Source organism: Actinokineospora inagensis DSM 44258 (genome assembly GCF_000482865.1).
Classification (GTDB): domain Bacteria; phylum Actinomycetota; class Actinomycetes; order Mycobacteriales; family Pseudonocardiaceae; genus Actinokineospora; species Actinokineospora inagensis.
The window spans coordinates 1-115,343 of the sequence record NZ_AXWW01000014.1 but is presented as its reverse complement, the minus strand read 5'-3'; the positions used below and the strand labels follow the sequence as shown (position 1 = coordinate 115,343).

The 115,343-nt window shown below is 68.7% G+C and carries 84 protein-coding genes and 2 pseudogenes (1 of these 86 running past the window's edge); 34 read left to right on the top strand and 52 right to left on the bottom strand.

All coding sequences use genetic code 11. The features are described 5' to 3' along the window. The 10 genes from H504_RS0105240 to H504_RS0105195 form a co-directional block, all read left to right on the top strand. A protein-coding gene (locus tag H504_RS0105240) for an aminotransferase class I/II-fold pyridoxal phosphate-dependent enzyme (protein ID WP_245614078.1) crosses the window boundary here: on the top strand, positions 1-1,189 show its 3' portion. 14 nt of this gene lie to the left of the window's left edge; 1,189 of the gene's 1,203 nt are visible here — the last part of the coding sequence; its start codon lies off the left edge, out of view; the stop codon is at positions 1,187-1,189. Beyond that, positions 1,186-1,725 (top strand): DUF6190 family protein, encoded by a 540-nt coding sequence (locus H504_RS0105235; RefSeq protein ID WP_245614077.1) that lies wholly within the window; start codon positions 1,186-1,188, stop codon positions 1,723-1,725. The genes H504_RS0105240 and H504_RS0105235 overlap by 4 nt, the downstream gene beginning before the upstream one ends. Before the next feature lie 4 nt (positions 1,726-1,729). Further along, positions 1,730-2,518, top strand: coding sequence for a dihydrodipicolinate synthase family protein (locus H504_RS0105230; protein ID WP_026421914.1), 789 nt, complete (start codon positions 1,730-1,732; stop codon positions 2,516-2,518). A 17-nt stretch (positions 2,519-2,535) separates the two neighbouring features. After that, positions 2,536-3,345, top strand: coding sequence for an iron-containing redox enzyme family protein (locus H504_RS33385; RefSeq protein WP_211239261.1), 810 nt, complete (start codon positions 2,536-2,538; stop codon positions 3,343-3,345). Continuing rightward, positions 3,342-3,683, top strand: a complete 342-nt coding sequence (locus H504_RS0105220) for a Rieske (2Fe-2S) protein (protein WP_051385507.1) — start codon at positions 3,342-3,344, stop codon at positions 3,681-3,683. The genes H504_RS33385 and H504_RS0105220 overlap by 4 nt, the downstream gene beginning before the upstream one ends. Further along, a complete protein-coding gene (locus H504_RS33380; RefSeq protein ID WP_051385506.1) occupies positions 3,680-4,699 on the top strand; it encodes a methyltransferase domain-containing protein in 1,020 nt (339 codons plus the stop codon). The genes H504_RS0105220 and H504_RS33380 overlap by 4 nt, the downstream gene beginning before the upstream one ends. Then, positions 4,696-8,424, top strand: coding sequence for a multicopper oxidase domain-containing protein (locus H504_RS0105210; RefSeq protein ID WP_026421912.1), 3,729 nt, complete (start codon positions 4,696-4,698; stop codon positions 8,422-8,424). Before H504_RS33380 ends, H504_RS0105210 begins: the two co-directional genes overlap by 4 nt. 401 nt (positions 8,425-8,825) lie before the next feature. Beyond that, a complete protein-coding gene (locus tag H504_RS38395; RefSeq protein WP_245614076.1) occupies positions 8,826-12,560 on the top strand; it encodes a response regulator in 3,735 nt (1,244 codons plus the stop codon). A gap of 87 nt (positions 12,561-12,647) precedes the next feature. Continuing rightward, on the top strand, positions 12,648-12,971 hold the full coding sequence (locus H504_RS0105200; protein WP_026421911.1) for a YciI family protein: 324 nt from the start codon (positions 12,648-12,650) through the stop codon (positions 12,969-12,971). A gap of 3 nt (positions 12,972-12,974) precedes the next feature. Next, positions 12,975-14,831 (top strand): DUF6596 domain-containing protein, encoded by a 1,857-nt coding sequence (locus H504_RS0105195; protein WP_026421910.1) that lies wholly within the window; start codon positions 12,975-12,977, stop codon positions 14,829-14,831. A 6-nt stretch (positions 14,832-14,837) separates the two neighbouring features. On the opposite strand, the gene H504_RS0105190 is transcribed toward H504_RS0105195, so the two are convergent. Next, positions 14,838-15,308: a pyridoxamine 5'-phosphate oxidase family protein gene (locus H504_RS0105190; RefSeq protein ID WP_084467387.1), complete on the bottom strand. Its 471-nt coding sequence runs from the start codon at positions 15,306-15,308 to the stop codon at positions 14,838-14,840. Between the two features lie 72 nt (positions 15,309-15,380). On the opposite strand from H504_RS0105190, the gene H504_RS33370 reads away from it, so the two are divergent. The 3 genes from H504_RS33370 (at position 15,381) to H504_RS33355 (ending at position 19,752) form a co-directional block, all read left to right on the top strand. Then, the gene (locus H504_RS33370; protein WP_051385504.1) at positions 15,381-16,607 is read left to right on the top strand and encodes an MFS transporter; all 1,227 of its coding nucleotides are present in this window, start codon (positions 15,381-15,383) and stop codon (positions 16,605-16,607) included. A gap of 335 nt (positions 16,608-16,942) precedes the next feature. After that, on the top strand, positions 16,943-18,196 hold the full coding sequence (locus H504_RS38390; protein WP_051385503.1) for a GUN4 domain-containing protein: 1,254 nt from the start codon (positions 16,943-16,945) through the stop codon (positions 18,194-18,196). Between the two features lie 5 nt (positions 18,197-18,201). Continuing rightward, on the top strand, positions 18,202-19,752 hold the full coding sequence (locus H504_RS33355) for an SPFH domain-containing protein (protein WP_157440224.1): 1,551 nt from the start codon (positions 18,202-18,204) through the stop codon (positions 19,750-19,752). On the opposite strand, the gene H504_RS0105165 is transcribed toward H504_RS33355, so the two are convergent. After that, positions 19,729-21,834 carry an ATP-binding protein gene (locus H504_RS0105165; protein WP_026421908.1) on the bottom strand — a complete coding sequence of 702 codons (2,106 nt, stop codon included), beginning with the start codon at positions 21,832-21,834 and terminating at the stop codon, positions 19,729-19,731. The two genes, H504_RS33355 and H504_RS0105165, sit on opposite strands and share 24 nt — an antisense overlap. Before the next feature lie 207 nt (positions 21,835-22,041). Between H504_RS0105165 and H504_RS0105160 the strand changes: the two genes are divergently transcribed. Beyond that, positions 22,042-22,908 (top strand): WD40 repeat domain-containing protein, encoded by an 867-nt coding sequence (locus tag H504_RS0105160; RefSeq protein ID WP_026421907.1) that lies wholly within the window; start codon positions 22,042-22,044, stop codon positions 22,906-22,908. A gap of 251 nt (positions 22,909-23,159) precedes the next feature. Here the strand turns inward: H504_RS0105160 and H504_RS0105155 are convergent, their stop codons facing one another. The 3 genes from H504_RS0105155 to H504_RS0105140 form a co-directional block, all read right to left on the bottom strand. Next, a complete protein-coding gene (locus H504_RS0105155) occupies positions 23,160-23,954 on the bottom strand; it encodes a DUF1684 domain-containing protein (protein ID WP_026421906.1) in 795 nt (264 codons plus the stop codon). A gap of 60 nt (positions 23,955-24,014) precedes the next feature. Continuing rightward, the gene (locus H504_RS0105150) at positions 24,015-25,283 is read right to left on the bottom strand and encodes an MFS transporter (protein WP_026421905.1); all 1,269 of its coding nucleotides are present in this window, start codon (positions 25,281-25,283) and stop codon (positions 24,015-24,017) included. A gap of 1,080 nt (positions 25,284-26,363) precedes the next feature. After that, on the bottom strand, positions 26,364-27,290 hold the full coding sequence (locus H504_RS0105140; RefSeq protein WP_026421904.1) for an NHL repeat-containing protein: 927 nt from the start codon (positions 27,288-27,290) through the stop codon (positions 26,364-26,366). A gap of 592 nt (positions 27,291-27,882) precedes the next feature. On the opposite strand from H504_RS0105140, the gene H504_RS0105135 reads away from it, so the two are divergent. Further along, complete coding sequence (locus tag H504_RS0105135) at positions 27,883-29,928, top strand: tetratricopeptide repeat protein (protein WP_026421903.1); 2,046 nt, start codon at positions 27,883-27,885, stop codon at positions 29,926-29,928. Here H504_RS0105135 and H504_RS33350 read toward each other — a convergent pair. The 19 genes from H504_RS33350 to H504_RS33320 form a co-directional block, all read right to left on the bottom strand. Beyond that, entirely contained in the window at positions 29,894-31,549 is a 1,656-nt protein-coding gene (locus tag H504_RS33350) for a hypothetical protein (RefSeq protein ID WP_157440222.1), read from the bottom strand. The two genes, H504_RS0105135 and H504_RS33350, sit on opposite strands and share 35 nt — an antisense overlap. Positions 31,550-31,681: 132 nt before the next feature. After that, positions 31,682-32,305: a response regulator gene (locus tag H504_RS0105125; protein ID WP_026421902.1), complete on the bottom strand. Its 624-nt coding sequence runs from the start codon at positions 32,303-32,305 to the stop codon at positions 31,682-31,684. Further along, positions 32,302-33,567, bottom strand: coding sequence for a sensor histidine kinase (locus H504_RS0105120; protein ID WP_035303319.1), 1,266 nt, complete (start codon positions 33,565-33,567; stop codon positions 32,302-32,304). The genes H504_RS0105125 and H504_RS0105120 overlap by 4 nt, the downstream gene beginning before the upstream one ends. Before the next feature lie 5 nt (positions 33,568-33,572). After that, complete coding sequence (locus H504_RS0105115; protein ID WP_026421956.1) at positions 33,573-34,313, bottom strand: ABC transporter permease; 741 nt, start codon at positions 34,311-34,313, stop codon at positions 33,573-33,575. Between the two features lie 13 nt (positions 34,314-34,326). Beyond that, positions 34,327-35,235 carry an ABC transporter ATP-binding protein gene (locus tag H504_RS0105110; RefSeq protein ID WP_026421900.1) on the bottom strand — a complete coding sequence of 303 codons (909 nt, stop codon included), beginning with the start codon at positions 35,233-35,235 and terminating at the stop codon, positions 34,327-34,329. Between the two features lie 1,776 nt (positions 35,236-37,011). Beyond that, a complete protein-coding gene (locus tag H504_RS0105100; RefSeq protein WP_026421899.1) occupies positions 37,012-38,277 on the bottom strand; it encodes a condensation domain-containing protein in 1,266 nt (421 codons plus the stop codon). Beyond that, a complete protein-coding gene (locus tag H504_RS39450) occupies positions 38,274-39,284 on the bottom strand; it encodes a hotdog fold thioesterase (RefSeq protein ID WP_245614075.1) in 1,011 nt (336 codons plus the stop codon). The genes H504_RS0105100 and H504_RS39450 overlap by 4 nt, the downstream gene beginning before the upstream one ends. Beyond that, a complete protein-coding gene (locus H504_RS0105085; protein WP_026421898.1) occupies positions 39,281-40,444 on the bottom strand; it encodes a beta-ketoacyl synthase N-terminal-like domain-containing protein in 1,164 nt (387 codons plus the stop codon). The genes H504_RS39450 and H504_RS0105085 overlap by 4 nt, the downstream gene beginning before the upstream one ends. Beyond that, positions 40,445-41,152 (bottom strand): SDR family oxidoreductase, encoded by a 708-nt coding sequence (locus H504_RS0105080; RefSeq protein ID WP_026421897.1) that lies wholly within the window; start codon positions 41,150-41,152, stop codon positions 40,445-40,447. Further along, positions 41,149-41,946 (bottom strand): inositol monophosphatase family protein, encoded by a 798-nt coding sequence (locus H504_RS38385; RefSeq protein ID WP_051385500.1) that lies wholly within the window; start codon positions 41,944-41,946, stop codon positions 41,149-41,151. The genes H504_RS0105080 and H504_RS38385 overlap by 4 nt, the downstream gene beginning before the upstream one ends. After that, a complete protein-coding gene (locus tag H504_RS0105070; RefSeq protein WP_026421896.1) occupies positions 41,939-42,400 on the bottom strand; it encodes an NUDIX hydrolase in 462 nt (153 codons plus the stop codon). The genes H504_RS38385 and H504_RS0105070 overlap by 8 nt, the downstream gene beginning before the upstream one ends. Beyond that, complete coding sequence (locus H504_RS0105065) at positions 42,397-43,563, bottom strand: DegT/DnrJ/EryC1/StrS family aminotransferase (protein WP_026421895.1); 1,167 nt, start codon at positions 43,561-43,563, stop codon at positions 42,397-42,399. Before H504_RS0105065 ends, H504_RS0105070 begins: the two co-directional genes overlap by 4 nt. After that, a complete protein-coding gene (locus H504_RS33335; protein WP_035303318.1) occupies positions 43,560-44,552 on the bottom strand; it encodes an NAD-dependent epimerase/dehydratase family protein in 993 nt (330 codons plus the stop codon). The genes H504_RS0105065 and H504_RS33335 overlap by 4 nt, the downstream gene beginning before the upstream one ends. 14 nt (positions 44,553-44,566) lie before the next feature. Further along, positions 44,567-45,229, bottom strand: a complete 663-nt coding sequence (locus H504_RS0105055; RefSeq protein WP_026421894.1) for a class I SAM-dependent methyltransferase — start codon at positions 45,227-45,229, stop codon at positions 44,567-44,569. Then, positions 45,226-47,271 carry an aminodeoxychorismate synthase component I gene (gene pabB, locus H504_RS0105050; RefSeq protein WP_026421893.1) on the bottom strand — a complete coding sequence of 682 codons (2,046 nt, stop codon included), beginning with the start codon at positions 47,269-47,271 and terminating at the stop codon, positions 45,226-45,228. The genes H504_RS0105055 and pabB overlap by 4 nt, the downstream gene beginning before the upstream one ends. Continuing rightward, complete coding sequence (locus H504_RS40850) at positions 47,243-48,589, bottom strand: class I adenylate-forming enzyme family protein (RefSeq protein ID WP_169735327.1); 1,347 nt, start codon at positions 48,587-48,589, stop codon at positions 47,243-47,245. The genes pabB and H504_RS40850 overlap by 29 nt, the downstream gene beginning before the upstream one ends. Continuing rightward, on the bottom strand, positions 48,586-49,800 hold the full coding sequence (locus H504_RS33325) for an MFS transporter (RefSeq protein ID WP_035303317.1): 1,215 nt from the start codon (positions 49,798-49,800) through the stop codon (positions 48,586-48,588). Before H504_RS33325 ends, H504_RS40850 begins: the two co-directional genes overlap by 4 nt. Positions 49,801-49,815: 15 nt before the next feature. Beyond that, positions 49,816-51,240: an NAD(P)/FAD-dependent oxidoreductase gene (locus H504_RS0105035; protein WP_026421892.1), complete on the bottom strand. Its 1,425-nt coding sequence runs from the start codon at positions 51,238-51,240 to the stop codon at positions 49,816-49,818. Next, on the bottom strand, positions 51,237-51,503 hold the full coding sequence (locus H504_RS33320; protein WP_157440219.1) for a hypothetical protein: 267 nt from the start codon (positions 51,501-51,503) through the stop codon (positions 51,237-51,239). Before H504_RS33320 ends, H504_RS0105035 begins: the two co-directional genes overlap by 4 nt. A gap of 678 nt (positions 51,504-52,181) precedes the next feature. On the opposite strand from H504_RS33320, the gene H504_RS0105025 reads away from it, so the two are divergent. Continuing rightward, complete coding sequence (locus H504_RS0105025; RefSeq protein ID WP_245614074.1) at positions 52,182-52,823, top strand: hypothetical protein; 642 nt, start codon at positions 52,182-52,184, stop codon at positions 52,821-52,823. 1,250 nt (positions 52,824-54,073) lie between these two features. Here H504_RS0105025 and H504_RS0105015 read toward each other — a convergent pair. From H504_RS0105015 to H504_RS0104995, 5 genes are all read right to left on the bottom strand, one after another. Continuing rightward, complete coding sequence (locus tag H504_RS0105015; RefSeq protein ID WP_026421889.1) at positions 54,074-55,306, bottom strand: serine hydrolase domain-containing protein; 1,233 nt, start codon at positions 55,304-55,306, stop codon at positions 54,074-54,076. A 106-nt stretch (positions 55,307-55,412) separates the two neighbouring features. Further along, positions 55,413-57,470, bottom strand: a complete 2,058-nt coding sequence (locus tag H504_RS0105010; protein ID WP_026421888.1) for an Hsp70 family protein — start codon at positions 57,468-57,470, stop codon at positions 55,413-55,415. Continuing rightward, a complete protein-coding gene (locus tag H504_RS0105005) occupies positions 57,467-59,359 on the bottom strand; it encodes a dynamin family protein (protein ID WP_026421887.1) in 1,893 nt (630 codons plus the stop codon). Before H504_RS0105005 ends, H504_RS0105010 begins: the two co-directional genes overlap by 4 nt. A 3-nt stretch (positions 59,360-59,362) precedes the next feature. After that, the gene (locus H504_RS0105000) at positions 59,363-59,680 is read right to left on the bottom strand and encodes a hypothetical protein (RefSeq protein WP_026421886.1); all 318 of its coding nucleotides are present in this window, start codon (positions 59,678-59,680) and stop codon (positions 59,363-59,365) included. A 176-nt stretch (positions 59,681-59,856) separates the two neighbouring features. Continuing rightward, entirely contained in the window at positions 59,857-61,509 is a 1,653-nt protein-coding gene (locus tag H504_RS0104995) for a dynamin family protein (protein ID WP_026421885.1), read from the bottom strand. A gap of 157 nt (positions 61,510-61,666) precedes the next feature. Here H504_RS0104995 and H504_RS40845 point away from each other — a divergent pair, with 157 nt between their 5' ends. After that, positions 61,667-62,641, top strand: coding sequence for a nucleotidyl cyclase domain-containing protein (locus tag H504_RS40845; protein ID WP_157440218.1), 975 nt, complete (start codon positions 61,667-61,669; stop codon positions 62,639-62,641). A 78-nt stretch (positions 62,642-62,719) separates the two neighbouring features. Here H504_RS40845 and H504_RS0104985 read toward each other — a convergent pair whose 3' ends face one another. Then, positions 62,720-63,274: a TetR/AcrR family transcriptional regulator gene (locus H504_RS0104985; protein ID WP_051385496.1), complete on the bottom strand. Its 555-nt coding sequence runs from the start codon at positions 63,272-63,274 to the stop codon at positions 62,720-62,722. Positions 63,275-63,324: 50 nt separating this feature from the next. Here H504_RS0104985 and H504_RS0104980 point away from each other — a divergent pair, with 50 nt between their 5' ends. Further along, the gene (locus H504_RS0104980; RefSeq protein WP_026421882.1) at positions 63,325-64,029 is read left to right on the top strand and encodes an SDR family NAD(P)-dependent oxidoreductase; all 705 of its coding nucleotides are present in this window, start codon (positions 63,325-63,327) and stop codon (positions 64,027-64,029) included. 43 nt (positions 64,030-64,072) lie between these two features. Here H504_RS0104980 and H504_RS0104975 read toward each other — a convergent pair whose 3' ends face one another. The 4 genes from H504_RS0104975 to H504_RS0104960 all read right to left on the bottom strand — a co-directional run bounded on the left by H504_RS0104975 (position 64,073) and on the right by H504_RS0104960 (position 68,621). After that, positions 64,073-64,639, bottom strand: coding sequence for an RICIN domain-containing protein (locus H504_RS0104975; protein WP_026421881.1), 567 nt, complete (start codon positions 64,637-64,639; stop codon positions 64,073-64,075). 144 nt (positions 64,640-64,783) lie between these two features. Then, the gene (locus H504_RS0104970; RefSeq protein ID WP_281173595.1) at positions 64,784-67,348 is read right to left on the bottom strand and encodes a helix-turn-helix transcriptional regulator; all 2,565 of its coding nucleotides are present in this window, start codon (positions 67,346-67,348) and stop codon (positions 64,784-64,786) included. Positions 67,349-67,476: 128 nt separating this feature from the next. Next, entirely contained in the window at positions 67,477-68,322 is an 846-nt protein-coding gene (locus H504_RS0104965; RefSeq protein ID WP_157440216.1) for a hypothetical protein, read from the bottom strand. After that, positions 68,319-68,621 (bottom strand): PadR family transcriptional regulator, encoded by a 303-nt coding sequence (locus tag H504_RS0104960; RefSeq protein WP_026421878.1) that lies wholly within the window; start codon positions 68,619-68,621, stop codon positions 68,319-68,321. The genes H504_RS0104965 and H504_RS0104960 overlap by 4 nt, the downstream gene beginning before the upstream one ends. 305 nt (positions 68,622-68,926) lie before the next feature. Between H504_RS0104960 and H504_RS33315 the strand changes: the two genes are divergently transcribed. Continuing rightward, positions 68,927-70,963 carry a tetratricopeptide repeat protein gene (locus H504_RS33315; protein ID WP_169735325.1) on the top strand — a complete coding sequence of 679 codons (2,037 nt, stop codon included), beginning with the start codon at positions 68,927-68,929 and terminating at the stop codon, positions 70,961-70,963. 676 nt (positions 70,964-71,639) lie between these two features. On the opposite strand, the gene H504_RS0104950 is transcribed toward H504_RS33315, so the two are convergent. After that, positions 71,640-72,932 carry a helix-turn-helix domain-containing protein gene (locus tag H504_RS0104950; RefSeq protein WP_051385492.1) on the bottom strand — a complete coding sequence of 431 codons (1,293 nt, stop codon included), beginning with the start codon at positions 72,930-72,932 and terminating at the stop codon, positions 71,640-71,642. A 363-nt stretch (positions 72,933-73,295) separates the two neighbouring features. Here H504_RS0104950 and H504_RS33310 point away from each other — a divergent pair, with 363 nt between their 5' ends. Genes H504_RS33310 through H504_RS40840 form a run of 8 tightly spaced genes read left to right on the top strand, consistent with a single transcriptional unit; the run spans position 73,296 to position 81,409 of the window. Beyond that, on the top strand, positions 73,296-73,922 hold the full coding sequence (locus tag H504_RS33310) for a toll/interleukin-1 receptor domain-containing protein (protein WP_051385491.1): 627 nt from the start codon (positions 73,296-73,298) through the stop codon (positions 73,920-73,922). Next, positions 73,919-76,063 (top strand): hypothetical protein, encoded by a 2,145-nt coding sequence (locus H504_RS0104940; protein WP_026421876.1) that lies wholly within the window; start codon positions 73,919-73,921, stop codon positions 76,061-76,063. Before H504_RS33310 ends, H504_RS0104940 begins: the two co-directional genes overlap by 4 nt. After that, entirely contained in the window at positions 76,060-77,085 is a 1,026-nt protein-coding gene (locus H504_RS0104935) for a hypothetical protein (protein WP_026421875.1), read from the top strand. The genes H504_RS0104940 and H504_RS0104935 overlap by 4 nt, the downstream gene beginning before the upstream one ends. Positions 77,086-77,087: 2 nt before the next feature. Further along, complete coding sequence (locus H504_RS33305) at positions 77,088-78,104, top strand: protein phosphatase 2C domain-containing protein (RefSeq protein WP_051385490.1); 1,017 nt, start codon at positions 77,088-77,090, stop codon at positions 78,102-78,104. Next, complete coding sequence (locus tag H504_RS33300; protein ID WP_084467384.1) at positions 78,101-79,144, top strand: protein kinase domain-containing protein; 1,044 nt, start codon at positions 78,101-78,103, stop codon at positions 79,142-79,144. The genes H504_RS33305 and H504_RS33300 overlap by 4 nt, the downstream gene beginning before the upstream one ends. A gap of 14 nt (positions 79,145-79,158) precedes the next feature. Continuing rightward, positions 79,159-79,872 carry a vWA domain-containing protein gene (locus tag H504_RS0104920; RefSeq protein WP_026421874.1) on the top strand — a complete coding sequence of 238 codons (714 nt, stop codon included), beginning with the start codon at positions 79,159-79,161 and terminating at the stop codon, positions 79,870-79,872. Positions 79,873-79,883: 11 nt separating this feature from the next. Beyond that, positions 79,884-80,522: a hypothetical protein gene (locus H504_RS0104915; protein WP_157440215.1), complete on the top strand. Its 639-nt coding sequence runs from the start codon at positions 79,884-79,886 to the stop codon at positions 80,520-80,522. Beyond that, positions 80,519-81,409: a hypothetical protein gene (locus H504_RS40840; protein WP_157440214.1), complete on the top strand. Its 891-nt coding sequence runs from the start codon at positions 80,519-80,521 to the stop codon at positions 81,407-81,409. The genes H504_RS0104915 and H504_RS40840 overlap by 4 nt, the downstream gene beginning before the upstream one ends. Positions 81,410-81,477: 68 nt before the next feature. On the opposite strand, the gene H504_RS0104905 is transcribed toward H504_RS40840, so the two are convergent. After that, complete coding sequence (locus H504_RS0104905; protein WP_157440213.1) at positions 81,478-82,161, bottom strand: hypothetical protein; 684 nt, start codon at positions 82,159-82,161, stop codon at positions 81,478-81,480. A 27-nt stretch (positions 82,162-82,188) separates the two neighbouring features. Between H504_RS0104905 and H504_RS40835 the strand changes: the two genes are divergently transcribed. Both H504_RS40835 and H504_RS40830 read left to right on the top strand, forming a co-directional pair. Continuing rightward, on the top strand, positions 82,189-82,656 hold the full coding sequence (locus tag H504_RS40835; RefSeq protein ID WP_157440212.1) for a hypothetical protein: 468 nt from the start codon (positions 82,189-82,191) through the stop codon (positions 82,654-82,656). A 118-nt stretch (positions 82,657-82,774) separates the two neighbouring features. Then, on the top strand, positions 82,775-82,918 hold the full coding sequence (locus H504_RS40830; protein WP_157440211.1) for a hypothetical protein: 144 nt from the start codon (positions 82,775-82,777) through the stop codon (positions 82,916-82,918). A 92-nt stretch (positions 82,919-83,010) separates the two neighbouring features. On the opposite strand, the gene H504_RS0104895 is transcribed toward H504_RS40830, so the two are convergent. From H504_RS0104895 to H504_RS33290, 4 genes are all read right to left on the bottom strand, one after another. Then, positions 83,011-83,856, bottom strand: a complete 846-nt coding sequence (locus H504_RS0104895; RefSeq protein WP_026421870.1) for a hypothetical protein — start codon at positions 83,854-83,856, stop codon at positions 83,011-83,013. Continuing rightward, positions 83,856-87,911, bottom strand: a complete 4,056-nt coding sequence (locus H504_RS0104890) for an AAA domain-containing protein (RefSeq protein WP_026421869.1) — start codon at positions 87,909-87,911, stop codon at positions 83,856-83,858. The genes H504_RS0104895 and H504_RS0104890 overlap by 1 nt, the downstream gene beginning before the upstream one ends. A gap of 153 nt (positions 87,912-88,064) precedes the next feature. Next, positions 88,065-89,234, bottom strand: coding sequence for a serine/threonine-protein kinase (locus tag H504_RS33295; protein WP_211239260.1), 1,170 nt, complete (start codon positions 89,232-89,234; stop codon positions 88,065-88,067). Positions 89,235-89,330: 96 nt separating this feature from the next. Next, on the bottom strand, positions 89,331-90,434 hold the full coding sequence (locus H504_RS33290; RefSeq protein WP_157440210.1) for an AfsR/SARP family transcriptional regulator: 1,104 nt from the start codon (positions 90,432-90,434) through the stop codon (positions 89,331-89,333). Between the two features lie 151 nt (positions 90,435-90,585). Here H504_RS33290 and H504_RS0104875 point away from each other — a divergent pair, with 151 nt between their 5' ends. From H504_RS0104875 to H504_RS0104865, 3 genes are all read left to right on the top strand, one after another. Beyond that, entirely contained in the window at positions 90,586-91,719 is a 1,134-nt protein-coding gene (locus tag H504_RS0104875; RefSeq protein ID WP_026421867.1) for a hypothetical protein, read from the top strand. A gap of 1,232 nt (positions 91,720-92,951) precedes the next feature. Then, positions 92,952-93,572 (top strand): hypothetical protein, encoded by a 621-nt coding sequence (locus tag H504_RS40825; protein WP_157440209.1) that lies wholly within the window; start codon positions 92,952-92,954, stop codon positions 93,570-93,572. Positions 93,573-93,679: 107 nt separating this feature from the next. Then, entirely contained in the window at positions 93,680-94,309 is a 630-nt protein-coding gene (locus H504_RS0104865; protein ID WP_157440208.1) for a hypothetical protein, read from the top strand. Between the two features lie 330 nt (positions 94,310-94,639). Here H504_RS0104865 and H504_RS0104860 read toward each other — a convergent pair whose 3' ends face one another. The 8 genes and pseudogenes from H504_RS0104860 to H504_RS33275 form a co-directional block, all read right to left on the bottom strand. After that, positions 94,640-95,632, bottom strand: a complete 993-nt coding sequence (locus H504_RS0104860) for an IS30 family transposase (RefSeq protein ID WP_245614080.1) — start codon at positions 95,630-95,632, stop codon at positions 94,640-94,642. 286 nt (positions 95,633-95,918) lie between these two features. Then, positions 95,919-96,506: pseudogene (locus tag H504_RS40815) on the bottom strand (transposase); the annotation flags it as partial. Positions 96,507-96,737: 231 nt separating this feature from the next. Further along, positions 96,738-97,394 (bottom strand): annotated as a pseudogene (locus tag H504_RS39430) (transposase domain-containing protein); the annotation flags it as partial. A 359-nt stretch (positions 97,395-97,753) separates the two neighbouring features. Continuing rightward, complete coding sequence (locus H504_RS33285) at positions 97,754-98,593, bottom strand: transposase family protein (protein ID WP_211239259.1); 840 nt, start codon at positions 98,591-98,593, stop codon at positions 97,754-97,756. Between the two features lie 1,076 nt (positions 98,594-99,669). Further along, entirely contained in the window at positions 99,670-102,357 is a 2,688-nt protein-coding gene (locus H504_RS0104850; protein WP_026421863.1) for a pPIWI_RE module domain-containing protein, read from the bottom strand. Further along, the gene (locus H504_RS33280; protein WP_051385486.1) at positions 102,345-105,737 is read right to left on the bottom strand and encodes a pPIWI_RE_Z domain-containing protein; all 3,393 of its coding nucleotides are present in this window, start codon (positions 105,735-105,737) and stop codon (positions 102,345-102,347) included. The genes H504_RS0104850 and H504_RS33280 overlap by 13 nt, the downstream gene beginning before the upstream one ends. Continuing rightward, on the bottom strand, positions 105,737-106,783 hold the full coding sequence (locus tag H504_RS0104840) for a pPIWI_RE_Y domain-containing protein (protein WP_026421862.1): 1,047 nt from the start codon (positions 106,781-106,783) through the stop codon (positions 105,737-105,739). The genes H504_RS33280 and H504_RS0104840 overlap by 1 nt, the downstream gene beginning before the upstream one ends. Further along, on the bottom strand, positions 106,764-108,176 hold the full coding sequence (locus H504_RS33275; protein ID WP_051385485.1) for a PD-(D/E)XK nuclease family protein: 1,413 nt from the start codon (positions 108,174-108,176) through the stop codon (positions 106,764-106,766). The genes H504_RS0104840 and H504_RS33275 overlap by 20 nt, the downstream gene beginning before the upstream one ends. 262 nt (positions 108,177-108,438) lie before the next feature. Between H504_RS33275 and H504_RS0104830 the strand changes: the two genes are divergently transcribed. After that, a complete protein-coding gene (locus tag H504_RS0104830; protein WP_026421861.1) occupies positions 108,439-109,335 on the top strand; it encodes a serine/threonine-protein kinase in 897 nt (298 codons plus the stop codon). Here the strand turns inward: H504_RS0104830 and H504_RS33270 are convergent. The 4 genes from H504_RS33270 to H504_RS40810 form a co-directional block, all read right to left on the bottom strand. After that, positions 109,317-111,998 carry an AfsR/SARP family transcriptional regulator gene (locus tag H504_RS33270; protein ID WP_157440206.1) on the bottom strand — a complete coding sequence of 894 codons (2,682 nt, stop codon included), beginning with the start codon at positions 111,996-111,998 and terminating at the stop codon, positions 109,317-109,319. The genes H504_RS0104830 and H504_RS33270 overlap by 19 nt on opposite strands. Positions 111,999-112,694: 696 nt before the next feature. Further along, positions 112,695-113,630, bottom strand: a complete 936-nt coding sequence (locus H504_RS0104820; RefSeq protein WP_026421860.1) for a thiopeptide-type bacteriocin biosynthesis protein — start codon at positions 113,628-113,630, stop codon at positions 112,695-112,697. Further along, on the bottom strand, positions 113,612-114,730 hold the full coding sequence (locus tag H504_RS39425) for a lanthionine synthetase C family protein (RefSeq protein WP_211239258.1): 1,119 nt from the start codon (positions 114,728-114,730) through the stop codon (positions 113,612-113,614). The genes H504_RS0104820 and H504_RS39425 overlap by 19 nt, the downstream gene beginning before the upstream one ends. A 2-nt stretch (positions 114,731-114,732) precedes the next feature. Beyond that, on the bottom strand, positions 114,733-115,035 hold the full coding sequence (locus H504_RS40810; protein WP_157440205.1) for a hypothetical protein: 303 nt from the start codon (positions 115,033-115,035) through the stop codon (positions 114,733-114,735). 55 nt (positions 115,036-115,090) lie between these two features. On the opposite strand from H504_RS40810, the gene H504_RS42305 reads away from it, so the two are divergent. Further along, positions 115,091-115,343 (top strand): transposase (locus H504_RS42305; protein ID WP_026421858.1); only part of this gene is annotated, 253 nt, incomplete at its 3' end.

Sequence of the window (115,343 nt, the reverse complement as noted above, 5' to 3'; positions counted from 1 at the left end):
GACCGCGCCGGGAGTGTTCGGCACCGAGTTGGTCGACCTGACCCAGCACGAGATCCAGGCGCTCAAGACCGAGTTCAATCTCGCCGACGCGCACACCCACCAGCGCCAGTCGCCGAGCCAGCGGGCGATCGTGGCCCGGCTGCCGCAGTTGTGGTACGAGGCGGAGGACGGCAAGCAGGCCGACTACGAGAACCGCTTCATCGAGGCGTTCTTCCGGCTGCACGGCCAGCCCACCGCCCCACCGCTGCGGCGGACGCTGCTCTCCTACGCCGCGTCGATCTCCACCCTGGTCGCCGCCATGTACCTCAAGCGCCGCCGGATGTCGGTGTCGCTGGTGGAACCCTGCTTCGACAACCTGCACGACGTGCTCAGCAACGTCGGCGTGCCGCTCTACCCGTTCGCCGAGTCCCTGCTGGACGACCCGGCCACGCTGTACGACAACCTCGCCGCCACCGTCCGCACCGACGCGTTGTTCCTGGTGGACCCGAACAACCCCACCGGCGCCACGCTGCTGCGGCACGGGCGGCGCGGCTTCGAGGAGGTGGTCCGGTTCTGCCGCGACCACGACAAACTGCTGCTGGTCGACTTCTGCTTCGCCGCGTTCACCCTCTTCGACGACAGCCTGGACCGGTTCGACGTCTACGCGCTGCTGGAGGAGTCCGGGGTGTCCTACGTCGCCCTGGAGGACACCGGCAAGACCTGGCCGGTGCAGGACGCCAAGGCCGCGCTGCTGACCTGCAGCCGGGACATCTGGCCGGAGCTGTACAACATCCACACCAGCGTGCTGCTGAACGTGTCGCCGTTCGTGCTGAACATGCTCACCGAGTACATCGAGGACTCGGCCGCCGACCGGATGACGTCGGTGCGGTCCGTGCTGGACACGAACCGGTCCGCCGCGGTCCGCGCGCTGGCCGGGTCGCCGCTGGTCTACCAGGAACCCGTGGCGAAGGTGAGCGTGGCGTGGTTCCGGGTGTGCCCGCCGCTGTTCTCGGCCACCCGGTTGCAGGGACTGCTCGCGGCGGACGAGCTGTACCTGTTGCCCGGCCGTTACTTCCACTGGAGCGAGCCGAGCCGCGGTGAGGAGTACGTGCGGTTGGCGCTGGCCCGCGACCCGCGGATGTTCGCCGAGGCGATGACCCGGCTGCGCGCACTGCTCGACACCCAGGTCACCGGCTGGGCCGCGCCGTGACGACCGGGACCGCTGGGACCGCCAGGGCCGCTGGGATACCCGAGCAGGGCATCCGGGTCACCGAGTTCGTCGACGCGACCCTGTTCATGGGCATGCACAGCACCGACGAGCGCGTCCGCCGGTCCTGCAAGGCGTTCTTCGTGTGCAGGCTGGCCACCGGTGTGACGATGAGCCTGGAACAGGTGGGGCTCTGCGACGACATCGTGTGGTCGCACCCGCGGGAAGTCCAGGACGGCTACTACCCGTTCATGGACAACCTGCACACCGACATGGCCGTGAACCGGGTGGGTTACACGGTCGACGACGTCTCCCGGGCCCTGCTGCTCACGGACCTGCCGCTGACCGAGCGGCTGACCGTCAGCCAGGCCATCGGTCGCGGCGGCACCCTGTTCTCCGTCGACCAGCGGTACCCGACCGGGGCCGGGCTGCCGGTGCGCGGACCGGACCCGGTCGGCGCCGAACCGGAGTTCCCGGCGGGACTGGAGGCGCTCTACCAGGCGTCGCTGGTGCTGCGGGTCGACGTCGGGGGGTGGTGAGCCGATGCGGTCGGGCGTGCTCGTCCCGCTGGTCACGCCGGTCACCGCGGCCGGTCACGTGTCCGAGGCGGACGTGGCGAGGCTGGTCGGCGCGGTCGGCGGGTACGTCGTCGCGCTGGTTCCCGGGCTGAGCACCGGCGAGGGCTGGGCCCTCGACGACGAGCGGTGGGCCGCGATGGTCCGCCACTCGGTCACCCACGCGGGTGGGCTCCCGGTCCTCGCCGGTGTCCAGTGCCGGACCAGCGCGGAGATCGCCACCCGAGCGCGCGCGGCGGTCGACCTCGGGGTCTCCGGGGTCGTCTCGCCGACACCGACCGGGCCGGACGTGTCGCAGGAGGAGATGTTCCGGCACTACGCGGACCTGGTCGCCGCGGTGCCCGTGCCCGTCGTCGTCTACCACGAGTCGGCGGTGTCGCGGAACCTGCTCGACCGGGAGACCTTGCTGCGGGTGTGCGAGCTGGACGGGGTCGTCGCCGTGAAGGACTCCGGCGGCGACCCGGCGGCCACCAACGCCCTCCTCGAAGCGCGACCGGATGTGGTGGTGTGGCAGGGGTATGAGGACCTGGTCGTCCACACGCCGGGCGTGGACGGCTACGTCTTCGCACTGGCCAATGTGGAGCCGGAACTGTGCTCCCGGTACTACGCCGGGGACGCCGGACCAGCCGAACTGGACGAAGCGTGCACCCGCTACCGGCTCGCCGAGCCCGACTGGTACCGCCACGTGAAAACCGACCTGTGCCGCCGTGGCGTCATCTCGACCCCGGCGACCGTGAACCCCTGCGGGGAACGATGACCACCACTCTCTTGTCCTTGCGAAACTTGTTCCTGGACAACAGAAGCGTCCCCGACGCCGAGCGCTACGCCCGGATCGAGGCCGCCGAGGCCGGGTGGATCGTCCCGCTGGTCGCGGAACTCGAAGCGGCGGCCCCGGTCCTGGCCACCCGCGCCGACTGGCTTGCCGAGCTGAAGTCGTTGCTGGACAGTGAGAAGGGCGGGGCGCCGAGCAGCCGGTTCATCGCCGAGGAGGCCACGCTGGCCGAGTTCACCACCGTGGTCCTGGAGTTCGCGCCGGACGGGTTGACCGAGGCGCAGAACTTCTTCCCCGCCGTCGCCCGGCTGCCGATCCGCGCGCAGATGGCCGTGATGCGGGTGATGATCGACGAGTTCGGCTGCGGCAACATCGCCCAGGCGCACTCCCAGCTCTACCGCGACCTGCTGGCCGAGTTGGGCCTGCCGACCGAGTTGCCCGACGTCCTGGCCGACACGAACGACGAGACCTTCGCGTTCCTGAACTCCTTCTACTGGATGGCTTCCCGCGCGGTGGACGTCGAGTACTTCCTGGGCGCGTTGGCCTACCTCGAAGCCGCCATCCCGGATGCGTTCGCCTTCCAGGCCCGCGCCTGCGAACGCCTCGGCCTGGCGCACGGCCGGTACTACACCGAACACATCCACATCGACGACTTCCACATGAAGGAGATGCAGACCGCCATCAAGGAGTACGAGGCGGTGCACGGCATCAACCCGACGAAGTTGGTGGTGGGTGCCAGGTTGCTGTCGTCGTTGCTGGGTTCGGCGGTCGACGCGGCCGTGGCGAAGGCGGTCGCCCGGAGCGGGCGATGACCAGCGCGGACGCGTGGCACAAGGCCGTCACCGCAGCGGCGGAGTTGGTGACCGACGAGCCGGTCGAGCCGGTCATCCGGCAGGTGTCGGACGACGAGGTCGCGATCACGGTGGGGGACCGCGAGTTCCGCATCCCGGCCGAGTGTCCACACCGGAAGGGCCGACTGGTGCACGCGCACCTCAACGCGCGCACGCTGCGGGTCACCTGCCCGCTGCACCGGTCGGCGTTCGACCTGGCCACGGGGTGCCGGGTCGCGGGTCCGGTGACCGGGGATCTCCCGGTCACCGAGTCTCGATCAGAACAGGTTCGACCAGAAGGGGGAGACACCCGACGATGAGCCAGACATACTCCGCCGAGGAGGTGTGGCTGCCCGCGTCCGAGCTGATCACGGCCTGGGACGACGGGTTCCACGAGCTGCTGCTCGGCGACCGGATCCGGATGGCCGCCTACGCCGAGGCGATTCGCGAGGTGGTCCGGCCCGGCAGCACCGTGCTGGACCTGGGCACCGGCACCGGAATCCTGGCCAGGTGGGCGCTGGAGGCGGGCGCCGACCGGGTCTACGGGCTCGACTTCGCCGAACCGGTCCTGGCGCGGGCCGCGCGCGAGCTGGCCGGGTTCGGCGACCGGTTCATCCCCGTCGCGGGCCTGTCGTTCGACGTCACGCTGCCGGAACGGGTCGACGTGATCGTGTCGGAGACGCTGGGCAACCTGGTCGACAACGAGGGCTGCGTCGCCATCCTGACCGACGCCCGCCGCCGCTTCCTCGCCGACGGCGGCACCATGCTCCCGGTCGACGCCCAGTGCTACCTGACCCCGGTCTCGGCCGCCGTCGCGCACAGCAATGTCCTCAATGGACGTGTACACGGTGCCGAGTCCATAGCCGACGATGACGGCGGTCTGCTGGTTCGCGACCCGTTCTCGCTCTACTACGACGCCATCATCCCGATCGCCGCCCACCTGGCGTCCCCGCGCGTCGCCACCACACACGTCTTCGGTGCCGACCCCAGCCCCGCGACCTCGGTGTCCCTTCCGCACACCATCCGCCGCGACGGGGTTTTCACCGGCTTCAAGGGGTACTTCGTGTCCACGCTCGCACCCTCGGTCGCTCTCGACCTCTCCGGCGACGACATCGCGGCTGGTTCCACATCGGACAGTTGGAAGCACGCCTACCTGCCGATCCGCGAGCCCATCCCGGTCCGGCAGGGCGACCGCGTCACCCTCGACTTCAGTTGGTCGCCCCGGGGTAGCCTCGGCAACGACTACCGTTGGCGCGGCCGGGTTCTCCGCTCCGGCTCGGTGATCGCCACCTACGACCACGGCACGGTCGCCGACCTCGTGGGCGGTGCCGCATGACCCAGGTCCGCGAATACGAGGTCGTCGCCCTGCAGGTTCCCATCGCCTACAACGGTTTCGGTGACCACGACAAGCGCGGCGCGTTGTTCGTGCTCGCCGAGGACGCGCCGGTTCTGCGTGAGGTCGCCGCGACGTGGCCGGACCCGTTTCCCAGCTACCTGACCGACCCCGATGCCGTGCCCAAGCCGCACCCCCTCGCGGTCCCGCTGGTCCTCCGCGTCCGGCGGGGCGAGCGGCTGAAGGTCCGGCTGCGCAACGAACTCCCACGCCCGGTGGGCATGACCATGCAGGGCGTTCGCTACGACGCCCGAGTCCAAGATGGACTGGCGGCGGGTGCGAACCCGGACACCTCGGTCGCCCCGGGAACCAGCAGGCTCTACGAGTGGGTGTGCGAACACGAAGGCGTCTTCCACTTCGGTGACATGGCCGACGTCCGCGGTGAGGGCGCGCAGAGTCACGGTCTCAACGGCGCCCTGGTGGTCGAACCCGAGGACGCGACCTGGACCGACCCGCGCACCGGCCGCCCACTCCCCGCCGGGATCTCCGCCGACGTGCACACCCCGGGGCGCAGCTTCCGGGAACACGTGATCGTCATGATGGAATACCCCAGCAACGACAACCCGGTCACACCGCCGTCCGGCCACGAACACGGCCACGAGCACGGTGACATGCCGATGCTGGTGGCCGCCGCCACCGGCGGGCAACCCAAGCTGTACGGGCAAACCACGTACGCCAGGCCCACGGGTGAGCGACCGGACGACATCCGCGACCTGGAACCGGTCAGCAACGCGATGCTGCCGGTCAACCTCCGCATCGAACCGCTGAGCTGGCGGCAGTACCTGTACGCGCAGATGCTGCGGCAGAAGAAGCTCGACCCGGTTCGCGACGCCCAGACCGGCGAGGAACTGCACCACAGCTCCTGGATGTTCGGCGACCCGTGCACCCCGGTGTTCTTCGGCTACCGCGGTGACGACGTGGTGATCCGGTTGGTGCACGGCGGAATGCGCGACACGCACGTCTTCCACACCCACCTGCACCAGTGGCACGCCGACCCGGCCGACCCCCGGTCGCCGATCATCGACTCGGTGAGCCTCGGGCCGCAGCAGGGCCTCACCCTCGACCTGATCGGCGGCGCCGGGTCCAGCCAGCACGCGGTCGGCGACGCGGTGTGGCACTGCCACCTGTACCCGCACTTCCACATGGGTATGTGGGGCCTGCTGCGCGCGTTCGACGTCCTGCAGGACGGTTCCGGCCGGTACCCGGACGGCAGCACGATCGAGCCGCTGATCCCGTTGCCCGGCAAGCAACCCCCGCTGCCCAGCGCCGAACGCCCCGGCTGGCCCGCGTTCATGCGCGAGGCCGCGGCGTACCCGCAGAAGTCGCCCCGGCCGCCGCGCACGTCCGGTATGCCCGCGGGGATGGGCCGCGAGCCGACCCCGTTGGAGCGGGCCGCTTTCGTGCCGAACGCCCGGCCCGGTGAGGCGTTCACCAAGATCGGCCCGGACGACGCGCCGGTCCGCCGGTACGACCTGGTCGTCACCACCGGCACGCTGGTCCAGACCGGCGACCCGCACGACCACGACAAGCCGATGTGGCACGACCACAACGGACACTTCTACGCGTCGCAAGAGGACGTTCGCGCGGCCGGTGGGCTCGCCGAGTTCCGCCGCCAGGTCAACGCGGGCGAGCGGCGGGTCGAACCGCTGGTGATCCGGGGTCGCCAGGGTGAGGTCCTGGAGCTGGCGCTGACCAACGGCCTGCCGACCGGGGAGCAGAAGGGCAACGAGTTCGACCCGGTGCTGCCCTTCCAGCCCGAGTGCGGCCTGCACTCCCACCTGGTCAAGTACGACCCCCTGGTGTCCGACGGCGCCTGCATCGGCTGGAACTACCTGTCCGCCACCACCACCGACGACCTGCACGACGAGCACGCCGCCGAATACCACACCTGGATCTACCGCTGGTATGTCGACCAGGACTTCGGCACCGTCCTGTTCCACGACCACGTGCTGCCCAACTACCGGCAACGACACGGCCTCTACGGCGTGCTGGTCGCCGAACCCGAGGGTGCCACCTGGGTCGACCCGGCCGATCACGGTGTCGAACTGCGGTCGGGCAGCCAGGCCGTCGTCCGACTGCCCGACGGGACCGCCTTCCGCGAACTCGTCCTGGCCGTCGCCGACTTCGTCCCGGCGTTCGAACACAGCCCGGAACACGAGGAACACGAGGAACACGGCAGCGGCGCGATCAACCCGCCCGCCGTCCCGGGCAGCATGGACGAACACGGCGTCATGACGGTCAACTACCGCAACGAACCCCTGGTCCTGCGCGGCGGCGACCCGGCCGACTGGTTCTCCTCCGCCGTCCACGGCGACCCGGGAACCCCTGTCCTGCGCGGTTACCCGGGCGAACCCATCCGCCTCCGCCTGGTCGACGGGGCGTTCGACAAGCAACACAGCTTCGTCGCGCACGGCCTGCGTTGGCGCGAATGGCGCGACCGCACCGACACCCCGTGGCGCTCGCAGCAAACCATCGGCATCTCCAACGCCGCCGATTTGCACGTCGAACCCGCCGCGGGCGCGGGCGACCACCTCTGGACCTTCGCCGCGGGCGACGACGTGTGGCTCGGCTGCTGGGGCCTGATTCGCTTGCACGACTCGGAACAGCCCGACCTGCCCGCGTTGCCGCGTACGGAAGTTTCGTTGCCCGTGCACGCCCGAACCCGTCGGTACACCGTTCGAGTCCGGTCGCGAGTCCTGGAATACAGCCCGGAGCGATTCGACCCGTACGGCCTTGTGTATGAAGTGGACGGTATGTCCTTCGACGGCCCCTTGGTTTTGCGCGCCAAGGCTGGTGAATGGGTCTCGGTGACGTTGGTCAACGAACTCGACGGCCCGCCACCCGCCAGCGAGTTCGACCCCGTCCTGCTCGCCGTCGACGACCCCGCCTCACGCATCGTGTCCGGCCGGGTGTCGCTCCACCCCATCGGCCTGCGCTACGACGTCCTGACCTCGGACGGGTCCCGCATCGGCAACAACCCCGACAGCACGGTAAAACCCGGCGGCTCCCACACATACCTCTGGCACGCCGACACCCCCGGCGTCATCCCCCTCCGCGACTACGCCGACCCCATCACGCATATGCGCCGGGGCCTGGCCGGAGCCCTGGTGGTCGAGGACACCGACGCCATCCCGTTCGACCCGCACGACCGCCACGAATCCTGGACCGGTGCCTCCGCGTTGATCCGCCGCCCGCACAAACCGAAAACGGTCGAACAGGTCCTGATAATCCAAGACGGTCTCCGCCTCTACCACGACGGCGACCTGACCCAGCCGGTGCGGGATTTGGTGTCCGAAGCCAAGGACGACCTCGGCCAGAAGGCGTACAACTACCGGTCAGCCCATCTGCACCCGGTCAACCCTTCCCTGGCCGATCCCGAACCGCCGACCCCGGTGATCCGGGCAGAGGTGGGGGACGAGGTGGTGCTCCACCTGGTGATCGCGGGCTCCCGAATCCGCAACCAGGGCTTCACCGTCCACGGCCAGGTGTGGGACGCCTCCGAACGCGGCCGAGGCCCCTTCGTCTCCACGTTGGCCGCCCTCGCCAGCGGCACGGCCCGCACCGTCCGCTTCACGGTCCGCCACCCCGGCGACTACGTGTACCGGACCCCGAACCTGCACTGGGGCGTCAGCGAGGGCTGGTGGGGCCTGATCCGCGTCAAGGACTGACCACCTTTCGTCGAGTTGTCCACACCCATCCCACCGCTCCCCAACCGGCACTTTCACCCTGCCTCCGCCTCAATCCTCCGCACTAGGCTGGAATCGGGGGCTGCTGCGAACGGCCCGGTGATCGACATGTCGTCACCGTGGCCGTTGATCGTGGCAGGGGCGCGAGCCCGGGAGACCGGACCGACGGTCGGGGGAGCGGTCACCTGGTCGGGTGGAGTCCCGGTCATCTCGCGTTCGGGGGCGGTGGGGCGTGGTGGAGTGGGGGTGGCGGCTGTGGCGGTGACACGGTCACCTGGGTGACACGCGCTTCCGGCACCGTGGAGTGAATGGTTTCACTCGGTCAGGTAGTGCCCCCGCTGGTCGAGGATCGGTGGGGCGGGCCGGGGGCGCACTCTCGGGTGGTGACTGCCTCCTCACCGATCAAGCGGGTGCGCGGGGTGCAGTGGGCCTGGGTCCTGCTGCATGCGCTCGCGGCCGTGCTGTGCCTGTTGCCGTCGGTTGGGCAGGTGCCGCTCGTGGTGGGGGTGGCGGCGGTGGACGCGGCCGTGCTGCTGGTTCGGCGGCTGCCGGTGTCGTGGTTGTTGTTGGTGGCCGCGCAGGTGGCGGGGGTGCTGGGCTGGGCGGTGGACGTCCGGCTGCTGGTGATGGGGGGTGTGCTGGCGCTCGCGGCCGTGGTGACCTTGACGGCGCGGCGGTTGAAGATCGTGCCGGTGCTCGACGCGTGTGTCGTGGCGGTGGCGGTCGGGGTGTTGATGTGGGCGTTGCCCGGCCACGGGACCGTGGTGTCGCTCTGGGTGTGGGTGCCCGCGTTCGCCGGGATGGCGGCCGGGTTCGTGCACACCGGGTGGCGCGGGGCGGCGTGGTTGTTGGCGTGGGCGGCGGCCTGGTTGGGGTACGCGGCCGCCCTGCGCACGTCGGGGGACACGCCGGTGTTCGCGGTGATGGCCGGTGGGCTGCTGGTCGCCGGGCGGCTGTCCGCGCAGCGGCGGGCATTGCTGAGGCGACCGAAGTGGGCGGCGCAGGTCGTCCTCACCGTGTGCGTGTTGATGTTGCCGGTGCTCCTGCTGCTCCGCGCCGCGCACGCCACCGGGCGGGACATCGTGGTGATCGCGGCGGGGTCGCTCGTCGTCACCGCGCTGCTGCTGCTCCGGCTCGTGGTGACGCACCGGGAGACCAGGGTCGACCCGCGGCAGTTGGCGGAGCTGCGCAGGCGGATGGCCCGGTTGTGCGCGTTGTTCGTGCTGCTCGCGCTGCTCCCGGTCGTGCTGCTCGCGTACCTGTCGATCAGCGTCGCGTCCCGGATGGCGTCCGACGAGGTGGACCGGCGGCTCACGCACAGCGCCGACGCCGTCGCCACCGAACTGGCCGACCGGCTCAACGGCATCGGGTCCCTGGTCAACGCCTACGCCCAGCGGCCGTCGTTGCGGACGTCCGCGCTGACCGCGTCCGACCCGGCCGTGCTCGACGTGGTGCGTTCGCTGCAAGAACAGCGGCAACCGTTCCTCGCCGCCTGGATCCTCGACGTGCGCGGCCACCTGGTCACCATCGCCCCGGCGGGCACCGTGGTGCACGGCCGCGACTTCGCCGACCGCGACTACTTCCAGGGCGCCCTGCGCAAGGGCGGCCCGTACGTGTCGAACGCTTTCGAGGCCGCGCTGCCCGGCAACCCGGAGGTCGTGTCGGTCGCCGCCCCGGTGACCACCCCGGACGGCACGCTGCTCGGCGTGCTCGCGGTCAGCGCCCCGGTCGGGCCGCTCACCGACATGGTCGACCGGGTGGCGGGCGCCCAGGACGTCGCCCTCGTCGTGGCCGACGCGCAGGGCACGATCGTGTCCCGCAACACCGCGATGCCGCGGCTGGAGTCCGGGCTGGACATCACCGGTGTCGGGCTCGCGCTCAACGGCGACTCCGGCACCGTCAGCACCAACGAGAGCGGCACCGACTACCAGACCACCTACCGGGCCGTGCCCGCCCTCGGCTGGGCCGTGGTCGCCCGGGTCGACAAGGTGCAGGCGTACGCGGGCGCGGCGGTGCTCACCGGTCGGATCGTCGCGATCACCACGCTCATCGTCCAGGTGCTGCTGGCCGCCATGGTGCTCGCCGCCCGGATCGAACGCGGCAGGCGGCTGGCCGAGGCCAGGCTGGCCGCCCGGGGCGAGCAGGTGCGGGAGATCCTGCACGCCGCGGGCGACGCGTTCATCTCGATGCGACCCGACGGCCGGGTGTCCTCCTGGAACGCCCGCGCCGAGGCGATCTTCGGCTGGACCGCGATCGAGGCGCTGCACGTGCCGCTCGCCGAGCTGGTCATCCCGGCGGAGCTCCGCACACCGCACGTCGACGGCATCCGGCGGGTCGTCTCGGGCGGTGAACCGCACCTGCTCGGCCGCACCAGCGAGGTCCTCGCGCTGCGCAAGGACGGGTCCACCTTCCCCGCCGAGATGACTATGTGGCGGTCCGGCAGCGGCGCGGAGCTGGTGTTCAGCGCGTTCGTCCGGGACATCACCGACCGCAAGGAGTGGGAGCTGGAACTGGCCGCCGCCCGCGACCAGGCGCTGACCGCGTCGAAGATGAAGTCCGCGTTCGTGGCGAACATGAGCCACGAGATCCGCACCCCGATGAACGGCGTCCTCGGCCTGGCCACCCTGCTGCTCGACACGGACCTCGACCCCCGCCAGCGCGACTACGTGGCCACCCTGCGCCGCTCGGCCGACGCGCTGCTCGAGGTCATCAGCGACATCCTGGACTTCTCCAAGATGGAGGCGGGCAAGCTGGAGATCGACCCGGTCGACTTCGACCCGCGCGCCCTGGTCGAGGACGTGGTCAGCCTGCTCGCCCCGACCGCGCGCAAACCCGGCCTGGAGATCGCCGCCGTCGTCCACCCGGCCGTGCCGCCCGCCTTCCACGGCGACGCGCACCGGATCCGGCAGGTGCTGATCAACCTGGTGTCCAACGCGATCAAGTTCACCCCGTCCGGCGAGGTCGTGCTCTGGGTCAGCGCCGACGGCGACCAGGTGACCTTCACCGTGACCGACACCGGCATCGGCGTCCCGGCCGACCGGCAGGCCCACCTGTTCGACGCGTTCACCCAGGTCGACGCGTCCACCACCCGCCAGTACGGCGGCACCGGCCTCGGCCTGGCGATCTGCAGGCAACTGGTGGAGCTGATGCACGGCAGCATCGGCCTGCGCAGCAACCCGGACGAGGGCAGCGCCTTCTACTTCACCCTGCCGCTGCCCGCCGCCAAGTCGCCGCTGCCGCCGAGCCGCCCGTCCGGCGCGATCGAGGGCGCGTCGGTGCTGGTGGTCGACGACAACGCCACCAACCTGCAGGTCGTGTCGCAGTTCCTGGAGACCTGGGGCGCCCGCTGCGCCACCGCCGCGTCCGGCACCGAGGCCATCGCCGTGCTGCGCGCCGCCGCCGAGGCGGGCGAGCCGTTCGACGTCGCCCTGCTCGACATGCGCATGCCCGACCTGGACGGGGCCCAACTGGTCGCCCGCATCCAGGCCGACCCGTCCACCGGCGCCCCCAACCTGGGCATCCTGTCGTCCACCAACGACGCCGAGGAGGCCCGCCGCGTCCGCCGCCTCGGCATCGAGGTCTACCTGTCCAAACCCATCCGCGCCGCCGCCCTCCGCGACGGCCTCGCCCGGCTGCTGGTCGAGGACGAGACCGCGGCCGTCCCCGTGCAGGAACGCACCGCCCCCACCCCGGAACCCGACGACCGCCCCACCGCTGGCCGCGTCCTGGTCGCCGAGGACAACGACATCAACCAGCAGGTCGTCGTGCACATGCTCAGCACCCTCGGCTACAGCGCGGACATCGCCGAAAACGGCGAACAGGCCGTGTCGATGCTCCGCTCCCGCGACTACGACGTGGTGCTGATGGACTGCCAGATGCCGGTCCTGGACGGCTACCAGGCCACCACCCGCATCCGCCAGCTCCCCGCGCCGCGCAACCAGATCCCGGTCATCGCCCTGACGGCATCGGCGCTGGCCTCCGACGAGAAGCGGTGTCGAGACGTCGGCATGGACGACTTCCTGACCAAACCGCTGCGGCGCGACCAGTTGGAGGCCGTCCTGCGCCGCAACGCGATGCCGAGCGCACCCCGACCCCGCCGGGAAAGCGACCAGCTCTAGCCTGCGAAGCCTGCCAGCGTTCCCTGTCACATCGACGACGGCGACGTGGGGGTGTAGGCAGAGAGCCTGGACCTGGAGGAGATGGACATGCGTTACCTGCTGATGTCGAAAGCGATCGAGACGACCCCCGCGCCGGACGAGAAGCTGTTCCAGGAGATGGGGCGGTTCGTCGAGGAGTTGACGGCGGCGGGGGTGTTGTTGGCGGCCGGGGGCCTGGCGCCGGAGGGGATCCGGGTGACCTCGGTGGGGGACGAGATCACCGTCACCGACGGCCCGTTCGCGGAGGCCAAGGAGGCGGTGGCCGGGTTCGCCCTGGTCGAGGTGCACTCGGCGGAGGAGGCGGTGGAGCTGACCCGGCGGTTCCGGCGGATCGTCGGCGACGGGATCAGCGTCATCCAGCAGGTGTTCTGACCCGTGTCCGACGTCCACCGCACGCTCGACGCCGTCTGGAAGCTGGAGGCGGCGCGGGTGGTGGGCGCGCTGACCAAGCTGGTCGGCGACGTGGGGGCGGCCGAGGAGTTGGCCCAGGACGCCATGGTGGCGGCGCTGAAGCAGTGGCCACGCGACGGCGTCCCGGACAACCCGGCCGCGTGGCTGACGACGGTGGCCAAGCGGCGCGCGGTGGACCACATCCGGCGGTCCACACGCGAACGTGAGTACCGGCAGGTGCGGGAAGACCAGCCCGCGGACGACGTCCTGGAGCTGGTCTTCCTCGCCTGCCACCCCGTGTTGCCGACCCCGCACCGGGTGGCGTTGACGCTCAAGCTGGTCTGCGGGCTGACGACCGACGAGATCGCCCGCGCCTTCCTGGTCGACACCAGGACCATCGCGAACCGGGTCACCGAGGCCAAGCGGGCGTTGGCCGAGCGCCCACCGCGGGCCCGCGGCGACCTGGCGTCGGTGCTGGAGGTCATCTACCTGGTCTTCAACGAGGGCTACTCGGCGACCTCCGGTGACGACCTGCTCCGCCCCGGGTTGTGCCTGGAGGCCCTGCGGTTGGGGCGGATGCTGGCCGAGTTGACCCCGGACAACCCGGAGGTGCACGGGCTGGTCGCGCTCATGGAGTTGCAGGCGTCCCGCTCGGCGGCGCGGACCGGCCCCAACGGCGAACCGATTCGGCTGCACGAGCAGAACCGGGGCCGGTGGGACCTGCTGCTCATCCGGCGCGGCTTCGCGTCTCTGCTGAGGGCGAGGGGTGGGCCGCCGGGGCCGTACGTGCTGCAGGCGGCCATCGCCGCCTGTCACGCCCAGGCGCGGTCGGCCGAGGACACCGACTGGCGGCAGATCGCGTCGCTGTACGCGGCCCTGGAACACCTGCTGCCAACTCCCGTCGTCCGGCTGAACCGCGCCGTCGCCGTGGGCATGGCGGACGGACCCGAGGCCGGGCTCGCCATGGTGGACGCGCTGGTGGACGACCTGCGTGACTACCACCTGCTCCCCAGCATCCGGGGTGACCTGCTGGTCCGCCTCGGGCGCGGCGCGGAGGCCAGGGTCGAGTTCGAGCGCGCGGCCGCGCTCACCGAGAACGCCGCCGAACGGGCGTTCCTGCACCGTCGCGCGGACGAGGTCACGACGGTCCACGGTCGTCCGCTGGCCGAGGCCGCCACCGAATTCCTCGACCGGTTCGACCGCGCCACGGCGCATTCCTATACCCAGACCCTGAACCGGCTCCGGAAGACCTTCGGTGATCGGACGCCGGTGGAATCCCTTACGCCGCAAGGGGTATCGGCGATGTTCACGAGCACATGGGACACTGCGTCGGCTCGAACGTGGAACCGGCACCGGGCGGCGGTGCGGTCGTTCGCCGCCTGGGCCGAGGTCGACGATCTTGCCGCTGGTATCGACCGCCGTGCGGAAAGCGTCCAGGCTCGTGTCGCTGTCGACCTGACAATGCTGTGGCAGAAGCAGGTCCCGGCGCGAGAACGTCTACTGTGGACTTTGTTGCGCGAGTCACGGGCGGCGGTGCGAGCGGTGCTCGACCTCGACGTGGAGCAGTTGGACCTCACGCGGCGGCGCGCGGACGGGATTCGCTGGCAGGGGGAGACCGCACGGCTGCTGTCGCAGGTACTCGACGGCCGCACGCGCGGTCCACTGTTCCTGGCCGACCGGCGCCCAGGACCGGGACGGCCCCCGCGAGAGGGGGACCTGTGCCCGGTCACCGGCCGGGGACGGCTCTCCTACGAGCGGGCCGAGTACCTGTTCAAGCGCGCCACCAAGGACGTCGACCCCGAAGGGGTGGGGTACACCCTGGGGGTGCTGCGCCGCCGGTGACCGGGTTCAGTCGGCCTGCGGCGCGTTCGCGATGAACCGGGCCGGTCGGACGAAAACGGCCGCGCGGCGAGTGGCGACCATCTCGCGGTCGTACGCGTCGAAGTCGTCGTGCTTGCCACCGGCCGCGGTGAAGATGGTGCGCAGCAGACCGGGCAGTTGGTCGCCCGCGATGTCGGGATGCGGGTCGTCCGGCCCGAAGATCTCGGTCGGGCCGGAGACCGCGATCCAGTCCCAGCCCGCCCGGAACACCAGGTTCGCCCTCGGCGCGCGGCGCAGGTTGCGCAGCTTCGCCGTCCCACCCCGGGACACCAACGCGAGAACACGTTCGCCGGTGCTCGGGTGATCGATGATGCCCACGTTGACCACGGCCGGAGCCGGGTCCCCATCGGCGCGGATGGTTGTCAAAACGGCCAGCCAGTGCTCCGTCGCCGCCAGCTCGGCGACCTTGGCCAGTCCGCTCACCGTGTCATACCCCATGCGATCACCCTATCGCCGTCGGTGAAAAACCAGGCGCCCCAGAGCACTCGGTGGCGCTAACGTCCTGGGCCGGTGACCACCTTGCGCGCCATGGCCGAGCGGGAGTTCCGGCTGCTCATCACCGCCCGACTGGTCTCCCAACTCGGCAACCAGGCGGCGACCACCGTCACCGGACTCGCCGTCCTCACCTTCGGCGACGCGACCGACGTCGGCCTGGTCCTCGCCGCCGAGTCCCTGGCCTTGGCCGCCTTCCTGGTCGTCGGCGGCGTACTCGGCGACCGCCACCCGCGTCGCCGTCTGATGATGGCCGCTGACCTGGTCCGGTTCGCGTCCCAGGGGCTGACGGCGGCCTTGGTGGTGTTCGGGTGCGCGCGGTTGTGGCAGGTCGTCGCCCTGCAGGTCGTGTCCGGCGCCGCTGCCGGTGTCTACCTACCCGCTGTCACCGCGATCGGAGCCGAGGCGAGCTCCGCCGAGTACCGCGGTGCGGCCAACGCCCTGCGCAGCCTGGTGAACGCCGTGACCGCGATCTTGGGCCCCGCCCTGGGCGGCCTGTTGGCGGTCGCCGTCGGCCCCGGTCAGGCCTTGGTCGTCGACGCGGGAACGTTCGCGGTCAGCGCGGCCGTGGTGTCCGCCCTGCGGGTCGGCAGGCGACCAGGAGGAGACCGGCAACACGTCGTCGCCCAAGTCCGCGCGGGCTGGCGCGAGTTCCGCTCCCGCCGCTGGCTGTGGACGGTGACCACCCTCGCCGCTCTGTGCGGCATGCTCGTCTTCGCCCCGCTGATGGTCCTCGGCCCCGTCATCGCCCTGTCCACCCCGGGCGGCGCAGGCGCCTGGGCCTCAGTGCTGTCCGCCCTCGGCGTCGGCGCGGTGGCAGGCGGGATCCTGATCACCCGCCGCACCCCCCGCCGCCCGCTCGTGTGGGTGGTCAGCGGTGCCCTGCTGCTGTTGCCCTTGCCGCTACTACTCGCCGTCGGCGCCCCACTCCCCGCACTGTGGTGCGGCGCTCTCGCGATGGGCGTCGAACAGTCGGCCTATTGGACCCTGTGGCAAACCACCCTCCAGCAACGCATCCCCACCGACCTCCTCAGCCGAGTGTCCTCTTTCGACTGGCTCGGCTACTACGCCGTCGGACCACTCGGCTACCTGCTGACCCCACTCGGCGTGTCGGCGTTCGGAGTCACGGCCACGCTGCTGGGGGGTGTGGTTGTCGTGTCCACAGTGGTCTGTGCGTTGCTGCTGCTACCAGAGGTCCGAGCAGATCAGCCCCGGCCGGGGCGCCTGCGGCGGGGTGTCCGATGAGATGAGGTCGACTCCCGGAAAGTCTCGGCAGGCTGTAGCGGGCGGTCAGGGTGTCTCGCAGGTGATTACCCACCTTGACGACTATCAGGACACCCGCGAGGGAGCGGCACGCCATTTGCGACCTGTCGGTCCACATTTCGTGCTGTTGCCAAGGCTGAATCCGGATTGACGCGCCGGAAGGCGTGTAGATGGCGGTCCAGGTGGTCTACTCGGGACAGGGCGTGCGCGGTGGTGACGGCGGGCTCGATCGCCGGGCCTCCCGGGTGGGTTGACAGTTCCTGGACATTACCGAGTGCGGCCCGCACTTCGCCGGAGTCCGTCGGGACACTGGGGGCATGACCCGTATCACGTCGTTCGGGGTCGCCGGGAGCCCGGGGCAGCCGCCGATCCTCGTCGAACGGTTGGTGCTCGGGGTCGACGTCGAGGGGTTCAGCAGGCTGATCACCCGTCGCCAGCAGGTTGTGCAGCAGCGGCTCGACCTCATGTTGGACGCGGCCGCGCAGGCGTCCGGGTTGAGCCGGACCGAGTGGGACCGGCGGGCCGAGGGGGATGGCGAGACGGCTGTCCTGCCCGGTGACGTCGACCTGCTCGTCGTCCTGCGCACCCTGGTGGAGCGGCTGGACGACCTGCTCGTCAGCGACCGCTCCGACAGCTCGCCCGACCTGACCATCCGGTTGCGCGTGGCGATGGTGCTCGACGTGCTGACCCCGGGCATGCTCGGTTACGCCGGTCCGGCGCTGATCACCCTCAACCGGTTGCTCAACGCGGACCCGGTGCGCGGCGCGTTGCGCGACCACCCGACCGCGAACCTGGCACTGGTCATCTCCGACCGGCTCTACGACCGGGCCGTGCGCAACGAGTTGGGTGGCCTCCGGCCGGACCAGTTCGCCGAACTGCGGATCGACCTGCCGCGCAAGAACTTCCACGAGACCGCGTACCTGCGCATCCCGGGCAACCACGCGCGGGCGCGGGCGCGGGTCACCCCGGACCCGATCGACCTGCGGCACCTGCACGGGGTCAACGGGCACCAACCGCGACGGCCCCCGGAGATACCGGCGGCACCGCCGACCCCGGAGCCGGTGCCCGAGCCGCCGAGCCGCGCGGTCCTCGACCTGGTCGCCGATATGCAGCACGCGCTCGCGGCGGGCGAGGTCGCCGCCGCCGACGAGTTGACCACCCGGGCGTTGCTCGAACACACCGGTCGCACCCGGGCGGGCTGGTTGCGCATTGACGACGGCGCCCTGCTGCCCCTCGACCTGCTCGCCTCCATCGACGCGGCGTGGTCGGCCGCGTCCAGTGGGGCGTGGGGACTGCGCGCCCAACGCGCCCGGTGCGCGGACCTGGCCGTCACCAGCCCGCGCCAGTTCCGGGCTCTGTGCGTCCTGCTCGGTTGGCGGGCCAACCCGGACGACCCGGTGCCCCCGTACCCCGCCTTCACCGGCGGCGCCCCGGACGGGCCGTTCTACCCGACCCTGCGCAACCCGGACCGCGAACACCACGAGCGCTGGCACGACGACTGGGCCAAGACCGTGATCGCCGTCCACAAGAGACTGATCGACTGTGCGCTACGCGCCCCATCGAGGTGGTGAAGGTGATGCCGGTGTTGTTGGTGATCGGCCTGGTGGCGGTGGTGCTGGTGATCGCCCTGCTGCCGCTGCGGCCGCGCCGGATTCCGCTGGGGCACGTCGGACTGGTCCACCGGTCGCGGGGCAAGCGCGGCGTCGGCGACACCGGGTGGGTCAGCGTGACCGGCGGCCCGGGGTGGCAGGCGGGAACGGTGCCCACGTTCACCGTGTACTGGCCGCGCCCGTTCGAGCGGCTGGTCGTGGCCCCGCAGGTGCACGTACCCAACGGGACGTTCGGGTTGGTCGTCGCCCGGGTCGGCGCGATCCGGCCCGCGGGCAACCAGTTGGCCAAGCACGTGGAGTGCAACCACTTCCAGGACGCGCACCGGTTCCTGTGGTCCGGCGGTGAGCAGGGCCGTCAGCAGCAGGTCCTGATGAGCGGCTACTACAACATCAACCCCCAGGTGTTCGACGTGATCACCGTGAACACCCCGGACAAGGCCGCCGTGGAGGACCTGACCGTCGACGACCTGCGTGGCACCAACATCCCCATCGGTGAGACCGGCGTCGTCATCGCGCACGCGGGCCTGGCGCCGTCGACCGCCCCCACAGACGCGGGCAGGGTGGTACCGGGACACGACCGGTTCCGGTTGTCGTGGGTGTTCCTGGCGAACGGCGGCGAGATCGGCGTCCAGTCCGAGACGCTGCCCGAGGGCGGCTGGTACGTGCTCAACCCGTGGTTCGCCTCCGTCGTCCCGATCCCGACCCGCCACCTGATCCTGGAGTGGACCAGCGACCCGAAGTCGGCGGACAACCTCGACGCCTCGCTCGACGAGGTGGTGCTCGACGTGCAGGGGCACACGGTGCGGCTGAACATGACGCAGACGGTGCGGATCCCGGCGGAGATCGCGCCGCTGCTGGTGCGGCGGTTCGGGCACAACAAGCAGTCGGGTCGCGCGCTCGTCCGCCAGTTCGTGGAGAAGGAACTCGCCGCGACGGTGGCCGGGTACTTCCGCCGCATCGGTGGGCACTACCGCATCCAGGAGTTCATCACCCGCTACGACGAGGTGTGCGTCGAACTCGCCGGGGAAGTCCGCCAGGCCCTCGCGACCACCGGCATCATCGCCATGACCACCACCCTCGAACAGTTCCACTGCGACGAACCCGCCATCAACGAGATGCGCCGCCGCATCGCCGTCAAGCAGGAAGAGGTCCGGCTCGAAGAGGCGAGCCTGGCCGAACTCCGCGCCCGCAACACCAACGAGGCCGTGGTCTCCGAGATCGAACACCAGCGCATCCGCGTCCAGGAACACCGCGAACGCCTCAAGCACGTCGAGATCCAGGTCCTCGTCGAACTCCTCGGGCCAGACCACGTCGGCCTCACCCGCGCCGTCGCCGAGCTGGTCAAGGCCAACGTGCCCACCATGATCAGCGGCGCCGACGGCGGCATGGCCGAGGCGCTGGCCCAGATCATGCCGCTCGCCCAGGCCAAGGACATGCTGATGGCCATGATCAAGGACACCGCCAAGCCACTGCCACCCGCCGCCGACGCGGGGTCAGCCGCGATCCAGTCGGACTGAGACGGTCAGCGGCGCCGGGCCGGCGCGGCGGGGCGCGGACAAGGCGGCCGGGAGGGTGAAGGTGAAGCAGGAGCCGCCCGTGGGGTTGTCGGTGGCGGTGATGGTGCCGCCATGGCGCTCGACGATACGTTTGCAGATGGCTAGGCCCAGGCCGGTGCCCGCGTAGTCGGCGGTGTGATGGGCGCGGTGGAAGTTGTCGAAGATCGCGTCGTGGTGGCCCGCCGGGATGCCGATGCCGTTGTCGGCGATGGTCACCCGGACCAGGTCAGCGCGGCGAGCGGTGGTGATGTGCAGGCGCGGGGTGACGCCCGGGGCGGTGTACTTCATCGCATTGCCGATGAGGTTGTCGAGGAGTTGGCGGACCAGGACGACGTCGGCCTGGACCGGATCGAGGTGGGTGAAGGTGAACGTGGGGACCGGGGTGTCGGCGACGGTCGCGGTGTCGCTTCGGGCGGTGGCGATGTCGGTGACGAGGGCGGTCAGGTCGACCGGAACCGGGGCGACGACGGCGTCGCGCGCGGTCGTATAGGCCAAGAGGTCGTTGATGAGACCGCGCATCCGGCCCGCGGCGCGGGTGACGCGGGCGAGACCGGCCTGGGCGCGGTCCACCGCCGCGTGCGCGTGGATGCCGTCGAGTGATTCGCTGGCGGCGTCGGTCCAGCCTTCGACGGCGGTCAGCGGGTTGAGCAGGTCGTGCGCGACGGCGCCCGCGAAGGTGGCCAGTTCGTCGCGGTGGCGGCGTTCCGCGGTGACGTCGTGAAAGAGCAGGACAACGCTGTTGCGGCCTGTCCCGTCAGGTAGGGCTGTCGCGTTCACGCTCAAGATACGGCCACCGGGGATGCCGACGTTGCGGACCAAGATGTCCATCTCGTGTACGTCGTGGCCGGACTGGACGCGCGCGTGGGGCATCTCGTCTGAGGCGATGGGGGTGCCGTCGAGGTGGAACAGTCCGTAGTGCCCACTGTCCCGGATGGTTCCGTCGGTGCTGACCTGACCGCCGAGCAGGTACACCGCCGCCGGGTTCCGCAACGTGATGCGGCCATCGGCGTCGACGACGGAAAGACCGTCGCCCATGGAGTCGATGATCGCCCCCATGAGTTCGGCGCGGCGGTTGGCGTCTTCCCGGCGCGCGGCCAACTCCCGCACCAGAGTCACCCGCTCGTCACGGCCGAGGGCCAACGCGAGCCCGACCACGGCGACCATCGCGATGAACAATTGCACGATCAACGCCTTGGCGGCGTGCTGGGAAAGCACCGCGAACGGGCCGTCGCCGTGCAGGGTGAAAACCACGGCGATGGTGCCAACGGCGAAGTCGTGCAACACCACAAACGTGGTCGACAACCGTGTCGCCGCCCACACGGTGAACGCGATAAGGGTAAACGCCAGCGGTAGGCCGTGGTTGTAGGCGAAGCAGACGAGGTAAGCGGCGATAGAGGACACGGACAGCGCGAGGTACTCACCAACCCGCCACGCCGACGTAGCCCTGAGGTCCTCTACGGCCGACCGCCACGCACAGCCCTGTCGTGCCCGGTAGGTCACCACAGCACGCGCGACGAACAGGCCCACCGCGCCAACCAGCAGGATGCCCGCGGTGTTCCGCGCCAGCCACACCGCCGACGCGAGCCACGCGTAGTGGCCGGTCATCAGCCAGATCGCGGTCGGGCCAACCGCGACACCGCTCGCCGTCGCCAACGCGGCCGCCGCAAGCGAACCCCACAGGTCGCGCGGGCCCTTAGGACCACCCGACGGGCCGAGGTCGAGCAGCGTGGGCCGCCAGCGCGCGATGAACAGCCCGAACAGCTCGGCCTGCGCCAGGTTGGCCACCACGAACACGCAAGCGAACTGCCACGTCGCCCCGGTCGCCATGTTGACCACGACGGTGACCACCGACAGCGCCAGCACGTCGGCCAAGCGCGCGCGGGAACCCCGCCGCACGCAGAACCACACGGCCGCCACGCCCGCCGCGGGCCACACCATGCTCAGGTTCGTGCTGTCCATGACCGTCAACCGCCCGGCGACCGTGGCCACGACGTAGAGCGCCGTGAACAGCGCCGTACGGGCCAACGAGCTGCCGAGCTTCATGCGCGGGACATCGGCAGCGGACCTCGGCGGTTGAGCTCTTTCACCAGCACGGGTGATGGCCGGATACCGCCGGAATGTCCACATCCCACATTCCGCGCAGTCGGTTGACACCCTCGGTAAAGTCAGGCAAACGCCATTGTGCCGGTTACCGGAAAAGGACGAAGGGCGCTATCGGAAACAGGTTCCCCAGGTGAGACGGACGGAAGAATGAACAACAGCACGCTCCACCGACCCCGCCGGACTACCGGCACCGCACCCCGCCGCGAATGCGCCATCACCAGCCACGACGGCGCTGTGCTCACCCTCGACCACGCCGGGGTGATCCGCCGAAAAGGTGACGTCCGGGCAACCCTGGCCGGTGAGTGCGCGTTCCTGTGTTCGTCGGGCCCGATCGTGCTGACCGGGGGAGCGGGCGGCGTGCTGCTCAACGCCCTCACCGCGGAACCGCTGCACCGCCTCCCGGTAGCGCTGACCAGCGCGGCGGCATTTCCCGGTCACGCCGTCGTCGGTACCGAGGCGGGCGAGGCTGTCATATTCGCAGTGGATGTCGACCAGGTAAGAGCCGTGGATACCGTCCGCGCGCACGACACCGCCATCGCCGATCTGACTGTGGCGGGCGGCGTCCTCATCGCGCTCGCCACCGACGGCGCGATCGCCCGGTACGACCTCACGACCCTGGAACTGTTCGACCGGATAACCGACACAGGTGCCCACGCCTGCATAGCGCTACCGGACAACCGATTCGCAACCGTCGGGGCGGACCTGCGCCTGTGGTCGGAGTCCGAAGTGGTCGCGATCCCCGCACCACACCCACTGACCTGCGCCGCCGTCACCACCGACGGCATGGTCATCGCGGCGGGCTCGGCCACGGCCCAGGTCGCCCTCTACGACCTGCCCACCCGACGCTGGTCCACCGTCGAGACCACCGCCCCCGTCACCGCCCTGCACTACGCCGACGGCAGCTTCCTGGCCGCCGACGGCACGGTCCGCCACATCCCCGCCGTCCCCGCCGACCCGGTGGAAGCGCGGCCCGGTCAGGCCGCGCTCCCCGAACCCCGGTCCGATGTGGACTAGCGGCTCGACCTGGCCACGCCCCCGAACGCGCCCAGCGCACGTTCTGGCGTCCTTGCCTGCAACGCCGTGAACAGGCAGATGCACAGCTAGCGCTTTAGTGGGTTGACCCGGGAATTCGTGTAGTCGCGTCTCGACCTGCCCACGATGTCCCTGGCTGCGCCACTGGCACGTCCAAGGACGAGGCCGTTCCGGCGCCTTGTCAGGAACGCCGTGGACAGGCCGATACGCGGCCGACGTTCCGGGTCGGGCCGCTAGTGCGCGAGAGCTTCCTGCTCGAACGGGATCAGCTCGCCCGCCTCGACGGCGAACGGGAGGTTGTTCCCCGCGGGCGGCAATGGGCAGGTTGCGAACGCGGTGAACGCGCATGGCAGGTTCACCGCGCGGTTGAAGTCCAGCACCACGGTGCCGTTCTCGTCCGGCTCGGCCACGGCCAGTGACCGGTTCGCCGCGTAGGTCGTCACTCCGCTGGTGGCGTCGGTGAACAGGATGCTGAACCCGCCCTGCTTGCCGTTGAACGCGGTCAGCGTGTGTTCGGCCCCGTTGTAGGTGAACCGCACGATGCCGGGTGAGGTGTAGACGTGGGTCAACCCGGCCACCACGGCGCCCACCGTCGTCGGTCGGGCCTCGTCGAACGGCTCGTAGACCCCGCTGAGCACCCACTCCGACTTCGGGTCGTACGCGGGCACCCCGCGGAACCCGCCGACCGCGTCCGCCTTCGGGTCGTGCACCCGGATCAGGTAGTCCCGCCGCCGGGCGATCTCCACCTCGACGTCGCCCGCCCGCACCCGGGTCCCGGCGCCGCTGTTGACCAGCTCGATCCGCTTCACCCCGGTGATGGCCTCGCCGTCGTGGCTGAGCTCACCGCCGTTCGGGTCGACGTAGGCCGCCTCGGCGTCCTGCCACCACAGGCCCGGCAGCCCCTGGTACGCCGTCGGCTGGTCGGTCAGCCAGTCGAGCGACACCAGCGCCAGCCAGCCGTACGGGTCGGCCAGGTCCCGCTCCCGCTGCGCCTTCCACTCCTGCCACTGCTCCGCGAAGTCCGCCATCGCTGTCCCTCTCCCGCCGCCGGTTCGCCTGTCCCCAGCACAAACCGGCGGGCAGGCCGACTATTCCGCGTGTTCCACATCGCGGGAGCCCTGGCCAGAACCGGCCGCCACCTGCTTTTCCCGCCCGACGGCGGGTTGTCGCGGTAACAGGAACGGGGTCCCGAGCAGCAGCAGACCAGCCAGGGCGATGGCCGTGCGCGGGCCGGTGACCTGCGCCAACACACCCCACAGCACGGTGAGGGCGGCGATGCTGAGCGTGGTCGAGGTCGACCAGGCGGCGAGCACCCGGGCCTGCCGGTCGGCGGTGGTGTTGTTCAGCCGGTAGGTGGAGAGCACCGGGTTGAAGATGCTCGCGCAGACGATCAACCCGAACTCGGTGACCATCACGACCACCAACCCCACCGTCCCCGGTTGGACGAACGCCAACCCCAGCGGCCAGCAGGCGCGCAGCACCCCGAAGACCCGCAACACCCGCCACTCACCGAGCCGCGACACGACCCGCCGGGCCAGCCGGGACCCGATCAACCCGCCGACACACGGGACCGCGAACGCCAACCCGTACTCCCAGACCGGGAACCCCAGGTGGGCGAGCATCAACACGGACAGCACCGGCTCCGCCGCCATGATCAACCCGTTGACCAGCAGCACGTTCACGAAGAACGGCCGCAACGTCGAGTGGCTCAGGATGTACCGCCACCCCTCGACCAGGTCACCCCACCGCCGAACAGCGCTCGGCCTCGCGGGCGGCGCCTGCTCCCGCTCCCGGATCGCGGCGATCCCCAATGCCGACAGCAGGTAGCTCACCGCGTCGATCGCGACCGTCGCCACCGGCCCGAACACCCCGATCGCCGCCCCACCCAACGGCGGCCCGACAACCGTCGCCGACCACGTCGTCGACTCGAACCGGCTGGACGCAGGCAAAAGGCCGTCCCCCGGCACGATGGTCTTCAGATACGCCCCACTGGCCGCCGTGAACGCGATCTTCGCCCCCGCCGCCACAATCGACACGACCAGCAACTGCGCGAACGACAACACCCCCAACCAGTACGCCACCGGCACCGACCCCATCGCCACGAACCGCAGCACATCCATGACGATCATGACTGGCCGCTTCGCCCGGAACTCCATCCACGGCCCCAACGGCACCGACAGCACCGCCCCCAACGCCAACCCCGCCGACGACAGCACCGCCACCTCGACGGCCCCCGCCCCCAACCCCACAATCGCGACGATCGAGAACGCCCCGAACCCCAGCCCCGTCCCATAAGCGCTCACCGCGTACGCGGCCCACAACCACCGGAACGACCGCCCCAGCCCGACCTTCCGCACTGCTTCGCACCCCCAGTCCCGCGCCACCCGAGCGTGCCACGACGCACCGACAACCACGGGACCGACCCATCCCGTTCGGTCAACCGCGGCGATGGTGATGGCCGCGTAGCCAGTGTTCGAGGCGGGATGGTATGTGGCGTTGACGTGCGCTGACACGTGACCCTGAGGCCACTGCGGCTCGGGTCGAGCGGGTGGTCGCAGCGGGGCGATGACGACCGCGCGGGTAGTGGTCGGGAGCGAGCGGTCGTCGGTGTGTCATGGCGTGGTGCCCTGCGGCCGGTCTGACTCGGCAAGGCTGGTTGGGAAGCGACATCGCGACGGCCGCATGGCTGCCGGCGCACGTGGGCGGACAGTGCGGCAAGTGCCGGCCTGCCGCCGCGTACTGGCGACCGCAGGCCGGGCCGAGGTCCCGGTCGACTTGGTGCCCGGAAGCGGCGGCGGTCGAGTCGGGGTGGGCGGGCCGCCTGCAGGTCCGCCGCTGATCGGCTGAGCCGCTGACTCGCGCACCGGCCGGGCTCACCTCGGTCTCTGAGCATGCCTGCGGAGGGGTGGTTGGTGGTGGAGTGGCGGTGGTGAGGTGGCCGGTGGTGAGGGGTAGGCGGTGACGTGGTTGGCGGTGAGGTGGCCGGTGGTGACGTGGTTGGCGGTGAAGTGTTTGTGGTGAGGTGGCCGTTGGGGCTGTGGGTGGAGTTGCGGGCGTAGCGGCCGGTCATGATCGTCGTGGATGTGCTGCGGTTCGTGGCGATGGGGTCGTGCCGGTGGCGTATTGGTTGGGAGTGTTGTTGTTCGCGCAGTTGCTGGTCGTGGCGAGGTGACCGGTGGTGACGTGGTTGGTGGTGAGGTGGCCGTTGGGGCTGTGGGTGGAGTTGCGGGCGTAGCGGCCGGTCATGATCGTCGTGGATGTGCCTTGGTTGTTCGTGAAGTGGTTGGTGGCAGAGCAGCCGTGGGTGGTGGTTGTGGGATCGGGTTGTGGGATCGGGTTGTGGTTCGGGCTGAGGAGGCGGGTGGGTGCTGCGGGTGGTGGTGTGTCGCGGTGTGGTGGTGACCGCGGGGCCGGGCCGCGGATCGAGTGGGCGGGGGTTAGAAGCGGGGGATGGCGGTGGCCGTGTAGGTGGTGGTGGGGGTGGGCGGGGTGCTGAAGCGGGCGTTGACGGCGTAGAGGCGGTCGGTGAAGGCGGCGATGGCGGTGGTCGTGTCGAAGTGGCGGTCGGTGAGGCGGCGCTCCAGGGTGGCGGCGGTGCCGTCGGGGCGGAGGGTGAGCTTGGCGATTCGGTTGAACCCGTTCTCGACGACGTAGAGGTCGGTGCCGAGGCGGAGTTCGCCGTCGTTGCCGAGGAGGCTGTCGGTGCCGAGGTCGACGGCCTTCGCGGCGCCGGTGGCGGGGTCGACCCGGAACAGCTTGCCGGTGCCGGTGTTGCCGACGATCAGCGCGCGGCCGTCCGGGGTGGTGACGATGCCGTTGCCGTTGAAGGACTTCGGGTCGTTCGGCCAGTCGCCGGTGAGCGGCACGGTCACGGCGGCGGGTGGGAGTGAACCGTCGCGGCCGAGGGGGAGTTTGTAGAGCTGGGGAAGGGTCGAGTCGGTCACCCACACGGCGTCCCGGGCGATCACCAGGTCGTTGAGGAAGGCGCCGGTGGCGCCGACCGGGAACCGGGCGATCAGCTTGCCGTCGCGCGTGTCGACCACCCGGACCTCGCCCGAGGTGCCGCCCGCGACGAACAACCGGTGGTGCTCGGAGTCGACCTTGAGCCCGACCGAGGGCGCCCCGACCCCCGGGCTCAACTGGGTGCTCGCACCGGTGCGCAGGTCGATCTGCTGGATGCGCCCATCGGCCAGTGAACCGAAGTACGCCACCGGCCAGGACCCGATCGCGATGCCCTCCGGGCGAAACCCGTCGGGCAGCCGGAGCTCACTCGGGAAACCGGGCGCCGCCGCGGTGGCGGGTGCCCCGACCAGGCCGAGCAGCACGGCCAGCAACCCGACCAGCAACACTGTTTTCCTTGTCATTCCCCGGAGTCTGGCCGGGCCGCGCGGCCACGACCTAGACCAATCCGGGTGACGACGTCCCCACTCGTGCGTTCGGCGAGGTGATCGCCGAACCTGGCGGTGCGGAGTGACAGGGCGGGTGTGGCGTGGTCGGTCGGGCAGGCTGCGGTCGGCGGGTGGTCGAGGCGGAGGCGGGTGTGGCCTTGCGGCAGGCGCGGGGCCGCTGGGTGTCCGGCTCGGCGGTGCGTGCGAGGGGACGCCCGCGTTCACGCGGAGACCGGGGCGGACGAGGCCCCGGTCCGAGTGTGCACGGACCGGGCGCGAGGGTGTTGTCAGAGCCGTGATCATGGTGTTTCCCCTGTGGTTCGAAGGTGCTGGTGTCGAGTATCCGCAGGTTCGGCGGCGAAGGGGAGCGTTCCGGCGTTCGATCACCCGTTCGATAAGCGGGGTTCACGAGAACCGGAATGCCTTGCCGGGCAACGAGTACGCTCCGTACCCGAAAGTGGCGCACACCCGCGTCCTGAGTGGACCTTGTGGCGATCCGGGTGATCGGGGCTACGGCTGGCCGCGAGATCGGTACGCTGGGCCCCGGGTCGAGTCGCGGAGGGGATTGATGGTCGACGGCGTCCGGAACGTGTTGTCGGGGTACGCCACCAACGCGGTGCAGGCCAACCAGATCAATGGCGACCTGCACTTCCACGGAGTTCGGTCGGTGCGGGTGCCGCGGATGGTTCCCCCGGAGTCGCCCTACTTCACGAACCAGTCGCGGGTGTTGGCGGAGGCTGATCAGGCTTGGCAGCGGGCTGATCCGAGGCGGCCGCTGGTCATGGTGTTCTCCGGTCTGCCCGGCGTGGGGAAGACCGAGGTCGCGCGGAAGTGGCTGGGGGAACACGCCGACGAGTTCCCGGACGGGCACTTCGCGGCCGACCTGGCCGCGGTGGAGCGGGACGGGTTGGAAGGCACCGTGCTGGGGGAGTTCCTGCTGGAAGCGGGATATGAGCCGGGCACGATCCCGGCCACCGCGAGCGGGCGGGCCAGCGCGTTCCGGTCCTGGTCGGCGGACAAGCGGATCGCGGTGATCGTCGACAAGGCGTTGTCGCCGCCGCAGGTGCGCATGTTCACGCCCGGCGGCGGTCGGTCGGTGGTGGTGGTGACCGCGACGGGTGGGCTCAGCGGGCTGGGGATCAGCGAGCAGGCCGTGGTGGTCAACCTGGCTCCCTTGGAGGACGCGGCATCCTGGATGCTTTTGACCGAGATCATCGGTCAGGAAAGGACTTCTGCCGAGCCGGAGGCGGTTGCGGCGCTGGCCGGTTTCTGCGCCGGACTGCCGATCGCGCTCTGCGTGGCCGGGTCGACGATCAAGCACTTCCCACATCGGCGCATCGGCCGGTACGTGCGGGAACTCGAAGACCAGAAGCGCAGACTGGCCGTGCTGTCAAAGGAAGCGGGCCTGTCGGTGTCGGCCGTGTTCGACGCGGCCTATGAACGACTCGGTGAGTCCGCGCGCATCTGTTACCACCTGCTGGGCGTGCATCCCGGGAGCGGTGACGTGCACCCGGACACCATCGCGGCTGTCGTGGGCGCCAACGCGGCCGGGGACGGCGTCGATGAGCTCATCAGCGCCAAGTTGGTGCAAGAGTCCGCGAAAGGCAGGTTGAGTATGCACACGCTCGTTCGCCTGCACGCGTCACAGCGCACGGATGATCCTGATTTGCTCGCCCGCGTTCTCGCGCACTACCACCACGTCGGTGTGGCAGCGGGCCACGCGATGATGCCGCAACGCCCGTGGCGGGACATGTTCGTCCCGGAACTGGCGCGATTTGATGCTCTGGCGCCGGCCAAGCCGAGGAACTGGTTGGTGGCTGAGCGGTCGAACCTGTTGAGCGTGGTGGAGCGCGCGGTCGAAGCAGGCCACCCCGACTACGCCTGGGAACTCGCGCTGTTGCTGTGGCCGCTGCACGAGTGGGGCAAGTACCACGCTGACCTCGCCGCAGCGGGTCGTATCGGCGCCGAGGCCGCGCGGGCCGCCGGACGCGACGACCTCGTGGCGATCTTGCTGACTCAGCAGGCGTTCGCCGAGATGCACGGTGGCCGACCGGAAGCAGCCGTACCGCTGGGCCGGGAATCGCTGGACGTCGCGCGCGGCACGGGCAATCGCGACCTCATCGCCACCGCCGTGGAGACCTTGGGCCTGGCCTTCCTCGGATCAGATGATCGCGAACGCGCCGGCGTGCTGCTGCGCGAGAACCTGGAGTTCGCGGAGGGTATCGGCATCGGTCGCCGGGTGGCTGTGGCGAAGATGCACTTGGCCAAGTGCTGCGCGCCGGACGAGGCGATCGAGTTGCTCAGTGCGGCACGCGCGGAGTTCGGTGCGGAGACGATGAACGTCGCCAAGTGCGACCTGCTCCTGGGCACCGCGCTGTTCCAGGCCGGGCGGTACGAGGACGCCGTGTCCCGGTGCTCAGACGCGTTGACCGCCATGCGGATGCTGGGCAGGCCGTTCGACGAGGCCCAGATCCTGACCCTGCTCGGACGCGTCGCCGCGGCGCAGGGGAACGACGATACCGCTGCCGACGGCTACCGGCAGGCGCTGCAGATTGCTGAGACCTTTGGGTATGAGCCGCTTATCCGCGAGCTGCGGAACTTGTTGGCGTCTTGAACTCGGCCGTCACGAGGCGGTTTCCGTGTCTTACCGACAACCGGCACGGTAGGTCGACGAGGCTACCGTGCGCGGTTAGCCAGGCGTGGACGACGGAAGCGCTTGCGTCGTCGAGGCCGGTTACGTAGACCTCGTTGCCATCGCGGGTGACGACCAGCCACTCGTGTTCGGACACCGGTCCTGCGGCCAGCGCGCAGCCGGGGAGTCCGCGGAGCACTTCAGTGGCGTCTGCGGCGTCGGGTACGAGGATGATTTCGGCCAGTTCGAGGTAGCGGCGCAGTGGTTCGCGGGTGCTGACTACGAGATGGGTGTTCGGCGGCAGGCCCTTGTGCGCATCCAGCAACGCAGGAAATCGGGTTACCGCAACGGTTAGGCCGGTCAGTTCCGTCTGGACCAGTTGTGCCTCGACGTCACGGGTGAGTCTGTCCGGGCACGACACGGCGCGGACTTCTGCGGGGTAAGGAGGCTCGGATAGGTCCATCAGGTTGTAGAAGCACGACCGCAGTAGAGCGGCGGACTCGTCGGGTGCTGAGGTCGCCAGCGCGGTGAGGTCGGCCAGATCGGTGGGGTCGTAGGTGGTGATTACGTCGTCCAACTGCTTGGCGAGGTCCTTGGCGTCGTCGAGTAGAGGAGCGCGTCGTAGGAAACGGCCGATGGGGGACGCGGGCGTCACGGTGTGAAGGGGTGCTACGGCAAGCAGGACTGGACGGTCCAGTGCGGCGCTGTAGAACGTGACCGAACCTTGGTCGCCGACTACGACATCCGCGGCGACCACAGCGGCTTGCCAGTCGTCTGGCTGCGGTAGCAAGGTGATCCCGGCGCGGGAGCACTCACGCAGCCAGTTCCGCAACTGCCACTCGCCGTGCCAGGCCGCGATGTTGGGGTGCAGGGCGGTCACGACCCGGTACTCGTCCAGCGGCAGCCGCGCGAACCGGCGGACCAGGTCGATCCCGGTGCCGAGCAGTGAGGCAGATCCCCAGGTCGACGACAGCACAACCAACCGTTGCCCGTCCTCCACGCCCAGCGCGCGCCGGTACACCGGACGCAGCGGGACGCTCGCGCGCAGCCGGTCCAGGACCGGGTCGCCGCCCACCACGCTGACCCCGACCGCCTCCGGGCACGCCGCCGCCAGCCGGGTCCGCTGCTCCACGTGGGACAGCACCAGGGCGTGCGGGATCAGCTCGCCGCCCGCCACCAGCCAGCGCGGCTCGAACCCGAACTCCGCCCCTGTTTCCCTGTTTCCCTGTTTCCCTGTTTCCCTGTTTCCCTGTTTCCCTGTTTCCCTGTTTCCCTGTTTCCCTGTTTCCCTGGGAAGGTACTTATTATATCCCATTCCATGGGGCAAAATCAGCCGATTGGCGGAAATGGTGCCCAGATCACCGCCGAGGCTCGCGATGATCGCCAGGTGGTAACCGTCCGACCGTGCCGACGTCCACGGGCGGACCCGGATTCCGCGGGTGGCGAGAAACGCCTCGGTCCCCTCGGTGAACGCCGACGACCCCGGCACGGTGAACTCGACCAGCACCCGGGCATCCCCCGCGACCAGGCCGATCACGTCCAACAACCGGGTCGCGGCGGTGATGTTGTGCACGACCCCCAGCACGCGCCGCTCCGCCCGCACCGTGGCCCAACCACCCACTTCCCATCCCCTTCCCGGTGCGGGGATTCCCGCTGATCAGGGGCCAATCGTGCCTTATCCCCGGGCGGGTGGCGAAACCGGCGGCGCATTCCTGTGGCCAGGGCCACGCCCATTTCAGGGGGTCAGGTAGCCGCGCGAGAAGGCGGTGGCGACGGCGGAGGCGCGGTCGGTGACGCCGAGTTTCGCGTACACGTGCAGCAGGTGCGTTTTGACCGTGGCTTCGCTGATGAACAACTGCCGGGCGGCCTCGCGGTTGGTGGAGCCCTTGGCGATCAGCGCCAAGACCTCCAGCTCGCGCTGGGACAGCGGTTCGGACGCCGGTTGCCGGATCTGGTGCATCAACCGGCTCGCCACGGCGGGGGAGAGGACCGCCTGCCCCTGGGCCGCCGCCTCCACCGCGCGGAACAGCTCCTCCCGGGGCGCGTCCTTGAGCAGGTACCCCGTCGCGCCGGCCTCGATGGCGGGCAGGACGTCGCTGTCGGTGTCGTAGGTGGTCAGCACCAGCACCCGGGACCGCACGCCGCGCCTGGTCAGCTCCTTGATCGCGGTGACCCCGTCGGTGCGCGGCATCCGCAAGTCCATCAGGATCACGTCCGGGCGCAGTCGTTCGCCCGCCGCGATGGCCTCCGCGCCGTCGCCCGCCTCGCCGAGCACCTCGAACCTCGGGTCGGCGGTGAACATGCCGCGCAGGCCGTCGCGCACCACCGGGTGGTCGTCGACGATGAGCAGCGAGATCACTGGGCGCCTCCGGCGGGGATGGCGGGGACGGCGGCCGAGATCGCGGTGCCACCGCCCGGTTCGGACTCGATCTCCAGCCTGCCCGCCAGCCGCTGCACCCGCTGCCGCATGCCGGTCAGGCCGAAGCCGCCCTGGGTGGACCCGTTGGCGCGCTTGGCGTTCGGGTCGAACCCCACCCCGTCGTCGCGGACGTCCAGGGTCACCAGGTCCTCCATGTAGGACAGGGTCAGGCCGACCCGGCCCGCTCGGGCGTGCTTGGCGACGTTGGCCAGCGCCTCCTGGGCGGTCCGCAGCAGGGCGACCTCCACGTCGGCGTGCATCGGGCGGGCGTCGCCGGTCGTGGTCAGGATGGCGGTGACCTGGTTGACCTCCGACCACCGCCGCGCCACGTCGCCGATCGCCTCCGGCAGTCTGGCCTCGGCGAGCGCGGCCGGTTCCACCGCGTGCACGGTGCGCCGGGCCTCGGTGAGGCTTTCCCTGGCCAGGTTCATCGCGTTCGCCACGTGCCTGCTGGACGTGGCCGGGTCGTCGAGGTGCTGTTCGGCGGCCTGCAACTGGGTGAGGATGCCCGCCAGGCCCTGGGCGAGGGTGTCGTGGATCTCCCGGGCCATCCGCTGCCGCTCGTCGAGCACCCCCGCCTCGCGGGCCTGCACCAGCAGTTGGGCGTGCAGGCCCGCGTTCTCCTCCAGCGCCGCCTCCAGCTTGGCGTTCGCCTCGTGCAGCTCGTCGAGCGACTGCCGCTGCCGGTCGTTGCGCACGTCGGCCATGTCGGCGAAGTACGAGATCGACCCGGCCAGCACCGCGGTGATCGCGCCGAGCGCCAACCACGCCCACCAGTTGTCCGCGTTGATCTTCCCGCCCAGGTATGACTCCGCCGCGACCAGCGCCGTGGCCGTGACCCCCACGTACCGCCAGCGGCCGCGCAGGCACTGGAACGCCTTGCCGTAGCCGACGATGGTGAAGAAGCCGTACCAAGGCGCGACCGCGACGAGGGCCGCGGCCAGCACAATCAGGCCCGCGTAGTACACGGCCATGAGCGGTGCGTTGTCGAGCCACCGCGGCGGCGCCCTGTGGTAAGAGAACACCCAGGCCACGGTGACCGCGGTGAGCCCGAGCACAGCCGGGAGGTTGGCCGACACGTCCCACAGCGGCTGTAGCAGCGTTACCGCGAGGCTGACCGCGAGCAGGAAGTAGGGCAGGACCTTGAAGGCCAGCGTCTCCCGCCGCTCCAACCGGTCGAACTCCGCGTGTGGTCCCACCATCGTGCTTACTCCCAGCGGAAGTACCGCGCGGCAAGTCCACCTGCCACGACTACCCACCCCAGCATGACGGCCACGTGCAGCAACTGCGGCCAGTGCCCACCTGCGGCGTCTTGCAATGATTGCACGCCCGCGCCCAACGGCGTGAAGTCGCTGATCCGACGCAGGACGTCGGGCATAGAGGCGCGAGGCACCCACAGGCCCGCGAAGAACATGGTGGGGAAGAACAGCACGGTGCCGATGGCGCCCGCGGCCTTGCCACTAGAAGCGACCGAGGCCACCAGTAGCCCGATCGCGAACATGGCCAGCGCGGCCAGCACGTACGCGATGACGTAACCGGCTAGTTGCGACGGTAGATGTACCTGGAACGCGAGCCTGCCGATGGCAAGGATCACGACCATGGTGGAGACGGAAAGTGCCGTGGCCATCAACAACTGCGCGGCGAGCACCAAGCCCGGTTTAACCGGAGTTGTCCGCATGCGACGGAGGATTCCCTTTTCGCGGTAAGTGCCCAGTAACTGCGGCAGCCCGTTGACCGCGAACATCGCGATGGCCATCACGACCACGATCGGCGCGTACAGGTCGATCACCCGCAGCCCACCCAACGCCGGGTCGGCGTGGCGCATCGACGGGACCGAACCCAGGATGACGAGCAGGATCGGCGGGAACGCGAGCGCGAAGAACACGCCCATCGGCTCGCGGAAGAACAGCTTGGTCTCGGTGACGGTGAGCCGGAACAGTGCGGACATTCGTGGTTCTCCTTCAGGATTCGATGCGACGGCCGGTCAGGGCGACGAACGCGTCGTCGAGGGTGGTCTGCTCGACCCGCAGGTCGGCCGCGGTGACCCGCTCCCTGGCCAACACGGTGGTCACGGCGAGCAACAGGTCACCGGTGCCGGTCACCACCAACTGGCTACCCGCCCGCTCCACCGAGTCGACCTCGGGCAACGCGGTCAACACGGCGTGGTCAAGCGGCCCGGACGGCCGGAACCGGATCCGCTGCCGGTCGTCGACCCGCGACACCAACCCCGCCGGGGTGTCGATCGCCACCACCTTCCCGGCGTCGATGACGGCCAACCGGTCACACAGCCGTTCTGCTTCCGCCATGAAGTGGGTGACCAGCAAAATGGTCACGCCCCGGTCACGGATCTGCTCGATCAACTCCCACACATCCCGCCGGGCCTGCGGGTCCAACCCGGTGGTCAACTCATCGAGCACCGCAACCCGCGGCGACCCGATCAACGCCAACGCGATCGACAGGCGCTGCTTCTGCCCACCGGAGAGCGCCTTGAACCTGGTGCGCACCTTGTCACCCAGGCTCAACACCTCGACCAGCTCGCGCCAGTCAGCGGGCTGCCGGTAGAAGGAGCTGTACAACTCCAACGCCTCGCCAACCCGCAACTTGTCCGGCAACTCGCTCTCCTGCAGTTGGGCGCCGAGCACCTGCCGCAGCTCGCCATCCCCGCTCTGCGGGTCAATCCCACACACCCGAATGCGACCACTGTTCGGCGAGCGCAACCCCTCAACACACTCGACGGTCGTGGTCTTCCCGGCCCCATTGGGCCCCAAAATCCCGAAGATCTCCCCCGGCTCAACAGCGAACCCCACCCCGTCAACCGCGGTGTGCCCGCCGTACTTTTTGACGAGGTTCTCCACCTCGATGATTGCCATGCCCCAAGCCTGCCGCCCCACCCCCCCCCCCCGGATCGACCGCCCAGCCCCCTCGCCCCCCGACCTCGACCGACCCCCCAATCAACCGATCGGTTGATCCCCACTCCACCCTCGCCAACCCCGGCGGTGGTGATGACGCGGTTGGCAAGGGTGGAGCGGGAGCTCGGTCCCCTGCACAGATCAACGCACGCACCCTGTGCCCGTTGGTCCTTGGTCGCTGAGTTGTCCACAATGTTGGGTGCTGTCCACAGGGGTAGTCGCCTTCCTCTTGACAGGTCGGCTTTCGCGGTATGTTCAGGAATGGGCCCCCGGCCCCCGGGTGGGCGGGCCCCTGCGTAGCCGCCGGGTGGGGAACAGTCAAGAGCGAAGAACCAAGCCGACACCTTGATGCGATGCTCGCACCTGTACGAACCGTGGGGTGCCGCGAAGACTGCTCTGCCAACCCCGACTACTGCGTCCATCAGTCGGAGGCTCAGGAACTTGCCCTGCCAACCTGAGTGCAACAACACCGTGTGCCAGTGCGCCACGCTCCAGGTTGCACCGCGCCCCTCGAACCCCGCCCGTCATCGACAAGGCGCACACACATGCACCGCGTCCTTGAAACCCGCTAGAGGTCGCCCCCTCACCCCGGGCGCTCAAAACCTGCTGAGAGGCGGCCTCCCCACGCCGCGCGCCTCGACTCCCCTCTCATGTGCAGAGTCGCCACCCGCCCAGCACCCCTTGAAACCTGCCCCTCATCAGTAAGGATGGCCACCTCGCACCACGCCTCGGACGTCCCTCGCATCAGTGGAGGCGCCAACCCACCCGGCGGTTCCTTTGAACCACCCCTCATCAGTAAGGTGGCCACCTCGCGCCGCGTGCCTCAAACTTCCCCTCACATCAGTAGAGATCGCCAACCCGCCCCGCGCCCCTTGAACCACCCTTCATCAGTAAACATGGCCTCCCACACCGCGCCTCGGACTTCCCCTTCACATCGGCAGGGCCTGCCGACTCTCCCGGCGCCTCTTGACCCTGCCCCTCATCAGTAAGGACGGCCACCTTGCACCGTGCGCCTCGAACTCCCCACATCGACAATGCGCCACCCCCGCACCTCGCGCCTGGGAAGCCACCCCGCATCGACGAAGCGCCACCTTCGGCACCGCGCCCCTCAGAGCCCGCCTCCCATCGACGAAGCGCCACCCCCGCCCCGCGCGCCTCGAAACCCGCCGATCCCAACCGCCCGCTGGGGTGAAGTTGTTTTGTTTGGGGGAGGCGGTGGCCTAAGCCGGCCGGCGGGTAAGGCCACGTCTTTCCAGTGGCCCCGCCTTTTAGCCTTACCCAGGCCACCGCACAGGGGCCCCGAACAAAACAACTTCACCCCAGCGGGCACAGCCCGAAAAATCCGGCGCCCGAGGCCGGCGTCGCCGAAGGCGACCAGGCCGAACCCCGAGCGCAGCGAGGCCCAGAGACCCCTCACATCAAGATCAACCGAGAACGAAGCCCCCGAATACACACCCTAGCCCGCACCCCCGACAAGATCACCCAACAAGATCACCCCAACAAGATCACTACCAGGCGTTCAAGCGGTTCGACGTCGACCAGGACAGCGTGCTCCAGCAGAACGACATCGCCGCCATGACCAGGCAGGATTACCCCAGTAAGGTCGCCACCAATGAGGTCATCCGCTCGATCGGGGCGATCTTCTCCGAGCGGTACAACGGCACAAAAGGCAGACCCAACGTCCGGGCGAAGTGCGCCCCAGACACGGCGGTCGGCTTGGGCAAAAACGCTCAAGCCTCACCCCGAAGCGGTGACCAGCACCCGCTCCCAAGCTCCAAGTAAAGCAACCACAGCCGCCTCCGGCAGATACGCCGTATCGGCCCACAACGACACCTCAAACACACTATCCATCCGATACACCGTCGCATACGCGCTGACGAACATGAACTCGCTCGGTTCCACCGCAACTGTCGTCGTCCCCGTGCCAGGCGCGATTGGCGTGACCGGCTGGCCAAAGATGCTCGGCGAGCTCACATCATTGTAGACAACATCCCGAGCAAATAGCGCACCCCGTTCAGTGTCGACCTTCTCGCGAACCAGTTGCTGTTCGTCGGGGTCCACTGTGCTGTGGGTATACGCAGACGTCGCTGATTCCCAGATTTGGGTGGCGAGGTCGTCGAATGGGCGTGCGGTGTCGACGACGATGAGGGCGTCTTGGGAGAGGGTGCCCATCATTCGCAGTGTCTGGGCGCTGGATCGGTTGGCGGACAGGGAACTTACCGCGATTCGGTCTTGACCGGAGTGCTCACCAAGAATAGCGCACAAGCCTGCGAGGGCGAGCATGGAAGGGCTTACCCGGGTGCGCCGGGAGAGTGCCTGCAGTGCGGCGGCGGCGGCGAAAGACGTCATTCGGCCGTCGATATAGCGGGGGTCGCTGGGGGAGCCGACCGGGGAGGGGAGGGCGGCGGCGGGGGCGGATCGGTATTTCGCTTCCCACCAGGAGAGTGTGCGGGCGTTGCGGGCCAGGCCCTCGGGGCTTCGCTGGGCCTGGGCGAGTTGACGCGGTTGCCATGCCTGCCAGGGGGCTACCTCCCCGGCGAGGGCGTCCGCGACGCGAGAGGTGAAGAACTCCAACGCGATACCGTCCACGGACATGTGCGTCAAAACAGCCACGATCAGGTCGGGTTCGCCGTCACGCAGGGTCAAGGCCAGGCGTACGGGCAGGTCGGTGGGGCGAAAACGAGACGTCATCATGGTGGCGTGCACGGATTCCGCGGTCCCGCCTTCTATCAGTTCCAGCAGATAGCCCGGCGAACCGAGTACCCGTTGTACGTCGGCGCTCGGGTAGATCGTGCGCAGGGACTCGGATTCGGTCAGGACCAACGAGAGTGCGGAGACCACACCGTCTACAGTGGAGTCGCGAGCGGGGATGGTCACCGGGAGGAATGCCAGGTAGAGGTCGTCGGGGTAGGCGACCAGTTCACGTTGGATCTTGCGTTGGCCCCAGGTGAGCGGGGCCTCGACGTCCTCGCCCGTGGACACCGGGATGGGCACACTGGTCACTTCGTGCTCCTTCGGTCGGTGCGGCGCAGGCGGCACGTCAGGCGGGCGGTGGCGATCCGGCGGCCGGGGCGGTCCAGGACGGCGATCTCGAAGGTGGCGACGTCGATCCCGGTGAACAGCGGCACGCACACACCGGTCACCCGGCCGCCGGTGGCGACCCGGTGATGGGTGACGGACAGTTCCTGGCCGAGGATCTGGTCGGCGAGCAGGCAGGCGGCGACGGACCCCAGGGTCTCGGCGAACGCGGCGGTGGCGCCACCCGCGAGGAATCCGGCGTCCTGGCGGTTCCCGGCGACCGGCATGGTGCCGACGACCCGGTCCGGGCGTCGCTCGACGATCCTGATGCCCAGGCGGTCGGTGAGCAGGCCGTCGTGCTCTTCGTCGACGGCATCAACGGCGGCGGCCAGACCTTCGAGCCAGCCCAACGGACCGGTGACGGTGTCGAAAGGAGCCACGTCGACCACACTGGATCCACGCTGTAGCAACAAACCCGCTGCGACATCACCGTGGGGGACGCCCGGAAGCCCCAGCGTCGAGGCGATCGCGGTAGCCCGTGCGTTGGGCGCCAGGTCGGCGCCGATCAGCAACACCGTGTCGGCGGCGTCGGTGTCCAGCAGCAGTTGGGCCGACCGCAGCGCTTCGACCGCCAGATCCGCGATGCCGGACACGCAGACCATCGGCCCGGTGATCCCGTACCGGCGGCTGATGTGGCCGAGGATGGAACTGTTGGCGGACTGGAAGAAGAACACCGGGTTGGGAGTTCCACCGTTGGCCAACCCCCTGGTTGCCTCGTCGGCGGTGACCGTGTCACCGAACAGGGTCGCCAGCACGATCCCCGTCCGAGGACCGTCCACAGTGGCACTCAGGCAGCGCCGGGCGATGTCGAACACCAGCGGGCCGAAGCGGGACCGGGCATACCCGCGCACCGGTTCGAGCTCGACCGGGGCCATACCGGGCAGGCCCGCGGCCGCGTCGCCCCAGGGGGTCAGCGCTGCTCCGACGGTCATGATGCGCGCTCCAGTACCAGTGCGGCATTGGCTCCGCCGAAGGCGGCGTTCAGTGATACCGCCACCTCGATGTCCGCCTGCCGGGCCGCGTTCGGGACGCAGTCCACTTCGCACTTCGGGTCTGGGGCCAGGTAGCCCATCGTCGGCGGTAGTGCTCCGTCGGTCAGTGCCAGCAAGGTGATCACGGCCTCGACCGCTCCTGTCGCCTCAAGCAGGTGTCCGGTCGTGCTCTTGGTTGAACTCACCGGGACTCCGGGGCCGAACACCTCCCGTAACCCTCGGGTCTCTGCCGCGTCGTTGAGGGGGGTGCCGGTTCCGTGTGCGTTCACGTAGCCGACTGAGTTGGGGTCGCGCCCGGCCATCAGCAGTGCGGCCCGTGCCGCCGTGGCGAGTCCGGCGCCGTCCGGGTGTGGTTGGACCACGTGGTGTGCGTCGGCTGCCATTCCCCAGCCGGTCAAGCGTCCCAACACCGTCGCGCCTCGGTCGGCGGCGGACGCGGCTGATTCGAGGAGCAGGGCGGCGGCGCCGTCTCCGTGGAGGAGGCCGGTGCGGCCCAGTGAGAACGGGCGGACGGTGCCATCGGTGCTCATTGCCTGGCCGGAGTCGAACTTGGCGAAGATGTCCTCGCTGACCAGGTGTACCCCGGCGCACACCGCTGCCCGGGTGTGACCGCCGCGTATCAGTTGTGCGGCGGTGATGATCGCCGTGGTTGATGCGACGCAGGCGTTGACGAATGCCAGTCGCGGGGTGTCCAGCCCCAGGTCTGCGCCGACCCGGTGCGCCAGGTGGCCGGGCAGGCTGTCCAGGGGTGGCTCGGCGCCCGGTGTTCGCCAGAAACCCGGGTCCGCGCGCCGATCGCCTGCGCTGCCGAGCAACAGTGGCGCTCCTGCGCCGTTGTGGCCCGCCATCTCCAACGCGGCCACCACGCAGGCGCGTAGTACTGGCGCCTGTGCGGGTGTCTCTTGTGGACTTACCTTCATCCCGGGTATGCCGTCGCCGGAGAACACGGCGGCGCGGTCGGTGCGGTACCGCGCCGGGTTGAACCGTTCGACGGGGTGAAACCGGTTGCCGCCGCCGAACACGCCGGTGCGGACCGCGTCCGCGCCGAAACCGAACGCGGTCAGCACGCCGTAGCCGGTGATCACGACATCGTTGGTCATCTAGTGCCCCATCCCGAGGCCGCCGTCTACCGGGATCACCGCGCCGGTCACGTATCCGGCGCGCGGGGAGGCGACCCACAGCACGGCGTCGGCCACCTCTTCGGCGGTTGCCGTTCGGCCCAGCGGCACCTCGGCGACGATCCGCTCGACGGTCGCCGCGGGCAACGTGTCGGTCATGCCCGCGTCGACCAGCCCCGGTGCCACCACGTTCACCGTGATGCCCCACGGCGCGAACTCCCTGGCCAGCGACCGGGCCATCCCCACCAGGCCGGCCTTGCTGGCCGCGTAGTTGGCCTGACCGGCGAACCCGCGGAACGCCGCGACCGACGACATCAGCACGATCCGGCCGCCCCGGGCCCGGATCATGTCCGGCGCCACCCGCCGGACCGCTTCGTACGCGTTGCCCAGGTTGATCTCCACGACCGACATGAACTGCTCGCGGCCCATCCCCAGCAGCAGCCCGTCGTCGGCCACCCCCGCGTTGGCCACCAGCACCTCGACCGGGCCGTGCTGCCGCTTGACCTCGGCGAACGCCTCCCCGGTCTGACCCGAATCGCGCAGGTCGCAGACGACGCCGAACAACCCGTCCGGGGCGCCGCTGCCCCGGTGGGTCACCGCGACCTTGTCCCCGGCCGCCGCGAAGACCCGCGCGCAGGCCAACCCGAGTCCCCGGTTGCCGCCGGTCACCACGACCGATCGTCCGCTCATCGCCGCGCCTCCCGAACGATGCTGTCAAGCGCCCCCGACAGGCCCGGTCGAGCGCACCGCACCGCGTAGACGTCGTTGTGCCGCTTGGTGGGGGAGTCGAACCGCAGCGGGGTGCCGTCCAAGTTGGTGCACTCCCCGCCCGCCTCGGTGACCAGGACGGCGATCGGCGCGATGTCCCAGATGCGCATGCCCCGGTGCAGCAATGCCCCGTAGGCCCCGCGAGCCACCATGACGGCGTCGAAAACGCTGTTGCTGGAACGGATTCCCCGGCATGAACCGGCCAAACCGGTGAACAGGGCCAGATCCGGCGCGATGCTCTCCGGGCTGCCGACATCGATACCGTAGGCGACCAGTTCGTCCACAAGGGACTCACCCGGCGTCAACCGCAGCCGCTCGTCGCCGAGGAAGGCGCCTTCGCCGACGGCGGCCGTGTAGAGCTCGTCGAACGCGGGCAGCACGATCCCACCCGCGACCACCACGCCGTCGCGCACAGCTGCCAGCATCGACCCGTACAGCGGGCTGCCCGCGGCGAAGTTGCTGGTCCCGTCGATCGGGTCGACGATCCAGGTCAGCCCGTCGCCCTCGACCGGCTCGGCTTCCTCGCTGACGATCGCGGAACCCGGGAACTCGGCCCGGATCAGCCCGGTCAGCGCGGCGTCGACCTGCAGATCAGCCGCGGTGACCACCTGGTTGCGGTCGCCGGGGTGCGTCCCGACCACACCCCGCGGCAGGTCCGCGACACCGCGGGTGGCCTCCCGCAGCGCGTGCCCGATGAACCCGCGAAGATCACCCACCGACCTGCTCCCGGTACCGCTCGATGATCGGGACCTCCGGCGGCAGGATCGCCGCGGGCAGCTCGTCCAGCGCGAAGAACCGGGCGCTGAACGCCTCTTCGAGGTCCGCGCTGACCGCCACCCCGTCCGGCACCCGGGCGATGTAGCCCGCGGTGACGTTGTGGATCTCGTCGCCGTTGGGGCACTTGTAGTAGAACTCCGGACCGGAGAACACGCCGAGCAGCTCCAGCTCGTCGACCTTGACCCCGGTCTCCTCGAACACCTCGCGCCGCGCGCAGTCCTCCAGCGACTCGCCCGGGTCCATCAGCCCGCCGGGCAGGCCCCAGTCGTTCGTGTCGGCGCGCTCGATCAGCAGCACCCGCCCGGTCTCGTCGACGACGACGACGTTCGCGCCGGTCAGGATGAGCGGCGCGGTGCCGACCGCCGCACGCAGTTGCCGCAGGTAGTCGTTCATTCGGTCCTCCGCAGGGTCTGGGCGATCTCGGTGCCGTGCTCGTGGACGCGGGTGATCGCGTCGCAGACCCGGTCGACCGCGGCGGCCGCCAGGCGGGTGGACAACGGCAGGGTGATCATGGTCCGGGCCAGCTCCTCGGTACCCGGCAGGGGCCCGGCGGGCACATCGGCGTACACGGTCTGCCGGTGCAGCGGCGGGTCGAAGTAGGCCCGGGTCGAGATCCGTTCCGCGCGCAGACAATCCGCCAGTTCGTCCCGGGTCAGGCCGAAGTCGGCGCCGACCCGGACGGTGAAGTCCTTGTACGAGCTGACCGCGCCCGCCGGGATCTCCTGGAAGGACAGCCCCGGCACGCCCGCCAGCGACTTCACGTACCGCTCGACGAGGTGGTGCCGCTGCTCCAGCCACCCGGGGAACCGCGGCAGCGCGGCGGTCCCGAGCAGCGCGGCGATCTCGGTCATCCGGCCGTTGAGCCCGAGCAGCACGGAGTCGTAGTTGCCGGGGTTGCCGTAGTCGCGGGCCACCCGGAGCTGACGGGCGAGTTCGTCGTCGCCGGTGGTGACCAGGCCGCCCTCGCCGGTGGTCAGCGTCTTGGTCGGGCTCAGGCTGAACACCTCGGCGAGCCCCTTCGACCCCACCATCGACCCGTCCGGGTAGCGGGCGCCGAACCCGTGGGCCGCGTCGAACAGCAGCACCGCCCCCGCCTGCTCTGCCCGCGCCGACAATTCGTCCACCGCGCACGGCGAGCCGTAGGTGTGGGTCGCCAGGATCGCCGAGAAACCGCCGTCCGGCACCGAAGCAGGGTCGATGGTGGCGGTGCGCGGGTCGCTGTCGGCGAAGACCACCGGCAACCCGTTCCACCGCACCGCGTGCCCGCTGGCGATGAACGTGAAGCTCGGCACCACCACCGGTCCGCCCACGTCCAGACAGCGCAGCAGCAGCATGAGCCCGGTGGTGCAGTTGCTGACCGCGACCACGTTCGGCACGCCCAGGTACTCGGCGGTCACCTGCTCGAACCGGCGCACCTCGACCGCGTTGGTGATCATCCCGGAGTCGAGGACCGCGCCGATCCTGGCAGGCAGGTCGGCGTCATCGGGCAGGGCGGGCCGGATCAGCGGCAGCGGTTCGTCGAACGCGGGGGTGCCGCCCAGCACCGCGGGCCTCACCGGGCCACCGGCTGGCGCGCGGTCCGCTCGACCATGAGCAGGTAGTTGTTGTACCGGGCGGTCGCGTGGTCGGCGTACCGGCCGGACCGCACCGCCGCGGCGATGTCCCGGATCGTGTCGACCACCCGCAGCCGGGGCGCGAAACCGAGGTCGGTCGCGATCGGGTCGAAGTCGACCCGGTAGTTGCGCGGGTCCCTGGCCGCTTCCACCACGTCCACCTCCGCCTCGGGGACCTCGGCGTGGATCAGCTCGCCCAGGGTCGCGATCCGGTAGTTCTCCGCGTTGGAACCGCAGTTGTAGACCAGCGACGGCACTTGGGCTCCGAGCACCGCGCGCACCGCGTCCGCCGCGGCCCGTACGTGTAAGAACGGCCGCCACTGGTCGCCGCCGTGCACCATGAACCGGCCGTCGGCAGCGGCCCGCGCGGTCATCGTGTTCACCGCGAGGTCGAACCGCATCCGCGGCGACAACCCGTGCAGGGTTGCGAACCGCAGGATCGACGGGCGTGGGCCGTCACCCGCGTGACTGAGCAGGTAGTGCTCGGCGAAGACCTTCGTCTCCGCGTACAGCGAGCGCGGCTCGACCGGCGAGTCCACCCCGACCGGGGCGTCCCCGGCCGCGCCGTAGGTGCTGCAGGTGGAGGCGAACACGAACTGCCCGACCCCGGCCCGCTTGCTGGCCTCCGCCAGCCGGATCGTGCCCAGGTAGTTCGTGTCCCGGGCCAGGTCCCCGGCCAGGTCGCAGGCCGGGTCGCCGACGATCGCGGCCAGGTGCACGACCGCGTCGATCCCGGTCAACTGGGACGCCCAGTCCCGTGGCTCGCGGATGTCCCCGGTGATGTAGGTGATGCCGGGCCGCTCCTGGCGCTCCCGGGTGATCGACTCGTCGTCGACGACGATGACGCTGGCGCCGTGTTCGGCCAGCAGCGGAGCCAGCACCGAGCCCAGGTAACCCAGGCCGCCGGTGACCAGCACGGTGGGAGGTCGCATCAAAGCCTCATTTCTCAGGGACGAGGGGTCAGCTCGAGCAACTGGTAGGTGACGTCCTGATCGGGGGGACTGGTGGCGAACCCGGTCGCGGTCAGCCCGGCCTCGGCGGCCAGCCCGTCCAGGCGGTCCCGGTTGCCCAGCGAGCCGAAGCCGAGCAGCACCCGACCGGCAGGCGCGGTGTACCGGCGGGCCTGGTCGAGGAACCGGCGGTGCGCGGCGTACCCGGGGTCGAAGATCGCCAGGTCCAGGTCGGACCCGGGCGCGTGGTCCGCGGGGGACTCGATGAACGGCGAGTTCCAGAACACGAGGTCGAAGCGGACGTCGGCGGGGACCGGGTCGAACAGGTCGCCCAGCCGCGCGTCGAGCCGGTCGGCCACCCCGTGCCGCTCGGCGTTGCGCCGCGTGTTGTCGACGGCGGCCGCGCTGATGTCGGTCGCGGTGACCCGCGCGCACACCCGGGCCGCGGTGACGGCGGTGATCCCGGCGCCGCAGCCGATCTCCAGCATCGTCCCGCCCGGCGGGTACGGCAGGTGGGTGGTGAAGAACCGGGTCGACGCGTCGTAGACCGGGGAGAAGACCCCGGGCAGCAGGTCCCACGTGTCGCCGAGCAGGGTGAACGTGTCCGGTCGGCGGGCCTGGTTGAAGGCGAGCAGCCGGAGGCCGCGGTCGTAGCTCATCGGGCGCTCCGGGCGGGCTCGGTGGCCGGGTCCCGCTCGGGGAACTCCTGACCGGTCAACCCGAGCAGCACGGCCGCCTTGACCGCCGTCTCCTCGAACTCGACCGCGGGATCGGACAGGGCGATGATCGCACCGCCCACCCCGAACTCCACCCGGTCCGGCGTGGCCACCACGGTGCGGATCACGATGCTCAGGTCCGCCGCGCCGGTCAGCGAGAAGTAGCCGATGGCCCCCGAGTACACCCCACGCGCCCCCTGCTCCAGCCGGTCGACGATCTGCATCGTGCGGACCTTGGGTGCCCCGGTCATCGACCCGCCGGGGAACGCCGCCCGCACGCACCGCACGGCGGACACGTCCGGGCGCAGTTCCGCGCTGACCGTGCTGACCAGTTGGTGCACCGTGCTGAAGGTCTCCACGGCGAAGATCGGGTCGACGGTCACCGTGCCCGGCACCGCGGACCGGCCGAGGTCGTTGCGGACCAGGTCGACGATCATCAGGTTCTCCGCCCGGTCCTTCTTGCTGTGCCGCAGGTCCAGCCGCAGCCGCTCGTCCTCGTCCTGGGTGCGGCCGCGCGGCCGGGTGCCCTTGATCGGCTTGCTCTCCACCCGGCGGTCGCGGCCGACGCGGAGGAACCGCTCGGGTGAGCAACTGAGCACGGACAGGTCGCCGAACCGGAGGAAAGCGCCGAACGGAACCGGGTTCCGCTCGCGCAGCGCCCGGTACGCGGGCCACGGGTCGAGGCGGCCGTCGGCGGTGATCATGTTGGTCAGGCAGATCTCGTAGCTCTCACCGGCGGTGATCTGGCGGAGGCAGTCGTCGATGAGGTCGAGGTAGCGGCCACGGTCGTGCCGCAGTGTGAGTGGCCCGATCGGCTCGGACCTGTCCGGCGCGGGGGTCACGGGCTCGGTGAGCCGTCGCTCGGTCTGGTCGAGCCAGGTGTTGGCCGCGGTCGGGTCGCCCGCCTCGGCGAGGGCCATCAGGTGGATGTCACCGGTCTCGTGGTCGACGGCGACGGCCCGGTCGGCGAAGATCATGGCGGCGTCGGGGTGCGGGGAGGTGTGCGCGGCGTCGCCGCCGGTCTCGGCCTTCAGCTCGTAACCGAGGTAGCCGACCCAGCCGAGGGCGAAGTCGAACGGGAGCGGCGGCACGGTTGTGTTGCGTGCGGCCAAATCCCGGTCGAGCCAATCGAAGAATCCACTGTGGACTGTCTGGGTGCCGGTGGCCGAGCTGACCGTGATCGTTCCCGTTGAGACATCCGCGGTGGCCACCCGGGCGGCAGGCCCACTGGCGTCGACCAGGAACGAGAACCGGTCCGGGCCGAGACCCGCGGAGCTGCTGTCCAGCCACACCGCGTGCTCGGAGTCGGCGAAACAGCGCTCGAACACCTGCTCCGCGGTCACCGGGACACTCAGCTTGCGGACGACGACCCTGTCCGGCCGGTCCGGCCCCTTGACCGAGACCGGCGACCGGCGCGGCGCGACCCCCAGGAAGTTGCGCATGATCTGCGGGCCGTCGCGGGTCCCGATGGACTCCGGGTGGAACTGCACGCCCCAGAACGGGCGGTCCCGGTGCCGCAACCCCATCAGCACCCCGTCGTCGGTCCACGCGATCGGCAGCAGTTCCGCGGGCAGGCCGGTGACCGCCAGCGAGTGGTACCGGATGGCCCGGAACGACTCCGGCACGTGCGCGAACAGCTCGTCGCCGCCGTGTCGGACCACCGACTCCTCACCGTGGCGCGGCACCGGCGCCGGGACCACGTTCGCGCCGAAGACGTGCGCGATTCCCTGGTGCCCCAGGCAAACCCCGAGCAGCGGCAGGTCGGCGGTGGCGATGACCTCGGCGCAGATGCCGAAGTCGGCGGCCCGCTCCGGTGTCCCCGGGCCGGGCGAGACGATCACGTGGTCGAAGCGGTCCAGCTCGGCCGGGCGCCAGTCCGGGTCGTCGTTGCGGACCACGGTCGGCCAACGGCCGGTTGCCCTGGCCACGTCGTGCGCGAGGTTGTAGGTGAACGAGTCATAATTGTCGATCAGCAGCGTTCGCATGCGGGTCCCCCTTTCCGCGGTGGGCGTGCAGCAGCTCGTGGCTGCGGATGAGCTTGCCGGTGGGGTTGCGCGGGACCGCCCGGTCGACCGCGAACCGCTTCGGCACCTTGAAGTCGCTGAGCCGCTCCCGGCACCACCGCAGCAACTCCGCCGCGGTGACGTCCTCCGGAGCGCCGACGTACGCCTCGACGGCCGAACCGCTGTGCACGACGACGGCCTCGGTCACCCCCGGGTGCGCGCGCAGGACGGACTCGACCTCCATCAGGTCGATCTTGAGGCCGGCCACGGTGACCACGGAGTCGGCGCGGCCCAGGATGCTGATGGTCGTGCCGTCGTCGTCGAGTTCGGCGCGGTCGAAGGTGCGCAACCAGCCGTCGTCGAACCGGTCGACCCCGTCCGCGCGCAGGTACGGCGACCGGTCCAGGCGGACGTACAGCTCGCCGTCGGTCACCCGGACGGTCGTGTTCGACACCGGACGACCAACCCGCGGCGGCGGACACGGTTTCGTCAGCTCCGCGGTGAGAATCCCGGTTTCCGTGGTGCCGTAGACCGGGTTGACCGGCACGCCGAACCTGGCTTCGAACGCCGAGTTCACCGCGGGCGGCAGCATTTCCCCGGCCGACACGGCCAGCCGGAGGTCCGGCAGCGGCGGCGGGGACGTCCGGGACAGCAGCTCGAAATGCAGTGGCACACCGAGGATCGCGGCGACCCGGTGCTCGGCGGCCTGCTCGACCCAACCCGCCGCGCGCGTCCCGATGGGCAGGATGAGCCCGGTGCCGCTGGCCAGACCGTGCAGGACACCACCGACCAAGCCCATGGTGTGGATCAGCGAGTTGAGCAGCAAGATCCGCTCGCCGTGCCGCGGCATTCCGTCGAGCACCGCGTACCGCTCGATCTCGGTGCGCAGGTCGGCCGCGGTGCGGCCGATGACCTTGGGGCGGCCGGTCGAGCCGGAACTGAACTGCACCAGGCGGATGTCGCCCGGGTCGGCTCCCGTGCCGAGGTGGTCCAGACCGGTGTCGGTGATCTCGTGGGTGGGCGGGTGCAGGCCGTAGAGGCGGTCGACCTCCGGTTGTGGGAGGCGGATGTCGACGAGCACGACCTGGGCGTCGAGCCGCCAGAGCGCGAACAACGTGTGCAGCGCGGCAGGCCCGGGTGGCAGTCGCACTGCGACAACCGAGCCCGTTCCGATGCCTGTCAACGATTCTTGCTGTGCAGTGACGTTGCGGCGCAGATCAGCCCGGGTCTCCGCGCGGTCTGCGACCAGCCACGGGTCGGCGTCCGCGCCCCGCGCGAGCAGTTCGTCGATCCAGGTCACCGGGCACCTCCCGTGCTCTGCAAAGCCGGGGCGGACAACAACTTCCGGGCACCGACCAGCGCCACCGCGAACGCGACCAGGCCCGCGACCACCGGCACCCGGTACCCGGCGGCCGCGCCCACGTGCTGCACCACCCAGCCACCGCTCGCCGCGCCGATCGAGATGCCGACGATCAGCGCGGACTCGGTCAGTGTGACGCCCTCGTTGATCTGCTTCGCGGGCACGACCTCCTGCAGCAGCGTCATGCTGGTCACCATCGTCGGCGACACTACGACCCCGGTCACCGCGAGCCACGCGCCGAGCAGCACCAGGTTGTCGACCAGCAGCAGCGGCACCATCGCCAGACCCAGCACCGCGACCCCCGCGAGGTAGCGGACCGCGGCGCCCCGGTTCGGCCGCAGCAGACCGAAAACGACCCCGGACACCGCGGAACCGGCGGCCAGCAGGGCGAGCGCGAACCCGGCGGAACTCTTGTGCCCCAACGAATCCGCGAACCCGATGGTCACGACCTCCAGCGACCCGAGGATCACCCCGATCGCCAGGAACGTCACCAGGATCACCTGGACCCCCGGCACCCGCACCGGCGGCTTCGGCTTCGCGCCGGACTCGTGCCGCTCGACCGGGGGCTCGGTGCGCTTCTGGGCGGCGAACAACACCGTTCCCACGACCATCAGCACCGTCGCCGCCAGCAGGCCTGCCTCCGGGAACACCAGCGTGGACAGCAGGGTCGCCAAGATCGGGCCGCCGACCAGGCACACCTCGTCCACCACGCGCTCGAACGAGTTCGCCACGTGCAGCCCGTCCGGGTCGTCGGCGAGCACGTGCGCCCACCGCGCGCGGGCCATCGCGCTCACGAACGGCACCCCGGCGGAGACCACGTAGGTCACGAAGATCGTCCACACGGGGGCCGTGTTGTGCGCGCAGATGATGGTGACCGTCGACGACGCCGCCGAGATCAACGTCGCGGGCAACGCCACCCTGGCCTGCCCCAACCGGTCCACCAGCCTGCCGATGAACGGCGAACCCGCCGCCACCGCGACGAGACCGGCCGCCGACACCGCGCCCGCCAGGGCGAACGAGTGGTACCGGGTGGCCACCATGATCACGGTGCTCACGCTGAACATCGCCATCGGCAGCCGGGCGACGAACCCGGCGGCGGTGAACGCCACCGCCCCCGGCGTCGCGAAGATGCGGCGGTACGGGCTGAGCATGCCCCAGGTCCTCCCTCAGTCGGCGTACAGCTCGCGCAGCATCTTCACCAGGATCGGCGAGTACCGGGCCGCCGCCAGGATCTCCGCAGGCGGCACCTTGACCGGGTGGATCTCGTCGGCGAACCGGGCGAACTCGATGCGCAGGCTGTGCTCGATCGTGCGCGGCCAGTCGACCGGCAGGTGCCAGTCATACTCGTAGCCGGTCGCCAGCAGGTGGGCCACCGCCGTCGCGATCACCTCGTGCCGCGGGTACGGCTGGATCGCCTGCCGCACCGGGTGGAAGCCGGACAGGTCCACCCCGGTCTCGCCGCCGGTGATCCGCGCCGCCAACTCCTGGGCCAGCAACGGGGACAGGTGCAGGCCGTCGCGGTAGGTGCCGGTGAGCAGCCACAGGCCGTCCAGCTCGGTCGGGCCGATCAGCGGGAACCCGTCCAGCGACACCGGACGGTTGCCCACCTGCGCGGCGCGGATGCCCGACGTCCACAGGTCGCGGTGCAGTTGGCGGGTCGCGCAGTCCAGCAGGAAGTGCAGGTCGCGGACCACCGGTTTCTCCACCACGGTGGGGGAGATGATGTTCGTGGCGCCGACGTAGACCTGACCGCCCGAACGCGGCACCAGGTGCAGACCGCAGGCGAACGCCCGGTTCGGGGTGCGCAATACGGACCGCGGTCCGTCAGTACCGTCGGTGTCCAACAGCGCGGACACGCCGAAACCGGCCACCAGCCGCGGAATCCGACCCGCCGCGCCGCCCGCGGTGTCCAGGACGTCCTGGGTGCGGGTGCCCGCGGCGAGCACGACCTGACCGGCCTCGATGCGGGTGCCCGAGGTCAGCACGACCCCGGTGACCGCGCCGTTCGAGTACTCAAGGCTCGCGGCCTGCTCACCGGCGAGAACACCGCCCCTGGCCACGAAAGCCTGCTCCAGGCGGGTGAGCAGCCGGTGCGCGTCGACCGCGTGCTCGTCGGGCAGGTGCACCGCGCGGAACGGCCTGCCCGCGTTGTCCGGGTTGATCCACTCGATCTCGGTGACGTCGACGTCGTGGCACGGCTGCGCGTACTCGGCGGCGGCCCGGCGGATCGCGGCGAAGTTCGCGTCGTCGATCGCGGCCACGCCAACCCCGTTGAGCAGCACGACCGTGCCGTCGGCGGACAGGACGTCGTTGTCGGTGCCCGCGTCCTCGGCGAGCCCGGCCAGCCAGTCGTCCCAGGTGCCCAGGGCGCGGATGCCCAGTTCCAGCTTCGACCGGCCGTGCGCGCTGCCCAGCAGGACATCGGTGACCTCGCCGATCGCGCCGAGCATCGCGCCCGCCGCCACCGACGCCGCCCCCGGCCGGTGCGGCTCGCCGAGCACGGTCACCCGCAGCCCCTGCCGGGCCAGCACCAGCCCGAGGGACAATCCCAGCACGCCGTTCCCGGCGACCACCACATCGGCGCCGCTCATCGCTGCCCGCTCTCCGCCGCCGCGGCGACCTGCTCGGGGTGGGTCCTGGCCAGGTACTCGTGGATGGCCCGCGCCGAGGTGAAGTCCAGGACGTCGTCGCGCCCCGGCTCCACCACCAACCCGTGCCGCTCCTCCAACAGGTGTCGCAACCACACCAGCGCGAACGAATCCACCATGATCGGCGTGTCGTAGTCCAACGCCACGTCCGACTGCATGTTCATGCACTCGTTGACCACGCCGAGGACGTCATTCCGGTCGATCATCATTCCCCTTTCCCGCACCCGGACAGCCGGAATCCTCCGCTGTCGATGCCGACAGCGGACATGGACGAAACACACGGACTGCGTCAGATGTCGAATAAGAACCGGCCCACCCGCGTCGGCGAGTGGTCGCACGGCGGTCGCTTCAGTGGACAGTGCTCCGCAACGGACCCCCCTGTGACTGTACCCACCAGGCACTTAACCAGAGGTTAGTGCGTCAGGCAAGGATCTCTCACAAAAGGAGGAACGGGGTGCTCCATCCGTCACAACCCCAGGTCACCCCCTGCTCGAATGGCGGATATCCGCGCCCGGCGAACAGGTCGACGGTCGAAATATTCAACGATCACATTCGCGGGTCGGGGTTTTCGGCGGCGGGTGCTCTTTTGGTGACGAAATGAATGGCGACTTGTCCCTGTCCGTTTCAGGGGGTACTAGGGGTCGATCGCTCGCGTGTGGACTGTCGGCGTTGCGGTAGCCTGTGCGGTGCGCACCGTCGCCATGCCACCGTCGCAATGGGAATAACCCGAGCTGTGCGCGGTTCCCAGGTCGGGCGGGCCGCCGGCAACGGCGCGAACCCGCAGCTCCGGCCGGGTGGTCTAGTCCATCGAGATTTCTTGCGCCGCAACGGTTCCACCGTGTGAACGAGATCGTCTCGTGGGCGTGTCTGCTAGCTTCCCGGGAATGCGCCCAGATTCGAGGTTCCGTCGTGCTCTGGTCACCAAGACGCTGGCTGTGGCCGCGGGTGTGGTGGCGTTGTCCTCAGTCGTCCCCGGTGTGGCGGCCGATGCCGCGGTGGGCGGTTCGTCCCCGTTCAGTTGGACCTGTCCGAACGCGTCGATCGACGGCTACCAGCAGTGGATCGCCTCCGGTGAGGGCACGACCATCCCCGCCAACGGCACCATGCTGGTGCGCAGGGGCCGCGGCTACGAAGCCAAGATCACCTTCGTCAACGCCGAATGGCACGTCGCGGTGGTCTGGCTGGGCAACCAGTTCGAGGCCCAGGCCAACCTCTCCACCTCCGGCGGCTTCTGGCTCACCTACAGCGCGACCGACGACCTCTACGTCCAGCTCCGCCCCGCCTCCCACTGGAGCGGCGGCGACAAGTGGCTCACCAAGATCCCCTCGACCGGCGGGGCGGTGGAGCAGCACTACTTCAGCTTCGCCCCGGACCAGTGGACCTGGCTGCCCGAACTCGGCCAACCGTCCTACACCTTCCCCTCCGCCCTCGCCGAAGCCCGCGGCCTCGTGTTCGTCGGCAAAACCCCGAACACCCTCGACTTCCGCCAACTCCAAATCGACGGCTACCGCCCACCCTGCAAGTAGCGGAACACCCCGGGGCGTGGGAGTTCCCCACGCCCCGGTGCGCCCTCGGCCCGCCCCGCCGTCTCCCCGTCGACTTCGCGGTGTCCCTGTCCGCTTCACCGTTCCCCGCCGACTTGGCCGTTCCCCGCCCACCCCGCGGTGTCTGCCCACCCCGCGGTGTCTGCCTGCCTCGCCGTTCCCGCCTGCCTCGCCGTTCCCGCCTGCCTCGCGGTTTCTGCCTGCCTCGCGGTTTCTGCCCGCCTTGCGGTCTGCCTGCCCGCCTTGCGGCCTCTCTGCCCGGCTCGCCGCCCCCCGTCAGCCTCGCTGGTCCCCTCGACCGCCTCGGCGCCCCTGTCAGCCTTGCGGCCCCTTGCCCGCGCCCTCCTGTCGGCCTCTCGGTCCCTGTCACCTGACCACCACCACCTGCCGTCGAGTTGTCCACAACCCTCGCGGCCATCCCCTGCTCCGCCGGGCACCTATGCCCCGTCGGGTGGTGCCGGTAGACTGGACCAGGGACGCCCCCCGGGACGGGTGGGGGCTGCGGTCCTGGTGGTTGTGGCGGATGCCGCCGTGCCCGTTCGGGGTCGCCATCGCCGGTTCGCGGACTGGGCCGAGGTCAACTTCTGGACCCGGGGTTCTGCCGGCTGCCCCCGAACGATGCTGGTCGATGCCGCGATTCGGGCGGCAAAAGGGGCTCGTAACCGGGCCTACGCTAGCGCTGCAGTGTCAGCGGCCAGCCCCAGCGGACATCGCGTCCCGTCGTCCGTGCGGCCCAGCGGACCGCCAACCAGGCCCGATAACGTGCGCGAACCACGCGAGCGGGCCGATCGACCGCCATGACGTCGACACTCCCGAACGCCTGGGCCGACACCGCAAGGTCGTCGAGCGCACTCCGGTCATCCGCCGACTCCAGAAAACCACCCTTCGGACCCTGCATGTCCCCAGGTCACCCCAACCTCGTCGCCAAGTTGTCCACACCCGACGTAGCCATCCACAACTCCACCAGGCTCCTATGCCCCGTCGGGTGGTGCCGGTAGACTGGACCAGGGACGCCCCCCGGGATGGGTGGGGGCCGCCTGGACCCGTGTCGGGGGCAGTGTCAAGAGGTTGTGGGGTGTTGGCCTTGGTCGCGGGGGGTGAGACGGGGCTGGTGGCGTCGAGGGTCTGTGGAGTTGAGTCCGCAGCCTCCGTCAGGGGTTGACGGAGGCTGCGAGTGCTGGTGCGGACCGGCAAGGTCAGGCGAACAACATGACGGGTCGTGCCGGCGTCGCTTACTCCGTGGGCGTCGGCTTGTTCAGCATCGTGCAGACTGCGGTGTCCACAAGGGACTGGGTGGCGGCCTGCGCCTTGGGGTTGGCGAGGCCGAAGACGGTGGAGGCGAAGATGGTGACGGTGCGGCGGCCGGTGGGGTCGGTGTAGGCCTGGGTGGAGTAGCCGGGGACGCTGCCGGTGTGGCCCCACACGGTGCCGCACGGGGTGGTGACCTGTTCCAGGCCCAGTCCGTAGCGGTTCGGGGAGCCGGGCGTTTCTTCGACGGTGGTGCGCATTTCGGCGAGTTGGGCGGGCGGCAGGAGTTTGCCGCTCAGCAGTGCGCTCTGGAAACGGGCCCATTCCTCGGCGGTGGACACGATGCCGCCTGCGGCCCATTCGGTGCTGTTGTTGACCCAGGTTGTGTCGACGTGTTCGTTGTGCTCGGGGCCCGCGAAACCGGTGCCTGCTGGGACTCCTGGCGGCAGCAGGGGGGCGAGGTGGGCCGCGTCCGGCTCGTATCCGTGCGCCATGCCGCCCTTTTTGTTTGCTGTGGTCAGATATGTGTTCGTCAATCGCAGTGGGCGTGCGATGCGGTCTTGGATGAGGTCTGCCAGGCTTCGGCCCGTCGCCTTTTCCAATACCAGGCCAAGCGCGATGTAATTGGTGTTGCTGTACGAGAAATGTGCGCCGGGGGTGAACAACGGACCCAGTGCGACGCCTGCGGCCACCAGCTCCTGCGGCGTCCACTGCTTGGGGTCCTGCCCGAGTACGGCGGGCAGCACCGCCGGGTTGTTCAGGTAGTCGGCCAGTCCGCTGGTGTGGTTCAGCAGCATCCGCAGCGTGATGTTGTCGCCGCCCGGCACGGCCCCCGGCAGCCACTTCGACACCGGGTCGGTCAGCGCCAGCTTGCCCTCCGCCACCTGCTGCAGGACGAGCGTCGCCACCACCGTCTTGGTGTTCGACCCCATCCGGACCCGGTCCTGCACCGACAGCTCGTGGTCCCGCCGCGTCCACCCCGCCTGCCGGGCGATCTCGACCGCGCGGCCACGTCCGTCGTCGACCCGCACGAACGCCGCGGGCACACCGGCCGCCACGTCTTGCTGGACCAGGTCGGCAAGTCCGTGGTCCCCGTGCTGCGCCGACGCGGGTCCGGCGGTGACCAGGCAGGCCGCGACGGTGCCGCTCAGCACTCCCGCCACCACCCGGGGCGAGGTGATCCGACGACGGCGGGTGGTCTGGTTGTGACCGGACATCAGGGTGTCTCCCAGCTCTTGTCTGCTGCTCTGTTGCGGTGAACTCTGCCGGTTCCCGCCCCGCGCGACACTGGTGTCAACACCCAACTCGACGGTAGGGCTAGCCCTAGTGGTCTCTTGTGGCCGGATCCCGCGGGGTCGCCAGGTGCGAACCGGTTTCCGTCCACTGTGTCCGAATCCCCGACACGGTGGCGCTGATGGGGGCGGTGCGCACGGTTCCGTCGTGGCAGGCGCTGATGAGGTGGTCTGGTCCAGTGAATGCGACAGCGCGGGACCAGGTGCCGTGGGTGGTGCGGGTGAGTTCGGTGCCGTCGGTGACGCGCCAGGCGCGGGCGGTGAAGTCGTCGCTTGCGGTGCCCAGGAAAGCAGCGCCGTAGGTGAGGGTGACGGCGCGGACCGGGCCGTCGTGGCGGAGGGTTTGCTGCCGTTGTCCAGTATGGACATTCCAGACGGCGGCGGTGCCGTCGGTGCTGCCGGTCGCCAGGAAGGTGGCGTTGAGCGCGACGGCGACGACCGGGCTGCCGTGGCTGAGTTCGGCGATCTTGGTGCCGGTTGACACCCGCCACACCTGCGCGGCGTCGGGGCCGCCCACAGCGAGCAGGTCGCCCGCGAGCGACACCGGGGCCGGGCCGGTCAACTGGACGGACAGGCGTTCCGTGGTGCCGTCGTACACGCGGGCCACACCGTCGGCGGTGACGGTGGCCATCGCCATCCCGGTGTCGCCCAGGGTCGCGTTGAACACCCAGTCGTCGTACCGCAGTTGGCGCATGTGCAGGCCGTCCACCACCCGGTACACGCGGACGGTCCAGTCGTAACCGGAGGCGACCAGCCGGGTGCCGTCGGTGCTGAAGGCGAGGTTCGTGATGTACGGCGACCACCGGCTGGGGGTGCGTTCCCACAGGAACTGCCACGGGTCGCAGGCGTACATCCGCACGAACCCGCGGCCACCGACCGCGAGCCGGGTGCCGTTCCGGTTCAACGCGACCGCGAAAGCGCCGGGTGTACCAAGTGGAGCACGCGACATCCGCCGCATGCGTGGTGCTCGGATTGTGTTGGCAGTCCAAGGTTTCTCCCGTGCCGCCGTCTTGCGCTGGGCGAGCAGGGTGGCGCCGCGCACCACGGCGAGTTCGGGTGAGTCGCCGCGGACGACTGGCAACCCCGTGTACTGGCCGAGAAGTTCACCGACGAACGGCAATCTGCTTGACCCACCGACCGCGACCACTCGGTCGATCTGGTTCCACGTCAGCTCCGCGCGTTCGAGCGTTGCGGTGCATGTGGTGAATGTGTCTTCCAGCAGCGGCTTGAGCATGCCCGCCAATTCTGCGCGGGTCAGCGTGAACTGGACATTCGGGCCGAGCGGGGTCAGCGTCTCGGTGCGGGACTTGACCCGGGACAGCCGGATCTTCAGCTTCTCGGCCTGCTCGCGCAACGACAGCCTGCGACCGAGCAGTGTGATGTCGTCGTTCGCCGTCGCCGTGTACAGCGGCTTCGATTGTTCCGGGAATTCAGCGCGAATGCGTTCGAGGATTTCCCGGTCGAAGTCGCGGCCGCCCAGTTTGGGCAGGTAACCGGGGATGCCTGCGGTGCTGAACGACCCGTTGCCGTCCGTTCTCGCCAGCGCGCAGTCGAACGTCCCACCGCCGAGGTCGTAGACCAGCGCGGTGAGCGGTAGCCGTTCGGTGTCCAGGAAGTCGGTGGCCGCCGCGACCGGCTCCGGAACCAGCCAGAGCCGGTCGAGGTCGAACCCGGCCAGTTCAGCGGCCTTCACCACCAGGCGCTGCTCGTCCACCTCCCACGCGGCGGGCACGGTGAGCACGACGCCGTCCGGCTCTCCGGGCGCTGTGGAGCGGGCGAGGTCCCGCAGAAACCCCAGGACAGCGGCGGCCAGCTCGTGTGACCACAGTGGAGTGTCGCCGAGGTAGGTTGGTGTCGGCCCGCCGAAGTCGCGTTTGAAGCCGGACGTGTACAGGTCCGGCCGCAGTAGCCGGGCGCGTTCGGCCGCCGCGCCGACCAGCACCCGTCCCGTCGCGTCGAGGCACACCGAGGTCGGGACGGAAGACTCGCCGGGTGCGATGGGATCGCGGACCACCACCGGTGTCCCACCCGTACTGATCATCAGCGCGGACTGCGAGGTGCCGAAGTCGATGCCGTAGACGAGTGTCATGGCCGGTTTCCGGACAGGGCCTCGGCGCGGGTGCGCAGCCGGTCGACCTCCTCGTGCCGCACGGCGAACGCCTCCAGCGCGGCGGCCGTTCTGGCCCGTTCCTCCGCGAGCCGGTCAGCAGCCGCGTTGAGCGTGTCGCGCAGCTTCTGCTCGGTCTTGGCCAAGGTCTCCTGGTGGGCCTTGGCCTGGTCGTCGAAGGCCCGCAACAGGGAGTCTTTGGCGTCCTGAGCCTGGTAGCGCAACCCCTGCTCGGCGCGTCTACGAGCGGAGTCGATCCGCTTGTTGACGTGTTCGCCGATCCGGGCCATCTGCTGGCGGCGCAACTTCTCGGCGTTGCGCTCGATGCCTTCCTGGTGACCGAGGAACAGGCCGGTCACCTGGCCGACCAGCGCGCCGAACGCCGCGCCGACCGCGGTACCGATGATCGGGACCACGGAACCGACGACGCCGCCCGCGACAGCTCCCGCCGCGCCGTAAGCGTTTGCGCCCGCCAGCCTGGTGCGGAACCGGGTGAAGTTGGAGACCTCGGTGGCGTAGACCTGGTCGGGGAGATCAATCTGTCCCAGTTGGATTGTTTCGCCCGGCTTCCCGGTAGTCTGCGGAGTGCGCAGGTGTTTGTCGGCGATCTTGTCGAGCGCGGTCGTCAGGTCCTTCGTGGACTGCTCTGTGACCGCGACGGCGGCTGTGGAAACCTTCTGCACCAGACCATCCGGGTCGAACGCGGTGGCGTTCAGGCCGTTGTTGAAGTCCCCGCTGATCCGCTCGAACTCGTCGGCCAGTGCCTTCTGCACGTCCCGGTCCGCCTGGGTGATCGCGTCCTTGAGCGCGCGCCGGGCCGTCTCGGTGTTCTTCGCCGCGGCGATGTCCGCCTTCACCTTGTTGATCTGGCGCTTGAGTTCGGCGAGCGGGTCGCTGTGGTGGACCGCGTCGTACGCGGTGGCGTGCCGCAGCCGGGCCACCCGCACCATGTCCTCCATCACGTCGAGTGCGGCGATCCCCTGCTCCACCCCGCAGGTGATGGACAGGTTGTGCCACAGGTAATCGCCCAGCGCGGGGAATCCGGACTCCGCGCGCCGCTTGTCGTCACCGCGGGCGACGGCCATCTCCAGCCGCAGCGCCGAGACCGGCTGCACGAACAGCGACGCCGCGGCCACCCCGGTCGCCTTGGTGATCCGGGCTCGCACCTCGGCGACCATCGCGTCGATGTCGATCGCTTGGTCCGATTTGGTCACCGCCACCGCGACGGTCCGGCAGCGCGCCGCCGCACGGGCGAAGAACCTCAGCTCGTACTCGCTGAGCGGTTCGGTCGCGGACGCCACGAACACCAGCGCGTCGGCGAGGTCGAGGTGCGCGTTGGTGGCGGCGGTGTGCGCGGCGTTGACGCTCCCGATACCAGGTGTGTCGACGAGGACCAGTCCACCGCGCAACTCCTCGATCGGCATCCCCACCTCGACCAGCACGACCTCCTTGCCGTTGCCCGGATTGCCCTGTTCTGTGACGTAGTCCCTGATCTCGCCGACCGACTTGGCCTCGACCCGCCGGGTCCCGCTGGGCTGGGACTCGTCTACCAAGTGGACGGTGACCCGTTCGGTCGCGGACCAGCTCAACGTCATCACGGCGGCGGTGGTGATGTTGAGTTCGACCGGGAAAAGCCTGGGGCGCTGGACAAGCGCGTTGAGCAGGCTGGACTTGCCGCGGCGGAACTCCCCGCAGACGATCACCCGGTACTGGCCCGCGGTGAGCCGGTCCCGCGCCGCGCGAGCACTGGCGAGCAGCGTCGCGGACAGCTCATTGGTGAAGTCGGCCAGCAGCCGGTCGAAGCAGTCCAGCGTGTCGGCGCGCAACTGGTCGAGGTCGCGGCGGGCGTCCTGGTGGTTGGGGCTCGGCACAGGTCACGCTCCCTGGTCGTCGGCGGTGTCCGCGTAGGCGATGACTTCCTGGGGCCGGACGAGCAGCCCGCGCCAGGTGTAGCCGACCCGCACGGTCGCCGCGATCGCGTCGGTCCGTCCTGGGCCGGGGGAGGGCCGGGTGCCCACGACCATGTGCCGGGCGAGGTCCACTGCGCCGTCGTCGTCGAACGCCTCCGCCTCGCACAGTTCCAGTACCTCGGTCACCCGCTCGGCGAGGAACCGGACCGTGTCGGCGGTGATCGAGTCGGGATCGGCGGCCAGGTGGGTGAGGTGGTCGGCGAGCTCGATCAATTCCGGCACGGCGTCGGGCGGATTTGATTGTTCGACCTGGGGAGGGGAGGGTTCGGGTTGCTCCGCGATCGGTGTCTTTTCGCCCGCTGGTTCGGGCGCGACTTGCTCAGCAGAGCGCAGTTCGAGCAATTCGCGGTATACGGACGGAAAGAGGATGCGAAGCAATCGGGGTGTTCTGGACTCGCTCATCCGAGCCGCCTTTCCATCGACAAGTCGTCTATGGACTCCACCAAGCGCGCGGCGCTGCCCGCTCGGTACCGGATGCGTTCGTAGAGCTTGCGCATGCCGCTCGCCACCTCGACCGTGGTGCGGTCGAGCAGCGGGTCTTGCTCGTGCACAGCCCATCGGATTGCCTTGGCGCGCGCCGCTTCCTCGATGGCCCTGGGAGCGGCGTCCGCCGGGACGCCGACCCGGGCCGCGAGCGATCGGCCGTTCTCGCCGGTCAACCGCAGCAATTCCGCCGCGTCCCGCTCACCCAGGTCCAATTCGCCGTTGTAATGGGGCGCCAGGAGTTCCAGTTCGAGCAGACCCGGCACGGATCGGCGTAGACCGCGAACCTGGGCCGCCACCTCGTTCACCTCGGCGGCCCCGTGCGCCGGGTTGGCGCGCAACCGGGCGATTTCGCGCTCGACTTCGTTGATGCCCTGGTGCAGTTTCAACACGGCGGACCGGGCGCCGAAATGGCGGATCACGATCTCGCGCAGTTCCGGGACCCCGCTGTGGCCGAGCAGCCGGGACCGCACCTGGTTCGGGGATTCCCCGTCCCGCAGGTACCGGACGGCCAAGGCCAGTCCCCACTGGCCGAGGAGCGCGACGAGTTCCCGGCAGTGGTCATTCGGGAGACCGACCACGCTCTCGTCGAACGGCAGACCCCACACGATCGCGTCCACGACCTCCGCCAAGTCGCGCCGGGCCATGTCGGCCAGCCAGGTGAAGTGTTGTTCGGTCAGGCAGACGCTGCCCACGGCGAGCTGCGCCGCGACCGGGATGATGGTGTAGAACAGTGGGCGCAGTCGCGGGTCCCGCAGGAACTCGGCGCTCAACGCGCGCCCGTCGGCCATCGGGTCGTGTTCCAGATAGTCCTTTCGGACCTCCCTGGCCCAGAACCGGTCGCACTGGCTGACCACGCCGAAGGTCTTGAACGGCGACAGCACACCGTCGAGGAAGCCCGTCACGATGCTCTGGTCGTGTGTATTCACCGCTCGGCTGAACACGTACAACACCGCGTCAGCGCGCTCGACCGCGGAACTGCTGTCCTCGTGCACGTCGACGGCCGATCGCCCGACCGCGGCGAGGGCGTCCGCCACGACCTGACGTTCGCGTGGATCGTCGATCCCCAACAGGTCCATGGTGTTCGCCGAGTCGGTGCCGTGCCTGCTGCCGAGACCGGGCGTGTCCAGGAGGTGGAAGTCGTTGAGCAGCGGTATGGGCAGCCCCAGTTCCACCAGGCGCACCTGGGACAGGAGGTCGACGCGGCTGTCGTCCCGCGCCGTCCACGCGGCGAGGTCGGCGGGTGGGACGCTGTGCGACGGCCTGCCGTCCTTGTAGTGGATGCGTGCCACGGGTTCCGCCGCGTAGCGGAGTTCGTTGACGGTGAAGGTCAACTCCAGGCCGCCGGTGAGGACCACTCGCTCGCCGATCAAGGCGTTGACCAAGGTGGACTTGCCCCGTTTGATCTGGCCCGCCACCGCGAGCCGCAGCGGTTCCCGTAACCGGGTGGACACCGACTGGAGCAACCGGCGCAGCGCAGTGAGCTGGTCGTCGCGTGGGTCTAGGCAATCCACGCACGCGTCGAACACATCGGACAGCGACAGAACGCCGTCGTCGGGCACCCTCACCGCGCATCTCCGATCCGGCCACCAGCGGCTACAAGATCGCGAACGGACCCGGCCGCGTTAACGCCACACCGGTCACGATCGAGTAAACGCCGGATGGCATTCGCGGGGCGTTGGCGGTCGAGCAACCCCGTGCCATCATGGCGAAATGGGTGGTTTCGTGGATCGAAGACGCCGTCTCATGATGGTCGTCGACATCGAGGGGTACACCAAACGCGTACGGTATTCCGATCACCTCGACGCGCAACGGCGGTTGTTGGCCGTCATGCAATACGCGTTCGACCGAGCCCGAGTCCGGCGGGCCACCGTGCTGCGGCGCCAGAATCTGGGCGACGGCGCGCTGTTCGTACTGCCGGAAGGGCTACCGGAGGCCAAGGTGCTGCCCGCGCTGGTGCTGGGACTGCGGCACGCGCTCCACCGGAACAACGAGGCACCAGGTCCATTCGGCCGAATGCGGATCCGGGTCGCGGTGAATCAGGGCCTGCACTCAAGCGGACCACTGGGGCACGTCAGCCGCGCGATTGTCACGGTCACCGACATGGTGGATTCGCCCGATTTCAAGGCATACGTCAAGAACGCGACAAGCAGCGACCTCGGCCTGGCCGTCCCGGACAACCTGTACCGCGACGTCTTCCTCGACGACTACCCCGGAATCGCGGCCACCGATTTCGTCAAACTCACCCTGAACCCCCGCTACGGCGATCCACTGTGCTGGGTCCACACCCCCATCTCCGGCCCCGCCCTCGACCCACACGCCGCCCCCGCCGACTGGCACGGCACCGCGACACCGGCAACCGTAGCCGGAATGGGCGCCCTGCTCCTGGTGCACCACAAACACAAACGGGACAAACTCGCCGCCGAAGCCGCCCTAACCCTCGGCGGTGCCCACCTCCCCGACCCCCACCACCACGACGACCCAAACCACGACTGGGCCGAACCCACCCACCCCGAGTCGCACCTCTCCGACAAACCCAACCACCCCAACACATCCACCCCACACCACCACCCCGACGACCACCCCACCACCGAAGACCACGACTACGACGATCACGACCACGATGACCACGACGACCATCACAACGATCACGATGACCATCACGACTACGACGATCATGATGGTGATCACCAGGGCTAGTCCGACTACTCGGCTCCAGAGCCGTGCGCCCTCTGCATCGGCCGCCCACCGACTATCCGTCCTACCGCGACGTGAGGGTCAACGGCGGTTGACGAAACCGTCGAGGGCGAAGTGCAGGGGTTGGCGCCAGGCGCCTTCGCCCGTGGTTTCGCCGAGGAGGGAGAGGGCCCAGAGCAGGTTGACGACGTCCTGGTCGGTGGCGTCGGGGCGGATGGCGCCTGCCTGGCGGGCGCGGGTGAGGACGGTGGACAGGTGGGACATCCCGTGGCGGCACGCGTCGGCGAGGGCGGCGGCCGCCGGGTGGTCGCCGGTGAACGCCTCAAGCAGGGCGCGGTCCTTGGTGAGCTGGGACAACAGGTTCGTGGCGAATCCGGTGAAAGCCAGCCACGGGTCGGGCTCGGCCGCGGCCTCGGCGGCGAACCCGTCGACGGCGGCCAGGCGCGGGGGCAGCAGGGCGTCGATGAGGGTGTCGCGGGTGGGGAAGTGGTTGTACAGCGTGCCGATGCTGACGCCCGCACGGCGCGCGACCTCCTCCAGGGACCCGGCCAGGCCCTGTTCGGTGAAGACGGCCGCGGCCGCGCGCAGCAGGTGGTCGCGGTTGCGGGCCGCGTCGCGGCGCAGCGGTCTGGTCATGGCGCACATCGTACTTGAGGGGTGCCTCGGGTACGGGGTAATGTTGAGGGGTGCCTCAAGATAAGCGGGTTGCCGCGATCATCGGAGTGGGACCGGGCCTGGGGATGTCCCTGGCGCGGCGGTTCGGGCGGGAAGGGTTCCGGGTCGCGCTCGTGTCGCGCGGCGGTGCGCGACACGGCGGATACCTGGCTGACCTGGCGAAAAACGGCGTCGAAGCGACTGCGCACACTGCGGACGTCACCGACGCGGAGCGGTTGGCGGACGTGCTGGCGGAGATCGGGGACATCGAGGTCGCCTACTACGGCCCCACCCCGGTCCAACCCATCGTGCCGATCACCGAGGTCGACGTCCCCATCGCGCGATCGGCGTTCGACTGGGTGTGGCCCGCGGTGCAGGTCGTGCACACCGTGCTGCCGGGCATGCTGGCCCGCGGGACGGGCGGGCTGATCTTCGCAGGCGGTCTTTCCGCTGTCCGCCCGATGCCCGCGCTCGGCCAACTCGTGCTCCCCACCGCCGCCTTGCGCAACTACGCCCTGACCCTCAACGCCGCGCTGACCGACCGCGGAATTTACGCCGGAGCGCTGACGATCGGCGGTCTCATCGAACGCGGCGACATCCACGCCATGATTACCGCCGACCCCGCCAAATACGGCACGATTGCCGGGCACACCCTCAACCCGGACCATGTGGCGGACGCCGCTTGGAACATGTACCAAATCCGCGACCGCGCGGAGCAGGTGTTCGACGCATTCTGACAGTGGTGGTGCCCGCGGCGGTGTGCCGCGGGCACCGGGTCGATCACGGGAAAACGACGTGCCAGGACTGCGACTGGCTCCCGTTGCACTGGAAGAGTTCCAGTTGCTCGCCGTACGGCGCCGTCGCCCCTCCGGGCACGTCGACGCAGAAGCCGGTGTTGGTGAAACCGGTCCTGGACTCCAGGCTCACGAAACCGGTCGACGAGGTGTGCGTGTTGAACTCCTCATTGCTGACCGTCCGGCAGTTGTTCAAGCCCATCGGGGCACCGTTGCGCGGCGGCGGCGAGAACGCGAACAGGCAGAAGCCGGTGCCGTTCTTGTTGAGGAACTGCCAGATGTTGGTCCCGAACGACTTCACCTCCCAGCTCTGCGCGTCGCTGCCGTCGCACCTCGCCTCGATGACCGCGGTGTTCACGGCCGGGGTCGGTGCCGACATGCACTTGGTGCGGTCGCCGAAGTTGACGATGGGGTTGAAGACGGTGGCGAACGGCGTGACCTGGCTGGTCGGGCTCGGCGCCGCCTGGGCGACCGCCACCCCCGATCCGGCGATGGCGGTGGTCAACGCCGCCGCCCCCAGCAACACCCCGGTGATCTTCCTGCGGAATTCCACGGTTGAACTCCCCTTTCACTCCGGATTTCCCAACGATGACCGGTCGGTTTCCCGTTGCGGTCCGGGTGACGACGCTACGCAGCGGGCGTGCCGCGCGTATCGGGAGCGGTTCCCCATGTTTCGTGTTCGGTTCCCCATCTTCGCTCAGGCCAGGGCACGTCGGGCCACCCGGCCTGCGGACGCCCGGTCCGGGACGCCGAGTTTCGCCAGGATGGCCGAAACGTGGTGGTCGACGGTTTTGGCCGAAATGCACAGATGGCCGCCGATCTGGGCATTCGTGTGCCCTTCCGCGAGCAAGCCGAGCACCTCGTGCTCACGGCGGGTCAGCCCGAGTGGATGAGCCCGTGTGGCCGTTCTCGGTCCGGCGGGAATGGCCCGCGCGCCCAACCTGCGCAATGCGCGACGCGTCAACATGACCGCGGCCGAAGCGCCAAGTTCGGTGAAGATGGTGAACGCCTGACGGAGGAATGCGTCTTGGTCGGAGTCCAACAGGGCCATGCCCGCCTCATACGGGCAGCCAAGGCGGTTCCAGGCGTCCACCGCCCGATTTGTGTCCCCGTTGAGCAGATCGCGGTGGGGTTCGGCAACATCGCCACAGGTCGATCGTTCGGAGCCGGTCCGACGCAGCCACACCGCGACGGCCCCACGGTGCCAGTCGACGCGGGTTCCCGCCGTCTGCTCGGCCGACTCCGCCTCCCGACGAGCCGCCAGGCCATCGCCCGCGAGCCAGTGCGCCTCGGCACGGGCCAGTCGCGTGAATACCCGGAACGGCGGCTCATCCTGGCCATCCGCGATCGCGGACGCCTCGTCCAGGCATTCCCAGACACCCGGTTCGCCACGCCGGGCGCGGATCACCCCCAGCCTCACCAATCCACACAACCGATTGACCGGCGATTGGTCGACACCGCGGAAAAGCTCGTTGGTCACGGCCAACGCCTCCCCCCACCGCCCAGTGCGTTCGTACAGGTTCGCCAACTCACCACGCAGGCGGATGGCGTAGGTGGCGAGACCATGGTCGTCGCAGTACTCAATCCCCTCGGCGAGATATTGTTCCGCCTCAACGAATTGCCACCGCTCGACCGCGATCACGGACAGGTTGACGTGCGCCCGCGCGGCTTGTTGCTGGTGTCGACCGGCCAACGCGATGTCCAGCGCTCGGCGCATCAGCGCTGTCCATTCCAGACCCTGGCACGAGCGGCTTGCGGCTTCCGTGTTCAACGCGTCGCTGAGCACATCGGTGACGCCGAACTGTGCGGCCAGTTTCTGCGCCCGCCTGGCCAAGGCGGTCGCGGTGTCGTAGTCGGCGTGCAACATCCGCTGATTCGCCAGCGTCGCATACGCTTCAGCGAGTTCGACGCTGGATCCAACCCGCTCCAGGACGGACACGCTCGCCCGCGCCGCCACGACCGCGTCCCGACCGCGACACAAGGCCCACCTGATACGGGACAGCCGCGCCAACGCCGCCCCCTCGCGTAACCGATCGCCCGCCTCACGCCATGAAGCCAATGCTTTTTCCGCGGCTTCTTCGGCCACCGGCAACCGCCCCAACAACGCCGATTCGTCCGCCAACCCTTCGTACAACTCCGCGCGCACAACCAAACCAGCCCGATCGGCGAACCGCAGCGCGCGCTCGAACTGTGCAGCCGCCTCATGGTGTGACCCGAGCCGTGCGGCGCGCCTCGCGGCCGCCGGGGCGTAGCGCAGCACAGCCTCCCCATCCCCGCATTCCTCGGCGTGAAAAGCCATCCGGGCCTCATCAGCGCAGCCGCGCGCACACAGTGCGGTCAACAACCTCTGGTGAATCGAGTGAGCACGGTGCGCGGGAATGGCTTGAGCGACCGCAAGCCGCGCGATCTCGTGCCGAAATCGGAACCACCGACCATCCACAACCAGCAGACCAGACGCGGGCAATTCGTCCAACGCCACCAGATCCGGACACACCTCCGCCAACAACGACACCTCAACTTTGGCGCCGATCATCGCGGCGACGTCCAGGTATCCCCGAGCCGCCCCACCCAGGCGCGCCGCCCGCGCGAGAACCACATCCCGCGCCGACACCGGCACCTCGGTCACCCCGGCGTGGAGCATTTCGGCCACGTAGAAGGGATTTCCGCCGGTCAGCTCGAACGCCCGGTCCGCGCTGAACCCGCTGCCCTCCACCAACACCCGCACCGATTCAAGCGACAACGGCGCCAACCGAACCCGCCGGGTCGACGGCTGCGCGGCCAGGTCGCCAAGCGCAACCCGCAACGCCCCACTCACCCCTTCATCGTCGCGATAGGTGGCGATCACCACCACCGCCGCGTCCCGCAACCGCCGACTCAAAAACCGCAACAGGTCCAACGTCGCTTCATCAGCCCAGTGAATGTCCTCAACCACCACCACATCCACCACCCCGGGCGCGGCCACCTCCCGCACCAACGCTCGAAACAATTCCTCACGATCACCCCCCGCCACGCAACGCCGCCACAAATCCCCCCCGAGTTGATCAGCCAAATCAAACAACGGCCCCAGCGGTCGCGGCACGAACAACCCATCACAAGCACTCCAAGACCACCGAACTCCCCCCAGCTCCCCCCGCAACACCCCCACCAACGTCGACTTCCCCACCCCCGCTTCCCCTGCGAGCAACACCAGCCGCCCATCCCCCCGCCCAGCCTCAACCACGCACTTCCGAACCGCCCCCAGCGCTCCCTCCCTCTCCAACACCGCCGCAGCGCCCCCACGCAACGAACTCACCACCAACCCCTCGTCCACCCCAACCCCTCCCCACCCAGCGATTTATCCAAGCTACCAAGCACCTCAACCCCACCCATCCCAACAAATACCCCACCGGGTTACACATCGCCCTGGATTCGTGCCGAGCCCACCAACCCGAGGCTCAACAACGCACCCAGCAGGAAGTCAACGACATACGGGTCAAGGGCTTCGACCTGATTGTCCGAAGCGTGGCCGGTGATGTTGGGGGCCAAGTCCGGGGCGGCGTGGAAGGTAAGGGCGGCAGTGAGAAAGACGAGCAGCAGCACTGCGGTCGTCGCGGTCAGCCCGCTGATCACACCACGAACCCCAGGCCGTGCCGCGATTCCCGCCGGTACAACCGCGAAGGCGGCGGCGATGGCCAGCGGTGGCATGGACCGCACGGTGTCGGACAGGAGCATGGGGATCCACCACAGCGCGAGCCCAGCCGGGACGAGTTGGGCGACCAGCCGGGAATCAATCAGTGTCGACGTGGTGATCTGGATAAACCCGGCGAGATAGGCGACGACGGCCAGGGCGGCGAGCCACCAGCCTCCCGGGTCGTTGGTGCCGGTGGTCAGCAGTTCCAACACTGTGATTGTGGCCAGCACATACCCGCCCAGCCGCAGCGCCCGGGAATGGGCATCGACGGGGGAGCGTTGACGCCCCCACCAGATCAACCCGATCACGACAACCAGCAGTCCGATCGCCTCGCCACCGATAGGCAAGCCAACCGCTCGCACGACGACAACCGTCCCAAAAGCCAGTAGCCCCAAGTAATAGGTGAGAGTCGGACCGGAAAACACAACCGCTCGCAGGCAACCACGGGCAAACCTGCGGCGTTCGGCTTGGTCCGAGATCGCGGCCGATTCAGCAAGCATGGCCCGCCCCCACTCACGTCGGTGCCCCGGCAGCAGCGCGAACGCGATCTTGAGCAGTCGGATCACCACGCACCCCCCAACGCCCGCCGCCCCGTCGCCGGAAAACCCCGCCGAGCCTCGTCGACCAGCCGAACCCCGTCGCCGAGAATCCGGTAGAGGTGCCGGGCCGGCCTCCCCGCAGGCGGATCGGCCTCCCAGAACGCTTCGAGGAAGCCACGTTCACACAGCCGGATCAAGATCGGGTACAGCGTCCCCGCCTTCAACCCGAGCTCCTTGCCCAACTCATACCCATAACGCGGCGTATCCGGCTCCCGCGCCAACACCTCAAGCACGGCAAGCGTCTGCACAGACAGTCGACGAGGCACGCCACAAAGTCTACCTATATAGACTTCCGCGCGTCCAGAGCCACGACACCACCTAGCGGCAGCGCCGGGTTGGCGCCTCACCGCGAAGCACGCCGACCGTGGTCACGCCAAGTGATGGGGCATTCGCCCTGAGATGGAGTCTTCAATTTCACCCATGTGCTCGGGCATTGTGGACCAGGGGTCCACACATCGCGCCATGGGATCGCTGCGATGCCCGCCCGCCCGGGATAGCCTCGATGTTCAATCGTTCAGGGGGTGACAGGACCGTGCGCCTTGCGCCCGAGCGTGTCCAGAACCAGGTGACCATGAACGCGTCCAGCCACATCGTCCAATCCGGTGTCATCAGCGGCGACGTTCACCTGCACTCGTCGCCGCTACCTGTGGTCGTCCCTCGGCAGTTGCCCCTGGCCAACCACTGGTTCTCCGGCAGGGACACGGAACTGCACGCCCTGAGCGCCGCAGTCAGCGCCGGAGACCACGTCGCCGTCATCGGCACGGGTGGGGTGGGCAAGACGAGCTTGGTGCTGCATTGGGCGCGGCACAACGTCGACCTCTACCCCGACGGTCAACTCTATGTGGACCTGCGGGGAAAACGAGCTGCTGACGCCGTGCGCGCCTTGCTCGACGGCTTGGACCCAGACACTCGAACCCCGATCACCAGCCTCGACGCACAGGTCGGCCGGTATCGCAGTCTGCTTGCCGGACGCCGGATGTTGGTGGTGCTGGACAATGTGCCCGACGAGGCGCAGATGGGGCATCTGTTGCCCGGTCCTGGTGACAACACCGCGCTGTTGACCAGCCGGGACCGGTTGGACGGTCTGTCCGCGAGCGCAGGACTGGAGCGCGTCAAGCTGTACCCGCTCACCCAGCCCGAGGCTGTGCGCTTGGTGGCCCGACGGATCGGGGCGGACCGGGCCAGCCGTGAGCCTACCGCGCTGACCGAGCTGGTGCACTACTGCGGGGGGCTTCCCCTGGCACTCAGCGTCGCGGCCGGGCGCCTGGTCACACACCCGTCGTTCTCCATTGCTGCAGTGGCGGAGGAGCTGCGGGAGGCCTCCACGAGGATCGATGTGTTGGCCACCGGTGAGCCCGCGACAACACTGGCTGACGTGCTGTCGTCGTCCTTCGACTCGCTTAGCTCCAAGAGCAGGAACCTGCTCCTGCTCATCGGGGGGGCGCCACTGCCCGACTTCAGTGTGCACAGTTTGGCGGCGCTGGCGGGAACACGGCCCGAGCAGGTGCTGGGCCGGATCCGCGAGTTGGAACGCGCGTCCTTGGTCGACGAGCACTTGCCGGGCCGTTGGCAGGTGCACGACCTCGTCCGGCTGCACGCGGCCCAGCATGCGCGCAACACACATTCAGCGACGACGCGGCTGGTCGACCACTACCTGCACTCAGCCATCGCCGCCGACCGGCACCTTGACCGCAACCGGGAGCCACTGACGGTTGACCCACCGGTGCGGGGGAGTCTCCCGCGCACGTTCGACGACTACGCGGGCGCCCTGGCCTGGTTCGACACCGAGCACCCGGCGGTCGTCGCCGCCCAGCGATTGGCAGTCGAGCTGGGCAGGCATCGCCAGGTGTGGCAGATGAGCTGGGCAACGCACTCCTACTGGTGGCGCATGGCCAGGACACAGGACCAGGTGGACGGGTGGCGGCTGGCGTTGTCCGCCGCCCAACAGCTCGGGGACCCGTCGTGCACGGCTGTCGCGCACCGGCTGCTCGGCTCGGCAAGCGCCCGATCCGGTGACGTGGACAGCACCTTCGACCACCTTGAGCGCGCGCTCTCCCTGTTTGTCGACCTCGGCGACGTCGCGGGCCAAGGCGACGTGCACCGCACCCTGGCCAGGACACACGAGCGGGCGGGCCACCTCTCCCAAGCGTTGACGCGTGCTGAGGCCGCCTTGGACCGGTACCGGGAGTTCGGCGAGCCACACCGAGTCGCCGACGCGCTCGACCTGACCGCCTGGTGCGAGGCGAAGCTGGGGCGGTTCGCCGACGCCGGCACGCACGGGACCGAGGCACTCGACCTCTACGAACGACTCGAGGATCACGACGGGGTGGCGACCGCCCTGGACAGCCTCGGGCACTTGGCCCAGCTCACCGGCAAGCACGTCGAGGCCACCGAGTACTACGAGCGCGCGCTGCACCTGTTGCGAGGCCGCAACACCTTCCACGAGGCAGGTACGCTCGACCGTCTCGGCGCGCTGTACTCCGGGCTGGGAAACGTCGTGCGAGCCCGTGCGGCATGGCAGCGGGCGCTCGATCTCTTCGGCGCCCAGTCCCGCCACGAGGACGGGGCGCGGGTGCGCCAGCGGCTTGCCGCCCTGGGCGATGCGTGACCAATGTGGCCAACTTCCCCACTCTCACCTGGCACTGCGCACCAAGGACGCGCTGGAACGAGCCACTGGGGCTGGCCAGGGTGCGAGAGTTCGCCGAGCACCCTGCGCGATCCGCACGGCGGTATCCCTCTGGACGCCGAGCGGTTTCGAGCCGCCACCGATGAGTACGGTCCGAATTCGACAGCATCGGCCACATCGGACAGTTGCGAGTAGACCTGGCGTGGGACGAACGTTCCAAGACGTTCGGAGGTGATCGCGCACGAACCGGCTGGCGTAGGCCGAGTTCAACTGCGTGAAGATTTCGTGCGCCTCCACGAAACGCTCACGGTCGGTGCGGCCGGAACGCCGCTCGAGGGTGGACGCCGATCGTGTCGGGAGTGACGGCCAGTTGGCCGAGGTGGGTGTCCAGTCGCCTGGGTTCGGTGTGGACGGAACGTCCTGTGCGAGGTTCGCCCCGAGGATCCACTGTGGCCATCGAACGTCGTCTTGTCGCCAGCGGTCGAACCAGTGCAGCGCGATGCTGATCGCGTCCCGTTGCCCTGTGGACGCCATGGACGCGGATGCCCGGTTAGCGCGAGCGCGCTAACCGGGCATGTCGCTACTTGGCCGCCCGCACCCCAACTGGGCATGGCTGCGCCCCACGGCCCGATCCCTCACCGGCGGGCGCGGCAGGTGGTCAGGCTAGGTGCGCACTCGGCTCACCCGGGTGCAGTGCCGCGGCGAGCGACGGTCCCAGCGCCACGACGTCCGGATGCTTCGGCGACCGGCGCAACGTCGCGGCGAGCCTGTTCAGGTCGGTGCGGATCGTCGCGGAGTTGACCAGCGCGGCATGGCCGAGCATCTCCCCGGCCAACGCACACGCCCGCTCGATGTCACCCGCCGCCGCGTGCGCGAGTGCTTGACGGACGCCGAAGCGCGCCCGTGCTCGCGCCGATCCAGGGGCGATCCGGACCAACTCCCGGTCGAGGACGGCCGCGGCCGCAGCGGGCCTGCCCAGGTCGTAGAGGCACCAGCCGGTAGCGGCGGCGACCGGGTCGGGAACGTGGCTGGTGCCGATCACCGGCCCGTCACCGCTGTCCCCGGCGGCCTCCAGGTTCGCCCTGGCCCGGTCAAGCGCACGCATGCACTCGGTGTGGTCCCCGGCGAGCGCGTGCCCCTGCGCCTCCCGTTGAGCGGCCAAGCCCAGGATCCGGCTCGGTGTCCCCGGCACCGACTGGGCCTGCTTGGCCAGGGCGATGGTCCGCTGGTGGTCACCGTTGTACATCGTGATCAAGGCTTGGCGAACCAACGCGTACGTGGCGGTGTGGGTGTCCCCCGCCGCCTCGGCCGCACGCACCGCGCGCTGGGTCCACCACATGGCCATCCGCTCGTCGCCCGCCTCCTGCGCCATCCAGCCTGCGAACTCCGCGGTGCGCGAGGACAAGGCGGCCACCGCCCTGGCGTCAGCACCTCGGCTGTGCTCAGCGAGCAGGCGCAACGACTGCGCCTGGCCGACCACGATCGGGAGCACCGCTTGCGGGTGCGCGGTCTGCCCGATCTCCCGCGCTCCCGCCAGCATCGCGGTGTGGTGCCCGAGGTGGACCTCGCCCGCCGGGGCCACCGGCCGCGTGACCGCCAGCCCCGACACCAGCAGCGCGCCGCCCACCAACAGTTCGCGTCGTCCCAATGGGACGAACGAACTCCCGTCCGGCGACATCGTCATGATCCACATCCCGTCGTCGTTGTCGTCCTCGGCCACCGCCGCCGGACTGGCCGTGGTGGTGCGCACGAGCGCGGCGAGCGCCCCATCCGCGGCCAACTCCGCGTCACACCGCTGGGCGAACTCCACCGACGGGCGCGCCACCCCGGTCTCGATCCGGCTGACGTGGCCCTTGCTGTAGAAGGTCCTGCGGGCGAACTCGCTGAGCGAGAGCCCTCGCGCCACTCGCATGGCACGCAGCCTCGGTCCGAACGGCTCCGGGATGGCCACGATCGGTCCACCTTCCTCGTCCGCGACGTCGAGCCGCGCCCGACGTCCATTGTGTAGCTATCACGCGCCCCTGAGGACGATTGCGCGTTACCCGCCGGAATGGGAAACGGGAAACGTCCCGCGGTGCCTGCCGGTCCCACACTATTGGACCGTTCACCAGGAAGACGGGCAGGGTCGATGTCCAGAAAACACGCCACTGGACATTCCAGTGGACATCGGTTGGCTAAATTCAACAGGAAACAGGAAACGGTCCGCAGGCGCTTGCGCTGAAGCCGACGTGCCCATGAAGATGACGCATCGTCACGCCGTTCGCGCATCCGTGCCGCGCGCGCTACCCATTCGTCGCATACCTAGGTGGACCTGGTGACGCAGTCGCAGAACAAGGTGTTCATCAACTACCGAGCCGCCGATGAGCCGTTCGGCGTCGCGCTGATCGACCAGGGGCTCTCCGCCCGGTTCGGTTCCGAGGCGGTGTTCCTGGCCTCGAAGTCCATTCCACCGGGAACGCGCTGGGAAGAGGCGATGTTCGAAGCGGTCGCCTCCTCGACCGCAGTCCTGGTGGTGATGGGGCGCAACTGGCTCGGAGACCGCTCCGAATCGGGCGGGCGCCGGATCGACGATCCGGGCGACTTCGTTCGCCGCGAGATCACGATGGCGCTGCGGTTGGACAAGCAGGTGATCCCGGTCCGGCTCGGCGTGCCGAGGATGAACCCAGCCGCCCTGCCGGAGCCGGTGCGGCCGCTGTGGGACCGACAGGACGTCTTCCTGCAGTTCCGCACCGCCGCCAGCGACCTCGACCTGCTCGCGGCCAAGCTGCGCAGGCTCGTACCCGGACTCGCCGCGATCCCCGCCCCCGTCACCCCGTCGGCGGCCTCCGCGAGGTACGCGTCCTACCACGACCAGTCGAGCCACTACGAGATGAACGGCATCCACGTCGAGACCTTCCACGCGGGCCCCAGCTTCGGCAGCGTGCCCGGGGGTGACCGATGAGCGAGCAGGAACCGGAACCGGCCGCACAACCCGCCGAGCCGTCGCAAGCGAACCCGGGCACGCCGCCCACTCCGGAGTCGAACACGCCGCCGACGCGCGATGAGGCGCTCAACCGGCTGCGCGCCAGCACCGCAGACCTGCGCAGCGCCCGCAACGAGGAGATCGTCGCCGAGGCGTTCTCCAGGGCTGGTTCCGCGGCGAACGTCAACCTCTACCACTTCTCCGGAGACTTCTCGGTGGAGGAGTTCGCCATGGGCGGTGGCACCAAGTCGCGCCGCGGCACGGGCAAGCGCTCGGCCAAGGTGTGGTTGGACGCCGAGGTCCTGCACGGGGAGCACGAGCGCTACGCCAAGCCCGCGGACTTCGACCGCGGCGTCGATGTCGTCGACCTGCGCAACATCGTCGTGTACTCGGGTCCGGCCCGCTCAGGGCGGACCGCCAGGGCGAAGGCGACCATGGTGGAGGTACTGCGCCGCAGCGGTTGGCAGGCGGCCTACTGCGAACTCGGCGCCTCGGTACTCGGCAACATGGCGTGGCAACCACCGCACCGCGAGTGCGCCTACCTGGTCCGGGACCTGCCGAACGCGTCGAGCAACTGCGCGGCGGAGTCGATCGGCGACGCGTGGCTGGCGCACGCGTCCGCCCGTGCCAAGGAGCATGACGCCTACCTGGTCGTGGTGACCGGCCCGGTGCGCGGCGCGCTGGCCACCGCGACCACCCGGCAGGACTACGTGCTGACCGACCTCGACGTGCCCGACTCGCGCGAGATCGTGCGCAAACGGATCGGCGTCGACGTCGACTGGCTCACCGAGTCCGAGGTGGAGGAGCAGCTCGCCGCGACCGACCTCGACGACATCCTCGACGAGCGCGACGACCCCAAGTTCGCCACACGCGCGGCCCACGTGGTGATCGAGGCGTTGCGCGCCTGTGCTGACCTCGCCGAGGTGGTGTCCCGGCTGCGCAACGCCCCCGAGCAGGTGCGCGAGTGGCTCGGTGCCGACCCCGACGCCGCCGATGTCGCGCTGGTCTTGGCTACCGCAGCTCTGGAGGGGTGCGGGTACCTCTCGGTCGCTGACGCCGCGGTCTCCCTGTACCGCAAGCTGGGCAACAACAACGCCGCCATGACACCGCGCTACCTGCGTGGGTTGTTGGCCGAGCGGTCCTGGATCGAGTTGGTTGAGACCGACAGCGGCAACAGGGTGGCCCGCTTCCGGCACGCCGCGCTGCGGGCGCCGGTGCTGGAACTGGTGTGGGTGGAACTCGACGGCGCCCGCGACGTCATCCTCAAGTGGCTCGCTGAGCTGGCCGCGCACCGCGACGTCGAGGTCCGCGCGCGAGCCGCCTACACCGCGGGGCTGCTCGCGGCTTGCGACCTCGAACACGGTCTGCACCGGTACTTCCTGCCGTGGGCGCAGCACGAGTCACCGGTCCTGCGGCAGAGCGCCGCCACCGGTCTCGACGTGGCGGGCACGGTCAGCGGCAGGCCCGAAGTGTTCTGGACCCACGTCGAGCAATGGGCGAACCTCATCCGCTATGACGACGACGCCCGTGAGCTCGCCGCGACCGCCGCGTTGGCCGCGGGCCGTTCACTCGGCATCGCTGACCCGAAGCGGGCGCTGCGGGTGTTGCGCACGCTGATCGACGAGGGTGACTGGGACCTGTTGGGACCGGTCGCGATCAGCACGCAGATGCTGCTCGCCGCCGACCAGCAGGGGCCGGTGATCGAGGCGCTGCGCGAGTGGACCGACGCGCCGGTCGTCGACGAGCGGGTGATCAAGGCGCTGAGCATGTTCGCCTTCGCCGCCAGTGAGAAGGGAACCGGCGACCGACCGGTGCTGATGGCCTCGGCGTGGCAGTTGCGCGAAGACCTGCCCGAGCTGTGGGGCCGGGCGTTGGCGTGCGAACCGGTGCGGCGCAACGCCGCGGACGCGCTGTGGGTGTGGGTGCACATGGCCGACACCGACCCCACATGCCGTCCCGAGGTGCTCGACCTGCTCGCGGGCATCGCCGACCGGGGGGACCAAGACTATGGCCGCCTGCGCCACCTGCTCGAGCAGTGGGCGGACGACCGCTTGGCCCCGTCCGCCGCGGCTGACTACTTCCTGACCCAACTCCTCGAGGAAGGCGAACTGAGCGCATGAACCAGACCTACGACCCGGTTGTGGAGTCCATCCCGCTCAAGCGGTTGCGGGCGGGCGGGGTCCGTGGCCCGGCCATGGGCACCGCGCTGGTGCTCGAACGCGCTGTCGGCGACCCGGTGGTGGTGCGCGCCGGTGAGCGCGTGCCCGATGCCAGGACCGGCAACTACCGGGTCGCGCACCGGGTCGACGTCGCCAACCGGGCCGTCGGCACCACCTTCTCCTCGCCGAGTGCGGACTCGTCGTTCCCCTTCCAGGTCACCGTGTCCTGCGGCTGCGAGATCGTCGACCCGGTACGGGTGGTCCGCGACGGGGTCCGGGACATGGCCGCCGCGCTGCAGGCGTGGCTGACCGGTCAGGTGCGCGCGGTCACCATGCGGTTCGAGCCGCTGCGCCCCGCCAACGCGGAGGCCGCAGTGGTCGAGGCCCTCTTGCGGGCCTACGTCCCCGACGGTGTGCGGTTGACCGGGTTCAGCGTGCAGGTGGAGACCAGCGACGTCGCCGAGTTCCTCTCCACCCAGCGCGAGTTGCGGGTGCTGGAGATGCGCCGCGACGCGATGCGCCCGGTCGCCGACGGGGGTCGTGGGGAGATGCTGGCCCACGTGATGGCGATGACAGGGGGCGACCCCACGCCGATGCTCGACCGCGAGCAGGACGCCAAGGAGCACAGCACCAACGCCAGCCTGCAGGCGCTCCGGGCGCTGATGGGTTCGGAGAAGATGGAGGAGTTCAACACCTCGCGCATCAGCGACACCGTGATGAGTGAGTTCTTCCCCGGCGGCAATCCGCTGCTGGGCGGCAAGCGAAGCGGTATACGCGATCGGCTCGAACGCAAGCGCAAGACGATCGACGGCGCGGGAGCCGTGGTCGAGGGGGAGAGCAAGCCCACCGCAGAGACGCCACCGCCCACGCCCGCTGCCCCGCCGAAGGGCGACAAGCCCGTCGCGGAACGGCTCGCCGAACCCGCGCCCCCGGAGGCCAAGCCGAGCCGGGTGCGCGGCGTGCTGCGCAGTGAGGACGGTTAGGCGTGGACGTCGAGCCGAGCAGGACCGTTCAGGGCGCCCGGGTCTGGGACCACACCGCGCCCGGGTTCGTGGCGTTGTCGGTGTGGACGGAGCGCATCGCCGGGCGTGGTGAGGACGCCGATCCGCTCATCGTGGTGCACTGGCCGACGGCGCGCGGCCTGATCGCGGTCTTCGACGGCGTCGGGGGTGCGGGCCGGGCGAGCGCGGGCAGCACCCCGGTCGGGCAGGAGCGGACCCAGGCGTGGGTCGCCGCCCGCCGGTTGCGGGGGTTGGTCGAGGAGTGGTTCGTCGACGGCCCGTCGGTGGACGCGCTGCACGACAAGGTCGTCACCCGGCTGGCCGCCGACATCACGGTGCGAAGCAGGATGCGCGGGAGGATTCACCGTGAGTTCCCGTCCACCCTGGCCGCGCTCGCCTTCACCATGCGCCCGGACGGGGTGCGCTGGGACGTGGTGTGGGCCGGGGACTCCCGGTGCTATGTGGTCGAGCCCGACCGCGGCCTGCAGCAGCTCAGCCTGGACGACGTGGACGGCAGCGACGCCCTGGACCTGCTGCTGCAGGACCCGCCGATGACCAACATGGTGTCGGTCGACCGGGAGTTCGCGCTCAACCGGTGGCGTGGCCAAGCGCCCGCGCCGTGCGTCCTGGTCACCGCGACCGACGGCTTCTTCGGCTATGTCAGCACACCCGCGCAGTTCGAGCACGTGCTGCTGGACACGCTCTGGTTCGCGCGCGACCCGGCCCACTGGGGCGAACTGCTGGCTGAGCGGGTCGCCGCGTACACCGGTGACGACGCCTCACTCGCCGTCGTGGCGTTGGGGTTCAAGGGCTTCGGGAACCTGCGCGCGTCGTTCGGCGAGCGGAGGAACCTGCTGCGGCACGAACACGACGAGCCGCTGCGCGCTGCGGCGGATCGCGGTGAAGACGCCGTGCGCACCGCCAGAAGCGACTCGTGGCGGAAATACCGCGGCGGGTACGAGCAGCGCTTGGCCATGGTGGTGGGGGAGGACGACCGGTGAAGCTGAACCAGGTGCTCAACGGCTACCGAGTGGTGACCAGGCCGACCAACGCCGACGCGGGCAAGTGCCTGTGGGCGTTCGCGGAGAAGGGCGGCGGGGAGTTCTTCATCAAGGAGTTCCTCGACCCGAAGATCCCCAAGGCCGACTCGATGGGCACGGTCGAGGACAAGGAGCGCCGCTTCGCCGAGTGCGAGCGGTTCGCCAAGCGGCACACCGACATCATGGCCGCGTTGCGGGCCGACGACGTGCACGCCGGGAACCTCGTCCTCGCGGTGGACTTCTTCGCGGTGGGTACCCGCTACTACAAGGTCACGCCGCGAGTGCGCCCCGCCGACGCCGCCGCGCGCGACCTCGACACCCGCGGTCAACTCGTCCTGCTCAAGACGCTGGTGGACAGCCTGGTGCTGCTGCACGCCAAGGGCATCGTCCACGGTGACCTCAAGCCGGAGAACATCCTGCTGACACCGGCGAGGAAGGGGTCGCTGCTGGTTGCGAAGTTGATCGACTTTGACGACGCCTACCAGGCGGGCGCACCGCCGATGGCTGAGGTGATCGGCGGCAACCCGTTGTACGGGGCACCGGAGTGGCTGCGCTACCTGCGCGGCGACCAAGGCGCCCATGCTCGATCGCTGACCCAGGCGGCGGACGTCTTCGCGGTCGGCCTGCTGATCCACACGTACCTCTTCGGGGTCCCGCCGGGCTACGGCGAAGGCCACGAATCGCCCGCCGCGGCTGTGCTGGCAGGCGCACCCTTGGCGTGGGACTCGAGGCTGGGCGGTCGGATTCGGCGCCTGCTGGAGTCGCTGACCGCCGCGGATCACCGGGCCCGCCCGGTGATCGCCGACGTCGCAGCGGCCCTCGACGAGCCCGACGTGCTCGTCAGTGCGGCCGTTTCCCCGTCCCCACCGCCCGTCCCGCCGCCGAGTACTCCGCCGCCGGGTGGCGGCGCCAGGACCAGTCGGGTGCTGGTCAACACGACGAAGACCGCGGCGAGGACGTCGTCGGCCCGGCTGCGCATCAACCTCACCGACAAGAACTGAACGGGATTACCTGGATGAGCCAGAACCAGAACAGGTCCGGCGACAACAACCTCAAGTACGCGGTGGACATCGTGCTGTGTGTCGACACGACCGCGAGCATGGCGCGGATGTTGGCGAACGTGAAGCAGAGCGCGATGTCGTTCCCCAACCGGCTCGCACAGGAGATGGCGGCCAAGGGGCGGGGGATCAGCAGCCTGCGGCTCAAGGTGATCGGGTTCCGCGACTACGCCGACTGCGCGGAGGACGCGATGGTGGTGAGTCCGTTCCTCCGTGTTCCCGACGACCTCGACAGTTTCGAGAAGACGGTCAACGCGCTGCACGCAGGCGGCGGCGGTGACGAGCCGGAGTCCGCGCTCGAGGCACTGGCCCTGGCCATCGGCTCCGACTGGGAGACCGGGTTGGACCGGCGCAGGCACGTCATCGTCATGTTCACCGACGCCTCGGCGCACCGCCTCGGCGACCCGAGGCACACCAGTGCCGCGACCTACCCGCAGTCGGTCCCCGGCTCGCTTGAGGAGCTGTACGCCCAGTGGGGGTCGGGGCAGAGCCACAGCGCCCGGATGGAGAACCCGGCCAAGCGCCTGCTGATGTTCGCCCCGGAAAGCTACCCGTGGACCGATATCGCCGACGACTGGAACAACACCATCTACTTCCCCTCCGTGGCGGGGGAGGGGCTGGAGGAGTGGGAGATGGACCAGATCATCGCGACCATCGCCAACAGCCTCTGAGCACGGCGATGGTGAACAGACGTGGCTTGCGGTGGCGCCGGGAAGACGGCGCCGGGTACGACGTGCGCGAGTACAACGGCGGTGAGCCCACCGGCCTGCACGCGATCTCCTGGTGGCACGCCGACGCGTTCACCCGCGTCCGGGGCTCGAACTTCTGGCTGCTGGGTCTCCCCGACCGCATCGTGATCGCCGACCGGGCCGACGCGTACGGCGCGCGCACCCAACTCCCCAGGGCCGCCTGGGTCGACGCCCGCCTCATCGACGACCCAGGCCAACCGCGAGTCCGGCTCGACCTTACGGTGACCCTGGCGGGCGTGCCCATCACCCTGCCGCTGTGGTTCAACGCCGAGCACCGGGCCGACTTGCTCCTGCTCGTTGACGAGGTGGGGCTCGTCGCGGACAACCCGGGCGGCAGGCCGCGTCACGCCCTGCCCGAGCAGGCCGCCCCGCTACCGGTCGACACCGCCGAGCCGAAAGCGGCCAAGGTGGTCGCCGCGCACACCGAACCGGGCGAGGTACCACTACTCGCGGTGCGGGTCGCCCCGTGCACGGACGACTGGGTGGTGTTCCGACCGGGTGAGTGCAGTGACGAGGTGCTCCACCCGGTCCGCGCACAGCCCCCCGCCGCACCGTTGACAGGTGCGCGGTGAGTCCCCCGGCGGCCTGGGCGTGCTCGGAGTGCGACGCGAACAACGGGGCAGTCGCCACGGTCTGCCGCCTCTGCCACGCCCCGAAGGCGACAGCGGCGAGCGCGGTGCCGGAACCCACCGCCGTCGTGCCCAAGGTGACCTCGACCGGTGAGCGCCCGGACTTCGTGGAGTCCAAGCACGCGGCCAGGGACCCGGCGCCGCAGTCAGTCGGGAACCGGATCCGCCTGACCAGCACGCCGCGTCCCCGCGTTGATCCCGTTGTGCACCCGCCCGCACCGGCCTACCCGCCCGCACCGGAGCATCTGAGGAGGCCGAGTGGTCGCTCCACTTCGGACTCCCGGCCACGCGGGCCGCTGTCCGAGCCGCCTCGCCGTACGGGCTATGCCGCGGCGAGCATCGACCCGCCCGCACCCCACCTGACCAAGCGGGGGCTCCGGCGGATGGGTCGCTTGGCGCGCCGCGTGCTGCTCGCCATGGTCGCGCTCGGCTTGTGGTCCAATTGGGGCTCGATCCTCCACGCGCTTTCTCACGCCGGTCGGGGGTCGGGCAACAACCAGGCGGTCGCCGCCCCGCCGTCGGGCACGCCGTGCCCGATCGAAGCGGCCCAGTGGATCTCCGGCGCGTCGGTGCTCGAAGCCTCGTACACCACGCCGCGGCACGTGATCACCCTGTGCCGCGACGCCACGGGGCAACTGCATTACGACGGCCAGCTCATCGGGCGGACGCCCAGCGCCGATTCGCACATCTCCATCCCGGCGGAGAGCACCGCGACCGGGTACACGGCCAGGAACAAGACCTTTCTCTACGTGATCACGGGTGGGGAGGTCATCGTCTTCAACAACGGCACCGAGCTGTCCCGCCAGGCCCTGACCCGCACCGGCCCCTGAGGTCGCCCTCGCAGGCGCACCGCTCGCGCGGGCTCGGTCGCGAGCGGTCCGGTCCCTGGCAACCTCGGTCAGAACCGCCAGCGCAGGCCGGAGGCCCGGCCGAGTGCAAGGTCGGTGAAGCAGGTGCGGACCTCGCCCGCCGGATCCAGCCGCACCGCTTCCGCCGCCGTCGCGGGGTCATCGACATCGCGCTGGTACACGTCCACCAGCCTGGTGACGGTCGTCGGCGGATCAGTCGGCGAGAAGCGCACCCGCAGGTCGAACCGCTTGCACGGGTACTTGGGGACGCAGACGTAGTGCGCGCGCAACTCATGATCGGCGGGCAGTCGCACGCGCACCGTGTACTCGTGCGCCGAACCTCGCGCCAAGGGGCGGGGTGGGGTCAGCACCAACCGCACGCGGTCGGAGGACTCCATGGCCACCACGTGCAGCGCCCCGCCGTAGATGACGTCGAAGGTCACTCTGTTCAGCACGGTGTCCGCGTCCGCCTCCGTGATGGTCATCGCCAGGTCCAACTCCGCGAGGCCGTCCCGCGCGGCAACCACCCGACGGGTCTCCAGCGCTTCCGGTGTCGGACCGTCGAGCACCAGGGCGACCTTCAGCTCTTCGGTCCACCACCCCGGTTCCCGCGTTGTCCGTGCCGCGCCCGCCAGCAGGGCCTCAGCCACGGCCGCCAAGCCCGAGTCCGCCCACCTGCGCATCGTGCGCGACGTCCGGCCGCGCTGTTGGGCGAGAACGTCGAGTCGTTCCATGTACCTTTTGCCACGATAAGGACCTGTTTGACTGAAAGCGGCGTCGACAGCCAGTCGCTGGTCCTCAGGCAACTGCGCGATGGCAGCCGCAATTCGGCTGGTCACCTTGGCGCGCGCGATCTCGACCCCATCGGACTCTTGGAGGTCGAACACCACGCGCAGTGGCCCGAGGCGATCCGCGAACTTGGGATCGGCGATGCCAAGGCCCGACCGCAGCCTCGTCAACGCGGTGAGCACCTCACCCAAGCTGATCTGCGATTTCTGCGCACCGTGCGTGCTGGCGTGCGGACATGTCGAAAGTTTCGCCGGCGGCGGCTGGTCACGCCAGCCGCCGATCGGGTAGCCGAAAATCACCCAGATGCGACTCCTGCGTCTACCTTGAGTGCGGACCGCGGCTCACCAGCGGAGAAGGCCTCACGCAAGCAGGCAATGGCAAGCAACGTCGATTCAGCCAATTTGCCGATAGCTGCCGCTTGCACAAGAACATCGAGGTGAGGAATTCTCGTCGACCACTCTCGCGAAAGTATTCGATCGTGTGCCTACGTCCGAAATCCGTCTTAGGCCACCGTCGCGGCGGCGTGGTGGAGGGTGACGCGAAAAGTCTGGACGACGGGTGACCCTGTTCGACGAGCTGGTGGCGCAGGTCGACGGTATCGAAGCCCACACGGGAATCCGATTTCTCATCCGCAACCGCCACGCCAAGTACTCCCGCCGATTGACCGGATCTTCCATCACGTCGGAATCGGCGCCGTGCTGACCGTCGAGCTACTGGGCCACACGCTGATCTGGGATGGGAACGACGAGCGGTCGATCCGAACCGGCGTGGCGTTCGGATCGACCGCTCGGCGGTCAGACCGGTTGGGGCAGGTTCGCCTCGAGATCGTTGAGCAGGGCGTGGATCGGCGCCCAGCACAACGCCACGGTGTCCTGGTCTGGCGAGAACGACTTCTCGAGCTGCTGGCGAGGGTGGATGTAGTTGCGGAAGTCGCGCACCGGGTGCATGAAGTTCTTGGCGTCGAGCTGGATCAGCTCGCGGTCGTGCGCGGTGTCGATGAGCAGCTCCAGCCCCGCCCTCCTCGATGGGACCTTCTTGCCGTCGCGCCCGGTGAAGCCCGACTCCAGTTCCGGGTACCGCTCCAGCAGCACGGTGAACAGCAGCCCCTCGATGAAGCTACCGATCCCGAAGATCGCCAGCAGGTACGCGCCCGACTCCTGCGCTGCCCGGCTCTGCGCCACCCGGTCCACCAGCAACGCGGTCGCCTTCTCGTCGGAGATGAGTCCCTCGAGCCGCGATCGCAGGTCGTCGGGTGCGCCGAAGGCAGGCCGCTCACCGGAGGCCGTCAACTCGGCGAGCACCGGCCGACCACCGAGGTAGGTGATCGCCAGGCACTCCGGTTCCAAGATCCGGTTCAGCTCGTTCTGCATCACGCCCGCCGCGGCCATACCCGCCTCGTACTCGACCGGGTCGCATACCCGGCACAGCAGGCGCTCGATGTCCGCGCGGGAAGTCGCGCGCTCCTGGATGGCTTCGACCAACCACGCCGTCCTCGGCGTGCCATCGTAGTCGGGTGAGTCCTGCCACCCCGCGCCGCGCAGCAGTTGTTCGAGTTCGTAGCCGCGCCGCTCGTTGGGGCCACCCAGGTCGCAGACGAGGCGGGCGACGCGCTCGACGGTCTTGTGGTCAAGCGGGAACATCAGCGGGTCTCCTGATCGGTGTGTTGCTGGGCGAGATCCATGGCGGCACTGACGCGTTCCACGATCTTGCGGCCGCGCCGGGTGAACCCGAGTTCGCGGATGGCCTGGTCGAGCCGCGCTTCGCGGTCGAGCAGCAGGTTGTCCGACAGCAGCCAACCGCACACGGCGACCAACTCCCGTTCGTCGTAATCGTCGATCTTCCCGCGCCGGGGCACCGGTGGCCTGCGCCCGCGGACCACTGTGGGCGTCCGCGTTTCCGGTGCCCGGACTGGTTCATCGGCGATGTGGGGGTCCGGTACGCGTTCGCTTTCCACGACGGCCACCTTCCAGTGGTGGAGGACCTCCGCGATCTGCGCTTCCCGCTTGCTGAACCACTCGCTGGCCCAGACGCGGTGAAACCGCCAGCCGAGGCGTTCAAGGTGGTCTTGGCGGAGGCGGTCTCGATCACGGGCGCTTTCCGACCGGTGATAGGTGTCCCCATCGGCCTCCAGTGCCAGCACCATCCGCCCCGGTTCCTGCGGATGGCCCAGTGCGAAGTCGATGCGGTACCCGGACACTCCCCACTGCGCCACGTAGGGAACACCAGCCTCTGCCAGCGCCGCGGCCACACTGCGTTCGAACCCGTTGAGCTCCTGGGGTCGTGCCCGTCCGAGATCCTGTGGCCTGCCGCCGTTCGCCGCGAACTCCAGGAAGCGCCGGAGCAACTGTGGACCCAGCGTCGGGGCAACGGCCTGCATGTCGTTGTGGGTGAACGAACTCACGACCGTCATCCGGCGCTTGGCCCTGGTCACCGCGACGTTGAGCCGCCGTTCACCGCCTTCCTGGTTGAGCGGTCCGAACCGCATCGGTAGGCGCCCGTCGGCCCCCTTCGAGTACCCGATGCTCAGGATGATGGCGTCTCGCTCATCACCCTGCACCCGTTCCAGGCTCTTGACGAACAGCCGCTTGCCCGGCCCCTGCATCCGACTCGTGTACTGCTCCAACTCGGGGTGTTGCCGCGCGGCCTGGCGAACGGCACCCTCGATCCGGTTGGCGTGGGTGAGGCCCATGGTGATCACGCCCAGGGTCTCGTCCGGTTTGTCGCGGACGTGGTCGAGGATGAGGTCGATCACCCGCACCACCTCGGCTTCGACCACCCCACCCGCGCCCGGTGCCGCCACCCCGTCGACGTGTTCGAGCCGCAGTGGGCTGTCCGCGTCGCGGCCGGGGAAGGTGACCAGCGCGTCCTCGTAGATCTCGTGGTTGGAGAAGGCGATGAGTCGCTCGTCGGCGCTGCGGTAGTGCCAGGTGAGGGTGTGGGACTGCGGGATGAACGCGGCCAGGCACTTCAGGATCGACTCGAAGTCGCCCAGTTGAGGGGTGAAGTCGGTGTCCTCCTCCGCGTCCTCGTCCTCCGCCCCGCCGCCGAGCAGGGCGGACCGGAAGAACGTCGTCGGAGGCAGTTGGCGCTCGTCCCCCGCCACCACCAGTTGTCTGCCGCGCATGATCGACGCCATCGCGTCGTAGGGCTCGACCTGGCTGGCCTCGTCGAAGATGACGAGGTCGAACAGTTGCTCCGCGGGCAGGAGCCTGCTCACCACGATGGGCGACATCGCCCAGCACGGGCGGGCCGCGAGCAGGACGTCGGGAGCCCGCGAGACGAGTTTGCGAATCGGCAGGTGACCGCGCTTGCGCTTGGCCTCGTTGAGCACAACCGTGTTCTGCTGCGGATTGGCGTCGCGGGCCGCACGCAGGTGCTCGGCGACCCGCCTGCGGACCCGTTGGGCGTTGAGTTCGAGGTGGTTGGCATCGGCCTGCCTGAACTCGTCCACGACCCTCGCGTGCTGCGCGCCGGTGAACTGCGCCAAGTGCGGCACCCGCATCCGGAACTCGTCGAGCAGCGAGCTGTACCAGGAGAACCGCAGCGCCGCGACAGCCTCGTCGGCACCCGCGCGCCGCCCGGCGAGCTCCGCGACGAACCGGTCCAGCCCGAGGCCGGTGAACCGGTCCATGATGGTGTTCAACTCGGGCATCCGGAACAGGGTGTCGCGGTCGCGGTTGAGCTCGTCGAGCGTCGTGGTGACCTTCTCCTCCGGCCACCGGTCCGGTTCTTCGAGACGCGCGCACATCGCGACGGCGGCCAACTGGTCGCGCAACTGCGTGAACCGTTCCATCGCCGAGCCGAGACCCAGCATGGAGGCGGGTCCGGTGTTGGCGTAGGACAACTGCTGCCAACGCCGTGTCTGGCCCTGGGCGGCCAGCAGTTCCCGGTGCAGGGTGGGCAGGTCGCACTTTCCGGTGCGCCGCATGGCGAACGCCTGCTTGCGCAAGGTCCTGCGTTGCCACCACCCGATCGGAGCCGGTGCGGCCTTGCGCCAAGCTTTGTCCCCGGTCGCGAACAGGAGGGCGGGCAGGTCCGGCCCGAACGCACTGTCCCCGAAGGTCGTGACCGTCCGGTCGACCGCGCTCAGCAGGGAGAGCACCTCCTGCCACCCCGCCAGGTCGAAGGGACGAGCGAGGCCCGCCCGGCCGACGAGGTCTCGTAGCTGTGTCTGCGTGGACTGCCAGGTCTGACCCGCGAGTGAATCCAACTTGGCCAAGACCTCGCCGACCGCTCGCTGGTCGCGCACCTCTGAGCGCGACCACGCTGACTCGCCCCGGCGTACCGCGAGACCGCCCATGTCGATGAACCGGGTCAGGTCACTCTCGACGTGCCTGAGGGTGTTCCAGTTCAGATCCCACAACTGCTTACCGCGGAAGCGGATGGGGTTACCGCTGTTCGCCGGTAGCTCCAGCAGGGCGTTGTAAACGTGGTAGGCCGACACTTCCCATGGATCTCGCCGAGTGTGCAGTTCGGTGACGTGCTCGATGACCTGGCTCCGTCGCCGGGAGAGATGGCCGTGCAGGTCGTCGACCTGTGCGGGGAGTTGCTGAGACGCCAACTCCAGCGACTGCGCCACCTGCTCGGCGACCTGTCGCCGGTTGAGCTTCTGCTCGTGCAGGTCGAACACCAGGTGGTGCAGGTTGACCCTGGCCAGGCGGTCGGTCACCGCCTCGATGGCCGCCCGCTTCTCCGTGACGAACAGGACCCGTTTCCCCTCGGCGGCGCACCAGGCGATGATGTTGGCGATCGTCTGGCTCTTGCCGGTGCCGGGAGGCCCCTGGATGACCGTGTGCTGCCCGCTGAGTACCGCGTGGATGGCGTGCTGCTGGGACGAGTCCGCGTCCAGCACCAGGTACTCGTCTCGCGGCGATACCACATCCGGTGAGACTCGCCGATGGCCCGCGGAAGATCCTTGGAGTGCGTCGATCGCCGGTGCGAACCCCGCCGCCGCGGCGATCACGTCGTGGTTCGCGAGCAGGTCTCCGGCATTGCGCAGATCCCGCACCATGGGCAGCTTCTCGTAGCTGAACAGCCCGGCCAGTACCCGGTCCTCCAGTTCGGGCGCCAGGTTCTGCGCGCCGAGGAGACCGGTGAGGACCTTGTGCACCTCAGCCGCCTGCACCGCGGGATCGGCGGTGTCCTCAAGCAGCGAGTTGAGCTGCTCGATGAGCGGGTCCACGTCCAGGTCCACGCCGAACTGCCGGTTGAGCGCGTAGAACAGCACCGGGTTGACCTCGACCACGTCGTCCAGTTCGATCGCGTAGTCGGTCTCCGCCGCCGTCCGCGGCTCCAAGGTGAGGGACTGCAAGAGCAGTGGGGCGCGCAGCGGGAGAACCGGCGACGTCCCCCTCGTCGTCGGTGCCGCGACCCGGAGCAGGCCACGGGCGAGTCGCCCCGCCTCGACTCCCTGCTCCTCCTCCATCGCCACCATGGTGCGGCTGAGGCTGCGCGCACGCGCGCACGCAGCGGCGTGGTCCGCCTTTGCAGGCAGCAACGCCGATAGGCGCGTCCGCCTGCCCGTGAGCAACTGGGTCAACGCCTCCGGGTTGGCGGCGGTGAGGTCCAGCGTCATGGTCTTGGTGTCTTTGTAGTGCAGCAGCGTGTTCCGGTGCCCGAAATCGATCAGTCCGTCCGCCCACTGCGCGGCCTTGCGACGGACGACGTCCAAGCGATTGCCACCGCTCGTGGTCACGTGCGGTTCCCTCCCAGAGGCGTTCCCACCGACCGAGGTCCCCGAACTCTCGGTGCCTACCGCTCCACCGGGCAAGCCCAACAGTTTTGCCTACTCTGGCGCAGGAGTACTTCCGCCATTCGGCTGAACCTGGGTGCCGCGGATGGGCATTGGTCATCCCTGCTGTCCGAGCCGCTCCAGAGCGTCCTCGATAGGGCGGACATGCCGGTGGCCGCGACCGTAGGCCTTTGTCGCCTTGACGCGGAGTTCGGTGAGGATCGTGGTCGCGGCCGCCGCGTCGCCCGACCTCTCCTGGGTCACAGCCGCCCTGATTCCCTCCTCGATGTCATCAGGGGTGAGGAAAGCTCTGGTTGGACCTGCGACGAATGGGCGGGCGGCCTTGGTCTGCCGCGGCGCTTCCGCTTCCGCCGGGCGGCCGCTCGTGGGGTCTCGAAATGGGAGGGTGACGTCAGGGTCCAATCGCGGGCTGGGTTCGGGCGAACCGACGGCGGGCAGGTGCGGTTCCAGCGCGGCGAGTACCGCCCCGATATCCGGCCGGTCGCGTGCGTCTTTCGCCAACAAGGCCAGCACGGTCTCCTCGACTGCCCGGGGCACCCGCGCGCCGCGCTGGGACGGCGGGATCGGCGTGTCCTCGGTGTGCTGGGTCTGGACGGTCCTCGTCGATTCCGGGAGTTGGACGAAAGGTGGCCTCCCGGTGAGCAGGAAGTAGAGGACACAGCCCAGGCTGTAGAGATCGGACTCTTCCTTGGCGTCGCGCTGGTAGCACTCCGGTGCCGTGTACTCGTCGGTACCCACAAAGGACCTGGTGTACCTGGTCGGATCACCGACGAGCGGCAGCGCGATTCCGAAGTCGATGACGTAGACCTGGCCGGAGTTGCTGATCATGATGTTTACCGGCTTCAGGTCGCGGTGCAGCACGTCTTTCGCGTGGACAGCCCGCAACGTCCTGCTGATGGACGTGCCGACCGCGGCCAGTTCAGCGAGCTGCGGAGTGAGGTAGCGCCACTTCTCCACCGTGCTGCCGTTGATGTAGGACATCGCGATGTAGGGAATGGAACCGTGCCATCCCCGGCGGACGACCTTGGGGATGGTCGGGTGGTCGGTCATCATCGCCAGAACACCCGCCTCGCGGTTGAACCTGCCGATTACCCTGCCGCGCACGTGTTCATCGAGGCTGTCGGTGCCTGGCAACTGTGGGACCTTGATCACGACCGTGCCCGCCGTCTCGGTGTCGGTGGCCACAAAGGTGACTCCCATCCCGCCCGCGCCCGCTTCTCGGAGCAGGTGGAATCGGTGGTCGATGGTGTCGCCGGGTCTCAGCAAGTCATCCTCCTGCATTTGTGTTGAGCCGCCACAGCGAACACACCATAGTGGAAGTTCGAATTCCGGCCGTAGCGTCCCGGCCGCCGCGCACGATGATCACGCGGGGAAGGACAAGGGGGAGCAATGTCGACAGGAGCCAGTGGTATCACCGCGGGCGGTGGGCTGATCAGGGTGAGCGTGAGTGATCTTGGCTCCACCGGCTGCCCGCACGCCTTGGCCGTCAAGGTCCGCCCCAGGGCGCCCCGGGTAGGACCGCGCCACCACGTAGAGGACGCCGTCCGGGAAGTGTTCCGCGTTGCCGTGCCCCCAGTTGACGGCCAGGACTGTCTTCCCAGCACCGCCAAGGCCGGTGATCACCGCGACTCGGACACCGGACCGCTCGTCGGTCAGCGCGTCGAGATCGTCGAACTCCCGATCACGTCCCCTCGGCTCGACCGTTCGGGGAGGAAGCCAGTTCGGTGGGGATGAGGACATGGGCTTCACCCTGCCCGCCTCGGCTATCGCGATACGGGCCTGCGCCCACACGGCTTCCGGTAGGTCGATGCCTGACGCGGCCGCGGTCTCCACCCGTCGCGCGAGGTCGTCACGGATCTCTCGTGACCGCCCGGTGCGCTCCCATGCCTGCCACAGTCGTTGTCGCACCTCGTTGTCATCACCGAACGCGCTCGCCGCCTGTTCGGCTACCGCGACCGCTGCCTCCAGTTCGTCGGCGGCCAGTTCGGCGTCGAAAAGGTCGAGCAGCAACCCGCGGTACCGCCAGGTGAGTTCGCCGATCTCCGAACCGACTAGGTCGCCAGGCAAGTCACTCAGCGGCTCGCCCGATCTCCACAGGCCCTTCGCCTCGCGCAGCAAGGGTGCCTTCGCACCGGGCTCCAGACCTCGGGCTCGGGCGACGAGTTCATGAAAACGCCAGTAGTCCACCTGCGCCTTGGCGAGTGCCAGGCTGATCACCTTGATCTGGTTCTTGCGCACGATCTCCCGACCGGATCTGCGACGCAGTTCCTTCGCGTAGCCGCGAATGGTTGCCTCGGCAGGATCTCCCAACCGCCGCCGCAGTGACTCGAAGGTCACGGTCAACTCATGTGACATCGCCGCCAGGGCCAACACGGTCCGTAGCCGGGGCTCCAGGGGGACGGGAGCGCCGTCGACCAGCAGTCGGACCGGACCAAGCACCTCTACCCGGACGCCGGACAAATCCATGTCGGCCAGTGAACCAGAGGTCAACTCCGCGATTCGCGCACCGTGCCGCTGTGGGGACGCCTGCCGGACCACCCCCACAATCTCCCCACGTTTCCCCCACATCGCCGCGCGAGACTTTGGTCCTGCGACCGAACGATCGGAGGAGACCGAGATGCAGCAGCGCGTGGTGCCGTTGTGGGCCGCTGCCGGGGCGAGCCAGACCCGCCCGGTCCGGAGGGTGGTCTTGGCGGTGGTGCACAGCGTCGCGTCGGGAATGCGCGTGGTCGACGCCGTCGCGGCCATCGAGGGCACGGCAGGTGTCCAGGTCGTCTTCACTCGGCCACCCGGTCCCGACGACAACGGGGTCGACCGGTTCCTCGACGGCCTGGACGCGATCACCACGCCGTGGGAGCGCGCGGTCCGGGAACGATTCGACCTGGTGGTCGCGGCCGACCCTACCGGTACGGGTGTCCTCCGAGGTGCCCTGTTGCTGGTGCCCGCCATCTCGTCGGCCGGGGTCCTGGTCGACCACCGCGGGTGCGACTGCGTCCCCGCTCTGCGCCGCGCTGTGCGTAAGTTGCGCGCGACCCAGCGACCCGACCCGCTCGTGATCGGCCTGCCGCACACCGATGACATCGACGAACTGCTCTTCGCGGCACCCGACGTCGCACAGCACGCGGCCGTCGTCGGGGATACCGGTTACGACACGCTGCTCGCCGCGGTGCGACACCGGGAGGCATACCGGGTACGCCTGGGTGTCCGGCCCCATCAGCGCCTCGGGCTGGTCGTGTCGGCGGAAGGTCCGGAGTCGGTGCTCGGTGCGTCGCCCGCATTGATCGACCGTGTCGCGACCGACTTCCCACTCCAGGGTGACCGGGTGCTCTGCTACCTGCACCCGGACGTGTGGGTTGGTCATGGTCGTCGCCAGGTCCTGTCCTGGATGAGCGAGGCCACGCGCTGTCGCGTGCAGTTCTTACGCCCGGAGTTCGACTGGCGTGTGGCCGTGGTCGCTGCCGACTACATCATCGGTGATGGTGGATCGCTCACCGCCTACGCAGCAGCCGTGGGGAAGCCGGTGTACCTGGCCAACCCCCTGCGGGCGCCCGAGCACGGATCCGTTGGCTCACTGCTCGCCAGGTACAGCACCGTCCTAAGCCCCGACCGACCCCTGCGCCCCCAGATCGACCTGCGCCAAGTCGACCCGTCTGCTCTCGCCCGACGGATCACCTCCGCGCCCGGCGGATCGGCGGACGCACTGCGCGCGGCGAGCCTGCGACTGCTCCGCCTCACAGACCCGGCTGCCTGAGCCGTTCAGATCACCACACGAAGGAAAGGTGCACAGATGAAGTCCGGTTCGACCAACAACTGCGATGGCGGCGGCAACGGCGGAGGCGGAACAGGAGACCGCGTCGGTCGCAACGGCGCCCGCTGATACCAACTCAACCAGAGCTTCCGAGCCCGCGACTGCCCACGTTCCGGCAGCGCGGATCGCGGGACGGCCGGTGGTCGTCTGGACGGGCCACCGGCCGTCCCGCCTGCCCGAAGCGTCATCCGCCGGCCAAGGTGCGCCTGTTCCGGATTGACCACGACGAAGTGAGATCGACGACCCACAGCCACGTCACGGATCCACGGTCAAACGCATGTTGATCAGCCTGCAACACCGCCGAGAGCGGGATGCGACCTGGCCATGGCCCGAAAACGACGCTGTACCAACGAAAGCGGCCGACCCCGTCGACATGGCGACTGGGGTCAGATCGCGGTGCTCCCCAGATGTTCCCCGAAACGATCAATGTCCCACCAACGTGATCCGTTGGCAGGGCGCTGACCTGCAAATATAACTAGTGGGCGATACTGGGATCGAACCAGTGACCCCTTCGGGGTGAATTCCGGGTAGGCGGGTCGCTGGAGGTCAGTCGAGGCTCTGACCAGCCAGCCACGGTTCATCGGATCTACCGACGGCCAGGCTCATTGCTGCACTCCGCTGTTGTACAGCAGCCCACAAAAAACCCTGATACTGCCAGCACGGACCAATCATGCCGCTGACCTGCGGATATGAAAATATCTGATCAGGTGGTGCGGTTGATCGCAGCTGAGTGCGATCTGGGCCCTTGGGTGGTCTTCGTCGCGGGACTTGCTCCACATCTGCTCCAGTTGGCATTCTGTTGCGCTGCGTGTACCGCACCTTGGTCGCTGGCGTGACGGATGCACGCGCTGCTGTCGTCGGAGCCGAGTTCGTGTTTCGGTGCGTCGGCTCGACCTCATTCCACGTACTGATGGCTTGCCGGACCATTAGACGCCAGGGCCGCGCGGCGGCCGTACACCTAGGTTGAGGTTGAAATTTTCTTCCGGTCGCATGACTCGGGTCCGAGTGGGCCAAACTGCTGGTTCGAGTGACAGGCGGCTGCTAGCGTCGATCTCAGCCGTCGCGCACTGGGGAATCAACTGGGAGGCTTCGTTCGCGTGCGGCCGGGATCTGCGTTCAGGCGCGCCGAGTGATCTCGCGGGCCTGGATCTCCTGTGCACATCCGAGGAGGGTTTGTGAAAGCACTTCGTTTTTCCACCCTGATCGCCGTCGTGGCGCTGGTTGCCGCCGCGCCCGCGGCGGGTGCCGACGCGTCCGCCGCCGCGCCTGCGGCAGGTTCTGACGCGTCTGCAGGCTCGCCGCAAGCGCCGACGATGCGGTGGGTTTCCGAGCAGGAGTACGTCGCTCTAGTGGGGGCGCAAGAGGCGGCCAACCCGCACTTCTCCACTGCGCCCGCAGGTGCCCGCATGGAGAGCGCGCCGCTCGACCCGCCGCAGCACTGGTACGACATCGATCAGATCGACACCGACTCCCGCGGCATCCAGATCCCCACCAGGCACGGCACCACCGACTGGGGCTACGAGCACTATGCCACTCCCCACAACCTGTACTCGTTTAGGGCCCTCACGGCCGCGTACCGCAGCAGGCCCGCTGTCGACCAAGGCGCACACGCGGAGTACAACGGCTACCTTGTCTCGGGAACCGTCACGATTGCCCAGATCCACACCGTCGCGCAATTAGCGTACAGCACGGACAACGGTTCGCACGTCACGTTCGACGGCCGCTACATCGGCACGATCACAGCGTACTGCGTGGGTGTGAGCCGCTGTCCTGACGCCGTCAACGCGAACGGTTAAATGATATACTCGTTTACATGTCGGCCAATGATCCACACCGAGGCGAAGGGACCGGGCCGGTCCCTTCGCCTCTGGCGGATACTCTCTATTGGACGTTTGTCAAGCGGTTGACCGAGTTCGTCTCCACGCCGCTCGCTGGTTCCGCATATACGGTATGCGGAGTGGTGCGTCCCCAACCGACAATTGCGCGCGTCTTCGTCTTCGACGGCGACGACTTGACGACGGCGATCGGGGTCGACTGCTCATTGCTGGACGGCGGTGGACAGCAGGTCAACCACTTCCGTCACGTCTCCACGATCAGGCTCGTCCTGGGGGCGGTCGCCAGCGGTGCGGACGTCAACTGGAGCATCGATGACCGCGGGGTTCGAGTGGTCGACGCCCGGATGTTCTCTGGCAGCGGCGAGGATCCTGCGGCCGGGCTGGGCGAGGCGATCTATGGGGCCATCGGCGGAACGTTTACCCGGTTCGACGACCAGCCGCCCCAGATCGGGGCGCAAGCCGCCTATCCGGTCGGATTCCTGGCGCAGAGCCCCGAGGTCGTCCGGGTCTATTTTCGCGACCCCGGCACGAGCGAGGTCTGCGGCTACGATGTTCCCATCGCCGCCGAGGGTGGGCTCGTGGTGACTGCGGGTGGTTTCCTTGCCGCGCGGATTCGCGAGCTTGCCGGGACCGGATCGCTCGCGTCTCGGGAGGTCGCGTCCGATCCCTACTGTGCGCGCGCTTATTCAGTGCGCTGAGAGAGCGGCGGGCCTGCCGCATCAGCCTAGGCTCAGCTCGACGTGCATCTCCCCAACCAGGATCTCCGCGCCTGCGGTGACGCGCTGACCGCCCGTCGCGGCGAGGCGGACAGCGTCGCCTGCGCCGTCACCAGGTGATCCGAGTTGATCCGCTCTGAAGGGGGTGACTACTGTTACTTGCAGTATCTCAAGTCGTGACACTCCATAGTGTTCTACCCAGTGATCGCGACTGGCGGCCTTGCTCAACCATTCCGCTCCACTCTTCCCGGCAAGCAGCGCCGCGCCCGAGCATTGATTGCGATCGAAATGTCTATTTGGCGCGGCTTGATCTCAACTGGTGATCGCGCCACCGTGTTTGACCAGGAGTTCGTTGATCTTTTCGATGGGTTTGTACCAGTCGAGGGTCTGGCGGGGGCGTCCGTTGAGTTCGCGGGCCACCTCGTCGAGGTAGGCCTGGGAGTGGACCGAGAGACCGGTTCCTTTGGGGAAATACTGGCGCAGCAGCCGGTTGGTGTTCTCGTTGGTTCCGCGTTGCCAGGGGCTGTGCGGGTCGCAGAAGTACACGGGTATGCCCGTGGCCATGGTGAACACCGCGTGGTCGGCCATTTCGCTGCCCTGGTCCCAGGTCAATGATTTCCGCAGGAACTCCGGTAAGGTTTTCATCTTGTTCGCCAGCAGCAGGGCGACGCGGTCGGCGGAGCGGTCGTGGGGGACCTGGATGAGCATCACGAACCGCGTTTGGCGTTCCACCAGGGTCAGGATCTGGGAAGTGCAGATGGTGCCGAGGATGAGGTCGCCCTCCCAGAAGCCGGGCACGGCCCGGTCGTCGGCCTCTTTCGGGCGTTCGCTGATGTTGACCATGCCCACGATCAGGTCGTGCCGGGGCCGCTTCGCCGACGGGGACACGCGTTTCGCCCGCCCCGAGCGCAACGCCCTGTACATCACCGCGCGCAACTCGCCTTTGCCCTGGACGAACAGGGTCTGGTAGATCGTCTTGTGGGACACACGCATCTCCGGGTCGGTCGGGTGTTCCATCCGTATCCTGGTCGCGATCTGCTGCGGAGACCAACGCTCGTTCAACCCGGCCACCACATAGCCCCGCAGACGACCGGCTTGTTCCAGCTTCCGCGGTTTCGGCCTGGCCCGCATCGCCCTCGCGCGCTTACGCGCCACCCACGCCCGATAAACGACACGACCACCATTACGGGCCACCTCGTGAGCGACCACGGAATGATGCCGACCCAACACTCTCCCGATGAACCGGAAAGACCGCCCGGCCCGCAACTCCCGCGAGATCGTCTCCCGCTCGTCAAACCCCAACACCACACGACACGCCACAGACACGATCTCCGATCACTCGACCACGAAGATCATCCCACACCCGGCGCATCGACCCCTTGGGGCAATACCACTAAGTTAAGTATGTGCTGTAGAGCCGTGTTGTGGCGGGGCCGTGGTGGCGTTCCCCGTGATGGTGAGTTCTCTTGACGGCGTAGGAATTGTGGCGTGCCCGTTTGACGACGCGTGGATTTGTTCGGTGACGACGACCTCTGGTGCGCCGTTCGATGATTTCGTGAAGAGTTTCGGTCCAGGCTTTGGTGCGGTGTTCAGGGGGAAAAGTCCGCTGTGCGGTGACATGACGGCGGATGACACGCAAGGATCGCATGAAGGACAGTCGATCGGGATCTTCGCCGATCTCGTCGGCGGCTCGGCACATCAGGCTCCGGATTCCGTAGTGGGCGAGCAAGAAGGCCCAGATCTCTTGGCGCACCATGTCGGGTGACTTCGATCGCAGCACTCGCGCCGGTCCTCGCTGATGGGTCTTCATCTCGTCGATGATTCCTTCGCGCTCCCATCGTTCGTGGTACGCGGCGGCCAGTTCCTCCGCGGTCGCCTCGATCGGGTCAAGAATGGACGTCATCACACAGACGACCTCTCCCGGTCCGTTACCCGGCCGGTCCGGGATGTCGTATTCGACGACTCTGATCAGGTGCCCTTCGTGGGGTCCGATATTGCCGTTACTCGCGGAGAGTTCGATCAGATCCGCCCGTCGTCGGCCGCGGATCTTCGGATTGAACGCCATGGACAGGTAGGAACCGTCCGGCAGCCATCTCAACACAGGCAGTTCAACGTTCGCGTTGACCCTCCACAGCAGGTCGGCGCCGGTGCTACGGAACTGTCCCCAGAGGGCAATACCACTAACTTAAGGTGCGTTTCTGCAGGTCAGGGGCGGTTTGGGGTGGCAGTCGGCAACCCCTTCGGGATCTTTGCACCACCGTGCGCACCAAGGGTTCCCTTCAAGCAAGGGGGTAACAGTCCCTAGTGGACAGACGCTCAGACCTTTGGCACGTGGCCAAGCTGACATCAAGATAGGCCCTGACCAGGGAAAATGGCTTAAGTTAGTGGTATTGCCCCAGAGGGCGAAGCTGTAGAAGTTGCGATCGGCCATGACCAGCATGTCCGACTCCAAGCGGGGAATGATCTGTTCGGCCAAAGCTGGCTCATCCCCATTGCACGCACCCACGGCGGCCCCGACGATCGCATGGGAACCACACTCGCCCAATGCCACCGTCAGCACCTGGGGAAAAGCGCCGGTTTTCGCCTTGTTGCCCTTGCTGTCGAACTCCGAGGCGTTCCTCTCGGTATCCGGGACATCCAGCAGAAATCCATCGACAGCCATCAACCGCCGACCTCCGAGCCACGCGCCTTTGGTGCCGCGACAGGCGACCGGGACCGCCGTCCTTTCGAACAGCACGCGCAGCGGCTCGGCCCCCAACCGCTGCCGGGCCTGTGTGATCGCCGACGTTGACGGAATCCTCCAGTCATCCCGCCATGAACCCATCGACTTCAACGACCCGACAAGCTTACGCAATACCTCTTCATAATCATCGTCGAAAAACAAGCACATCGCCTGACAAAACCGCACCATCACATGCGCCGGAAGCAAACGCGTCCGCCGCTCACGCCGCCCTGTCTCAGCCAAGACATCCTCAATGACATCACGAGGAAAAACCTCGGCCAACACACCCGACGAAATACGATCCGTCAACCGCACGGCCAACACATCGCCGACCGACGCACCCACTTGCCCAACCCTGGCCACTCAACGATCTTACGCTTAAGTTAGTGGTATTGCCCCTTGGGGTCAAGCGGCTCTAACTTCTTAGTTGTAAACTGCCACCAATCCAGATAAGCGCACGATTTGTACGCCACTGAGAGCATCCGGATATCTATCTTGCAACTCGCAAAAATTGGCCCAATATAGCGTCAAGAATTGCGCAAGGTGGAACTGGGTGCCTGCTCGGTCCTACTCGGCGCCCTGTGCGCACGAGCACGCCTGTGTTCGGTTTCCCATGCTGCGGGTGTCGCCAACGCAACGACCGCGGCTAACGACCTCGTGCATGGTTGGGTCGGGCAGTCGGTGGTGTGGTAGGGCGGGCGGGGTCACTGTGTTGTTGGCTCGGTGCGGTCTCGGTGTTGGTGGTCGGAAAGCAGTCCGGCCACTGCTTGGACGGTGTGGTCGAAGGTCGCCCGCCGGACGAGGTGACGGGCCAGGGATCGCCAGTTCTTCAGGTGGGCGATGCCGTGTTCGATGCGGATCCTTCGGGTCGAGTGGGCTTTGCCTGGTGCGACGTGGTGTTGCTCGTAGCGGGCTGGCGGGTTCTTGCGGAACTTGCGGTGCGGCGGCGTCACCACCGCGCCACCGGTCTCGGCTGCCAGGCCCTGATAGCCGGCATCGGCAAGGATCTCGACGCCGTCCGCGGCCGCGAGCAGACCGGCCAGACCGCTGTCGCGGGCCTGTGTGATGTCGGCGACGAAGCCGGGCACGGTGGCGCCGCAGAACAACACCCTGCCCTGCGGGTCGATGACGACCATGGTCTTGATCGCGTTCTGCCTGCTTTTGCCCGAGACATACCGGTCCCGGTCGGCAGCGTCGGCCGAGGTTCGGCGGACACGGACCTCAGTGGCGTCGAGAATCGCGTTCCTGCCGCCGGCGCTGAGATGGTCTACGACCTCGGCCAGCGTCCGCGGCCGTCTGCCGTCATCGACCCCGGCACCCCCCGTTCGGCCGGCAGTGGTCGGATCTCGTTGATCCCCCGCGTGATGGTCGAGCGGTCCACCCCCGAACCAGGCGCCCAGTACGTCATGGGTGACACCGAGACGGAGATGCACCAGCGTCGCCAGTAGCCGGTGATGAACACCAACCGGTACCTCGCGCCCGCACCCGGGCGCGCGCCGTCGAGGCCGGGCCGCTCGCAGCGCATCCTGACGCGCCTGCCACACACCGGGCCGACCTCCGCCACCAAAGCGGCGATAACCCCAGCAGACAGACCGGTCACCCGTCGGTTCGACAGCACAGCCATACGCCCCACACCAAGATCATCTCAGCCGCCCGACCCAACCATGCACGAGGTCGTTAGGCCCGTCCTGCGGGAACGTCGCATCATCTCACCTGACACCGACACCAAGACTAAAGTGTCGACTTGCGATCCGAGTCACCGAAGATCACAATGAGTGACCAAGGGGGTCGAGTCGATGGCCGCTGTCATGATGAGTGCGATCCCGTCGGGGCTGATCAACACCCGTGCCCCCGCCTGGCCAGCTCATCCACGGCCGCCGTCGCGACACCGACGACGGCTACTCCCACGTCACAGACGCCATGGTCGAACGCATGTTGATCACTTTGGATCACCGCTGGGAGCAGGATGCGACCTGGGAATGGCCCGAAAACGACGCTGTACCAACGAAAGCGGCCTGACCTCTTCGGTATGGCGATTGGGGTCAGATCACGTTGCTCCCCACGTGCTCCCCGAAACGATCAACGCCCCACCAACGTGATCCGTTGGCAGGGCGCTGACCTGCAAATATAACCAGTGGGCGATACTGGGATCGAACCAGTGACCCCTTCGGTGTGAACCAAGGACGGCATAATGCGGTGACCTGCGCAAATACGACTTCCGCAGGTCACCGCAGGTCTGATGAGAGCTGTTATGTGCAGTTCAGGACCGTTCGGCGTGCATGTTTGCTCCCCATCTGCTCCCGGTAGTGCTCCCACGAACGTTCCACCCGCCGCTTGACCGACGGCCTCGTCCGCGCGATCAGCGGCATGACGACGCGTCGGGCCGTCCTACCGGTATTGGTGCTGTTGAGCGGCGCGGACTGCGGTTGAAGGTCAACGGGTAGCCCGACCCCAGCGACATCGATGGCGAAGGTGCTGGTCGGTAATCTGGCCGACGGAAGTAGGGAGGGACCGATCCAGCAGGATGGCCATCGCGGCCGTGGTCGAGGTGCACGAGCTGTCGATGCGCGAACTGGCCGACACCAGGTCGTTCCAGCGGAGTGGGAAGTGCCTTCGGAGCTCAATTCGGACAAGCTTCTGGAGGGGTCGGGTCGAGGTACTCTTCGGCGAGTTTCGCCATGTGCATCGGCAGCGGCCGGACCAACGGGACGTAGTCGTCGTGGAAGCGGAGCTGATGGGTCAGCGCGGCCCAACTGGTCGGCCTGTCTGGCTCTGCGGGCGTCGACCCGGATTCGGCCAGGGCTTGCTGGGACCGGCAGCCCAGAACAACCAGCTCGAGGTACTGCGGGTTCCAGGCGGCCACGGTGGGAGCCGAGGTCCGGCCTTCTTCCCTGCCGATCTTGCGCAGGCCGCGGCGGATCTTGGGGAAGTTCTTCGGCAGGTCGGCGGTGCTGGCGAATACGCGGTTGTCGTGGTCGGCGCCCTCGGGGATCCACAACCCGATGCCGAAGCCAGGTGTGTCGTTGTCCCCCCCGGGGGCGTACCACTGCGGCACTTCCTCGCGGTTATTCCGGTCGCGCAGGAGGACGACTCTGAGCTGAGAACCGAACGCAGTGACCCACTGGCTGGGCTCGTCGGTGAAGCCGAGCTTGTCTTTGACCAGGTTGCCGTTGCTGAGCCACCGCCAGGAGTCGCGTGTGTTGCCCGCGTTCACCAGAAGCAGGGTCGGTCGATCCCGAATCTGGAACAGGACCGTCCGGATGCGGCGCTCGACGTCGGCTCGTTCGTCCGAGGCCACCATGCGCTGCCGTTTGGCCCCACCCGATAGCGTGTCGCCCTCTCGAACGATGTTCGATGCAAGTGAGATCAGCAGCTCGGCGTAGGGAACCCATTCCTTGCGGTCGTCATCCCATCCTTGAACGGGGTGAGCATCGTCCAAGGGTCGGATTCGCACCGCCACGAGGTGACGGCTCGGCCGCTTGGCTGCAGTGGTGGCCTGCTTGCGAATCACCCAAAGCGCCACGTACTGCAGGTCGGCGGGGACGTCGACACCGACCTGGTGGGCGGGTATGCCGCACGCCCCGAGTTGGCGGAAACCGTCCAGCCAGGCGGCTGACGCCCTCATGACGAGGTCGGCAGTCCCGCTGCCCGCGGTCTCGATGAACTGGGAGAGCCTGCCGGTGTCGGCAAACCCCAGGCGCAAGGCGAACTTCGGGTCGGTGCCCGCCACCTTGAAGCGGTCGGCACCGGGGAGTTCGACCAGGGCCAGGCCTGGTTGCCCGGTTCGCGATGGGAACCGGGACGCCACTACCGCCCGACGGGCGCGCACGGCATCCGCAGCGGTGCCTGCCCCGGATCCCGAAGAGCTTGTCAACGCGTTGCCGAGCGACTCGATTTCGGACAGGTGGACGTGGATCTCCAAGCCGTCCACTGACCAGTGCTGTGACGGGGCGCCATCGATCCCAGCGGGGGCTACGCCGAGCAGGACCCCCAGTTGCCGCATTAGGTGTTCCTTGGTTTCCGGGTAGGCGGTGACCACATCGATGTGCAGCGGTTCTCCCGCGAGGGCCGCCCGCAGGGCCGCCCTGCGGGCGGAGACCGCCCGCAGTTCCACTGCGGTTCGGCGCTCCACGTCCTTCTTCGGTACCTTGGGCAGCAGTACGGGCTTGTTAACCCGGAACGCCCGGGTCATGTCAGACACCCTGCGGAAGTAGGGGCGCAACCCCTCCGCGACCCAGTCGTCGAGCAGTGCCCGTTCCCCGGGCATCAGGCCCGCTCCGACCTTGTGGGTACCCATTGCCGTGCCGTGTACGACGCCTGCGGCGATGTCGCCCTGTCCGTCCAGCCAGTCGCGGGGTGCGGCGATGACGTCCTCGGGCTTGGGATACCTCCGGATGATGTCGAGATCGGCGAGGATCTCCACCGAGCTGTGCCCCCGCCATGCGACTCGCCCGATCCGAGGGTCGAACTCCATGGTGTTCCCGACCAGGCGGGCGGGTTGGACGCCAGCCTGGTCCTCCCAAGGCAGGGGGGTGTCGAACAGGACTGTGGCGCCGCGCTGTTCCGGAAGCCAGATCGGTGTCCTGGTCGACCAGCGCCGGATGCCGCTGGAGACGTGGACCCGGAACCCGGGGGTGAAGGGCACGCTCTGCAGGGTGATCGTGAGCAACGCAGAGTAGAAGTGGTCCACGCCGCCTTCACGGTAGGCCTGCGGTGGCCATGCCACCAGTTCGGCGCCCTGGTCCCGGCTGACGACGCGGAACAGGGTGTCGGTCACCGCCCCCGCTGCGCGAAACGGGCGCGCTGCCAGGCGCAGGGCTAGGAGCTCGGGCAGAAGAGCATAGAGTCTCCTGTGGGGTTCACCAGTTCCGCCCGGGGACATCTCCGCACCGGACAGCTCGACCGCGCACGTCGTCCACTCGGCTTGGGTCCGCCCGATGGAATCGAGTACGCGGGCGACGGTCTCCCGGTGGCCGCTCTCGGGTCGCAGCGTGGACACCCAAGTCAGGAACGCGGGCAGGATGACATCCGCAGGAATCCGCTTCTGCGCGTAGATCCACGGTGCGGAACTGTCCGCAGCTGTTCCGCGCCCCGTCGCCAGGACACCTGGTGCCACCGCCCGCAGTAGGCTGTTCAGCTTCCGCACCGGTAGGCCGACGAAGGGTTCGCGACTGCGCCAACCGAGTGCGTAGAGGCCGGTGAGTTCAGCGCGCCACTGCTCCGCGAAGGTCATCAACTGAAGATCCTCGACCCAGGGGCCGGTGTCGGGATCGGGTTCATAAGCGCATGGTCTGATCAAGGAGTACATTTCGGTCCCTCGTCCTTCAGGCAGCGGCCCAGCGCAGCCCAGAGCGGTCGGTAGAGCGCGTCAACGATGTAGCGGTCGTGGATGGGCGCGCCGGATCGCGGGGTGAAGTAGGGGCGCAGAACGGCTCGGATGTTGTGCAGCAGGCTTGTCTCGTGCGTCTCCTCGGAAGGCTTGCCCTCGGCGCGCTTCGGTGCGAACGCTGAGTCGACGAACACCACGCGCGCATGCACCCCGCCGCGCACCAGCCTGCCGATCACCTGCCACATCAGGACCAGCAGGTCCCAAGTTACAGTGTCCCGGTCGGCGCCGAGGGCAGTCCATCCCAGTGATCTGGCCAGGGCCCGGAACCACCGGGTCCTCGCTTCCTCACGGATCGCGGTGGCACCTTCGTCGATCCCCGCTGCAGAGCGCATCCGGGCGTCGAACCCGCCGCTATCGATGTACCGCACGATCCAATCGTTGAGCGTGTGCACGGCGAGTCCCAGATCGTCCGGCCGTGGGTTCGGCCTGGCTAGGAAGTACACCGTCCCGATCGCGGCGACCTTGCTGTCGTTCAGGATGTTGTGACCGCGCTCGACCGCGAGCAGCGGTGCGACCAGGACGTCGGCACTGGTCCGGGCGAGGTTGTCGACGTCACCGCGGCGCAGCACCGGCGCATTCCGCTCCGCGTCCGACGTGCTCGCGTCGTCCACCTCGTCGTCGTCGGACACCAGCCGCAGGACGCGGCCCTTCCAGCGGTCCCGCAGCGTGTGCAGGGTGTCAGCGACCAGGGCGGCTTCCTCGTAGCTGCCCACCAGCAAGAGGATGCGCCGCCTGCTGTCGGGCAGAGTGCGCAGCTCGCGCTCCAAGATGCTGCCGTCGTGGTCCTTCTCCCCCAGTAGGACCGCCATCCGGCGAAGGATCTCCGGTCGTTCGTCGAGCGCGGCGCCCGACAGCTGCAGCGGGTCGCGGTTGCTCGCGGTCCTGAGGAACTCGAACCGCATCTCGGTCTCGGTTGCGATCGTCTTGATATGCGCAGGATCGGGCAGCAAAATGACACCGACGGGAACGGGTATGTGGTAGCGGCTCGAACTGCCCGCCCAACTGCTTCCTGACATCAGCAGCACATTCGTGTTCGGGTGGCCGTCGACTTCAGGGATCGCGGGCATACCGCGGAGCAGCTCCCGGCCGATGCCGCTGCACCTGAAGTACCGCAGTTCACCGCTTTGCACCCCCTTCCTGGGCTTGCCGTCGAGGATGAACTGGAAGCCCAAGACGTTTCCCATGGGCGCCTCGGGAACCATCGGGCCGTAGTCCGGCGGTCGTTGGTACATGTCGTTGAACGCGAGCTTGAGCACAGATTCCACGCGGGGCCACATCGCGTTCATCAGGGCCAGTTTGGGTTCCAGTGCGGACAGCAGGAGGGTGAATTCAAACTGGCGACACTTCTCGTCCAGCCATACATCGGGGTGCGGGACGGGTTTATGTCCCTTCTTGGTGAATGATTCTTCCTGATCCTCCTCGTAAGTCTTGCTCTTGTCTGCAAGCACTGGTTCCAGGTGGAAGATGCTCACCATCGAGTTGCGTAGTTTCCGGCGCGTTTCCGCTTGATAGTTAGTGGTCAGCAGTTCGTTCACCACTGCGGTCAGCGCAGGGACCGCTGGTCGCGTCCTATCCCCGAACGGGTTGTCGCGGAACTCGTCCAGCAGAGTGGTGAGCTCTTCGCGAGGTACTCGCCCGGACGGGTCCGCGTCCGGGTACCGCTCCTCGATGAGCCGCAGCTGGAGGGTCCAAGCGCTGAAGTAACCGATGCGCACCCAATCGCGGAGCTCACGTCGGGCGACCAACATCGCGTAGAGGCGGTCGGTGGCGGTGGTGATCGTGTTGACGGCGGCTGTCCAGTCCTCGACGTCCCGATCGGACAACTGGGTCCTGGCGCCCTCCGATAGCTCGCGGATCTTGTGGGTGTTCAACTCGTCCAGCAGCGACCGGTTGCCGGACGCGCCAATGAGTGGGACTGCTGGTGCGAACATCCGGTCCAGGTGCATCTGCACCCGATCCGCCTCGTCCACGATGACCAGGTCGCTGCGCCTACAGGCCAATTCGAGGTAGCGGACCCGTTCGGCGTTCTGCGGCCATGGCGCCGCCGAGTCCACGAGGCTGGCGGGTGTCGCCACCCAGATCCCTGCCCCGACAAGCTCGTGCGCTCCCCTGTGGCGTGGGCACCCCGCCCAGTACGGGCAGGCCAGCGGGACGGTCGACCACTCCCGCTTGGTCTGCGGTCTCATCCGGGTGACCCGGCGTTGAAGGCGGGTGCACGGCGCCTGATTAAAAGCCAGCACTTCGTCGAGATCGTCGGAGAGAGCGTTGATCGCGCACGACGTGCTCAGGTAGGTGAACCCAGGGTCGTCGTGGGCGAGCAGGTTGCGATTGCCGCGTCCGGCAAGCCGCCGGTGCATCCGCTGGGCGTGCCGCTGCTTGCCAGAGGCCCCGAGAATCGGGGCCGCCTTGCCCGCTGTGTACTCATTGTAAAGCCTAACCAGCGCCAATGTCTCGGCGACGTCGCCGACTACCACGGTGACACGGAGTCCCTGGTTGGCCAAGTGCACGGTCAGCACGTCCCGCAATGTGCTCTTCCCCGCACCTACGATTCCCAGCAAGTGCTGGATCCGCGTAATGGCGAACCCGTTCGATCGGTTGAAGGTGCGCGTACCACGCGTTCGGAGCCTGATGGAGCGCATGCGACTTTCCCAGTCGTGGAATTCAATACGATCCATTTCTGCGGCTGTGCGCAACAGTGCCGCCCAATCGATCCATATCGGCTTCCCGCCGTTCGTCGGTGCGAGATTAACGTTGTGGCCGACTGGAACCGGTAGGGATGAGGTGTCGGGTAGGTCGACCCGTGCTGTCCCCCGGCCTACCTGGAACCGGTGTGGTCCTCGCTTAGCGAAGGAGGCCGCTCCGCCGATGAAAGGGGGGGCTGAGCGCAGGAGTTGGTCGTAGTAGTCCCACCGGTCGTCGGCGATGCCCTCAGTCGGTAGCCGGGTCGGGGGAAGCGACAGGCTGGGCACGTCGTATCCCCGCACGGCGCGGTCGAGCTTCTGGTACGCGTCCAGCGCGTCGTGCCAGGCGGTCTTCCTGCGCAGCGTCCACAGCGAGAACCTGGCCGATCGCAGGGCACCGATGATCACCGTGTCACTCACCAAACCACGTGCACGCGCATACGGGAACCCGCTGAATAGGGTCCACGCGCTTCCCGCTCCCTCGGTCGGGTTCACCTGGTCGTGCAGGTAGAGACCGAGTTCGACCTCGCACAACAGCGTGGCTTGATCGTGACGCAACTCCTCGGCCTTGCGGATTTCCTGCAGGACGGGGCCCAGAACCAGTTCTGAACCACGCATCATCGATCCTTCTGGTCGTTGGTCAAGTAAGTCGTCAAGACGTCATCGGTGACGAGGTCCACTTGCGTGCCGTCCGGAAGGGCGTCTGCGAACGCTTCCCGGAAGCCCGGCTGCACCGCTCGGGAACCTGAAGGCACAACGGCCACCTCGACTTGGTCGGCGACAGCGTCACGGGCGAGCAGGGTGGGTTCCACCCGGTCGTAGACGCGGAAGATCCGCTCTTCCCCGCCGGGCATGTCCACCCGATAGCGGCTTCCCGTGTGCTCCACCGGTCGCATTCCAAGCTTTGTCAACACCGGTTCACGGGACAGTCGCTCCTCCGACCTGGCAGGCAGCGAGTGGAACAGCCGCAGGGCCGGGTGGAGCACCAGGCTGGTGGCCGATGGGTAGCTGCGGTCGATTCGGAGGCCCGGTGGGCAAACCTCGCTCTCGCACCATGCCATGCGCCGGTCGTCCGGGAACCCCGGCAACGCCAACAAGCCGCACGACGGGCACAACGCGGTCATGCCGCGTACGACCCATTCCTCGGGGACCGAGAGGTACAGGTCCCTCACCGACTTGAGAACGAGCACCAACCTGGGAGCTCTCATCAGGAGAGCCCTGTGCGTCTCCGGCCCGATCAGGACCTGCGACTCGACGAAACGCCTCCGTTCGTTTGCCTCCTTGGGTGAGACGTCAACTGATATCCCCTTCAGCAGGTCGTCGGCGACTTGAGCGAGCCCGGCCAGCTCAGCGCACGTCCGCGTTTGCGTTCGGTGCTCGGGGTGCACCAACCGGGGAACAGCCAGTGAGGGCTCGGCCATGGCTAGGAACGACCATGCGCGTGACGTCAGATCCGTGCACCACCGGATCAGCTCCGGTACGCCTGCTGGCGGCGTGGTGCCCCCCTCGTGCAGGCACGCGAGGACGACCATGTCCAAGGCGTACTGGGTCTCGTCCGGGTAGGGCGGGATGGTGGATGATGAGCCGTTGCGGAGGGACAGTGCGAGAACTCCGCGGGCGATGATGTCAATCAACCCGCCCACCTCAGTCCTGAGCGCTGCCATGGCGCGCGTCCTCGATCCGACTGGCCGAGCACCACCGGGCCACCTCGCAGTCGGTGCACTGCGGGCCAGGGCTCGGGGAGAACCAGTCGTCAAGGTGCCAACGCTGGAAGGACTCATGGATGGCTTCCTCCGCCATCCGACGCACCTCGACCGTCTGCGGGTCGAATGTGAACAGATCTGCCCCCGTGGGCCGCAGGACCTCCAGTTCCACCCGGCCGGAGCCGGGCCCGAGTTCGCCCCGCGACGCCAGCACGGTAGCGAGCGCCAGCTGGGGGTACTGCTGGAACCAGGGCCGGGCGCCGCGCGCTCCGGCAACCGACGTCTTCACCTCTCGCCACACCCAGCTCTCTCCGTCGTGGTAGATCAGGTCGGGTTTAGCCAGCACCACGGTGTCGGCGTCTGGGTCCTGGTAGACCAGGTCTGGCTCCACCCGAATGGCTGCGGCCGTCCGGGCGTAGCGCAACGGGCAGACTGCGGCGTGGTGCTGGAGGAGGGCAACGCCGAGATCGCGGTCCTCCGGAAGCAGGTCGAAGCCCGTGGGCACCCAGTTGGCGGGGACTCTCGGTCCGCAAGGAGCGCCTGGTTCGGCATGTCGGCACTCCAGGTACCGGTGAATCGCCCGACCGCGCTCGGCCGCTTGGCTGCGTTCAACGGACTGGTCGACGGGCAGGCGCTGCCTCCGCGCGTAGTCCAGCGCCGGGCACTTGGCGTAGTTGCGCGCCGATGTCGCCGACCAGCTGCGCCGCGGGCGCCGTCGGTCTCGGGAGCCCAGCAGGCCCGGTGTGCGCGGGAGCGCGGGACAGATCGCGGAGAAGGGGCAGTCGGCGCAGACCGCGCCCGGCCGGTAGTGCACCGGGTCGCCAGCATCGACGATCTGGGCCAGCGCCCGCTTGCCCGCCACGGCGTACAGGTCGAGGGCAGCTTGCCGTGAACCGTCGAACAGCGCGGCGGACTTCCCCTCAAGAATCCCGAACTGCCGGATCCGGACGCGCTCAGGGGGGAGCGTCGGACCGCCTGCGGCCAGCACGAGGGCGGCGACCGCGATCTCCGCGTCGGTCCTCGCCCGGCTGTCCAACCGGTTCACCAACAGCCGCACTTCGCGCACCTTGCCATCGGCTGTGCTGTAGCGCCGCCCCCAGACCGTGATGCGGTAGTGCTTGGACCCGCGCTGGTCGGGTTGGGGCAGCACGCTCTCATAGACCCACTGCCCGCGGTGCGGAACCAGATCTTCGTCGGTTCCAGGAGGGAATGCCTTCCGGTAGCTGGCCACCGCATGTGCGGTCCACTGCTGGACCGAGTCGTGGACCCCGGTGTCCTCAACCGGACCGGTGATCTCCCGCATGGCGTCCTCCGCAGTGGAACCCCGGTGCTCGATGAGATCCATGACCTTCATGAACGGACCGTTGGTAAACGGTTCCAGGACTTCCGGCTTGCGCGGGACGGGAGTGGTGGGTCGGTACCGAGGTCGAGCGCTCAACGCGTCCCGAGCCGGGCACCGGTACTTCGCTGGGCCGAGCATGCCGACCGACACCTTTATCAAGCTTGAGTCGCCGGATACCCCGGGCGGGGGTCCCCATTGTGTCATCATTGGCTTCTTCCGTAGGAGGATCGGCCGCACCCTGAGAGGGTCCGGCCGCGGCTTGGCGAGGTGGATAATGTTCTACCCCGGTGAAATCATCGATGATCGCTATGTTGTGCGGGACCTGCTCGGCTCGGGAAACTCGGGCGAGGTGTATGCGGTTTATGACGAGGGCGTCGAACAGGAATTGGCCCTCAAGATTCAGCCTGCCAGAGTCTTGGAGTCCACCCGCTCTTACAGGGAGTGGGGGGATTCTCTTGGAGAGGAGGTGGTGGCGAGCCAGTGCTTGCGCGAAGTCACCGGACTCGTTCGGGCTTTGGGAAGTGGTACTCATCAAGGCCGGGAGTACTACGTCATGGACAACGTCGGCGGCCGCGACCTCGTCGATTTTGCCGATCGCGAGGGAGCGGTCTCGTCCGATCGAACGGCAGCGGTGGTTACGCAGCTGTGCGACATCATCGGTGGGTTGCACTCCCATGGCTGGGTACACCGAGACATCAAGCTCGAAAATGCGCTGATCGACGATGGCGGCCGCGTTTGGTTGATCGATCTAGGCAGCGCGGTGGAGGGCGACGCCGATGTCGACCCGGCGGGAACTCCGGGGTACATCGCGCCCGAGATCGTCGCCGGGGATCCGGCAACACCACGCTCGGACATCTTCTCACTGGGGTGCCTGCTCTTCAGGATGTCAATCATGCGGTTCCCCTACGTCAACAAGACCGGATGGAGGCCAGAGGTGGCGCCGCCGTTTCCGGACGACCTGGGCCGTGCTCTCGACGCGTTGAACCCCGTGGTTCGAGAGGTGGGACTGCGGATGATTGCTTGGAACCCGAACGACCGGCCGCAGAGCACCCGGGAAGTCGCGGATGCGCTGCGATCGGTGTTGCCCGGTCCGGTCGACCTCCCTCAGCTCGGCCGCAAGCCCGACCCGGTGCGCTGGTATTGGCTGTCGACCTACGCGGGGGAGGCATAGTCCCCAGCGCCCTCCACCATCTTCTTGACCCGTGCGAGCCCAGACCTGTCCTCAAGGTTCTTGTATAGAGCCCGGGCCCTGGCCAACGCCGTCCGACTCTCTGCCGCCCGGCCGTCCCGGCGCAGCACGTCGGCAAGCAGCACAAGCGTGCGCGCTTCGTGGCTGTCGCGGGTCATGTTCCGGTAGAGGGACACTGCAATGTCATAGGTGGCTGCCGCTCGGGACAGCTCACCTCGCAGGTCGTGAACCCTGCCGAGGGTTGCCAGAGACCCGGCTTGCCCGTTCACGTCATTGGTCTGCTCATACAAGCCGTGTGCCTCCGAGCAATATCGGAACGCCCGATCGAAGTCGTGGAGCGCCAAAGCCACTTGGCCGAGCCCTCTCAGCGCGTCCGCTTCACCCAACGGGTCACTCAGTTCCCGGAACAACAGGCGGGCCTTGCCATATTCGATGTCGGCGGCGTAGTGCTCATCCTCGTCGAGGTGCAGGGCTGCCATCCCGATGTGTCCGTATGCGACTCCTCGGCGGTCTCCAGCCTGGCTGCTCAACGACACCGCGCGTAACTGGGCCCCCTTGGCCTTGGGGTACTGCTTCAGGCTCCACCGAGAGCCCGCGAGCATCCGATAAACCATGGCTTGGTCGGGCAGGTCCGCAACCCGCTCGGCGGCCTCGGTCGCCGGGACCAGATAGCGGTCGGCATCGGCGAACCGGCTCCGACGCCACTGGTATGTCGACAACGCCATCGCCAACAACCAGGTGTACCGATCGGCCCCCTGTTCGGCGGCCATGCGGAGCACCGCAGTGATCGTCGGGTACTCCACATCCAGCCAGGCCATCGCGTCCTCCGGCGTCTGCGGGAGCACAACCCGCATCCCGGGGGTGGTCGAGATGGGCAACTCGCGTCCGGGAACAAGTGCCTGGTCGCATGCCCAGGTGTTCTGGAGGAGGAACTCGTACACTCGTCCGGTCGCCTCGGAGGCCGTGTCGGTGGGGAACTCCGCGACGAGCTCACCAGCGTAGACTCGGACGAGGTCGTGCATGGTGAAACGCTCGAACACCGGCTCGTTGAGCAGATGTGCCGTGACCAGTTCATCGACCTCGTCCTCGCAGTTCCGCCCGGCCAGCACCGTCAGCGCGGACAAGCTGATGGTCGGACCGGGGTGCAAGGCGAGCAAGCCAAGCAGATCCGCTGCCGCGCTGGTGAGGCCGCTGTGCGAGTACGACAGCGCGAGCCGGACGTTCAGGTCCGTGTCATGCTTGCAGGCCAACGCATCCAGGCGGTTCTTGGTTGCTCGGAGCTCGTTCCGGATCGCTCGGATGGCCTCTGCCGGGCGGGTCGCCACTCGTGCAGCGACCACGGCCAGCGCGAGTGGCAGCCCCCCGACGAGGTCTGCGATCTCTTCGACGAGGTGCCTCGCTTGGCGCATCCTGGACTCGCCCAGGGCTCGGGCCAGCAGGGCGACCGCGTCGGTATCGCCAAGGGGTTCGAGTATGAACGGATGGGCGCCTTCCCTGGCGATCAGGCTGTCCAATCGGATCCGACTGGTGACGACCGCGGCCGAACCCGCTCCCGGCAGCAGTGGGCGCACCTGGGCCGAATTGCGCGCGTTGTCCAGAACGACCAGGACCGACCGACCGGTGGTGGCCGAGCGGAAGGCCGTGATCATCCCGTCGAGCGTCTTGGTCGGAGGCGTGACGCCTAGGTCCAACAACATCCTGCCCAGGATCTGCGCAGGCTCCTCGGGCGGCAGCGGCCCGTACCCGTTGAGGTCGGCGTAGAGCGTCCCGCCTGGGAACCTCTCCTCGAGCTCGGCTGCACAAGCGCAAGCCAAACGCGTCTTGCCGACACCGGGCATGCCGGTTACCACCACGACCTGCGCTGCGGCGCGCTGGGGATCGGTGAGCAGCCGGGTCAGCGTGCGCCGTTCAGCGGCGCGCCCGACCAGGGCACTACCGGGGGCAGGGAGCTGCCGGTGCACGGTGGAAGTCGTCTGCGGTCCCGCGTTGGTGGACCTGAATCTGGCTTGGACCTCCGTCAAGTCCCCGTCCGGGTCGCCGTGCTCGGCGATGTGGCCAGCCACGAACGACCAGGCACGGTTCTCCGAGTCGGTGTCGGCCAACACCTCCGCCATGAGCGAGACCAACCTGGAGTCGTGCGGCCACCGCTTCACGGCGCTGCGCGCGGGTACCCGAAACTCCACCTGCTCGCCGCAATCCAGTATCGCGGTCAGGTAGTCGACCGTGGCATCCCGGCGGTGACGGTCCAGTAGCTCTTGTTCCCAGCACAGGTCGAACTTCTCCAGGTCAGAATCCAGAAGAGGGTCGCCCTCCCATTCCTGGAGAGCTTGCCGCAGCTTGTCCATCCGATCCCTACCGGTCCATCGCTTCGCTTCCACTACGCCGTCCACGAACCGGAAGTAGTCGACTTGGTGTCGTTCCAGCTGGATCTCGCAGTAAAGACGCTGGTTGCTCAAAGCGAGCCCCGGCAGCATCTCCCGGAGCACTCGACTCACATCCCGCACCCGGTTCCGGTTGACGCGTTGGCCCGGCCAGAGCCGTTTCTCAATCTCTAGATGGGAGATTCGTTGATTCGGCGCGAGGATGACGACCGCGAGCAGCGCCCAGGCCAGGGGCGACCTGGTGGGGACGTCACGGCCGTTCACCCGAACGGTGAGAGCGCCCAAGAGGCGTATGTCCATGGATTCCTCTTGCATTTCAACTGTTGAATCGCTGCGAGCGTATCGCTCGACGTCAGGATCATCTCATGGTTGCCCAACCGTGCGTGGGCAGTCGACCCACGCTCAACCCACAGCAAACCCACGGATGGGCTGAGACCCGCCTCGACGGGTCTGTCAGACTGCTTGCGCCCCTTCAATGCGAGTTCCGACGATGGACCTCGCTAGGGTGCTACCTGATACGAAGTAGTGGAGAGATAATGCACGTGTTCCACAATTCCCCGCCCACTCCCGCGCGCATGCGCAGGCCGTCCTGGCCCCCGCGGGGCGTTCCGCGCCGAGGTCGGGGAACCCGCCGTCCGACGACGGCTCCTGTCCAGCCGCAGCCGCAGCCGCAGCCGTCGTCGGCCTTGCGGGTGAAGCGCGTTGTGCCGGTGCGCCGCCAGATGAGGAGGTTCCGCTAAGCGGTGCTGCGGGCGGTCGCCGACCCGAGCGACCGCCCGCGACCAACCGGCGGGAGAGTGACAAGGAGAGTTGGCCAGGATAGCGCAGGCCGATCGGGCGTCCAGCACAAACCGCGCGGTACGGCTCGCGACGGCACGATCAGCGGCAAGAACGGATGTTCGACGTCTCGTGAGCCCTCGACCACCTGATCTTGGTGGACCACCTGCCCCTGCCTGCGCGTCATCGAACGAACGTGGCCACCGAGGCCGCGTTTGCGAGGATGCCCTGAGTGGCGGCGGACAGACCGAGTCGGTTCCAGTGAAAGATCACGATGTGTGCAAGTACCGCGCGAAGGCCACGAGGAAGGGTTCCTTGCGTAGCCGCGCCGTGGAGCTGTTGCCCCGTGTTTTGGAAGCGGGTGAACCAGGGTGTCGCCTGGACCATGAACGTCCTGGGCTGGACGAGGTCGCTGTCGAGGGGGTTGGCGATGGCGAGTAGTGGGTGCAGGTTCTCTGCGAGTTGGGCGATCTTTGCAGGCTCGGCGGCGGCCGGGCGGAGTTGGACGACGCGGGAAAAGACGTCGCCGCGCTCGAAGGTGTCGAGGTGGGCAGCGTTCAGCAGGGTCGAGAGCAGAAGTAAGGAGAGTTCTCGGCGGCCGATGCCTGGGGTGTCGTGGGTGAGGTAGTCGAGGACGCCGCGGCTGTCGGCGTGGAAGAGGTCGTGGACTAGGTCCATGTTGGTGGGGCCGCCGAAGGCTGCGGTTTCGGGTTCGTAGATGGTGGGCCACCAGCGTTGGATGACACCGTTGGCAACGAGGGTGTTGAGGGCGTGGTCGACGGCGGGTTTGTTGGCGTGGTGGAGGCGGAGGCGCCAGCAGGGGTGTTTGCGGAGGAACCACCAGATGGTGATGGCTCCGCTGTGCTGTAGGTCGTCAAGGATGGGACGGAGGTGGGTGACGGCGATGGGCTCGGCGTTGGCCCAGTCGGTGAACTCGATGCGGAGGTCGTACCAGGTGGCTTCGGCTTGCTGGTCGAGGGCTGCCAGGCCGGCGGCGTGGTAGGTGCGGATGGCGTCGTCGAGGTCGGTGGCGGTGAGGTCGTTGTTGTGGGCCGTCGTGGTGAGGTCGGCGCCTGCGAGGACGGCGAGGATGCTGCTGGTCAGGTGATCAGGAGGCATGTGTCCCATCCGGGCGTGGGGTGCTGGGTGGTGAGTTGGGCGAGGGTGACGCCAGGGCTTCCTGTGAGCAGGCCGCCGAGCGCGGTGCCAGGGTGTTCGGCCAGCAGGGTGCGTACGCGGGCGAGCTGTTCAGCGAGAAGCGGGGTGCGTGCGTCTTGGGCAGCCCGGAGGGCGGTTTGGTAGACCCCGGCGATGCCATGGCAGAGGCCCGGGTCGGTGAGGCGGGCCAGGTTGGCGTCGGTGAGGCTGTCGAGCAGGGTGCTCTCGGCTGCCTGCTGGCGGTGCTGCTCGGCAATGGCGATGGCTGCGAGTTGCAGGGCGCGGGCGATTCCTACGTTCCCGTAGCACCAGGACGGTCGCGCAGGCTCGGCATGATTAGGGCGTCCCGAGCGGAGTTCGCCGCGGGTAATCCACTGTGGCCACCGAGCGTCGTCTTGTCGCCAGCCGTCGAACCAGTTCAACAGGCCATGGATCGCCTCGTGTTGGCCATGGACTTCATGGCCGTGGATGGTGGCGAGTGCCAGGAACGCGAGTAGACCGGCAGCACCGTGTGCCATGCCGAAGTTGGCGTGGCCACCGGGGGTGGGGATGATCTGGTCAGGATCGTGGTTCACCCACCAACCGGGGACTTCGCCGCCGCCTTGGTGTCTTGGTTGGGTCAAGCGCACTACGTAGTGAAGGACGTCCGCGAGTAGTCGTTCGTCGATCGAGTAGTGCAGTAGCAAGGCGCCGATGCCAGTGAGGCCGTAGAAGAGGTCGTACTCGGTGAACGTGGCGGGGTCGCCCCGGTCGATGCGGGCGTGCGCGGCGGCCAAGCGCCGTTGGGTGAGCTTGATGACGGGGTCGTTCAGCTTCTCGGCGGCTGCACGAAAGCCTGGGTGGTGGGTAGCTGCCCTGTGTAGAAGGAACGCGATGGCTGGGGCGCCGTAGTAGAGGCCCGCTTGGTCGGAGGCATCGATCGGGCCGGTGGTGACGTGCCGAAGGCAGGTGCGGACGGTATCCCAGGTCCCGGTGCCGCTTCGTGCTCGTTCGATGTGTACTAGAGCTTCGGCCGCGGCACCCCGCGCGAGGGACTGGTTCAGCGCCGTGTCTGCGGTCACAGTCACCGGGTGTCTGCCAGGGCGAGGTGTCGACGGGCAACGGCACGTGCGAGGCGGAACGTTTCCTTCTCGAAGGTGGGGTCGACGCCAACGGCACGAACGTGGTGGTCGTGCAGCAGGGCCCGTAATACGGTCGGTTGGCGCTGTTGGTCGAGCGTAGCGGCGTAGGCAGTCAGCTCTTGCGCGCGCATGGCCCATGCGCTCAGCAGGGTAGGGCCATGTGCAATGGCCGCGATGGCGGGACGATGGACCAAGGCGAGAGTGTGGTCGCGCAGGGTCTGGTCGAGCGGGCGGGTCTGCTGCACGAGTAGGTGACATCTGAGTTGGCTTGCCGTGATGGTGAGCTGGGAGGATGTCGTTGTGCCCAAGCCCTACCCCCAGGAGTTCCGCGACGATGTAGTGCGGGTCGCCCGTGACCGTGAGCCCGGTGTGACCGTCGAGCAGATCGCGAAGGACTTCGGGGTCCACCCGATGACCTTGTTCAAGTGGCTGCGCCAGGCCGACACCGACGAGGGCGTCAAACCAGGTGTGAGTCGCAGCGACTCGGCCGAGCTGCGTGAGGCCCGCAAGCGGATCACGCTGCTGGAGCAGGAGAACGAGGTCCTGCGGCGGG

Bases quoted from the DNA above. Each gene is read 5' to 3' on its own strand.
- H504_RS0104905 (WP_157440213.1), bottom strand. From the start codon at position 82,161: ATGGAACGACTCGACGTTCTCGCCCAACAGCGCGGCCGGACGTCGCGC.
- H504_RS33315 (WP_169735325.1), top strand. From the start codon at position 68,927: ATGAACGCGTCCAGCCACATCGTCCAATCCGGTGTCATCAGCGGCGAC.
- H504_RS33320 (WP_157440219.1), bottom strand. From the start codon at position 51,503: ATGATCGACCGGAATGACGTCCTCGGCGTGGTCAACGAGTGCATGAAC.
- H504_RS0104895 (WP_026421870.1), bottom strand. From the start codon at position 83,856: ATGTTCCCGCTTGACCACAAGACCGTCGAGCGCGTCGCCCGCCTCGTC.
- H504_RS33325 (WP_035303317.1), bottom strand. From the start codon at position 49,800: ATGCTCAGCCCGTACCGCCGCATCTTCGCGACGCCGGGGGCGGTGGCG.
- pabB (WP_026421893.1), bottom strand. From the start codon at position 47,271: ATGCGAACGCTGCTGATCGACAATTATGACTCGTTCACCTACAACCTC.
- H504_RS0105200 (WP_026421911.1), top strand. From the start codon at position 12,648: ATGCGTTACCTGCTGATGTCGAAAGCGATCGAGACGACCCCCGCGCCG.
- H504_RS33290 (WP_157440210.1), bottom strand. From the start codon at position 90,434: ATGGATTTGTCCGGCGTCCGGGTAGAGGTGCTTGGTCCGGTCCGACTG.
- H504_RS0105160 (WP_026421907.1), top strand. From the start codon at position 22,042: ATGAACAACAGCACGCTCCACCGACCCCGCCGGACTACCGGCACCGCA.
- H504_RS0105190 (WP_084467387.1), bottom strand. From the start codon at position 15,308: ATGGGGTATGACACGGTGAGCGGACTGGCCAAGGTCGCCGAGCTGGCG.
- H504_RS33275 (WP_051385485.1), bottom strand. From the start codon at position 108,176: ATGAAGGTCATGGATCTCATCGAGCACCGGGGTTCCACTGCGGAGGAC.
- H504_RS0105120 (WP_035303319.1), bottom strand. From the start codon at position 33,567: ATGGTGGGACCACACGCGGAGTTCGACCGGTTGGAGCGGCGGGAGACG.
- H504_RS33280 (WP_051385486.1), bottom strand. From the start codon at position 105,737: ATGCGTGGTTCAGAACTGGTTCTGGGCCCCGTCCTGCAGGAAATCCGC.
- H504_RS33380 (WP_051385506.1), top strand. From the start codon at position 3,680: ATGAGCCAGACATACTCCGCCGAGGAGGTGTGGCTGCCCGCGTCCGAG.
- H504_RS0105080 (WP_026421897.1), bottom strand. From the start codon at position 41,152: ATGAGCGGACGATCGGTCGTGGTGACCGGCGGCAACCGGGGACTCGGG.
- H504_RS0105155 (WP_026421906.1), bottom strand. From the start codon at position 23,954: ATGGCGGACTTCGCGGAGCAGTGGCAGGAGTGGAAGGCGCAGCGGGAG.
- H504_RS0105165 (WP_026421908.1), bottom strand. From the start codon at position 21,834: ATGAAGCTCGGCAGCTCGTTGGCCCGTACGGCGCTGTTCACGGCGCTC.
- H504_RS33355 (WP_157440224.1), top strand. From the start codon at position 18,202: ATGCCGGTGTTGTTGGTGATCGGCCTGGTGGCGGTGGTGCTGGTGATC.
- H504_RS0105085 (WP_026421898.1), bottom strand. From the start codon at position 40,444: ATGACCAACGATGTCGTGATCACCGGCTACGGCGTGCTGACCGCGTTC.
- H504_RS0105035 (WP_026421892.1), bottom strand. From the start codon at position 51,240: ATGAGCGGCGCCGATGTGGTGGTCGCCGGGAACGGCGTGCTGGGATTG.
- H504_RS39450 (WP_245614075.1), bottom strand. From the start codon at position 39,284: ATGACCGTCGGAGCAGCGCTGACCCCCTGGGGCGACGCGGCCGCGGGC.
- H504_RS0105220 (WP_051385507.1), top strand. From the start codon at position 3,342: ATGACCAGCGCGGACGCGTGGCACAAGGCCGTCACCGCAGCGGCGGAG.
- H504_RS0104830 (WP_026421861.1), top strand. From the start codon at position 108,439: ATGTTCTACCCCGGTGAAATCATCGATGATCGCTATGTTGTGCGGGAC.
- H504_RS0104935 (WP_026421875.1), top strand. From the start codon at position 76,060: ATGAACCAGACCTACGACCCGGTTGTGGAGTCCATCCCGCTCAAGCGG.
- H504_RS0105140 (WP_026421904.1), bottom strand. From the start codon at position 27,290: ATGACAAGGAAAACAGTGTTGCTGGTCGGGTTGCTGGCCGTGCTGCTC.
- H504_RS0105070 (WP_026421896.1), bottom strand. From the start codon at position 42,400: ATGAACGACTACCTGCGGCAACTGCGTGCGGCGGTCGGCACCGCGCCG.
- H504_RS0104920 (WP_026421874.1), top strand. From the start codon at position 79,159: ATGAGCCAGAACCAGAACAGGTCCGGCGACAACAACCTCAAGTACGCG.
- H504_RS0104820 (WP_026421860.1), bottom strand. From the start codon at position 113,630: ATGCCTCCTGATCACCTGACCAGCAGCATCCTCGCCGTCCTCGCAGGC.
- H504_RS38390 (WP_051385503.1), top strand. From the start codon at position 16,943: ATGACCCGTATCACGTCGTTCGGGGTCGCCGGGAGCCCGGGGCAGCCG.
- H504_RS0105230 (WP_026421914.1), top strand. From the start codon at position 1,730: ATGCGGTCGGGCGTGCTCGTCCCGCTGGTCACGCCGGTCACCGCGGCC.
- H504_RS33335 (WP_035303318.1), bottom strand. From the start codon at position 44,552: ATGCGACCTCCCACCGTGCTGGTCACCGGCGGCCTGGGTTACCTGGGC.
- H504_RS0105115 (WP_026421956.1), bottom strand. From the start codon at position 34,313: ATGTCCGCACTGTTCCGGCTCACCGTCACCGAGACCAAGCTGTTCTTC.
- H504_RS0105135 (WP_026421903.1), top strand. From the start codon at position 27,883: ATGGTCGACGGCGTCCGGAACGTGTTGTCGGGGTACGCCACCAACGCG.
- H504_RS0105025 (WP_245614074.1), top strand. From the start codon at position 52,182: ATGCGCCCAGATTCGAGGTTCCGTCGTGCTCTGGTCACCAAGACGCTG.
- H504_RS0104850 (WP_026421863.1), bottom strand. From the start codon at position 102,357: ATGTACTCCTTGATCAGACCATGCGCTTATGAACCCGATCCCGACACC.
- H504_RS0104875 (WP_026421867.1), top strand. From the start codon at position 90,586: ATGCAGCAGCGCGTGGTGCCGTTGTGGGCCGCTGCCGGGGCGAGCCAG.
- H504_RS0105210 (WP_026421912.1), top strand. From the start codon at position 4,696: ATGACCCAGGTCCGCGAATACGAGGTCGTCGCCCTGCAGGTTCCCATC.
- H504_RS0105055 (WP_026421894.1), bottom strand. From the start codon at position 45,229: ATGAGCTACGACCGCGGCCTCCGGCTGCTCGCCTTCAACCAGGCCCGC.
- H504_RS0104985 (WP_051385496.1), bottom strand. From the start codon at position 63,274: ATGACCAGACCGCTGCGCCGCGACGCGGCCCGCAACCGCGACCACCTG.
- H504_RS0105010 (WP_026421888.1), bottom strand. From the start codon at position 57,470: ATGACACTCGTCTACGGCATCGACTTCGGCACCTCGCAGTCCGCGCTG.
- H504_RS0104840 (WP_026421862.1), bottom strand. From the start codon at position 106,783: ATGGCAGCGCTCAGGACTGAGGTGGGCGGGTTGATTGACATCATCGCC.
- H504_RS0105015 (WP_026421889.1), bottom strand. From the start codon at position 55,306: ATGTCCGGTCACAACCAGACCACCCGCCGTCGTCGGATCACCTCGCCC.
- H504_RS0104940 (WP_026421876.1), top strand. From the start codon at position 73,919: ATGAGCGAGCAGGAACCGGAACCGGCCGCACAACCCGCCGAGCCGTCG.
- H504_RS0105110 (WP_026421900.1), bottom strand. From the start codon at position 35,235: ATGGCAATCATCGAGGTGGAGAACCTCGTCAAAAAGTACGGCGGGCAC.